Raw genomic sequence first — 87,515 nt, forward strand, 5'->3', positions numbered from 1 at the left:
TTAAGACTGAGATGTGCATATTTAAACAACGACATCAAGCTCGGTATTTCTGCTTAGTTAAAAAGCGGGATGCTCCCACGACGTATTAACAGGGACTGGGATTTTTGGGAAATATTACAACAACAACGGCAACCATACTTATTATTTTGGGGATGGGGACGATATTGTCTCTGCGGGCACTGGCAATGATATCATCTTCGGCGGGAATGGAGTTGACGCCCTTGGTGGCGGAGATGGAAATAATCTGATCTTTGGTGAGGCGGGTGGTGATTTTATCACTGCTGGCACAGGGAATGACACCATTAATGGCGGGGCTGGAAATGACAACATCAATGGCGGAAATGGTAGGAATACCATTCGCGGTGATGAGGGTAATGATTATCTCACTGGTGGAAACGGCATCAATATCTTGTTTGGTGGTTTGGGGAACGACACTCTCGCAGGTGGTACCGGTCAGAACATATTAAGAGGTTCAGAAAACAACAGTTTGTCTAGTGCTGAGGTAGATACTTTAATTGGCAACAGCGGTCAATCTCTTAACACATTTTATATTGGCGATAATACAAGAAATTGGTACTCAGTTGCTGGCGGAAATGATTATGCCAAGATTGTTAACTTTAATGCAGACACTGACGTAATTTTGGGTGGCGTGAATATTGAGGCGCAAAACCTCATCACTCAAACTTTTCTCTGGGCGGGAAGTGAATTGATTGCAAAGATTGACGGTCTCTGGGCTTCGCAAATGCAGTTCCCTGTAAGGATATTTTAGGCTTGACCTTTCTCCGGTATTGCAGAGGCGGCTGTGATTCGTTATACTTTGCACCGTCATAGACCGTGCTTTTTCACCAGCCCCAAGAATTGTAAAATTGCCACAATATGAACACTTTCATCATCCTCATAGGGAATCAACCTTAGCATTTGACGAAACATCTGCCTGCGCGGCCATACTTACCGCTTTGCTTCGCGCTTCGATAATTTGACCGATCTCGCGCCCCAAGCTTGGTTGACGTTCAATCATCGTATTTACAGCATCTGAGTAGACGACAAGAACTTGCAAATCGTCAACGGCGACAACCGATACCGGACTCGGTTCCCCACTAAACAGCGCCATCTCGCCAAAAAACTCACCACTCAAGATAGTCATAACCTCCAACTCCATGCCCAACTTGTTCGTGACTGTTACCTTAGCCTGACCCGCAATGATAATGTACAAAGCATTACCAGGCTCGCCCTGCCGGATGACTTTCTCTCCCGCACCAAACTTCTGTAAAATAGTTCCCTTAGTTAAGTCATCCAAATTTTTTGCCTCTCTAGCTAAAGGCATAAATCCGGGAATTGAATGCAAGCTTTGGGCTAACTTACTGGAAGCGCTATCTGCCTTATCAGCAACTTCCACAGCATAGGAGTATCGGTAGCGATATAGCGTCAGGTTGTTTCGCTGCGCTGCGTACCAGATTCGTGTCATAAATCGATCGAGTATCTGCTCCATATCTTCAAAGTTTTCGATAAAAAACTCCACCTCATAGATAATTGCAGTCTCATCATAGGATGTAGTTTTGCTCTCAGGTTCGGGTTCGGCTAATATCCCCTGTGTAGCCAAAGCTGTACTTAGCAGTACCTGCTTCACCAGGTTAGGGGGGCTATCGTAAGAAAAGCCAATATTGATACGTTGGTTGTAAATGCGTTCTGGTTGGCTGTAATTATGAATTATTTCTTTTCCAACAAATTGATGGGGAACGATAATCACCTGCCGCTGGAGATTTAGCAGGCGAACAGAGCGCCAATTGATATCAATTACCTGCCCTTCGATATCTCCAATTCGCAACCAATCACCCACACTGAAGGGGCGTTCTAGAAGCAGCGCAATGCCAGACATGATGCTGCCTAGTGTGTCCTGAAGCGCCAAACCGATCACGATCGAACTCACGCCCAATCCCGTAGCAAGACCAGCCAAATCTGCACCCCACACCACCGCCAGCACGATCGCGCTTCCCACAAGCACCAAAAACAACCTAGAAAGGTCGATCAGCAGTTTGGGCATCCGTGCCCGCCATGTATTTGCCTCAGCTTCTTCAAACAAAATTACATTAAACAGCGAAAGAGAAGCGTAGATAACAGATATCCAAAACAGCGTTGCGACGAGCTTTGCAAAATTCCCGTCAACGTCAAGCCTCACGACATTCCTGATTAAAACCATCAGCATTAAGACTGGCAGTACGAGGTTTTTTACAACCTGCAGCGTAGCCGCCAGCGGTCTACCGCGCCTTTCTAGATGATAAATAACCTCTCCTAGTAAAACGACCAGGAGTGGGAACCCTAATCCGACAATTACCGCCCAGGTTTGCCAGTCATTTGAAAAGCTTAAATTACTCATAAACTTCTTCCTCTCGAACACTTACGGTCAGCTTAGAAGTTTTGACTTGCCAAGCCACTAGCTTTTCTTTTCCAGGTTCTTGAATTTCACCAACCAGCTCAAAATCGTAGAGATCGTGGAGCCGCGAGCAGAGGTCTTGAGAAACTAAGATTGTTCCTGGCGGACAAGCCGACTTCAATCTATTGGCAATATTTACACTATCGCCCCAAACGTCGTATAGCAATTTATTTTTACCAATCACGCCTGCAACCACATCTCCTGAATTGATACCGATCCGCAGGTCTAGATGTAAGTCTTTTTCATAACTAAATCGGCGGACAAACGACAGCATTTCCAAAGCAAAATCTAGCGTGCGTTTGTCATGATCCAGACGCGGCATACCAAGCCCGCATACAGCCATGTAACCGTCACCAATAGTTTTAATCTTCTCTAGACCGTATTTATCTGTCATTTCATCAAAGCCTGTTACCAGTTCATTCAGCAAGCGAACAACCTCTTGAGGCGACATTGATTGAGTCAGTTTGGTGAATTGGTGGAGGTCGGAAAACAAGATCGAGACGTTAGAAATTTGCTCGGCAATTTCTCGATCGCCCTGTTTGAGGCGTTTGGCGATTGCCGGACTAAATATACTTAAGACTAATGCTTCATTTTCGCGATTTTCGCGATCGATTAGTTGAGTTTCGGCGCGAAGGCTGCCTATCGTTTGGTTAAATGACTTAGCTAAGTCTCCAAATTCATCTTGCGAACCCGATTTGACCACGGCATCAAATTCTCCAGCCCCCACCAGGCGGGCGCTTTTGATTAAAGTATTGATGGGTCTGACAAAGATTGAGGTCAGCCACATGGCAACAAGGGTGATTAACGCGATGATTAAAGTAGCGCCAATCAAAACTTTTTTTTCAAACGAGTGAATTGAGGCATAGGCTTCAGAAACATCCATCTCCGCCAAGATCACCCACTTCAATCCATTAATCTCTAGTGGAGCATAAGAACTCAAAACTGGAATATTACGATAATCGTCGATCGCCTCCGTGCCCTGTTTCCCAAAAAAAGCTTCCTTCACTGCTTTGGTTTGCACTTCCTGTAGGAGGATTGTAGTATTGAACTCTTTGATTTTCTTGACAGTCTTTTCATCAGTGCCGATCGAGCGTAGAGTTTTTGCATGACCTTCTGGGTCTTCAATCTGGAAACGAGACGCAGAGCGCATTAAATAATCCGACCCAACCAGATAAGTTTCTCCTGAATCGCCCAGACCATTTTTTTTCCAATTTTTGTTGCCAGTCATCACATTGTTAATTTTGTCAACGGGAAGCTGGAACGCCAAAACACCAATGAATTGGGAGTCGTTAAAGATTGGGGTAGCGATAAAAGCCGCAGGCGAACCGTAGGAAGGGCTGTAGGGTTTGAAATCTACTATTTTCACATAGCCCTTTCCATTTGCTTGTCGTGCCGCGGCGATCGCGGATGCTAGGTTACTCTCGTTGTAGGGGCCGTTGGTGAAGTTTGTGGTAAAGTCAGCTTCTTTAAAAACCGTGTAGACAACAGTTCCTTCGGGATCGATCAAAAACATATCGTAGTAACCGTATTTTTCCACTATATTGCGAAAAATACGGTGGTAGCGGGCGTGAGCGCGGCTGTAAGCGCTGGCGTCGCCTGGATTGTCAAGGAGAAGTTTTTTGCCAACGGGGTTGGGGTTAGCAGCGATGTAGTGGTACTGCAAGTAACGGGCAGCAGTTGTTTTTGGCGTGTAGGATGCCAGAACGGGGGAACCCTCGTTAGTTCGCGTTAGTTTAGTTAAAAATTCTGTCCGGTAGAAGGTATCAATTTTTGCGTCAAAATCCGCTGGTACTGTTGATTGTTCAAGTTGGCGGTAGGCTGTCTTGAACTCCTGCATGGCACCGACGACTGTTAGGTCTTCGCTTAAGGTTTGGCTATGGTGGTAAAGGCTTTGAAAATAATCTTGGATTTGATCAGTTTTGGCCGCCCGAAGGCTGGTTAATTGGTTGAAGACTTTTTCGGTCAGAGTAGCTTTCCCACTGCTAGAGCATATATAGGTGGTGGCGACCATAGCGCAAACGCTGACTACCAGCAACATAACTATGAGTTTTGTCTTTATACTTAATTGCTTAAATAATTGCATTTGATTTTTCCTAATCTTCTTTGCCTAATTTATTTTATGTTTAATAAATTCAAGAGTAATTTCTCACCATTAGTAGCGATCGCATTTCAGTAAGCCAAAGCTTTTCTACTCACGGTGTCGTCACCTTGAGTAGAAAAGCAGACATGAAGGTCAAAAACAAGCTGGGATCAATTTATTTGTTTGTGGCCTCATCTTCCAGAGACTTATACTTCGATCCATCAGGCATAACAGCACCTTCGAGCAAAGCACCACTCAGGTCAGAAATGCTAACTTTAGCACCTTTGAGATTTGCACCAGTTAGGTAGGCACTCTTCAAGTTTGCACCACTCAAACTAGCATCTCTCAAATCGGCACCACTCAGGTTCGCATGACTTAAATCTGCACAAATTAAACTAGCATTACTAAGATTCGCACTACTAAGATTAGCCTGAGTCAAGCTAGCAAAACTCAGTTTTGCATGACTTAAATTTGCACCACTAAGTTTAACCTGACTGATATTAGCATTATCTAAATTGGCATAAGTCAAATTAGCATTACTCAAGTCGCTTTCCATCAAATTGGCTTTACTAAGATTGGCATGAGGAAGATTAATATCTACTAACTCCGCACCAATAGCATCCAAACCTCTAAGAGAAACACCATCCTCATTCAAATCTTGGAGTGCCAGAATTCTGGCATAGCTAACTTTTACGCCGTGTGCTGCATCAACTATACTCCAAGCTTGGTAATGAAATTGCTTTCGGCGATCGGGTGCTTCCTTAATGAATAAAATTAAAGCAACGACAAGACTGAGAGAATCAACACTCTCCAAAACTTCTCCGATTAGAGAATTATCATCCGCCCACACATAAATTATGATGAACAGAATGGCTGAAACACTAGCCACTAACCAGGCTGGTTGCGTCCAAAAATTATCAATGAATTTTTCTAAAATTCCTTTGAGAACTTCACCCAATCGCTGAACGAATGATTGACCTTGAAATTGCTGATAACTCTCAGTTATTTTCGAGATCATTTTGGGGATAATTTTACCATCCAACTGAATTAATCCTAAAGGCTTTTTCTGTTCCTCGGTTGGCGGCGCGATCGGCTTAGGTTCGTTCAGTAATTGTGTCTTTGATTCTTTTGGCTGATGGTGGGTGACATCTTTTTCATCGGGGACAACATTTGATGTAGAAACAACAACTGCGCCTTTTAGCATCAAACCACTAATTGTTCTGTAGGCATCTGTCCATGCCCGCTTTACTTCGGGAGTCCAATCTTCTTGGAGATACTGCTCAAAAGTCATCAGCAGTGCGTCTCCAACTGGCCCATAATATTTGGGGATTACCCCATAGCCGATGTGTCTGCCTCCCAAGGCATTGAGAACAGGCCCTAAAGCTTCTGGAGAGCGGAGATTTTCTACTACCAATACCAAAGCATTAAGGAGCTTCTTCTGTTGTATTTTTATATCGATATGGGCAAACAATGGTTTATATTCTGGGTGAGCGATGAAGAGGTTTTCGTAGAAGCTAGCGGCAAATTCATCAGCACGAGGTTTGATTTTATCAAAACTGCTTTCCAGTACCTCTACGGCTAATTTGGGCTCTTTTTCTGGGACTGATTCTAGTTGGTGATTAACTCCTATAGTCACCGGTTCGTCTGGAATTATCTCTGTTTCTAATTGAACTTCTTCAGGTGTCGTTTCTACCCCAGCGCCTTTTAACATCAAAGCAGTAATTGCTCTGTAGGCATTTGTCCACGCCAGCTTTACTTCGGGAGTCCAATCTTGCTGGAGAGACTGCTCAAAAGCACTCAGTAGTGCTTCTCCAACTGGGCCGTAATATTTGGGAATTACTCCATAACCGATGTGTCTGCCTCCCAAGGCCTTGAGAACTGGCTCCAAAGCTTCTGGAGAGCGGAGATTTTCTACTACTAAAACCAGAGCACTTATCAGCTTTTTTTGTTGCTTGGCCATATCAGTTGTGGCAAACAGCGGTTTCAACTCTGGGTGAGTTGTAAACAATTTTTCGTAGAAGCTAGCGGCAAAATCATCAGCACGAGGTTTGATTTTATCGAAACTTTGCTCTAAAACTTCAACATTTAAAGACATATTTTTGTTTCTCTTTTGAAAGGTGATGCTCCCTTGTCTAAAGACCGGTTTTTTTAACTATCCGGCTCTGATGAATGCTTTTAATAGAGTGTTGGAAGAGAGTTTCTGTGTTCACGCCAGGGCAAAATATTACAAATTCAAATTTTCCAATTCTTGAGACACCATAGCCATAAACTCACCTGCATCGTTGATGCCCATTTCTCCTAAAGCTTTCCACTCTTCACTGCTGTAATCTAAATCGAGTCCCATCACCTCTTGAGTCCAATAGGGCAAATTAGATGGGTTTTCCATTAGCTCACAGGTGATCCTTAAGATTTCTGTTCCGCTCATCTTTTTTCTAACCTTTGTGGCTAAGCAAAAGGAGAACAATTTCGCCAAATTACTTTCTGGTGGAATGGCTATTAGAAATGCCATATTTTGTGCTAGTACAAACTTGTCTAACTTCATTGGATATTTTCCTCGTTTTTCGATATTCAAGTAAGCTTTTTTGGGAGATGACGGAGAGCAAGTTCAGGAATTACGCAAAAGTTCACATAAACCGGGTTTTTCCACTTGGATAAATAGCCCAAAAGCCGAATTTACGTCAAAGAACCCCGGTTTATGTGTAAGTCCTAAACTTATGACTCTCGCTGAAGATCATAAATCAATTGCCAGAAGTTTTGCTAGAAATTTTCTTTCCTATAGCCAAACCCGTATTTATGGCAGAGATTTCTCAATTGTACCGAGAGTCCAGGAGGGCCGCAGAAATATACGTCAACTTTATTGGGCGCGTGTTGCTGCGCTATATCTTGAAAAATCTCCTCCCAGTCTGGACGACCCGTTTGTGTACGGCTCTTTAAACCTGTAATCAAATCAACCTGCGTTTGGGAATGCATCAAATCCATTGCCACAAATAGGGTGCTGGATTTCATATCTGACTTTTGTTGGGCACCTGTCAAATACAAATTAATGTCAAATAGGTTGTTAGTGTCTTGGGCTTCGATTCTGGATAAGAGTTCAACAAACCATTCAAATGCTTTTTGCTCTCGGTTGAGCCAGTAAAAATGTACCTTTTGCAAACGCATTCCTGAAGAACCGTGTTGGCTTCGGTACAGCATACTTTTCAGAATAGAGGCAAAGGGAGTTACGCCAATACCCGCACCGATGAGAATAGCGTACTTAGATTCAAAGATATGGGTACTTGGTGTCCCATAGGGCCCATCTAAATGGACAAGCACTCCAGGCTCGTATTTAGAGTTACCTGACCGTATCCATTGCTCGTGCTGTTCTCGGAAAAGTTGATATAATTTTCCAGTCCAACTGCCCGCAGAGCGTATGTGTACAGATAAGACATCCTGCATTTCGGGGGCGCTACTAATTGTGAATGGATGCCATTCATATTTGGAGAGACTGGGACATTTAACAAACACGTAGTCCCCTGGTTGATAGTGGAAAGATTTAGGACGTGCAATTTCCAAACCTAGAACTTTGGAGGGGAGTAAAGAGGCATTAACTACATAGGCAGGCTCTTTTGTATTCTGGCGGCGAATAACCAGTTCGATCGCAAATCCCACAACAGGTAACAACACCCACTGCCAAAAAACTGGCCCGTGAACTAACGCCAGGGCAAACCACACGACGTACAACATATGAGCTGTATAGAAAAGCGCAAATTTTCCGCCTTTGCGGATTGGAGCTTGCGCTGTCACCCACATAACTGCGAAAACTAGCAGTAATAAAAATCCTGACAAGCCAGCCTTCGTTGCAAAAAGACTTTGTGCAAAGGGAACCGGCAATGTGGTGTAATTGAGAAAATGCGCGATCGTATGGACGATCGCAAAGGCAAACATGAATTGACCCACGAGCTTGTGAAACTCGATGCCCTCATCTATCGGCAGATAGTTGTTGATCCTCGTTTTGCGAAGCCAAGTCATAAAATGCCGCAGCATGGGAATTAGGATCAATGCCCCGTTGAAGTTGAGCGCTGCGCCACATCCCCGCGCAATTTGAACGTACACATTTGCGCCTAGACTTGCATATCGATCGACAGCCCCAAAGAAAAGAACCAGATTGGCAATAAGATAGAGGGACAAAAAAGCGATCTTGACCCAGTTGTTTTGAATATAATGCTTGATGTACGCCTTTGGCGACCTTTTCTCTTTGGGCGCAACTGCTATGGCGTCGTCGTCTGGCTGGCGAGGTTTTAACCAGCTAACCGGGCTAACTGCCATCGCCTCAAGCAGATCGGGATGCTTTCCGATTAAACCTTTGAACTCTTCAAAAGAAATTTCGCCACTTTTATCGGTATCAGCTTCTAAAAACAAAATGTCAACCAGACCGATAACTTGTTCCGGCGGAAAGGTTAAATTGTTTTCCTTTAAGCTAGCAGCAATCAAGTGAGAAACTTCGTCTTTTTCGATTGAGCCATCCCCGTTAATGTCGTGCAATTGATAAGCAAATTTTAGTTTGTCTTCTTCGGTTGCAAAGACAAGTTCCTCTACTGTTTTCAGAAATTCATCGAGGTCTATAACGCCACTTTTATCGTTGTCAAACATCGAAAACATTCGCTCGGCAAAATATTCATCTTTCAGCCCCATAGCTTTCTTAAACTCCGAGCGATCGATTTGTTGGTCTTTTCCAGCAATCTTGGTAAAGACTTGTCGCAATTCCTCTAAAATTTTTCTCGGAGTATCCATTGTGAGACTAACCTCGGTTTTTTTTTCAATTTTTTGCCAGTTATGGAGCTAGCTAAAACAATCATTATTGCCTTCCTGCATACAGCAGTCGGACAAATAAGCATGACATCATTTTTCAAATTTGAATATGATGTCATGCTTATTGAGCCAAAGTTTAGATTTGAGCAACGTTAAGGTTAGCAACCAACCCATACGTTGATATGTACTCTTCTAACTCTGCTAAATCAACACTGCCATTTTTATCGGAGTCAAGAGTATTAAAAAGATAATCAGTGATGTAGCTTCTGACTTCTTCAGAGCTACGTTCGCCTGTTGTCATATCTTCGATTAGCCCTAACAACTCCATAATCTCAGTTCGTTCTAGTGCCTTACTTCCATCCGTATCCAATTGCATGAAAAGCTTTTTGATATCTGCTGTTGCCACTCTCGAAGAACGCAGTGTTTCTCTCAGTATGTCATTGCCAAATGAATTCATGAACAATATCTGTTCGATGAGTGGTATGCAGAAAAAGCCCAGCGCTGCCCAAAAAATTGCATATCTTACGGCTTCTGGATTTGCAGTTGTACTAACTCCGATGAAAAGAGCCGCCCAAAGGAAAAAGTTGGGATTCACAAGCAGGATGTAAGCATCACGAGCTTCTGCCTTGCTAAGCTTGCCCTTTGTAAATGCTGAGGTTAATACAGCCAAAACCCGCATTGAGACAAAGACCAAAGTTGCCAATGCTAGTTGTTGCAGACAAGCGAGCGAGCGATTCGGATCGGTTGAAGAAAATAGATCCGAAATGAAGGTTGATGGAGTAAACTGAAAGCCTGTTGCCAAGGCCATGAATGCGACAGCAAGCACTCCGATGAATTTCCAGTTTTTACTGTGGTGGTTTGATTCAACAGGGGATTTGTCGCGCCAAAACTGGGCGATCGCACCCGGTATTGCCAGACCTAAAATTAGAATAATGCCGAAAAAGATCAGGCTGTCAACGTTAATGGGTAAATTGGCAACCTTCAATGTAGCCAGAAGCGCCAGTGGAGCAACGATTGATAGCGTTCTTGACAAAAGAGCCGACGGATAAAGATTACCGCCCCAAAGCACGGATAAAACTGGGGAAGTAAGGGCTGGCGGAACCATCCAAAACAGCACCCACAAAACTTTGTACAAATCCGCTTCAGTCTGATACAAAAATCCAGAAAATATTAAAAATAGCCCAACTGCCCATCGCACTGCCATCCACCCGTAAACGAGATACTTCACAGTTGAAGTTACTTTGCGTTTACTCGCTGCAAAGTCAATGTCTAAGTAGGTATAAAACGTTGAGGCGGCAAGACACGCAACGATTATTGCTCGAAATAGGACTGACGGAATCCCTGCTTCTGAGGTGCTGATTGCCCTTGCCAAGCTTCCCAGCAAGAAGGCGGTGGCATAGATCAAAATCGCCCACATAATTGAAAGATCGTTGATCTCTTTCCGCAGGGAAGCAGCACCGCCGGATTCCTTATCGCGAAACTTGACGAGATCCACACCGCTGAGAGCTTTACCATTGGGGAGTTTCAGGTGTTTATAAGCAGTAGGCGGGAGACCGCTTAAATAAAGTGCTAGAGGCTCCAATACATATTGGTGGCACACTACTAGAACGGTTTCTCCCCGTTCCAAGTGCGGTACTATTTTGTCTTCGTAGAAACGGGCTGCGCGAGAGTAAACTTGGGCAATCTTTTCGCCAGCCGGAGGTGCTTCGTTGTGCGAGTGCAACATTTCCTCGAAGCCTTCGTAGCCCAGTGCTAGACGCAGCAGATTTAGGTTACGACCCGCAAAAATGCCAAAGGATTTCTCGCTAATTCGATGGTCTATCTCAACGGGGGTATTTGGCGACTTTAGTGCTTGACTTTCAGCAAGGGCGATTTCACAGGTTTGCCTAGCGCGTCTCATGTGGGAGACATATACTGCGTCAAACTTTGTACCTTTTTTCTTGAGGTCAACACCTGCACGGCGTGCCTGCAATCGGCCAAAGGATGTGAGGTCAACATCCAGAACTCCTGCAAAAATATTGCGTTCGTTACTGGTACTTTCACCGTGCCGAATAAAGTAGACACGTCCTAGGTGTTCTGGATTGAATTCTTTTGGTGAAGCTGCAGAGGTTGTTGTAGCTGCATCGTGGAATTTACTTGTAACTTCGATCGATCCATTGTCGGTACTTTCTACCTGGTCATCTAAGTTTTTAGTGTTCATTATTTACTTTAAGTACGCCTTAAACAGGATTTAGATTCTTTTCCACGATTGAAGTTTGAGACTTTTAAGTCACACGAGTTAACGACCACAGCACTCTGCTACGAAAGCAAGGTCTTGAACCATGCTGAGTATAGTCTGAGCCAAACCCCTCGGACTGTAGTAAGACTCACTAATTGATCGGGAGCGATCGCACAACTGACAACAGGAAGAATACCCAAATCTTCAACGAATCGGGGGCAAAATTTTAGATGAAGAAAGCCCAGCTCGCTGTCGCCATCCCAAACCAACATATTCGGGAGATGGGCTGCTGCTTAAGGATGAGTTTAGGGGATCGATCGCCCATATAACCAAGAACTTTTGTAAAAAAACTGTCCTACACTTCGAGAAATATCCATTTGGCGCCTGCATGACAGCCAAAAAGATTATGCTAGAATCCATCAATACGCAGTCGTAGGTTGGGCACGGGCCGAGAAGAGCAATCTTCTTGCAGTCTAGGGGAGGTTGTAGGTCAGCCACCATTTGGGTCTTCCCAGTTGAAAGCCACCCTGCAACATGAGCCTGGAATCTGCAACCGCAGCCGAGTGCGGCAGATAGGTTGGGAGTGTCGCGCTAGAATAAGCAGTACGAGTTAACACTCGAACACAAACGCTCGTTGTGCGAGCGTGACCTCGAAACGGGCACATAGCAGCAGGTGATGGGAATAAATCATGTTTGAACGCTTCACAGAAAAAGCAATAAAAGTAATCATGTTGGCCCAGGAAGAAGCTCGCCGCCTGGGTCACAACTTCGTAGGGACAGAACAGATCCTCCTGGGTCTGATCGGAGAAGGAACCGGGGTTGCAGCGAAAGTCCTCAAATCAATGGGCGTCAACCTGAAAGACGCGCGCATTGAAGTGGAAAAAATCATCGGGCGCGGTTCCGGCTTCGTAGCAGTCGAAATTCCGTTCACTCCCCGCGCCAAGCGGGTTCTAGAACTATCCCTAGAAGAAGCTCGCCAACTCGGACACAATTATATAGGTACTGAACACCTGCTGCTGGGCCTGATCCGCGAAGGTGAAGGAGTAGCGGCCAGAGTCCTGGAAAATCTGGGAGTAGACTTGTCGAAAGTCCGCACCCAAGTGATTCGGATGCTGGGAGAAACCGCAGAAGTCGCAGCCACGGGCGGCGGTGCCCGCACCAAGACTCCAACCCTGGATGAATTTGGAGCCAACCTGACTCAAATGGCGGTCGATGGCAAACTAGACCCAGTAGTCGGACGCCAAAAAGAAATCGAACGGGTAATTCAAATCCTCGGTCGCCGCACCAAAAATAACCCGGTGCTCATCGGCGAACCCGGAGTCGGTAAAACCGCGATCGCCGAAGGTCTGGCCCAGCGCATCGCTAACAACGACATCCCAGATATCCTTGAAGAAAAGCGCGTTGTTACCCTCGACATCGGCTTGCTCGTCGCCGGTACCAAATACCGGGGCGAATTTGAAGAACGCCTCAAAAAAATCATGGACGAAATCCGCACAGCGGGTAACGTGATTTTGGTGATTGACGAAGTACACACTTTGATCGGTGCAGGTGCGGCTGAAGGCGCGATCGACGCAGCGAACATCCTCAAGCCAGCCTTGGCAAGAGGCGAGCTCCAGTGTATCGGCGCTACAACTTTAGACGAGTACCGCAAGCACATCGAGCGCGATGCAGCCCTAGAACGGCGCTTCCAGCCCGTCATGGTCGGCGAACCCACCGTTGACGAGACGATCGAGATTCTCTTCGGTCTGCGGGAACGCTACGAACAGCACCACAAGCTGAAAATCTTGGACACGGCCCTGGAAGCTGCAGCCAAACTCTCACATCGGTACATCTCCGATCGCTTCCTCCCAGACAAAGCAATTGACTTGGTAGACGAAGCTGGTTCCAGAGTTCGCCTGATCAACTCCCAACTGCCCCCCGCAGCCAAAGAACTTGACAAAGAACTGCGCCAAGTCCTCAAAGATAAAGACGAAGCGGTGCGTTCTCAAGACTTTGACAAAGCCGGCGAATTGCGCGATCGAGAAATGACGATCAAAGCCGAAATTCGCGCAATTTCCCAAGCTAAAAAAACCGACTCGGCCCGCACCGGCGAAACCGACCCATCGCCAGTTGTCACCGAAGAAGACATTGCTCAAATCGTGGCAAGCTGGACGGGCGTCCCGGTCAACAAACTGACCGAATCCGAATCCGAAAAGCTGCTGCACATGGAAGATACCTTGCACCAGCGCTTGATCGGCCAGGAAGAAGCAGTGAAAGCCGTTTCCCGCGCCATCCGTCGCGCCCGCGTCGGTTTGAAAAATCCCAATCGCCCGATCGCCAGTTTCATCTTCTCCGGGCCTACCGGCGTCGGCAAAACCGAACTCACCAAAGCCCTAGCAGGCTACTTCTTCGGTTCCGAAGATGCCATGATTCGGCTGGATATGTCGGAGTACATGGAACGGCACACCGTCTCCAAACTCATCGGTTCTCCGCCTGGGTACGTCGGCTACAACGAAGGCGGCCAACTCACAGAAGCAGTCCGCCGCCGTCCTTACACCGTCGTGCTGTTCGACGAAATCGAAAAAGCCCACCCCGATGTCTTCAATATGCTGTTGCAAATATTGGAAGACGGCCGCTTAACAGATGCCAAAGGTCGCACCGTGGACTTCAAAAACACGCTGCTGATTATGACCTCAAACATCGGTTCTAAGGTGATTGAAAAAGGCGGCGGCGGTCTCGGTTTCGAGTTCAGCGACAACCAAGCCGATGCTAATTACAACCGCATTCGTTCTTTGGTTAACGAAGAACTCAAAAACTACTTCCGCCCCGAATTCCTCAACCGACTCGACGAAATTATCGTCTTCCGCCAGTTGAACAGGGAAGAAGTCAAAGAAATCGCCGTCATTATGCTCAAAGAAGTGTTCAGCCGTTTGACAGAACAGGGCATCACCCTGGAAGTGACCGAAAAATTCAAAGAACGGCTGGTAGAAGAAGGCTACAACCCCAGCTACGGAGCCCGACCCCTGCGCCGCGCCATTATGCGCTTGCTGGAAGACAGTTTGGCTGAGGAAATCCTTTCTGGCCGCATCAAAGACGGCGACACCGCTGTTGTTGATGTGGGCGAGGACGGAATTGTTAAGGTGCTGCAAGGTCAAAAGCGGGAATTGCTGCCCCAAGGCGTTGAGTAAGTTTGAGTAAGTGCGATCGCGAGTAAAGTTTTGAAATAACCAATCTCGCGATCGCAAACAACTCAAAATCCTCACATAAAAAAGGTAGAGAATTTAAATTCTCTGCCTTTTTTATGAGTTAATATCAAGATGAGAGTTATTGTATAAATCTTTGATTGATAGGGAAATCGCAGGTGCAACGCCGATGCCTTTCTAGATACTTTGCAACTTTGCAAATGCCTGCACTTCACGTCTAGTAATTAACAGCGACATACTTCAATGGTAAGCTGTACTGCATTTAAATTGTATATTTTGGGCTGGTTCGCGTGTGCAGCTAGTCATGGTTTGATGATTTGTAGAGATGCAATTTAAATGCTGAGCGAGCTTAATCAGATAATTAGTGGCAACTATTTAGCGAGGACTTTCATGACATCTGAAAAAAAGAATTTGGGTACAGAAGTAGCAGAAAATCCGCCTGAAAGCTGGTGGCAGAAAGCGTGGAAGTCACAGCGAGAAAATCTTCAGATAGTGATTATTGCTTTAAGTTTAGCAATAGTGATTCGAGCCTTGGTCGCCGAACCGCGCTACATACCCTCAGATTCTATGGTACCCACTCTGCACGTGGGCGATCGCGTCGTAGTCGAAAAAATCTCCTACTACCTCGAACCTCCAAAAACTGGCGACATCGTAGTATTTGCCCCGCCCGAAAAGTTGCAAGAACAAGGCTTTACCCAAGACCAAGCATTCATCAAGCGGGTAATTGGCTTACCGGGTCAAACAGTCGCCGTTAAAAAAGGTTTAGTTTATCTCAACGACAAACCCCTGGTCGAAAAATATATTGCCGAACCTCCTAAATACCAGTGGGGGCCTTATCGCGTTCCAGAAAATGAATACTTTGTGATGGGAGACAACCGCAACAACAGCAACGACTCCAGCAGGTGGGGATTTTTACCTAAGCAGAATATCATCGGCCGTGCTGTAGTGCGGTTTTGGCCTCTAGAACGCATCGGGGAAGTTTGAAGAAGTCATTAGTCATCAGTTATCAGTCATTAGTTATTGGTTATTGGTTGGTTGTTAGTTTGAATAACCAATAACCAACGCTTTTGGGGCCCGATGCCCTGCGCGGGCATCGGCCCTGCGCGGGCATCGGCCTCTCCTGTACGGAAATTTCTACTAATTCTTGTACCTTGAGGGGTAGGGACTTCCTCCGGCAACTGATAAAATGGTACAAAAAGCAGCGGGTTTTCTCGCCTCGATCAAAATTAGTTGAATATTAAAAAATTAGGAAAGCTATGGGATTTTTTGATTCGGAAATTGTTCAGCAAGAAGCCAAGCTGTTGTTTGAAGACTATCAATCTCTCATCAAACTAGGTGGAAATTACGGCAAATTCGATCGCGAAGGCAAGAAAATGTTCATTGCTCAGATGGAATCGATGATGGAGCGCTACCGTATTTTTATGAAGCGCTTTGAGCTGTCTGAGGACTTCATGGCTCAGATGACTGTAGAGCAGTTAAAAACACAGCTCAATCAATTTGGCATCACGCCCCAGCAGATGTTTGAGCAAATGAACTCAACGCTGGAGCGGATGAAATCTGAGCTGGAAAAACAATCCTAGTGTCAGAAGGAAGAAGGAAGGCACAACACGGATGTTGATACGGATACACGGATTAATTATCGAGTGTGAGCCAGAAGCCAGAAGTCAATCGATTTTAGATTTTAGATTTTAGATTTTAGATTGAAGCATTGACCCCACGCATAAATTCGGGGGGCAAGTTTCATCTGATACAGGTTTTTTATTTCTCCACGGATGAATCACGTGGCGGGTATCCTGGATTCTTTCGGTCAGAGGAGAAATAATGGGTAATTGTCAACTGCCAAGTGTCAATTGTCAACTGTCAAACACCAACTGCCAACAGTCAACAGTCAACTGACAACTGACAACTGACTGATAATTAAGGCCGCTCAAAAGATGAAGCAGGTTTGAAACTTTCTGCGGGAACTCCCTGCAAAGCTTGGCTCATAAAATCACGCCAAACAGGGGCGACAATCCCACCGCCAGTAGCACCGTAGCTCATCGGTCTATAATTGTCGTTGCCCATCCAAACAGCCACCGACAACTGGGGCACGTAACCCACAAACCAGATATCGCGTTCTGAGGAAGTTGTACCTGTTTTCCCCGCAGCCGGCCGGCCAATTTGAGCCGCCCTTGCAGTTCCGCTGGTAATTACTCCTTGCAGGGCGCTGTTGACAGATGCCGCCGCCCAGGAATTGAGAACTAATTTGGGTTTGGGCGTATTGTCGAGCAAGACGTTGCCACTGCTGTCAGTGACTTGCACGATAAACGTGGTGTCAGAATGCCAGCCGTTGTTGGCGAAGGTAGCAAAAGATCCGGCCATTTCTAAAGGAGTGAGGTCAACTGCACCCAAGGGCAAAGAAATCACCGGTTCCATCGGACTTCTGATGCCGAGCACGCGGCAAATCTCAATCACTTTATTCAATCCGACTTCTTGGCCAAGCTTGACGGCGGGAATGTTCAGAGAGACTTCCAATGCTCTGCGGATGCTGACAGCACCGGAGAAGCCGCCACCGTAGTTTTGAGGGTAGTAGTAGCCGTCGCCGTCGCGGTAGCCGACAGGGGAGTCGTAGACAACTGAATCGGGGGCGTATTTGCCGCTAGCAAAGGCAGCGTAGTAGATAAAAGGTTTAAAAGCAGATCCGGGCTGGCGGCGTGCTTGAATGGCGCGGTTGAACTGACTCTTTTCGTAATCGACGCCGCCAACCATTGCTTTGACGAAGTGGGTGCGGGGATCGACGGCGGCTAGGGCAATTTGACCTTCATCGCGATCGTAAAACAGCCCTTGGTAGTAAAGCCGATTGTGCCACGCTTTGACGGTTTCTTCGGCTATGCGCTGCATTTTGAGGTCGATCGTGGTTTGAACGCGCATTCCTCCCTTAACCACGGCATCTCGCCCAAAACGCCTTGTCAGTTCTTGGACTACGGCTTGTGTTACGTAAGGAACTTGAGAGCCGCCAAAAGAGGTAATTTTGCCTAGCTTAATTTTTTCCTGTCGGGCTGCTGTCTCTTGGGCCGGCGTAATCCATTTAAGATCCTTCATGCGGCCTAAAACGAGGGCTTGCCGCTCTTTTGCCAATTTGTAATTGACGAAAGGACTGTATTCTTCGGGGGCAGAAATTAAGCCGGCCAGCATCGCTGCTTCTGAAAGAGTCAAATTACTTGCGGATTTGTTGAAATAGCTTCGAGAGGCTGTCTCTACGCCGTACAAGTTGTGACCTAAGTAGATTTGATTCAGGTATAGTTGCAGAATTTGGTCTTTGTTGAGAATTTGCTCCAAGCGGATAGACATTACCGCTTCAGCTACCTTGCGACTAAATTTTGACTGGGGAGAGAGAAACAGGTTCTTGACTAGCTGCATAGTCATAGTCGAGCCGCCTTCAACGGTTCTACCTTTCTCTAGGTTGACCATCAGAGCTCGGGCTATCCCGCCGGGGTTGATACCTTTGTGGGTGAAGAAGTTGCTATCTTCGATCGCCAGAACAGCTCGTTTCAGGTTCGGGGAGATTTGGTCAAGGGGTACGACATCCCGGTTGGCTTCGTCGTGGATGCTGGCTAGCGGCTTGCCGTTGATGTCGTAAATGTGGGTAGTTTCTGTGGGAGAGTAGGTTTGCAAGATCCGAACATCTGGCAAATTGCGGAAGCTGATCGCTAAGCCAACCAGTCCACCAGCGACTACGGAACTGGCAAGCATTGTCATGCTGAGTATGGTTCCGGCGGTCACTTTACTGACTGACTGAACAAACTCGAATACGGGGGCTGAGTTTTCCGTGTTATTGCGGACTGCGTTGGTTGACACGTGGATTTCACTTCCTCACTCGATTTGGGGTTTAAGACTTTTAATTTTAGATGCGAAACCTAGAGACTGTCAGTCGATCGATTTTAGATTTTAGATTTTAGATTTTAGATTTTAGATTTACTCCACAGATCAATTTAGGAGTTTGAACTAGCGTCTAAAATTGTGGGATGTCGGCGACTGTTGTCGGGGCTGGTATCCGTTTTTGGGCGGGGTCAGCTAATGAAAGCCGGTCAGGTTTCGGATTATAGTAGCGTGATAGTTATGTTTTTATGCGTCAACCAGTGAGTGTAACTAATTCTGCTGCACTTTGGCAAAATATGATGGACGATCGCTCCCCGATGATAACTCCTAACCTTTCAGCACTTTACCGCGGCATCAGCGAGATTTTTCCAGATCGACCTGATTCTAGCAACTCTGACGAAAATTTAGCCCAACTGCTGGCCCAAGTCGATCGACCCTTGCGAGTCAAACTGGGAATCGACGCCACAGGGGCGGACATTCACTTGGGACACAGCATTTGCTTCCGCAAACTGCGGGCTTTTCAGGATGCCGGTCACACAGCGGTACTGGTCATCGGAGATTTTACCGCAAGAATTGGCGATCCGACAGGGAAGTCCGAGATGCGAAGCCAGTTGACAGCCGAACAAGTGGCGGAAAATGCCAAGACTTATTTAGACCAAGTGCGTCCGATTCTAGATTTTGACACGCCCGGACGTTTGGAAATTCGCTATAACTCCGAGTGGTTGTCGAAATTGGACTTGGCGAAGATTTTGGAACTGCTGAAGACGATGACGGTGCAGCAGATGCTCGCTAAAGAGGGATTTGATAATCGGATGCAGCAGGAAAATGCGATTTATCTGCACGAGTTTCTGTACCCACTAATGCAGGGTTACGATTCGGTGGCTTTGGAGGCTGATGTGGAGTTGGGGGGAACTGACCAAAAGTTTAATATTGCGGTGGGGAGAGATTTGCAGCGGCATTTTGGGATGAAGCCGCAGTTTGGTTTGCTGATGCCGATTTTGATAGGGACTGACGGGGTGCAGAAGATGTCGAAATCTTTGGGCAATTATGTGGCTTTGTCGGAAGACCCGCTGACGATGTATTCTAAGTTGGAGAAAATTGCTGATAGTTCGATCGCCCAATATTTTGAACTATTGACAGATTTACCAATTGATGAATTGCCAGAAAATCCGCGAGAAAAACAGAAACTTTTGGCTTTGGATGTGGTGCGCCAGTATCGGGGGAAGGAAGCGGCGGATCGCGCACAACAAGATGCAATTGCGCTGGTTAAAGGTGCTGCGGGACAAGCTGATGCTGTGGCGGAGTTTTCTTTGGCAAGTGTGCAATTTCCGGCTAAGTTGTTTTATATTCTGAGTGCTAGCGGGCTTTGTAAAAGTAGCGGTGATGCGCGGAAGTTGATGCAGGGCGGCGGGGTGAAGTTGGAGGGCGATAAAGTTTCTGATGTTAACCTCACCTTTGAATCACCTGCTGATTTATGCGGTAAGGTTTTGCAGGTTGGGAAGAATAAGTTTGTGCGATTGGTGTCTTGAATAGACATCTCCAATAATTATTGTGGAACAGGCATCTTGCCTGTTCAAAGCAGGCAATTATTGCGATGACTAATCTATTTTTTTAACCGCAGATGAATACTGAAGATGAACGCTGATGAACGCTGATAATCGAATTATTGTTGCTTTGGATGTTTCGAGTCAAGAAGAGGCGATCGCGCTTCTGGACAAACTGCCGCAAGTATCTTTCTGGAAAGTGGGTTTGGAACTGTTTGTGAGTTCCGGGCCGGGGATTTTGGAAATTTTAAAACAACGGGAAAAGCGGATTTTTCTCGATTTGAAGTTTCACGATATCCCGAATACTGTGGCTGGTGCTTGTCGGGCTGCTGCTAAGTATAATGTGGATTTATTGACTATCCATTCTACTTGTGGTAAAGATGCTTTGAAAGCGGCACAGTTGGCTTTGACTGAAGGGGCGGCGGCTGTGGATAAACCGAGTCCTAAGTTGATTGCTATTACTCTATTAACGAGTTTGAATTCGCGACAGTTGGCTTTTGAGTTGAAAATACCTTTGGAGTTGCCGGAATATGCTTTACACATGGCATTGTTGGCTAAGGAAACTGGTTTAGCTGGGGCTGTTTGTTCTCCGCAAGAAGTGGAACAGTTAAGAATGAGTTGCGGGGATGATTTTGTGTTAGTTTGTCCCGGTGTGCGTCCGAAATGGGCTGAGGGAGGCGATCAAAAAAGATCGATGACTCCGAAGGCGGCTTTGAAAGCTGGTGCGGATTATCTGGTGATTGGGCGCCCGATTACTGCTGCGGACGATCCGGCGGCGGCTTTTGCGCGTATTTGTGAAGAGTTGGAGTAACAATATGAATGTTGTTTTTAACTCACATCTTGCACCATTCTCAAGAACAGGCAAGATGCCTGTTCCACAAGAAAATTCACTCTTTGTGGAACAGGCATCTTGCCTGTTCATAAAAGGCTTATTGAGAATGGTGCAACATCTCAGTTTTAACCGCCGATAAACGCCGATGAACGCCAATGGAATTTTATCTGCGTTCATCTGTGTTTATCTGCTGATATCTGCGGTTGCAACTCCGACTTTGGCTGCTAATGTTGTCACAAATGCCGATCGCACTATAAACGCAAGTGGGTATGGTTGGTTAGCGCGATCGCCCTGTCCCGCTGATTTAGAAACTTTGGTCGATCGCCTGTTGCAAGATTTGCCGAGTTATGCTAATCGCGTAATTGTGCGATCGCACTTTTCTCCTAACACTAACACACCGCCCGGTTACGCGCTGCCTCAAATAATTTTAGCCGGCCGCCCGGAGTTTGAACCGCTACCTTTGAATTTTGAAGATGCGCTTCCTGAAAATGCCAGTCAAGTTTTCATTACTACTTTGGAACGGCAGTATCGCGGGGGAAAACGAGTTGAAATTGAGCAATATCATTGGTTATTTTTCACTAAAACGGAGAACGGGTGGGAATTAGTGAAAATTGTTTCTAGGTATGATACCGTGGCGGCTGTTAGTCCGTTGTTGCGGCCACAGGGGGAGAAAAGCGAAATTGCTGAGGCGATTCGTTTGTGGCTGCGCGATTGTCAGGCAAAGCCATAGCTTTCGCTGGTTCCGATGATTTTTTTTACACTTAAAAATAGCCTCTTGACAGCACGTCATCTTCGTCTAGTTCATCTTTACCAATCATCCCTTCAATCTCACTTAAAAATCTCATAAAAACTTCCGGTGCAAAGGGGTTGTTATCGAGATGGTTGACAAAATAATCTTTATTTTTCTTTCTTCCCTCTACCGTACTAAAAGCACTTCTTATATTAGACGATAAGCGTTTTGCTTTTCTCAAAATTAGTATCTCATCAATAGCTGTGAGTGATGAGCTAATCGGCGACATATCAAGCCACTCACATAGCAAGAAATACTTGGCTCCTGGTACACTCAATTTTACATCCAGGGCAGTTGCTGCGCCCTCTTGAAACATGGTTTTATCAAGATTTGTTTTACACTCAGCCGCAACATAAGCAATATTTGCCTCACGGGAGGTAGTCTCCTTAAAATCTTGGTTATGAGAGGCTTTTAGGAATATTTTTCTACTAATCGCAAAATCTTGATCCTTGGCTCGAATACTCATCCCGCCGCCTTTTGGACTGAGTTTTAAACTTGACTCAAATCGTAGTGATGAAAAACACTGTGTTGGGCCAAAGGATAATTCTTTGTCCTTTAATGAATCTGCAAAGACGGTTGTAACTAAGATAGGTATAAATTCTTCAATAATTGAGTTGTCAAGTTTTAATTGCCCTTTTTGACGGTACAAAAAATCATTGTCACTGTCAAAAATTAGTTCAACGTCAATGTATCGCTTATAGGAGGTTAGATGGGATACCATCTCTGGAACAACTTTCAGATCATCCCCCCTGATGTTTTTAAGCGTTTCCAACCATTTTTTGTAGTATTCGATTGCTTGATTAACACGCCGTTTATCTGTAGGAGGTAATTTCACGTTATCAAGTAATGCTGCTAGTTTGTCCCCATGTGGTTGAGCTAAATTAAACATAATTTTCTGCTTTTGGGTTGAGTATTTCAATGGTTTTTCGTGAACGCTGCAGATCGAAATAAGGTGAGGGCTGTACTGTGGCAGCCTTATCGATAGCATCCTTGATTTCATCTTTTACTTGTTCATTGGCTACGGAATAAGCAGATATTAAAGCTTCTATAGAAAGAGTTCTGGCTTGATGTATGGCAAAATAATACTGTAAGTCTTCTCTTTTTGTAAAGTGTAGTATATCTTCTTTGATAATTTTTCCATAACGATTTACAAAACTTCTTTCTTGACGGATATCTAAGCTAATCCCCAAGACTTGACGAGCAACTTCTGCAACTAACTCCCCATTTAAAAAAGGCGTTCCTCTAATATTTGATTCTTTACCTAGTACAAATATTATTCTACTGTTAGGGCTGCATATTCTTAACAATTCTTGCAAAGTATAGGCGATGTCTAAGCAATATTGAATGACAGTTAGAAATCTATTACTTCTATGCTTGCGATTAGAACCAAACTCTGATTTTGCCACCTCTAAAATTTTCCAATTTAGTGCTTCAGTAGAACCGCGATACTGCTGATGATAGTTAAATACATTGATATAAGGGGGGGAGGTAATCACAAGATTGACGCTGGAGTTTTGTAAGGGAACGTGTCTTGCATCGGCATTGTAGGCATTTATCGGCTTTTTACTATAGGGTAGTTTAAGGACAAAAGTAGCGATATTTTCCGCAAGTGTAAAAACTCTTGATTTGGTAAGTTTTTTGTTTTCTAAGTCTAGCAATATCACTAATACTTCATGTAAAATATTAAGGAAGTTTTCTTCATCATCAACGGCTACATCTACGATTTTATCTATTAAATCATTAGGTGTAAGTTCTTTTTGTATTGTTTGGAAGAGTGGCATTCTCTCCCATATCTCTGTTTTTAGTTGAGCGAGAAAACAATTGATACATTTTTCACGCTTTCCGGGTGAAATAGTGATGAATTTATAAGTGTTAGCTAGGATTAAAGCTGCTGGATTGATTTCTGTTCCGCAGGCTTCCACTCCGAATCTTCCTGCCTCATATAAAACTGTTCCACTACCTAAAAATGGATCAAAAATAACACTATTTTTAGTTGCGTATTTATCAATCAAAGTTTGGACGAACTGGGGTGAAAATTGCCCTTTCCAAGGAAGTGGATTAGTACGTTGTTTATCTTCAATGTCTAATAGTTCTTGAGGAATTTCTTGTCTATTGATAGGAGTTTCACTAAAAATACTAGAGACAACCATAATTCGGATTTTTACTACGGGGCGTGAATTTATGAATGGAAAGCGGGAACTTGTTTTGTAGATGGCAGGTAAAAATCAGAGATTGTTGGTGAAACCCGTCCCCTACTAATTGCACATGAAAATTAATTATAATTTTTCGGTGGGTGGGGGCGGGTTTTAAGATTGTGGGTAAAAATCCGAGATTGTGCCTCAAACCCGCCTACAAATCAACAAGAAAAATTGATTAGACTTGCTCTTTGAATTCATCCAATTTAGCCTTGATTAGTTGCATATCTTGCCACATATACCATTTTGGAGTTTCCGGTTCGCGGGAGGGGTTTCGCAACAAGTACGACGGGTGAAAAATTGGCATACACAAACGATTTTCCCATTCAATCCATTGACCTCTAATTTTACTAATGGGTCGCTTGTCGCTTAGCAAACCTTTGAGGGCTGTTGCACCGGTTAATAAAATAATTTTGGGGTCTAAGATGCGGATTTGTTCGAGCAAGTAAGGTTTGCAAGCTTCGATTTCTTTTGCTGTCGGAGGGCGGTTGTTGGGAGGGCGACATTTGATGACGTTGGCAATGAATACGTCGGTTTCTGCACTCAATCCCACGGATTCTAAAATCTTATCTAACAGTTTGCCCGATCGGCCGACGAAGGGCAATCCGGTTTCGTCTTCGTTTTGTCCGGGCGCTTCTCCCACAATCAAAATTGAGGCTTGAGGATTGCCGCGCCCGATGACGGCGTGAGTGCGGCTGTTGCCCAATTCGCAGCGGTAGCAGCGGTTGCAGTGCTCGGCGATTTGTTCCATATTTTGATAAGTGCCGGGAGGGATGGGAATTTTGGCATTTGCTGGTATTGAGTCTGTTTGGAAAGTGGCACTTTGATTGTTGTCAAAAAGGCTGAGTTGCAAGTCGCTGGACATACATTTTACAATTAGGGAGATTTTTTCGAGCCTAGAGTTTATAGTTTAGATCGGGTTGTGTGATTTGAGATTGGCTAGAAGCTTGTGTGCGATGCTGTCGATTCCCTACGGGATAGCTACGCACGCGCGCACAATCTCCAATTAACACTCGCAGAATCTCCAATTGTTTGGTTGAGCTCGTACAGGCAAAAATATGTTCTCTAACCCGTTTTTTGACGATCGCGCCGATGCAGGCGAAAAACTGGCCGAGGCAGTTGTGGACGAGTTCGGCAAGTTGAGTTTAATGACACAGAAGGCGGTGAAACCGATTGTTTACGCCTTGCCGCGCGGGGGTTTGCCCGTTGCTGTGCCGATTGCGCGCCGCTTGGGCTGTCCTTTGGATGTGGTTGTTGCCAAGAAAATTACTCGCCCAGATAATTTAGAATTGGCGATCGGGGCTGCAACTGCTGATGGTCATGTCCTCTGGGAAAAGCAAAAGCAGCACAATTTACGCTTGCAAAAATCAGCATTGCCCGTGGCTCAAAATAATGCTCAATCTCTGCTGGCAGACTTGTCTCCGGGACGCCCAAATATCAGTGCGGCGGGGGCTTTGGCGATTGTGGTAGATGACGGCATTGCGACGGGGATGACAATGGCTGTGGCGGCTAAGGCTTTGCAGTCGCAGCAACCGGCGGCTTTGTGGATTTGCGCGCCTGTCGCCCCGGCAGATTTGATGGGATTTTTGGCCCAAATGGGCGATAAGGCGATCGTCTTGGAGACTCCTCACCCTTTTTACAGTGTCAGCCGCTTTTATGGGCAATTTCCGCAGGTTGAGACGGCGGAGGCTTTAAGGTGTTTGCAGGAACAAACAGAATGGCGATCGTAGGTTAAGCTAGAAGGCTAAATCCAAAAGCTCGATCGCTAACACATGAGACCTTGGCAATATTGGTTGGACACTTTAATTCTGTCTACTCAGCACAATCCGCCTCGCTTTGTTGAGTTGGTGATGTTGACTTTGGCGATGATTTTGCTCGGGCTGTGGAGTGTAACATTGCAGTGGCAATATTTAACGCTGTCTCTGAGTTATATAATTGGTTCGTCTTTTTCAATTTTGGTGCGGGAATCGATCGGCCCACGGCCTCAATTTCAGCTAACTCACCTAACAGCCTTGTTGTTATTAATTATCAGTTTTTATAGTTTTGCTGAACTGATGAGATAGTTAAGGCCGTTTTGATTTGTAGACGCGGGTTTGACAATGTGATTGCGAAGGTGGTGAAGCAATTGCATAATATCAAATCCGTTAGCATCGGAATTACATCTCTCTGTTCTCTTCCTCTGCGTTCTCTGCGTACTCTGCGGTTTAATCATTCCAATGCAACCGGAATTGATATAACTTATATAGCAATCCTCAGCGGGTTTTGAACTAGATGTTTTTTTGAACGAACCGCGAAGACGCGAAGAAAGAGAAGAGAAGATCGAGAGTTCACCAATAATTAGCCATCATCCTACATTCTAATGGGATTGATGTAAAATTATGCGGTTCCCGGCAGGATCGAAGGCATAGATTTCTAGACCGTGAGAAGCTTTGATAATTTCTCCGCTGGGCGGATAACCTAAAGCCCAAATTCGGGCGATCGCAGTTTCGATATCGCTGACTTCCAAACACAAACTCATGCCTGTTTTTGCTCGATTTGCAAATTCCGATTTGTGGGAATCTTTGGGTTTGAAGATGCCGAGTCTTAAGCCGTTGAGTTGAAATTCCGCATAAGTATTGGGAATGTAAGGGTTTGGTTCTATGTCGAGAAATTTTGTATAAAATTTAACGAGAACTTCTTTATCAAGGTCTGCTAAAGTCACTAGGGCGGCGCTGTATTGGAAACTCATATAAATTGGCACTGCGTAGTTGGTGATGGGGAATTGATAATATTATAACTTTCTATCTATTTAAAATCCTCCAATTCGTCCGAGTATTTGGATTTTACCTTGTCGATCGCTTTTGAGAATCACAGCTTCGCCACTTTGCGGTACAATATCAGTAATCGCGGTAATATTTACTTGATGAGTTACCAGAATAATCGCGCCTTTTGTGTTGCGATTATCAACAATTAATTTGCGGATTGTCGCTGTTTGTCTGGCTTCTGTGCTGCTGTCCCTAAAGAACGAGTTCAGCGCTGGGAAGGGTTCGACTTTGCCTAACTTTATCAATTTTGCTGTTTCCAAACACCTACACCACTGACTCGATAAAACTCTGGCAACTTTGATGTTGCGGTTGCGAAATTCGGCTCCAATTTGCTTGGCTTGGGTTTGTCCCTGTGCTGATAAATTGCGCTGGGTGGAACAGTCGCCTAACTTAAAGTTAGCAGGATCTCCCGTACCTGGGGCGATCGCGTGTCGCATTGCTACCACCAACCCTGTCTCATCCCGCTGCAACAATTGCCACCCTGCTTGAGTTTGGGCGTTGGTTGCTGCGTCAGAACTTGCAGTTGCAATCATTAAGCCGATCGACAATACTAAAGCTAGCGACCGGAAAAACCATTTCCAGTTAAGGTAAATCCGTGCAGCCATTGTTGCAGAAGTTAGGAATTAACTTATCATATTATAATACAACAAATATTGCTCTATGGAACTCACCAATTTTATTGCTCTGTCTGTCATTATTGCCCTTGTGCTGGGGATTGGGTTTGGAACAATGACTTGGGCTTACTTCGGCAAGGGCAGCATTTCTGTAATATTTAAAGAACCAATTTTAAATTCCCCAGAATTTCCCGATACCGACAGTGGCAGCAAAGCTTCCGTTTATTTTCAACAAGGAATTGAGGCTTATCAGTCGGGAAAGTACCGCAAAGCCAAAGATAAATTTAGCAGCGCTGTAGAACAAGTTTCAACTTTGGCAGAAGCTTACCACAATCGCGGCTTAGCTTTTGCAAATTTGCGATCGGATGACGAGGCTGTTGCAGATTTGATCCGTGCCAGCGAATTATACCAACAGCAGGAGGCTGGATTTGCGATCGACACGATTAAACAAAATCTGGCAGCCTTGAAGCAGCGCAAATTAGAACGAGAAAAACAAAAAGCAGTAGCGAGATAAATTATTATGTTCAACCAGTTGGACTCAACTCACACCTAGATTTGAGGTCTGAAAAACCCGGTTTCTTGAGTGTGGTTGGGAGAAACCGGGTTTGTTTACATAATTTTTATTAAAGTTGAAAATCAAGATTTAACCTTCTCCTTCTCAACTAAATTGTTCTGGTATCTTCTATTTGGTCGATTTTAGCAATCATCATTTCTCGGCTAGGTGCCACAACTCGATAATTAGTAATGGGATCGTAAGCTTCCCATTCTTGAGTCACTTCGCTGTCTTGCCACAAAAACCATTCCCGGTAAATTTCGCCGTCATCAATGTCGCCGCACAAGGGAAGCCAATCATCTCCTCCCAAGCTCTCAAAATCTCCTCCTACTAAGTCAATCCAAGCTGTAAGGATACAAGAGTCAATAACATTATTATTAACAGTGACTGCGTTAGAGTGAAGAGAAGTTTCGGGAAAACAAAGTGTGGATTTCATAAGCTGTACCTGAATGTTATGTTATTAATTTATAAAAAAATCTTCTACGGCAGTGAAAGCAGAATGCCACTATCCTAACCTCCACAGTTCCCACCTCGAAAAACCTTGACACCCAAAGCGCTCAAATGCCTCTGCTGTAAGACTTGAGACCGCTTTGAGTCAAGTCGCTACAGAGGCTAAATTGAGCCACTTTGCCAACTGGCATAGAAGAAAGCCCGATCGACCAAATATTGTTGGCGAAGGAGCTCGCGCATTAAGGAGCGAAGACAGCGCGACTGCCAATTGTATACTGGGTAAGTTGGCGAGTTTCCGTACAGTTTTTGTGGTAAAATTAGCAGTAACCGGACTTTCGTACCGACAGCCTGGTTTGGTCAAAAGCTTTGCAACGAGCTTTCCAACGGTGGTGCGATCGCCAGTTTTGATTTATTGTTAATTTTGCCAAGTCCCGATCGACTGTTAGGGGGAAAAAATTATGCAAGCAACCAACCAAGAAGGAATTATCAATCTGACAATCCACTATACCAACGGCAAACAGCAACACTTCCAGTTCATTGCGCCAGAGGGAACAGTAGGAGAGCAAGCAACTTTAGGCACTCGCCTGCACAAAATGTTGACGGCAGACCCGATAATTCTCGAATTGGCAGATAAACTGGTAGTTATCCCAGTTCACAACATACAAAGTATTGAAATATCGCCGGTTCCTCCCAAATTGCCAGAGGGTGTGCTTTACCCAATGCGAGAAATCAAGAAATAGCTAAGGTGTTCTGCATCTAAATTAAACTGCAAAGGCGGGCTGAAACCCATGTCATGCCGAGTTTGAATAAGCATAAATGTGTACCCATTAAAGGCGCAAGAAGTTATTACAAATAACGATAAACATAAAAAAAATGTTGCTGGTTGTGAAACCAGTTACGAAAAAAAATGCAACAGTAGACAAGCTCCCAACCCTTATATTGTCACTCATGCCCAATCTAAAATCTAAAATCTAAAATCTAAAATAGTATGACGATATATGTGGCGTGAGTGAGGGGAATAATTGCAGATTTCGCAGACTTTAACTTACCAAAAAAAATGCTAGAACTCCACTGTCACACAACTTATTCCGATGGCACTCTCACTCCTGCCGAACTCGTAGCCGCGGCCGCTTCATCGGGGGTTCGCGCCTTGGCTGTCACGGATCACGATACGATGTCGGGTTGGGATGAAGCCTTCGCCGCTGCTGCTTTGCACGGTATTGAAATAGTCCCCGGACTAGAACTCAGCACCGTTCACAACGGCCGTTCCCTGCACATTTTAGGTTTTTATCCTGATGCAAATAAGTTGCGCGTTCCTTTGAACGATCGCCTGGAAGGAAGGTTTCGCCGATCGCAGGAAATGGTCGAAAAATTAGCAGCAATGGGATACGCGATCGAACTGCCAAAAACATCGCCAGGAATGGCACCGGGAAGGCCTCACATTGCCTCTGCACTTGTAAAAGCAGGTCACGCGAAATCATCGCGGGAAGCATTCGATCGCTGGCTGGGAGATGACGGCCCGGCTTATGTGCATTACGAGAAATTCTCGATCGTCGAAGGCATTGATTTATTGCGAAGTTGCGGCGCAGTACCAGTTTGGGCTCACCCTTATTTATTTCGCGGCGGCGGTGTTGAGGAAGTTTTACAAGAATTAGTAGATGCTGGTTTAATGGGAGTTGAAGTATACCATCCCACCCACAGTTCTAGCCAAATCCAAAAGTTAAAAGATTTGTGTCTTCATTACGGTTTGCTAGCAACTGGTGGCAGCGATTATCACGGCCCCGATCCGGAAAGGAAAGCCGCAGATAGCACCCAATTGAATATGCTGCATTTGCCGTTAGAATTACTCGAACCGATTAAAGTTGCTGCGGCGAGTTTGAAATAGTTTTTTAGGACTCATATTTTACACCATTCTCAATTAGGCTTTTATGAACAGGCTTTTCGGCCTGTTCCACAAGAAAATTTATCTTTTGTGGAACGGGCCGGAGAGCCCGTTCTTGAGAATGGTGCAACATCTCAGTTATGACGAATTTGGCCGACGTATTCAGTGGTAAAAAAAAGGAAGCCTTCGCTTTGTGAGTGAGTAATTTGCACAAAGTAAATCATCAGCAGAAGACCGAGGTCAAGCAGAATATAAATTAATATGAAGTTAAAGGCAATTGCAGGTGAGTTAATTTTACAATGTTACTATAGCAACTTGCCAAACGGAGCTTATCATGACTACAGAAGACAGAGCGAAGGCGATCGGCAAAAATTTAGAAGGCAAAGCTCAGGAAATTTTAGGTAATATTACGGGCAACAGAAAAGACCAGGTTGAAGGCAAAGCCAAACAAGCCGAAGCGGCTGCCCGCCACGCAGCAGAAGATGCAAAAAATGCGGTTAAAAATCTGGCAGAGCAAGCCAAAAGGTCGATCGACAAATTGTAGAAACCGCGCTATACCCAATCCTGGCGAAGAGTATTCGCTTCATATCAAATCCTTTGCTATCAAGGATTTGATATGATTTATTTTTGGAAGGTGCAAAAAAATGGGTGACTCCTGCGATATCTCCTCAAAAGCGCACTGGAGAAGTCCCTATTAGACCTCTTGCAAAAGATTTTTATGATATAATGAAAATGTTTGCTTTAGTTGATTGAATCCCAACTCCTCACTGCTTTTGGCTCGGAGCATTACCACGATTTTAATTCGACTAAAAAAATAAAATTAATTTTCATCCCGAAACAAATAGCTTACAAGATAGTGGCTATCAAGGGATAAAGAATGAGCGCACCAATAGTTATCTCCCTAAAAATCAACCTAAAAAGGGGAAACTGTATCTTTGAGAAAAAGACTACAATAGAGTTTTAGCACAGGAGCGAATAGGGAATTGAACAGGTTAATCGAAGTCTCAAATTTTTTAAAATATTGTCGAGTCGTTATGGTCTGCTTTGTAATTTGTTGTCAGCAATTTACAATTATGAGTTGGCTCTAGGGGATTCAATTTAACACCTGTGATGATAACATATATCTTTTTTGCAAGAGGTATATTATTCCAGATCGATAACCAATTACCAAGGAATTCATAATTATGTCTGCTGTTAGCTTAATTCAGGCCAATTCCTACGATCGCCAAATTTTACAAACATCTTTAGAAAGTTTGCTCGCACCCTTGGGCGGAATCTCGGCTTTTGTCAAATCGGGCGATCGGGTTTTACTCAAACCCAATCTCCTCACCGGTTCTCGCCCTACAAAAGAATGTGTCACCCGCCCAGAATTGGTTTACTGCGTCGCTAAAATGGTCATTGAGGCGGGAGGAAAACCCTTTTTAGGCGATAGTCCGGCTTTTGGTAGCGCGATGGGTGTGGCAAAAGCTAATGGTTATTTGCCTCTGTTGGAAGAACTGAATTTGCCAGTTGTTGAGTTTCAAGGAAAACGCTACGAAACAGTCAGCAAAGATTTCAATCATCTGCGAATTTGCAAAGAAGCAATGGAAGCGGATGTAGTGATTAATTTGCCCAAACTCAAATCTCACGTTCAATTAACGGTGACAATGGGCGTGAAAAATTTGTTCGGCTGCGTTCCCGGCAAAATGAAGGCTTGGTGGCACATGGAAGCTGGCAAAGATAGCGCCAGATTCGGTGAAATGCTGGTAGAAACTGCTCGGGCAATTAACCCAAATTTGACGATTTTGGATGGAATTATCGGTCACGAAGGTAACGGGCCAAGTGGCGGCGAACCTAAGTTTTTGGGAATTTTGGCCGCCTCTGATGATGTGTTTGCTTTGGACAGAACTTTAGTGGAAATTATTAATGCCGATCCGGAGGCGGTTCCCACTGTAGCTGCGGCGATGAGATTGGGGCTTTGCTCGAATTTAGAGGCGATTGATTTTCCGCTTTTGCAGCCGGAAAATCTCAAGGTTTTGGATTGGAAGTTGCCCGAAAGCATGATGGCGATCGACTTTGGTATGCCCCGCGTGGTGAAGTCGGCTTTCAAGCACCTTTATATCCGGTTTATAAAAGAAAAGTTCAGCATCAAGGCTTCGCATTAGCGAAGACAGAAGGGGTAAAAATTTTTTTTACTCCTTCTACTTCGCCAGGGTAATTGTCAAAAAATATTATTATATTACAAGATATATATTTATGTAAAGTTTATAATAAATTTGTTATAAATCTATGGTTTCATTACGTAGACCTGCTTAAACCGCATAATGTAACACCATGTAAACAGGTTTAAGTCAGCCATTAGAGAGCATTTGGAGACTTTGCCCTCGTTTACCTAGGGGCGTTTTTTCCCATCGACTTACTTAAAGCATTGAGATCGCCGTATTCGCAACTCGCGCTCATTCTTGCTAGTTAGATGATTTTACTTAAGTAAAAATACTTAGAACAGCCATTGCTTTAACCAAATTCACCCTAAAATTGCACTTTTCTTTATAATTTACCCCTAAACTATAAAGATTTAGTAAAGCTCGGAAAAGATTATTGACACTTATACGTAGATCGCAGATGATTGCTACATATCAAACAGACCTCCCATTAAATAATAAAGGTCTAATCCAGTTGCTGAATCAATCTTAAGTATTAGATATCTCCGAAACCGAGTCTGAAATGCTTCTCGTATCAGGCGGCGAAATTAAAATTCGGTAAATGTCTGTTATATTGATAAACAGCCCTTGCCAAGAACAGCAAAGATTCACTACCGCATCAACCGTAAAAACTTACAATCAGGGAGTCCCTAACCTATGCTTACTAACAACAATCTGACTATCGTACAGCCACTCAAAGTAAAGCTTTTGCCAAACGGTGAAGTTTTACTCACCCGCAAATTGATTGAAGCAGTTGGTGAGTTAGCCGAGTATTGGTCGGGATCTATTACGGTGATGATGGAAGAAACGAAAAAAGACAACGACCAGATAGATTCAAAAATATTCAAACTTGATGAATTGCCATTCAAACTGGAAATAATTTCTTTTGACAAAATCACCCCAGCTTTACTACATCAGCATCAGAGTTCGCTGGTATTGGCAGCCCCGGAATACAGACAGAACCATATCAGTAAAGTGTGTAAAATAGCGGGAGTACCGTGTATTTACGTTTCCGAATACAGTCTGAAAACTCGCAAACAAATCGTGAATGTGAGTACGAGCAATCCCTTGCTCCGTTTGCGAAGAATTATTTGGACTTACATTCAGGAATATAAGCAGCGCAAGGCAATCGCAATGGCAGATGGATTGCAGTGCAACGGCACCCCTACTTACCAAGAATACAAGCATATCAATCGCAATCCACAGTTTTTCTTTGACACGCGGATTAGCGAGGATATGTTAGCAACAGAAGCTGATATTGAACGGCGCACTGAAAACCGCTCTCCAGATATGCCTCTGCGGCTAGTATTCTCAGGTCGCCTAATTAAGATGAAAGGAGCAGATCATTTACTTGAGGTCGCTAAAGAACTCAAACAACTGAAGGTGAAATTTGAAATGTTCATCAGTGGTATTGGTGAATTAGAAGAGATGATGCACCAGCAAATAGCGGCCAATCAACTTAATGATTGTGTAAAAATGCTTGGAGTGCCTGACTTTAAAACAGATTTCTTCCCCTTTGTGAAGAACAATATTGATTTGTTTGTTTGCTGTCACCGGCAGGGCGATCCTTCTTGTACTTACATAGAAACTATGGCTGCTGGCGTGCCGATTGTTGGCTATGCTAACGAAGCATTCGAGGGAATTGCAGAAATGTCGGAGACGGGATGGGTTGTGCCAATGAATCAGCCTAAACAGATGGCGAAGAAAATTGCAGAACTCAGCCACAACCGGGAAGAAATTAAATCGATGTCGTTCAAGTCCCTCAAGTTTGCTCAACAGCACACATTTGAGAAGACTTTTCAAGCTCGCGTAAAACATATGCACGCTATTGCCTACTCAACGCGGCCTAATCCAGTCACCGAAAGTCAAGTATGTGATGCTCCCGATATGGTTTTGGCGTACAGTCAACTGCCTTAAGAATCCTTCTGCCTATGATTGAGACAGGTTTCATTAAGGTAGCCACGGAAATCGGAGGTTTTGTAAAGGCAATGGTTGAGGCGAGCGATCGTCATTAGATTTAGATGTTTTTCTCAAACTTAATAGCATCCAACTCGACTGGGCGATCGCACTTGTTCCATAGGTTATCAAGTATTCTTTAGTGGGTTACATTTTCTTGGCAACTATCAGATCCCACAGCAACTATAAACAATGGAGCGACCAACTCATTTTCCTTTCCACCGGAACTGGCAAAACTAACAGGGGTTTTAAGTAGGTAGGCGGGATTAAACCGAATACTGTAACAGTATGTAAATAGGCTTAAGTTAGCCAGTAGAGATCATTTAGACATTTTACATCGTTTACATAGTGGCGTTTTAAAGCGCCGACTTATAAGCTGTTGCGGCCTTTAAATTGTATGTCAAAAAAAAATCAAAGTCTTGTGGGATGGGCGTCCTGCCCGCCCTGAATATACAATTTAAATGCGCGACTGCTTACCAATTTCCTAAAGTCCTGCTACAGAGATATCCTATCAAATAAATTTCCATCCCCTCAAAGAAGCAATAACTTCCAACGTCAACTTATTTAACTATTTTTTCTCCGCTGCTCTCAACTCTTCTATTTGGTCAAATCTCAACCATTTCAATGTTTTTTTACGTAGCCCGACAGTCATTCTATGGGGTTTACTTCCGGACTGTATGGGGGTTGAAACAGCAGGGTAAGCTCATCTAATTTGGGATAAATTGTACTTGACTTTAAGGGCAAGATATAAAGGATCATCGTGTCAAGAGTGGTTCTTTTGAACTCATTTGAGATACAGCATATTCCATGTAGATGTGGTACACACAAGAAGAGCGATCGCCTGCTGTTTGGTGCGGATACACCCGTCAATCTGTAAGTTTTATCGACCTTTTAAATAGAACTTGCAGATTGATGGGTGTATCCGCACCTTATTTACTACAAGATAGTGTGTACTACATATACATGGAATATGCTGTATAAACACCCTAAACATACAGCATATGCCCAAATCTTATTCAACAAAAAAACAGGGATTAATGCAAAGAAATTCACCCGCATTAATCCCCAATTATTCCAGATTAGATTAAGCCAGATTAAGCAGCAACTAAACCGCTGTGTCTCAACAAAGCTTTAGTGCTCGGTTCGCGTCCCCGGAAAGTTTTAAACACTTCCATCGGGTGCAAACTGCCGCCCAATCCTAACACTGTATCTCGGAAGCGCTTGCCTGTAGATGCGATCGCACTTTCATCTTCCAAACCCGCTTCCTCAAACGCCGCAAAAGCATCAGCGCTGAGCACTTCAGCCCATTTATAACTGTAATACCCCGCCGCATACCCGCCCGCAAAAATGTGTCCGAAAGCGCACAAAAATGCGTCTTCTTCCAGAGGAGGCAAAACAGTCGTAGTTTTAGCGATACGGTTGCGGACATCGGCCACAGTTTCGTTGCCGCCCGATCGATAGCGGTGATGCAATTCGATGTCAACGCTGCTAAAATGTACTTGCCTGAGCATGACGGTGCCGCTCATGTAGTGGCGCGCTGCTAGCAGTTTTTGGTAGTAGTGTTCCGGCAAAGTTTCCCCGGTTTCGTAATGCTTTGCCATCCCGAACAAAGTCGCGCGATCGTAACACCAATTTTCCATAAATTGACTGGGCAATTCCACTGCATCCCACTCAACATTATTGATTCCCGAAGCCCCCGGATAGTCTACCGTTGTCAGCATATGCTGCAAACCGTGACCGAATTCGTGAAACAAAGTTTCGACTTCCAAGAAAGTCATTAAACTCGGTTTGCCGTCAACCGGAGGACTTTGGTTGCACACCAAATAAGCCACCGGCAACCGCGTAGTTGTTTTTCCCGCTTCGACAAATTTAGCGCGCACCACGCACTCGTCCATCCAAGCACCGCCGCGCTTTTCTTCGGGGCGACTGTAGGGGTCTAAATAGAAATTGGCGATCGTATTTCCTGCTGCATCATCTATTTGGAAATAGCGCACATCTTTGTGCCACACAGGAGTTTGACCGTCCGCCGCAGTTACTGTCACACCGAACAGCCGCTTTACTAATCCAAATAATCCCTCTAATACCTGTGGCAAAGCAAAATAAGGCCGCAATTCTTCGGCACTAAAAGCAAACTTTTCTTCCCGGCGCCGTTCCGACCAAAAACCAATATCCCAGTGCTTCAAATCCCCAGCTTCCGCCGCGCCTTTTTCGGCAGCAAAAGCTTTCAATTCTTCTAAATCTTTGACAGCAGCATCATAACTAGCCTGACGCAATTCTTCTAACAAAGCTTCCACTGCTGCAACATCGGGAGCCATTTTGCTCGCCAAGCTCAATTCGGCATAACTGCTAAACCCTACCAAAGCAGCTTTTTCCTGGCGCAAAGCTAAAATGCGATCGGTCAACGGCCAGTTATTCAATTCTCCGCTACTTGCTCTGCCGATAAAAGCTTTGTACAACTTTTCGCGCAAGTCACTGCGGGTGCTGTGCTGCATGAAAGGGCCGTAACTCGGAAAGTCTAAAGTAATCCGCCAAGGGCCGTTTTCGGCATCCGCATTTTCTTCGCCCGCGCTGCGAGCGGCTTGAGCTGCTAAACTCAACAAACTCGGTGGCAAACCGTCAATTTCGTCTTTGTTTGTGAGGGTGATGCTGAATGCTTTGGTAGCGTCGAGGACGTGATTAGAAAACTGGGTAGTAATTTCGGCCAATTCTAATTGAATGGCATTAAAACGATCTTTTTGCTCGCCTTCTAAACCGACGCCGGAGAGTTGGGCGTCTCGGAGAGCGGCTTCGACAATTCGCTTTTGAGCTGACTCTAAGCTGTCCCAATTTTCGCTTGCCCGCAGCGCTTTAAAAGCTTCATAAAGCGGTTTGCTTTGACTGAGCTTGCTCCAAAATTTTACTACTTCCGGCTGCACTGTTTCGTGAGCCGATCGCAGTTCCGGGCTATTTTTCACGCCCATCAAATGTCCGACAATGCTCCAGCTCCAATTTAAACGCTCTCCGAGTCGCTGCAATGGTTCTACTAAGCCGCTCCAAGTCGGCTCTACAGAGGCTTCTAAGGCAGCTAGCGAGGCTTCTAGTTCGGTCAGCAGTTGGGTGATGGCGGGGACTACGTGTTGTGGTTCGATCGCGTCAAATGGGGGCAATCCTTGACCGATTAGTAACGGGTTATCAGCAATAGTTACGGTTGCAGTCATTGATTTTTCTTGTAACAGGTTGAAAACAGTTGAACTAGACAGATTAGCTTTTAATCTTTTAACACAGTTGTCGAAAAAGTAGGACTCGATCGGGCGTGAGTCGGAGAGTCGGAGAGTGTCGAGCGTGTCCGAGGGCAAAAGTATTCCTTCTGACTGATGACTAATGACTGCTGACTAATGACTACTGACGGTTCTCTGGTGTGTGCTGCAACTCCTTGACAACTGAGATTAAGCGCTTGAGGTGAGGTTTGACAACTTCTTGCTGCTCGTGTTCCAAACGGTGGATTTGAGCTTGGACAATCGACAAATCCGCACTCGATTGGTGTGCGGGAGCTTGCAGTTGGCTTTGCAAATTGGCCATGACTTTCTGGATTTCCAAAAATCTAGTATTTACTACTTCCCAGTCGTCTCTGGTGATAGAAGTTTCTGCCAAGCCTTGCGTCGCACTTTGCAGTTGCTCTATAGCCTGTTCCACAGCTTGGAGATTCGCCCGTTGGCCAACCGATAAATCTTGCAGTTGTTCGCTCACCTGCTGGCGGACATCGAGCACAGCAGACGCCACGATTTCTTGCAAAGAAGCTACCGACTCTCCTAAACTCAGTAACTGCCGCTGAATATCGATCGACTCCTCAACAGCCTCATGCCTAGGTAGTGCAGCCATTTGCTGGCGCAGCGCTGCAATATCTGCAGACAACTGCTTGCGTAATTTAACAATTACCGTCACCGCCGTTTTTTCGACTTTATTGACAGACTTTTGGACTTGGGCCATTTCCGAATTTTGATGCACCCGCACTTGCTGCTCGAACCGATACCGGTTAGCAACATTCAGCGACAAAGCCAAAGTTAGGGGAGCAACCCCGTAAAAAGCTTGACCCGACACTGCCACCGCCAGGGAACCCACACCAGAGGCCGCCAGAGAGGCGTACTCTGCCATCTCCAGCCAGTGCCTTTGAGGAAAACTTGGTCTCAAGTGGTTTGCAACAGAGGGTTTTGGCTTCCGCACGGCTCTTTGGGTCATAGTATTTGCTCGTTGTGGGTAAGGTTGCGAGACTGGGTGGAGCATCGATTTCTATCCTTTTTTCAGTTATATGTTTTAGATTATTTCTTGGCACTCTTCTATTTTTACCTTTGTGAGTAAGTTAAGGATGACTGACATATTATTATGTATTTGGGAGCCTGTGGCGATCGCCCCTAATTTCGGCTGTTAAAAGCTTCGCCCCCACGCGCCCTCTATTTTACAGGAGTTAGCGCGATCGGGTTCGGGCGATCGACTTCGGGCTGCCCAGGCTCACCGAAAAATGCCTAAGACTATTTTAGATTTTAGATTTTAGATTAAAAGTTAAAAAATGCGACCTACTCAGGGCGATCGTCGTTTGGAGCTTGTCGGGAGTTGCCTTTTTGTTCGCGCATTGGTATAATCTACTCTTTCTCAATTGCCCCTCTCCAATTTACTGTAAAAATTGACCAATGAATTCAGAAAAACCCGGAATTGGCGATCGGCTAAAGTCTATTTTCAGTATCGCCATCTTTATCATTCTCGTACTAGGAGTAGGCTTTTTAAGCGTGAATTTTATTTCAGCTCTCTATGCAAAATTTTCTTAAAATTAGTCCTGGACGCATGGTGTCCCAGAAACCGGGTTTTTTGCGAGAATATTTGGTCGCAGCCACAGATTCCCTGAAAAACCCGGTTTCTTTGGCTTTGATGCGTAAGTCCTGAAAATGACTGATGAGTAACGTTCTTTTTTTAGATTTCCAATTTCGCCGAAGTTGTCGGGAATGTGGAATATTGTGTTTTTTTCAAAATTTATCATAATTTCAACTGTAAAGATTGTGGTCTGGGTCTAGCCAGACAATATAAAAAACATTTTCACTAAAAAAGCCATGCACCCTGCCGTATTCATTAGCAGATATTTGAAACTGGTAGGGAACATTTACTAGCTCGTCTTCATTGGGAATGCCAAAGCCATTAGGTTGAGTAGTATTTTTCCAAACTCTGCCATGACAGCGCAGACTTTTACTCTGATTATTGATAATTTCTTGAGCATTCAATTGTGACAAATCGCGCAGCCTTCTCAATAGAGATGCTAGATACTTAGCATCTCTACCGCCAATGGAAAACTTATCTTTATCATCCTGATAATACCGGAAAGAAAAACTAATTCCTTCCGGTATTTTTACATCCAGACGATTGATGCTAGATAAAGATGGCTGGCGGCGTATATCTGCTTTTTTAATTTTCTTCGATGACACGGGTTTTGTAAAATTCTCTCATTAATTCCTTGGTAATAATAGCACGAGAAGGTTCATCTTTTGGCAAATTCCCTCTAGCCTTAATCCAAGGGTCTTCACGGCGCACCATCAATTCTAACTCATAGGCATCGCAAAAGAAATACTCGTCGGATAACTCGTCTAAAAACTCTTGTACTTCTTTGGGAAACTCTGGTTTTTCGACTTCTTTCAGAATTGGCTTCCAGTCAAATTGTTCTTTGTATTCATAAAATAAAGCCGGGATAGTCGGCCCGTGCACCCAAGCTTCAAAATCTTCATCAAAAAGCGGTGTATCCTCAAAGGCTAAATACCATGCTTGGGCGTAGTACAATAGTTTTTGTAGCTTGTGGTTGCTGAGATAGGAGCCTACATCATTCGCGAACCAGAGGTAGTAATCAGCGAGTTTTGAGGCTGTTGTGACTGTAGTTATTGTGGTCATATAACTCGACTCAATAAGTTTTGTATTCTATGATAGCACAGTCACCACTCTTTATGATGGGGCGGTTGAAACCGCTTCTTGTCAAACAAAGTCTGCCTCTGCAGACTAAGAAATAAAGGAGGTGTTTAAGCCGGATTGGGTATAACTGAAATCTTACCCTCTGTCAAAAATTTGTAGGGGCGGGTTCACCAACAATAATTGCCTAAAACGAACAATCTCGTAAACCCGCCCCCACCCACGAAAAAGCCCCTTATTGATATTGGTGCGACATCTCCGTTACAACCCTTTGATATATTGCTTCAGTACAGGTGGCAAAGTGTAAAGACTTTCCTGTTTTTCGCTCGCACAGCGCCGCGATAGAGATTGCAAGGCGTTTAGCAAATCTGATGATGATATTTGTCCGTTTTGTAGCAATTTTGCCATAATGCCCAATAGGTTATGATATATTTGTTTGCAGTTCAGTTTTTCTCAGATAAGGTTAAAGTTGATTTTTGACGAAGGTAGGCAATTAGAGGTTGTGCAGGCAATTGAGCGGGTGAGAGACGGAATTCTCTGGAAACCTGGAAAAGCAATGTCTCATTTACTCAAAAGGATTAATTTAGGCCATTTAGGGCCGGACGCGACCCTTGAAGAATATAATAGACTTATCAGTTTTATTGTTAGGAATGCTGATGCTAAAGTTTATGTGTATGTCTACGGAAAAACGTTTTATCCGACAGTTACCAGCAGTGTAAATAACACAATATGGCTGGTAATGATGGGCTTGGATGGAGTTTTAGAAACGGCTTTTCCTCCAAAGGAACCGGAAAGCTACCTGGCTAATTCAATGTTTATTTATGTAGGTTTAGTTAAGGATTTGTTATGAATACTTTGGTAAAAAACTATTGTGTAATGGTTGAATTTCCTGATGTGAGTGGGGCTGAACATTTAGAAATGTTGCAACTTAGAGATGAGTTGGCAAAAGTTGAATCTCAACTGAGTGAGGAAGAGAAAGGTGTATTAGCAAATGCAGATCGACGGTTAGTTGAACAAGCAAGGGAGTTTTATGAGGAGTTGTCGAGATTTGTGGATTTAATGCAGAAGCGCAAATTTGAGGAGATTACACCTCAGCGTTGGTGGTGGTATTTGGATGTTTTGGCATTGTTGCCGAATTTGAGGAAACAAGAGTTGACAAGCGGTGTTGTTTGAAATGTTTATTCACTGTCGATGTTTGTTAAGTGCGATCGTCTAGTTTTGATATACTGCTTTAGTACAGGTGGCAAAGTGTAAAGACTTTCCTGTTTTTCGATCAAGCAGCGCCGTGATAGAGATTGCAAGGCGTTTAGCAAATCGGATGATGATCTTTGTGCATTTTGTAGCAATGTGGCGACGTTGACTGGCTGGTTTTCTGTCGCCAACAATGACATGACTTGTTTTTCGAGTTCGGAAGTGCGATCGTACTGCTGTTGTAAAACATCTTTCAAATCTTCGGGTAACAATATGGTATCATCTATTAATACCTCAGTCGCGCCGATTCCCAACTCTTGAATCAAAGTCGCCACGCTTTTTAACCAGAAGGGGTTGCCTTGGTAGCGGTGAATGAGTGCTTCGCAGTTATCGATTTCTACTAATCCTTTATCTCTGAGAATTTCTCCTGCGGCTGCGGTGTCTAAGCCAGTGAGTTGTAAGGTACGAATGGGAGTATTTTCGCTGGTGAGTTGAGGAACTTCTTTCGGCGGTTCCCAACCGACTAGCAGAAAGCAACTTTGATGGGATAATTTTTCTATTTGTTTGAATAGGGAGCGATATTCTTCGTATTTTGGTTTATATTTTCCTGCCAATTCGCCACTACAGAAAAGGTTGTGAATGTCATCTAAGACTATTAAACAGCGATGGTTTTGTAAATATTTAATCAGCGGTAAGGGTTTCTGGTTTGTTGCGGATGAATCAGGGTTTTCTGACTGGGAAAAAAGCTGTGTTAGGTTGGATTGCAATTTATCTATGGTGGGGAATTCGTCTAGTGTGTACCAAACTGCGTACTCAAACTCGTTTTTGATTTGTTGTACGAGTTGTACTGCTAGGGATGTTTTGCCGATGCCGCTGATACCGGTGAGGGTGATGAGGCGGCAGTTTTGTTGTAGAATCCAGGTTGTGAGGGTTTGGAGTTCGTGGGTGCGATCGTAGAAATTACCCAACTCCGGCATCTCGCTTAAATCTTGATGTAAAGTTTTGGTTGGTTTTGCGTTAGCTGTTTCCTGATTTGGTGGGTGTGAGTTTGGTATATCTGGCGGGTGTCTACCTTCTCCACAAAAACTAATATTCCTAATTTGCACAGAGTCTTGTGCAACATTTGATGAGAATAAGGAGAATTGCAATCTCTCTATTGCCGATCGGAAATTCTTTTTATTAACATCTTCTCCCAACTCTTCTGAAAGTATCGGCCATAACTTTGAGCCAACATCCCTCACATAACTTTCGTTACAGTGAATATCATCGGCAATTTTGGTGTATTTTTCACCTTGCATGGTACCTCGCAGAATTGCCTCTTGTAAGTTATCGAGGTGCTGACCGGTTTTGGCAAACACCATCTCGTCAGCCATTTTTAACACTTCCTTAAGATTCATGCAGTATGGTGGATGTTGTGATTTTCCGTATTATACCTAACATTTTCCAACATTTTCTGGCATTTACAAACATTTTTTACATAAGGCGAGTTGGAGTAGCCAACAAAATTGCCAACAAAATCCAGCATTTTTGGCTAGACAAAGCTTTGATTGCCAAGGAAAATAGGAGAAGTATTAAAGCGTAAATTGAGATATTTAACGCTTGCAGTTTTATACCTTGTAACAGTGTGTTAGAGCGCAGTTGCGTTCTCATTAATAGTTAGCTTGTTAACAGTGCATGGCTCCAAAACAAAATCGAAGATCGGAAAATCGTTGTCGTTATTATGTTCGGCGTGAAGCTGAACGTCGTGGTTGGGATCTGCGTCACGTTAGTAGCGGAGGAGATGTTTTAGAGGAGCAAGAAATTGAGGCTTATTTCCATAATATTGGTCTTCAAGGCGAACGCCCGGACTTTCTTTTCTGTTTGGTAAGTGATCCCACGATTATTGTCGAGGCAAAAAACGAAGCAGGTAAACTAAAACAAGCACAAAAGGAAGCAGAGGATTACGCTGAAAAAATCAATGCAACAGGTAAATACAGTATCAAAGTAGCGGTTGGTGCTGCGGGAGAAGAAGATAAAGGGTTTGAGATCAGTGTTTCTTTTTTGACTCATCAGGGATGGATTTCTCTCACTTCACATGGCTTCGCCCTAACTACTTTTCCAACCAAAGCAGAAATTGAAATTGCGCTGAAAACCGATAATGGCTCAACAAAAGTTAGTGTACCATCACAAGCTGAGTTTGTTGATGCCGCAATTGAAACAAGTCGTATTCTACGCACTGCGAAAATAGAAGCTCCACTTCGTCCTAAAGTGATTGGTGCTTTAGTTTTGGCTATGTACCAGGGACAAATTGATACAACTCCTACTAATGCGTTATCCTCAGTTAATACACTAGCTGAAAGTGCTATTAATGGCGCCCACAAATTACCAGATAAAAATAAACAACGACTCAAAGATGCTCTTCGTTTATCCGGGGCAGATTTTAATCGCCTTTCTCCTTATATTGGTCGAGTAGTCAATACACTAAAACGCCTCAATGTTCGCTCAGTCATACAAACGGATGCTGATTTTTTGGGAATGTTCTATGAAGCATTTTTGCGTTATGGCTATGATAACAATGCCCTGGGAATTGTTTTCACACCACGACATATTACGCGGATGTGTGCCGAATTAGTTGGAGTTAGTGTACGAGATCGGATTATTGATATTGCTGCGGGTACAGGCGGTTTTCTCGTTGCTGCATTTGATGCCATGATGCAACAAGCTCGTAGTGCTGCTGAAATTGAGAAGGTCAAAGATTCAATTATTGGTTTTGATACTAATCCGACTGTTTGGGCGCTTTCGATGCTCAATATGTTCTTTCGAGGAGATGGTAAAAGTCATATTTATAACGAAAGCTGCTTTGACGAAAATATATTCTCGATTGTAAATCGTAGATGCACTAGAGCGTTTCTAAACCCGCCGTTTTCCCAAGACGAGGAGCCGGAGTATCTATTTGTTGACCGAGCAATGGATGCACTAGAACCAGGTGGATTATTGACTGTAGTTGTATATGCTGGAATTTTCGCCGATATGGATCACAACGCATGGCGACAACGTTTTCTACTCAAACATAAACTCCTCGCCATGATTAGCCTTCCTGAAGACTTATTTTACCCGACTGCTGCACCAACCTCGATCATGGTTGCTGAAGCTCATGTACCTCTTGCCTCAACTGACAAAATATTCATGGCGCGAATTTGGAATGATGGATATGAAAAGCTTAAGGGTAAGCGTGTGGAACGAGCAGGCAATCAGATTGATGAGATTGTCAACCAATTTCATGTTTTTATGAAAGGTCAAACGGTGATTTCTGAATTAGTCACAGTCGTAGAAGGATGTGACATTCTCCCATGAGCAATATCGAGTGGAGTCCACAACAATGGCTACCTCAACCTAAACTCTCAGAACGCGAATTTGAACGTTTACGAAGTGAAGCTATGCGCGGCATCTTTGAAGCGGTGACTTTGATGCCAGACTTGGCTGATGTTGTTCTTGAAGATTTTGGGGTTGCAGATGAAGAGGATGACGGTAATGAATTACCTTATGGAACTCATGGAACACTTTCCAAATACTTCGACATTAAGAATGGACGCTCGATAGGTGAAAAAAATTACATTGAAGGCGCGATTCCCTATATAAGTAGTGGTGACTCGACCAACAGCATTATCAGCTTGATTGATCCTGTTCCAGAGGAGGTGTTTGAGCAAGGCGGCATCACGATTACTGCTTTTGGCAAAGCAGCGTTACAGCCCTGGTCATTTATGGCAAGGGGCAACGGTGGCAGTTCAGTTCGGGTTTTGTTGCCCAAGTACAAGATGAGCCTCAACGATTTGCTCTGGTTTGTGGTGCAGATTAACAGGCAAAGATGGCGTTTTTTCTATGCTCGGATGGCAATTAAGGGGCGTATCGCCAATCTAGAAGTCAGTGCTCCTCCCAAAGCTTTAGTAGACACTGGAAAAACCTTGTTTGAGCGAGTTAGAGTCTTTCGTGAACAGCTTGAAGACCTTGTACACCTCAAGACCAAGCTTCCAGTTTAGATCAACGTGGAAGTGCGATCGCCCGATAGCGCATCAAGACCGATCGCCCTTTCTTGTTTCTGATGACCGATCGCCTAAAATGAAAGAGCGATCGCCCATAAGTCAAGAACCCCCGCACACCATTATGACCATCAAAGAACAACTCCTCCAAGCAATCGAAGCTTTGCCCAGCACAAGGCTTGCTGAAGCCCTCACCTTCGTGACATCTCTCTCCACCAAACCTTCGATTGCATCTGCTAAATCCTTCCTCGCTCACCTCAAGACAATCGGCACTTGGTCAGGCGACGACTTCCAAGAATGTCTAGAAGCCGTCCACAACTCACGCGGCGAAACCGAATTTGACTACAGCCCCAATCCCTTTGAATAATGTTTCTTCAAGGGCACCAACCATTGTAGCTATGCCCTACTAGGCAACACTCAAATACTCGATCGCCTTGCCAACCTTGGGGATGAGTCGATCGCCACCTGCACCATCGTCAAGGGTGAACTGATTGACATGGCGGCGCGATCGCAACAACGAGAGGTAAATCTTGCCCTAGTTCAACGCTTCCTGCTTGGGCTATACATCTACCCCATCGACGAAACCACCGCCGAAATTTACGGCAATCTTAAAGCGGCAGTTTTCGATCGCTACGCCCCAAAAGACAAAGCCCAACGCCGTAGAACCAACATGACTCAATTGGGCATCGGCGAAAATGACCTGTGGATTGCCGCCGTTGCAATCCAGCATCAACTCACCCTAGTGACGGCCGATCGAGACTTCCAACGGATTCAAGCAGTTCAGCCATTTGAGTTGGAATCCTGGATCTTAACATCGCCAGAGTAAGGAGGAAGGATCTCGCCCCATCAAAACAAACAGCGATCGCCCTTTCTTGTTTCTGATGACCGATCGCCTAAAATGAAAGAGCGATCGCCCTTCACACCAAATACCAAACAGTAGGATGATTCTACGGAGTGCGATCGCCCTTTCTATCAACTCCTGAAAACTTGCACTTTTTCCTCCATATCCAATCCCCCTTCGTCTAAAATGTCAGCAGAAGACTTCCGAGCGATAAACTCATCTAACAGCTCAAAAAACCGATCGAGTGCTTTGCTTTCATCCTCTGAATAAAACAGAATGACGTTAGCCCAAGATTGGCTAGTCTGCAGGTTGAATCTTTTTCGTATCCATTCAGGAAACTGCATAAAATCGCTATCTTGTTTCGTTGGCTGTTCTCCTAACTCATATTTAGCAACGCTGTAACCCGATAAAAAAGCCTGAAGACAAATAATTGAATGTCGTCCCAAGTACATTGAAGGAGCTTTCTTAATTTTCTCAATTAGCGTATATAAATCGTGCATTTTTCACCTCATTTTTTTGAAAATAACTGTAAGTTTTGCTGCTCAAAATTCCTCTTCTATAATCTTAAAACTTCCCATACCCAGTTCCAGAGTAGGAGATGTTAAATTTTGCAGCCATTCCTGCCGAGTCACACCACTACAATCTATATTATCAAAAACAATTTCCTGTTCGTCGATGGTAATTGATATCCCTTGATGGTAGCCATTAGTAGCAATTTGCTGCTGTCGTCGTAAATCATAAATCACTGACCAAGGTAGGTCTTGCCTTTCTAAATCCAGTTTAATCTGCTTACCATGTAGGTTTCTGACCGTCAAGAACTCTTTGATAGCCTGACTACATTCAACACACTGAAAAACCCCATAGCGACTGGCAATTTTAGCGATATCTTCTCGAATTTCATCTAAACTACTCCGATCTAAACTCAAAGTGTAAAGTTTACCTCCTATATTTATGTACAAGTATATCTCAAAATCATTGCCCGCAGAGCGATCGGCAGATTGCGTAGCGTGCGATCGCGCTCTTTCAAGGCTTGTCCAAGGGAGCCAGATCGCCCTTCACACCAAATACCCAACACTGCGATGATTCTACCAAGATCGATCGCCCATCAAAACTCATAGCGATCGCCGTTACAATCAAAGTATCAATCCTCGTGAGATGCCGCGATGACCATCAAAGAACTCCTCATCCAAGAAATAGATAGCACCCCTGACGAACTGCTTGCGGATCTTCTCAGTTTGGTACGATCGCTAAAATCCACTCCAAACCCCCAACTTAATACCTACGAACAACTGCTAGAACGAATCGACTACCTCGAAGCTATCATCGGCATTCGCAAAGGACTCGAAAGCTTCGATCGAGGTGAAGGAATCCCAGTCGAGAAAGCCATGACAGCGCTACAGCAGCAGTTCAACATTCCTCAGAGTCTATGAGTTCCTAGAAGTCAGTCACATTGACATTTTTGATTTTCGCCATTTTGCCCTAAATAGTAAAATACAGAAGTAAGCTAGGCAATTGCCAACCTCCCTCTTCTGCTTGAGAGTACAATAGATCTATGAAGTTTCAGTGGGACTCAAACAAAGCGATTAGTAATGCCAAAAAGCATGGTGTGTCTTTTGAAGAAGCTGTCACTGTCTTCGGAGATCCACTGGCTATTACAATTTCTGACCCTAACCACTCTGTAGGTGAGTTCCGTCTTTTAACGATCGGTCAATCAAATTTACAGCGCCTTTTTGTTGTGTCCCATACAGAACGACAAGGTGAAGTGCGTTTAATCAGCGCCCGTTTAGCCACCCGACAAGAGAGAAAAAGCTATGAGTCAGGAACCTGAAGTAACAATTAATGACGAGATGAGACCTGAATACGATTTTTCAGGTGGTGTCCGTGGCAAATACTATGAAGCCTATATGAAATCAAGTAATGTTGTGATTCTCGATCCAGACGTAGCAGAAATATTTCGAGACTCAGCTTCTGTCAATGAAGCGTTGCGATTGCTGGCAAAAATTGCCAAGTCTGTCACTGTTTAGGTAGCGCATAGAGCACAACAAATCAGATCCGAAAGTTTCCAGGTTATCTGTGGTTGCATAGGTGGAAAGCAAGGGGTGGTGCGATCGCCCCTCACACCAAATACCAAACACTGCGATGATTCTACCGAGATCGATCGCCCCTCCCACCAAATACCAAATCGATGTCTGCGGTGCAATCAAGGTAAAACTCATGATTAATCTTTCAAAAATTAACACGAGCAACTGACTGCTGACTAACTAATGCAAAAACTTGCGAACTTGATATTCGCGACTTTCGGCGATCGCAATTTGCAAATCGCCCATTTGGGCATCCAACTCCTCGATTGTGCTTTGTGGCACCGACTTCCACTTCTCCCTAGTTTCCCAGCGAATCAACATCACCACCTCATTTTCCACCGCATCCACCCAAACTTCTTTGCCCAAAAAACCGTCCCAACTTTTTAGTCCCGCCGTCCAAACTTCCTGATCTCGCTGAATAAACTGCTCCCACTTTTCTTGAGGTACTTTAAATTTGAGCCACTCAATTACCATCTTATTTCCTATTTGTCAATAGCTAATTAATTGTTGCCGATCGCAATTTTAATTATCAACTCCGTTCCCTCTCCCGGACGCGAAACACAGTGCAACTTACCGCCGTGCTTTTCTACTACTAAATGCTGGGAGATTGCTAGACCCAAACCAGTGCTCGTGTCTGAACATTTAGTGGTAAACAAAGGGTCAAAGATGCAGTCGAGGACTTCTTCAGTCATGCCAGGGCCGTTGTCACTAATGGCGATCGTAACTTCGTTTTCCCCTACCACGGAAGTCCGAATCCGAATTTCGGGATTGAATATTTCAGATTTCGACTTGGCTGAAGCTAAGTAAGACTGATTTTGAATTTTACCATACTTTTCGGCATTTCTCCCCCCTTCTTCCAAAGCGTCGATCGCATTTGTCAACAAGTGCATGAACACTTGGTTTAAGTGTCCCGCATAGCAGTGAACTCGTGGCAAATCTCCGTACTCTTTAACTAGAGAAATTCCTGGCCGTCCCCCTTTAGCTTGCAGGCGATTTTGCAAAATCAGCACAGTGCTATCCAAACCTTCGTGGATATCAGCCGGCTTCATTTGGGCTTCGTCGGTACGCGAGAACAAGCGGAGCGATCGCACGACATCGCGAATCCTTTCCGAACCGACTTTCATGGAATTTAGCAGTTTTGGCAAGTCTTTTTTGATGAAGTCTAAGTCTAATTCTTCTATCAAATCTTGAATTTCCCGCACGGGATGGGGATAATACTTTTGGTAAAGCTCGATCGTTCGCAGCAGTTCTTGAATGTAGCCAGTGGCGTGGCTGACATTGCCAGAAATAAAACTAACTGGATTGTTAATTTCGTGGGCTATTCCTGCTACCAACTGCCCCAGAGATGACATCTTTTCTGTTTGAATCAGTTGAGTTTGAGTTTGCTGCAAAATTAACAGCGTCTGCTCTAATTTTGCCGCTTGTTGTCGCAGGCGTTCTTCGGATTCTTGCAAAGCTAAAAGAGACTGTTTGCTGTCTGTAATATCCAATCCCACAAATACCGCCGCCGTATTATTATGGTATTTTTGAGCCACTATTAGATAAGTTTTATTTTCTCCTCTGATGCTCGCTGTTACTTCTTGAGATGTTTTCTTTTTATGGTTTGCAAAGAAATCGTATACTAAATCGTTAAATTTGGGACTTGTCTCTAAAAAACCTACTTTTTGACCGAAAAATAGTTCGGCTGGCATTTTGTAAGCGCTAGCTAAATGTCGGTTTACTCCCAAATAACGCAAATCGGAACTTACCCAAGAAACTAATCCCGGCACCGCGTCCAAAACTGCTTGAAGTTGCTCTTTTGCCTCTACGAGCGCTGATTCTGCTGCGAGGCGGGCGGAAATGTCGCGGGCGATCGCGCAGCGGTATTCGCAGCCGCCGTATACTAAATAATTGACTTTAACTTCGACGGAAAAACTGGCGCCGTCTTTGGTTTTGTAACTGGTTTCAAAAGTGAGGTTGTTTTGTTGCTTGAGAAGAGCCCAGTGTTCTCGCCAATCCGATGCTGGCAACCGCGAATCGATGTCGCTAACCCTCATGTTTAGCAGTTCCGATTCCGAGTAGCCAAAAAGATGGCAAGCGGCTTTGTTCGCGTAGCAAATTTGACCGTCGGAGGTACTAAAAAAGATTGTATCAGCAGCATTTTCGAGGGCAATTTGAGTTAGTTGCGGTATTGTTTCTAACTGCTTACTTTTGACCTCGGACTGAAATTTATTATAGCAATTGGTTTGAGCGGAAGCCTCACCTACCTTAGATGCAAACAAAATCAAACCGCCGATCGCACCTTCGTTATTTTTCCAAGGTTGAAATACCCATCTTACCGGCTCGCTAACACAGCCGCTTGCGATTTTTCCTGATACAGATGCGATCGATCGCCCTGCCACAAACTCGCTGTATTCCAAAACTCCCGTCAAACAAGCCTGGGCATTTTGCTCCCAATATTCCGGGAGATTCGGGAACAGTTCCCAATGAGATCGGCCGATCGCCTCGCCGTCGCCCAACCCGCAATCTGTTTCCCAGCGACGAGAAACCGACAGATAGCGCATTTCACAATCTACCATTGCCACGGCCTCGGCGGAGCGCTCCACAAACCGCCGAAATCTGTCTTTACTCTCCGACACGGTTGCCTCTGCGGGTTGTTGGGCGATCGGGAAAGTCCCGTCAACGTACCTTCCCAGTCCCTGAATTTTTTGCTGAACTGGCTTAGTTTGCACGGTTTGGGATTTCCTCCATAGCTGTCAAGTTTGAAAAATTCTGTTTGAGACCAAAAATGCTGTTTTTCCCTGATTTGCTCTCTCGGACGATACCCTTAGAGGGTATCACCCATCATTGATATCATTTTTGATGGGGATATGTCTATAGGCATTAGTGTCAATTTAAGAGCAAATCTAGTGCCCGCCTGCTGTTTGACGATTAGGCATAGATCGCGTCGGCGCCGCCGGAATAGTCGGAGGGGACTGGAGTGCTCTGTTTTGTCCCCCGACTATGAGATCGTGTAGCCAGTGCGATCGCCAGATAGCTTGATAATCCAAGATAGCGCTCAAACAAATTTGTGCGTAAATTCACTGGTAAAATCCACTCTCCCTTTCCGTAACATTGCAGGATCTAATCTTTCCGTCGTGTTACAAGTCATCAAAACTACGAGTTTTTGCTGAAATTGAATGCCGTTTTCGTCGATAACGCTTTGATACAAAGTGCCATCCAGCAAACTCAAAATATGTTCGGTTTTGTTAGTGCGTTGTGCTTCTGCAGTCGATCGATCTTGAGCCAAATTATCAGCCTCATTGATAATAATACAAATCCGCTCCAAATAACTCGGTGGCACAAAATTTTCCACAGCATCGTGGTCTAAGATAAAAATCACATAACCCAGCGGCACTAAAATTTCCTTGGCTACCGCTTGCGTCCAAGCAGTTTTGCCTGTTCCCGGTTCGCCACTAACCAAAACAGCCAACTGATTTTGATCCAAAATTGCCTGCTGAACTGTATCAGTAAAACTTTGAACCTCCGCAGAAAACGTGCGAATTGGGAACTGGCTGTGAACCTGTCCGACGCGGCTTTTGTACCCGCCCAGAATCACCGCTAAATTATAAGTTGCCTTGCTAACTAGCGGCGCCATATCTTGGCAAATCAGAGTGTAACAGCGTCTTCCCCTGTCGTAGCTGTCAATTTGCAGCCAGCAGCCGAATCGATCCCAAGAAGCATAAACAGTACCCAAAACTTCCAAGCGTTCCCAGCTAACAAACCGCTCCGGGGGATAAGAAAAATGTCTCTCCATAAAAGACTGGGTAATTGCATCCGGTTTCCCTAGCAAATCCAGAACTTTGAAAACAGTAATTTCTTGGAGTTTGTTGAGAACGTAGTCGATGGGAATGCTAGCGCGGCTGACCAATTGCACCACAGGCGTTTCGGTAACTAAAACATCTTTGTAGCGGTAATCCGGGTAAACTGGCTGCGGAGTAATGTAATCCCAAAATTCATCCATTTCGTAGCGAGTATTTTCCGAAAATACATTTAAAATATTGGCCCACCAAGTATATTGGTGTCTTCCCATTGCGTCGGCAATATCGCTAGCTGCACCTAAAGTTTTTTGAGCTAGTTCTTGGGGGTCGCTAGACGCTAAATGTACCAGGTGTTGCCAATCAAATTGACGGTAAAAAGGTCGCCAACCAGAGCCTAGCAGACCTCTATTTTGAGAATTGTTTTGATGAAAATTGTTTTCGCGATCGCCCATATATTCCGCACTCATTTTGCCAAAGTCCTACTTACTCTTATTTTACATTTTTTGTGGCACACATTCTACAAAAAGAAGGAAAATTATCAAGTTATTTTGAGATAAGCTGGCGGCACAAAATCTACTAACCACACTTTGTTTTCCGAGCAGTAAAATGTATGACCGTCGCGTTGCATTGCTGCGGCATCTACAGTAAAGACGGCCGCGATGCCATGTCTTGCACCTACTTGGCGCGCCGTCGGGATATTCACCGACAAATGAACGTGATGCCGCGACATTTTCCTAATTCCTTGAGTGAGAATAGACTCGACGGCGGTGCTACCTGTTCCGTGATATAAAATATCCGGGGGAACCGCGGGTTCTAACTGCAAGTCAACCTCTACACTGTGTCCTTGGTTGGCACGAATTAGAGTGCCTGTGGAGTCAAATGAAAAGCGCTGCTTGTCGTTTTGCGCGACTACTTTTTTGAGTTCTGCAAGCTGAAGGGTAAAGTTATTTTTTTGGCACGCATCGAGGAGTTCGCTAACAGGAACCCAGCCACCGGGAGCGAGTTCAATGCCGATGCGCGAGGGCGCGTGACGCAGGTGTTTGCTGAGATATCTGCTGATTTTTACTAATCGAGAATCGTTCATAGTTTTACTTTATTTATTGAGCTTTTAAATCACCTTTTACAAAATGTCAATAACGGGTTATCTTGTTGATGGGAGGCGGGTTTGTTGAATCTGTTTGCACTGCCAGAGGGCGTTTGAGTGAACCCGCCTCTACAGGTTTGGGAAAATGATTCCCGGACGTAAAAAATGGTCTCACGCGCGAATTATAGCGGTAAGGTTCAGCCTTAAGCACTTACATAATTAGGTGAGGCGTCCGGGAACCAAAAACTTTTATGGGTGCAGTTTTTTACGCGTTTTATCTTTTGATAATTATCCAAAACTCTGCATTTTGCCGAAGGCCTTCTACCTGGGGACAACTCCGCCAAAAACAGCAAAATTTAGATAGCGCCAGTGACATCCTGCGTCGGCAAAACCAGCTTCTGCAAGCCACTTTGTCTGCTCTTCCACAGAGGAGGGAATATCTTCTTCTCGATATTTTTGAAACCAGGCTGCATCGTCTTCTCCGTTAGCTTTCATGTACTGCCGCCACAACTGTTCGTATTGCTCAGTCAGCTTTGGGGTAGCACCTGTCGCAATATCTCGAATTAGCAAGATTCCCCCTGGATTCATGGAGTGGAAAAGTTTGTGAAATAGCTCTTGTTTACCTGCGCTGTCGAGGTGGTGGATTGCCAACCCAGAAACTACCACATCGTAACCGCTGCCGAAATCATCTTCGGCGAAATTTCCTTGCTGCAAGGTCAGCCGTTCTCCGAAAGCTGACAAGTTAGTTTGGCAAGTTTTCAGCATATTTTGTGCCATGTCAAAGGCTAGGACTTTTGCTTGAGGAAATGCTGACAGAATCAGAGCCGACAGTATGCCAGTTCCCGCGCCTAAATCCAGAACTTTTATGTTACCATTCGTTTCAGAAGGGATTAACTGCAATATTACATCGTGTTGCTCGCGATAGCGCGGAATGAGGCGAGGAATTAAGCCGTCAATCGATTTTAGATTTTAGATTTTAGATTTTAGAGGCGACCCCACGGATAAATGCGGGGGCAATAAGTGATTTTCGATTTTCGATTTGGGATTGATTCCACTGATAAATCACGTGGCGGGTACCACATGAAGAAATTCTTGGTCATAATCAAAGGCTGTTTGTTCAAATTGTTCGCGTACAGCGTCTAAATTCACAGACGATTTTCCTCAAATTGTTAATAGTTGAGTGCACCAAGGCAGTTTGCCGGTTGTCTTCTCTGAAAGCATATTACATTTGATAATACAAAAAATATACAGACCTGTCAAGATGTTGAAGAAAATAATTTAAAAGAAGTTAGGGACGATCGCCAGACAGGGACTTTGTGCGCCCAAACCCGCCCGTGATTTGGGAACTGTCTAGCCCTGCACATATATCTCCTTCAGTGCAGATGAGGCAGAATGCCACAGACGCGAAAGCCTGCCGAAGACCAGACTTTGTGCCAGATACTAGGAGTAATTGTGAGCAAAAAGTTGACGGTTATGATACCAGTTTTAAACAAGAATGCAACTGTCGGTGTGTGATCCACACCATAAAATTATCAGTGATTCCCCTTAGTAAAATATAAAAGATACCAGATAAAAAGGAATGAGCCTGCAGCCGACGATCGGCTAGACATGAAAAAATCAGTCCTCAGATTGACAAACTTTAGCCAACTATAAACAAAAATTAAGGTGACTCCCGAGTGGATGTGGTACCTGCCAATTTGTCAGGAAGATGAAGAGATACAAAATATTACACCCGCCGGTGCGGGAAAGAAAATTGTGATAATGAATCAGGATGCGAGTAGATTAGGTGTCAGCCGTCAGGGGAAAATAGAAGCAATGGAAATCCAACAACGGAGTAAGGATAAGCCCGATCGCCCGCAACAAAACGCGTCCGATCGGCTCGGTCAATTTTCTACGACAAAAGAACTAGATTGGTCGCTACAAGAATGTTTAGATTTTAAAAGAGCGATCGACCGATCGACACTGGCGCTGAGGACTGACGCGCGAGGAATTATCAACTATGTCAGCGATCGAGTTTGCTCAATCTCCAACTATTCGCAAGCCGAACTAATCGGCTGCCACTTCGGCATCCTCCATTCGGAATATAAATCTTCGGAAATAATCAAAAATCTGCTATTAACTGTTGCCAAAGGTGAAGTTTGGCAAGGAGACATTCAGAATAAAGCCAAGAATGGAAGTGATTATTGGGTGTACGCAGCAGTAGTTCCACTGTTGGACTGTAAGGGAAAACCCTGTCAGTATTTGGCGATCGGATTCGACATCACCGATCGCAAAGCCGTGGAAGCAGCCCAAGCCGAAGCCAACCGGGCAAAAGACGAATTTCTGGCGATCGCCTCCCACGAACTGCGATCGCCCCTGAGCGCGATTTTGGGATGGGCGCAGCTAGCTCGATCCCGCAATTTAAACGAAGCCACCACCACCCGCGCTTTGGAAATCATCGAGCGCAACGCCAAATTACAAAACAGGCAAATAGACAATCTCCTCGACCTCTCGCGGTTGCTGCGGGGGAAAGTGTGCCTGAACATCGGCGAAGTTCACCTCCCGTCGATCGTGGAATCTGCGATCGACACCCTCCGTCCCACCGCCGATGCTAAAAACCTCCGCGTAGAAAAACATTTCGACCCCGCCGTCAGCTACGTTTTGGCGGATGCAGAACGCTTGCAGCAAGTAGTCTGGAACCTCCTGGCCAACGCCATCAAATTCACCCCAGAATCCACACCATACCCAGTTCAAGTGCGGATCGAGCCTACTGAGTCGGGCGTGTTGATTCGGGTCAGCGACAGCGGTTGCGGCATCGACCCCAAATTTCTGCCGCACATCTTTGACTACTTCCGCCCTGCAGACAACTTCCAGAACAAGGAACAAAATCGGCTTGGGCTCGGACTCTCAATTGTGCGACAGTTGGTGGAACTGCACGGGGGAAGTGTTTGGGCTTCGAGTCCCGGTCTCGGTCAGGGGGCGACCTTTGATGTGCTGCTACCGGGCGCCAACAAAAATGCACCCGACGATCGCACTGCTGCGATCGCCCAAAGCGAAAGCAGACCCGGATCGGTTTCCAAACCCCTAGCGGGAAAGCAAGTCCTGGTGGTGGAAAGCAGCGCCGAAATCCGGCAATTTCTCAAAACTGGCCTCGAAGCATTTGGAGCCAAGGTAACAGCGGTGGGTAGCGCCGCCGAAGCGATGGCGGAGTTGCAACAGTCGCGCCCCGACGTGTTGGTGAGCGATATGACGGTATCGGGAGCCGACGGCTGCGATTTAATCCGCCGCATCAGAGCCATGGAAATGTCCGAGCACAGGGAACTACTGCCGGCCGTGGCGCTGACGGGAGGGATTGAGGAACAAGATTCGGCCGAAGCGCTGGAGGCGGGGTTTCAGAGGCATTTGTCGAAGCCGGTGGAAGCGAATCAGTTGGTGAGTGCGATCGCCCAATTGGCTGGACTGACTGGATTCGGATCTGGAGAGTGGGGTTCGGGAAATATCCGGGCGGCCACACCCCAGGCCACGCTGCCGGAACCTAACAGTTTTGACGACAAAAATTATCTAGAACAATTAACAAGTGACAGCAGAGAATTACCGCTGTTGCTGGTAGTAGAAGACAACAATTTTCTGCTGGCTTACCTCCAAACTTTATTAACTCCGTACTATCGAGTCGCTGTGGCGAGGGACGGGGTTGAAGGTTTAGAAAAAGCAAAAAGTTTGCAGCCAAATTTGATTGTGAGCGACCAAATCATGCCCCGACAAAACGGACTGGATTTGCTCAAGGAGATTCGGAACACGCCAGAATTGAAATCTACTCCGGTAATCTTTTTGACAGCGCGATCGGGGATGGACGCTCGGATCGAAAGTTTGGATGCGGGTGCTGACGATTACATTTCAAAGCCTTTTGACGAGAGGGAATTGCTGGCGAGGGTGAGAAATTTGTTGCGATCGCACTCAGCCGAACAGCAGTTGGCGGAGCTCAACCGTCAGTTGCAGCAGCAGAAACAGCAGTTAGAAACAGTGAATCGAGCCTTGCAGTATTTGGCCAATTACGACAGTTTGACTGAGGTAAGAAACCGCCACTCTTTTAATGAATACCTCGATACGGAATGGCGGCGTTTGGCGAGGGAAGAAGCACCGCTGTCATTAATTATGTGCGACATTGATTATTTCAAACTTTTCAACGACACTTATGGGCACCAAGCGGGGGATGAATGTTTGCGGCAAGTGGCGACGGTGATCCAGCATTCGGTAAAGCGAGCGGCAGATTTAGTAGCGCGTTACGGTGGAGAAGAATTTGTAGTAGTTTTGCCGAATACCGATATTGAAGGTGCCACTTCCGTAGCTGAAATGATCGCACAACAGGTGCGGGGTTTGCACATAGCTCACGATAAGTCTGCTGTCAGCGAATATGTGACGCTGAGTTTGGGTGTAGCTTGCTGCATTCCGGGGGCGAAATCGCAGCCGGGGGAGCTAATTGCAATGGCCGATGAGTCACTTTATCGGGCGAAAGAAGCAGGGCGCGATCGGGTTTCGGTTGCCACATTTCAAGGATAATATAATAGTTAAATCAACTTGTATGGTGCGTCAGAAATCTATCGTTTCGATTTAAATATCTTTTTTGGGATCGGACACACCATACCAATGTGCTGGCAAACTTTGGTGAATTCAAATTGCTATAAATATAGTTAAAGGAGGTCGTGCCATGACAGCAACCACCGCTTGCACGCCGAAGGAAAACCAGCGGTACAATTGGCCGACGGTGTTTCGATTTATGCCTATCACGGCGTGATTTTACCCGAATGGTAAGGTAGCCTGCACCCGCACCAGTCGCAGTCTAAGGAATGAGAATTAAATAACTTCCACAAGATTGTGGGATGGGCGTCCCACAATAACAATTAAAAGTGTAAGTTATTTAATTCGCGATCCTAAGTGGGTGTTGAAGGAACAGAATGCAGAAATTCGGCGCGGGTTAATTCAGGGAATTACTTACGATCGCATAATTCAAGAATTCGCGGTGACAGAATTAGATAGTTGGCAGGAATACACTTTATTAAGCATCGAGTTTGACGATGATTTTGATCGGGTGAATAATGCAAATCCTGTTTATTTGTTAAAAATGACTTGTCCGAGTACGGGATTCATTCACGCTTTGCGAGTGCCGCCTGATGTGCGATCCTCTTCGAGGGCTTCGCTAACGGCTAAAGAGGCAATTCGCTGGGTAAATTGGGGAATCGATCCAGAGGAGTTTTCCGTGCAAACCTGAGTGATACCAATTGTTAAAAGTCACAGAACCCCGCGCCACAGTTAGGATCAGCCGTTTCCCTACCCGATCGTCTGTACTTCACTCCACTGAAAACCGCTATATTGACAACAGCCTTAACCCATGAAACACCGATAAACGTTCCCGCAGTGTGCCACTTCCAAGGGTGGAATGTACCAACCACCGATCGCCCACAAACGGTTAATAACATCAAGAAGAAGCCCACCCTCGGATCGAAGGTGGGCTCTGTTCATGCCAGCTTACCGACAGCTAGGCAATCGGGTCTCTTCGCTGGTAGACGTAAAATATCGGAAAAAGATCCGAACGTCTGAAAAAACTTCTCGCCCACCATTAAGCTTCAGTTTACCCAACCGGATCGGGAAAATTGCGCCCGCAGCGCTGTTCCCCTGACATCGGGGAACACTGGGGCTTAAACTTTTCAATAGACTTCTGCAAAAAAGCTCGTCTTGGGCCGGCAGGATGCCCAACCCCTACTCCGCACAAGAATTAAACTTGTTCGAGAAGTCTCCTAATTCTGCTCTTTAACTTTGATTTCCCAACTGATTAGGCATCGTGATCATGTGCAAAACGACGGAACAGGAAATCTAGGGCGTAGTTCCGCAAATTGTAGTATTCCGGATCTTCCATCATTTGAACCCGATCGCGCGGACGCGGAAAAGGAATCTCCAAAACTTCGCCAATTGTCGCCGCCGGGCCATTAGTCATCATCACCAGTCGATCTGCCAAAAACAGCGCTTCATCAATATCGTGAGTAATCATCAACACCGTACAGCGGTGATCGTTCCAGATTTTCAGCAACTCTTCTTGCAATTCCTCCTTAGTAATTGCGTCCAGAGCACCAAAAGGTTCGTCTAAAATCAACACTTTCGGGCGAATTGCCAAAGCGCGGGCGATCGAAACCCGCTGCTTCATCCCCCCCGAAATTTGCGGCGGTCTTTTCTGGGCAGCTTCAGTCAACCCCACCATCGCCAAATGCTCGTTGACGATCGCATTTTTTTCCACCTTCGACTTATTCGGAAATACAGCATTAACCGCCAGATAAACATTTTCAAACACCGTCCGCCAAGGCAGCAAAGCGTAACCCTGAAACACCACCATGCGATCGGGGCCCGGCTTCTCAATTTTTTGCCCGCTAATTCTGACGCTGCCTTGAGTCGGATGGCTAAAACCCGACACCATATTCAACAGCGTTGACTTGCCACAACCCGAGTGTCCGATCAGCGTAATAAACTCTCCCTCAGCTACAGTCAAGTTAACGTTTTCTAAAGCCTTGTAACCATTTGGGTATGATTTGTGAACATTTTCCATCACCAAAAAAGGCTTCCGGCGATCTTTCTTAGACTTGATTTGGGTTTTGGTATTCGTCTGGTTTGTAGTGGTGTTGAGCATAATTTGGGAACTTGTTAGTGGGTTATTGGCAATTGCGAATAATGGAATTTTGAACGGTGAGTTGCGATTTGAGACTACTTAAATCCTCTGTTTTTCTCGTTTGTATTGAAGTCTCCTTTCCCCTAAATCCCCCTGGTTGTTGGGGAGTAGGGGTTGACTTTGAACTCTCTTTTTCCCCTTTTTTAGGGAGACTTTGAACTCTCTTGTTCCCCCCTTGTTAAGGGGGGTTAGGGGGGATCTTCGGGTTTAAAAATATCCCCTAGAGAGAATCGAGTTGCTCATCGTCAGACGCAACTCTAAGCAACTCTACGGTCGGAATCAAGTACAACTTCCGCCATCGTGAAATCGCGTTTAATCGCCAGACTGTTGAGATAGCCGATCGGATCGTCAGCATTAAACACCGAGCCGTCAAACAAGCTGAGAGAACCGCGAGTGTAAGTAATATCAGCCATCCCCAGCTCTCGCGCCGCCGTGCTGAACGCACCGACTCGCACCACCCGCTCCAGAATTTCCACCCAGTTGCGCGGGAACACAGTATCGCCCCAGCGCGCCATCTGCACCATGTGCCAGAGTTGTTCGGTGCGGCTTGGGCGATTCACCCCCTCTCCAGAAAACAAGTGGTGGGCGTATTCCCGCATCGGAGTATCGAGGTTGCAAGCAGAAGATTTGGGGTCGCCGAGTTGGATGTAACTCTTATCAGTAGCGACGTACTCCCTTCCCGCGACAATTTCCGAAACCTCGGCGGCGCGACTTGGATCGGCGCAATAGTTGCAAGCTTCGAGCAAAGCTTTGACTAGAGCAATGTGAGTGTTGGGATAAGCATTTGCCCAGTCTTCCCGCACCCCCAAAATTTTTCCCGGATGCCCCGACCACAGTTCCAAATCTGTCGCCACCGTAAAGCCGACTCCTTCCATCGAGGCCCGCAAGTTCCAAGGTTCGCCGACACAGAAACCGTCAATAGTGCCGCCCTGCAAGTCAACGATCATTTGGGCTGGTGGGATATTTGTCAGCAACACATCGTGATCCGGGTCAATCCCGCCGGAAGCCAGCCAGTAACGCAGCAACAGGTTGTGCATCGAAGAAGGGTGAACGATGCCCATGCGGTGCGTTTGCGCTGGCGTTCTCTGGAGCATTTTTTTAAAGTCTGCCAGAGTGTAGATTCCTTGGTCGTAAAAGCGCCTCGCCAGGGTAATTCCGTTGCCATTGCGGCTCATGGTGAGGGCTGTAACCGTTGGAATCGGCTGCTCTTGGTGGCCCCCCAAGCTCAACCACATCGCCATCCCAGAGGGCATTTGGGCTGCGTCTAAGTAACCTGCGGCGATGCCGTCTACGATGCCGCGCCAGCTTGTTTCCCGCACGAGGTGGACTTCATCGAGGCCGTGCTTGGCAAAAAAGCCTTTTTCTTTGGCGACAGCTAGGGGAGCACAGGCTGCGAGGGGAATAAAGCCGAGTTCGAGGTTGACTTTTTCCAGGCCGTGGCGGGCGATCGCCGGTACTTTCCGCGCCCGCAGTTTTTTGACGCGCTTCTGCTGGTTGAGGAAGTAAATCATTTCGCTACGTAGAGCGTAGTAGCTGGGGTGTGAGACTACTTCCATCCGCTTGCGGGGGCGGGGGATGTCTACTTCGAGAATCCCGCCAATCTTCGATTCTGGGCCGTTGGTGAGCATGACGATGCGATCGCTCAGCAAGACTGCCTCATCCACATCGTGCGTTACCATCAGGGCGCTGATTTCGTACTCTTGGCAAATTTCCATCAACTTTTCTTGCAAGTTGCCGCGAGTCAAAGCGTCCAAAGCGCCGAAGGGTTCGTCTAGAAGTAAGAGTTTGGGGCGCAGGGCCAGAGCACGGGCGATCGCCACGCGCTGTTTTTGTCCCCCTGATAGCAATGCCGGTTGTTTTTCGGCGTGGGGAGTTAAGCCCACCATGTCGATGTGTTTTTGAATGATTTCGAGGCGTTCGGCTTTGGGTAAGCCACTCATTACCGAGTCTACGGCTAGGGTAATGTTTTCTCTGACCGTCCGCCAAGGTAGCAGGGAATAGTTTTGGAATACTACCATGCGATCGGGGCCTGGTTGGGTGATTCTTTGTCCTTCAATTGTCACCAATCCTTCTGTCGGCAAATCCAAACCTGCCACCATATTTAGCAGCGTAGATTTGCCGCAGCCGGAGTGTCCGATTAAGGAAATAAATTCGCCTTTTTCAATTTCCAGATCGATGCCTTTGAGAGCAACGTATGTGCCGCCGTCTGATAAATTAAATACTTTTTCCAGTTGTTCTATTTCAATCAAAATAGACATGATTTTCTTGCCTTTTTTGTAGGTTTCTTATTTCGCTAGCTGCCCGTTTTTCTTGATTAGCAGCTAGCTTTAACTGTCGCTTGTTGGAGATTTCGTAACCCTGTGTAGATTGCAGTTTCCTGAAATATAAATATCGAGTTTTGAACTCAAATCTTTCAACTCAAAACTCAAAATTATTTAGCGAGTTACTTGCACAACTATTTTCCTTGAGGGGGAGCAATTTTTTGCTGCAACCAAGCCATCATGCGATCGAGCAGCAAACCAACAGCCCCGATGTAGACTACAGCTAACAAAATTTCGCTGATGTAGTTTTGCTGGTAAGCGTTCCAAATAAAGAAGCCGATACCTGTAATCCCGGACATCACAATTTCCGCAGCGATAATTGCCAGCCAAGCCAAACCGATCGCAATTCTCAATCCTGTGAAGATGTAAGGAAGTGCCGACGGAAACAAGATATTGAGGTAATACTCTTTCCGAGTAAGTTGCAGCACTTTCGCAACGTTGTTATAGTCGTCTGGAATTTGGCGCACACCTTCAGCCGTGTTGATCAAAATCGGCCAAACTGAAGTGATAAAAATCACGAACAAAGCAGCAGGTTCGTTTTGTTGCAGTGCAGCCAGGGCGATCGGCACCCAAGCCAAAGGAGCCACCATCCGCAAAAACTGAAAAAGCGGATCTAAAGCCTTATTTAGAAAAGGATTTGTACCTACCACAACCCCCATGCCAATTCCCACAGCCGCGGCGAGAGTATAGCCTTTTGCCACCCGTTCCAAACTAGCTAAAGTTTGCCAAAATAGTCCGACTCCGTAGGTTTTGGAGTTCATGAAAGGATACATCAGCAAAATCCGCGTCCGTTCATCTGTCCAAACGCTTGTCGGCCCCGGCAATTTAATAATTCCAGAACTTGACAGGAATTGCCAAACAAACAGAAATCCAATTACCCCCAAGATTGGCGGCAATATATTCGGGGAATTCTTCTTCCAAAACTCGCCCAGCGCCGCTTGCGGAGCGGCTCCACCTCTCCGACTTGTACTTACAGCCATCCTGCTTATCTCCTCTGTTTCTGCGGTGTTTTCTTTCGAGAGTAAATTTTCGAGGCTAAATTATGGGAAGCTTTTACCCATCACACTTTTTTAATCGCCAAACTGCTCAGATAAGCTTCGGGCTGATCCGGGTTGAATTCTTTGCCGTCAAAGAACTTCTCAATACCGCGAGACGTACTTTTCGGAATATCAGCATCAGCAACTCCGGCTAATTTGGCTGCTGCTTTCCACAAATCTTCGCGGTTGACTTTATCGATGAGTGTCTTTTTGTCTGCCAAGGTTTTTGTTGGCAAGAAACCCCAGCGAACGCTTTCGGTTAAGAACCACAAATCGTGGCTCTTGTAGGGATAGGAAACGTTGCCGACACCATCGTTCCAGTATAGGGGGCTGCTCTTGAAGTCGTTGATGTCGGGTTTGCCGTCGCCCATGACATACTTGCCTTCATAGGGAGGAGTCAAAACAGCCGGAGATACGTCAAAGAAGTTTTTGCCCGAAACAATGGCAACTAATTCGGCGCGATTTTCTGGCTTGTCGCACCACTGTTGCGCTTCGATGATTGCTGCTATCACGGCTTCTGTGGCTTTCGGGTGTTTGTCCACCCAGTCGCCGCGAATGGCTAAATATTCCTCTGGATGTGCTTTCCAGATTTCGCCAGTCAGGGCTGACATGAAGCCGATGTTTTCTTTGACAATCCGCAAAGGCCAGGGATCGCCGGTGCTGAAAGCGTCCATACTTCCGGTTTTCATGTTGGCCACGGTTTGGGCAGCCGGTACTGTTAGCAAGCTGACATCTGTATCGGGATTGATGCCGTTAGCTGCAAGCCAGTAGCGAATCCACAAGTCTTGGTTGGCTTTGGGAAAGGTGTAGGCTGCTTTGAAGGGAGTGCCTGCTTGCGCCAAACCTTTGATGTAGTCTTGGGCTGCTTGGTCTAGTTTGAGTCCGAGGCCTTTGCCTTGGTGTTTGCCCGCGATCGCAATTCCATTTCCGTGAGTGTTCAACTGGGCCAGAACATACATCGGGATTTTGGTGCTGTTTTTGGTGATCAGGCCTTGACTAATTTGATAAGGCATCGGCATTTGCCACTGGCCGCCGTCTATGCCGCCCCCGGCCGATCCGATTTCTACGTTATCTCTGGCCGAACCCCAGTTGGCTTGCTTGGCAACTGTTACCTCTGTCATTCCGTATTTGGCAAAAAAGCCTTTTTCTTGGGCAATGATTAAAGGTGCTGCTTCGACGATCGGGATGTATCCCAATGCGATTTTAGTGCTTTCAATTCCTTCTACTCTTTTCTCGTTGGCCACAGCAACTGCTGAGGTTGCCACCGGCACTGCCCCGCCACCAGCAGTGGCTCCACCACCGCCAGCACTAGCACCCGGTTCGGGAGGATTTCCCAAACACCCTTTGAGCAGTATTGAACTGACTGCAGATGCACCTGCTGTAACGATAAATTTACGCCGAGAAAGCGCAGAAAATTCATCTGAAAATCTTGTCATAGTCTAGCCTCGCTGCAATTCATAATCTTCTGTAACAACATTCACTGAAGTTTATCAAGGCGCTTTTTTTCTGTTCGCTAATGGAATTTAGCGAACTGTTTTGAGCGATCCTTGGCAGGAGGGAGAAAAAGATTTATCGCTAGTATAAGTCTTTAAACTATCCCTGCTGATTTGACTTGTTTGATTAATATCGATATTTCGATCGGCCCAGTTGTGTGAGGTGGCAAAAAGCGAGCAGCACATTTTCTTGGCTTCGTTATTAGCTTACCGTACTCTTGCTGAAATTATAAAACAATTATTAAATTTGATTGATAAGTAAATCTTTTAGCTGTGTGCTATCGATAAGGAAGGGTTGGGAAGGGCGATCGGGTTTGCTTATCAAAACTGGTTTAAACCAAGGCTTCCAGGGTAAAGGTTGTAGCGAAGGGCGATCGGGCAGCCTTCAACTGTATTGTCAATAAGTTGCAAACATCGCAGCCACCGCACATTTACTTTGTTAATATACGTCTATATTTTTTTTAGAAAATTGTAGTTTATTATACAGAAATAATAAACTTTTTAGGATTCGGCTGTTTTAAAAGGCTTAACTGGTTTTCATTGGACTAAAATTGGCGCTTAATCGTAAGTGATTTACCGGATAGGATATGACGTGCGCTTTCAGGTTCGATTTCTGTAATACCGAGAAACCGGGTTTCTTCAAGAAACCCGGTTTCTAAACACCCGAAATTACTAATCGCTCGCACTTTTGTACAGCAGCTTAGTTGGGCGGGTCAAAGCGGTTGACGGAGAGAGCAACACCGATCATCGGCAGAGCGACGCCGAAGCAAATCAGCCACTGATCCAGATTCATCGGAGCCGTCTCAAATATGCTATTGACAAACGGAGAGTTAGCAAAGATAATCTGCAAAATTATCGCCAGGACAATTCCCACACCGAGGGCGGGAGCGCCGCTAACTTCTTCCTTAGAACCGCTAAATTTAGCAATCAAAGAAGGCAACAACTGGCTGAGACTCAACAGGTAAAAAATTCTCCCCATTACCAAGGCTTGAATCGCCATCGTGCGGGCTAGTTCTAAGGTTCCCCAATCCGCTTGGCGCACCCATTCAAACATTCCGAAAATCAGAGTCCAGTTGTAAAGAGAAATAGCGATGATCCGCTTGATCCGATTTCCGGTGAGGAAAGGTTCGTTGACCGGTCGGGGCTGCTGTTTCATGACTCCCGCTGACTTGGGCTCGAAAGCCAGGGGCACAGTCATGGTGATCGAGTTGAGCATATTCAGCCAGAGAATTTGTAGCGACAAAATCGGCAATTCTCGACCGAGGAGGGTGCTGAGCAAAATTGTCATCGATTCTCCGCCGTTGACTGGGAGAATGAAGCTGATTGCTTTGAGCAGATTTTTGTAAACCGATCGCCCTTCTTCGACAGCAGATTCGATCGACGCAAAGTTATCATCGGTAAGAATCATGTCGGCGGCTTCTTTAGAAACCTCCGTACCGCTGCCCATCGCAATCCCGATATCCGCTTGTTTCAGCGCCGGCGCGTCGTTAACGCCGTCTCCCGTCATCGCCACAATTTCGCCTTGATTTTGCAAAGCTTCTACGAGGCGGAGTTTTTGTTCTGGGGCGACGCGGGCAAAAACTGAGCCGGCTTCTACGGCTTCGCCGAGTTCCTGCTTGCTCATGGAGGCGAGCTCGGCGCCGGTGTAGGCTACAAGTTCTCTGTGGTGTTTAGTTTTGCGGAATCCCATGCGGCGGGCGATCGCCTTGGCTGTAGCTATGTGGTCGCCGGTAATCATTTTGACTTGGATGCCGGCGGTTTGACAAGCTTGGACGGCTGCGATCGCTTCTGCCCGCGGCGGGTCAATCATGCCTTGCAGTCCCAAGAAAACCAGCCCTGACTCCAAATCCGAGTGATCGACGGAATTTTGGCTTTGCGGTACTGGCTTTTTCGCTAAAGCCAAGACGCGCAAGCCTTGATGCGCCATTTCATCGACTTGGTGGTGGATTTGTTCGCGATCGACTTCTACCGGATTTCCTTGAGTGTCGAGACTGGAACCGCAGCGGCCGAGAATTGATTCTACGGAACCTTTGACGTACAAAATTTTGCCAGTGGGAGTTCGGTGCAGCGTCGCCATGTATTGAAACTGAGATTCAAAGGGAATTGAATCCAGGCGCTGCATTGACTTGGACAAAGCTTGCTGACTCAATTCGGCTTTTTTGCCCGCAGCAATTAACGCTCCTTCTGTCGGATCTCCGACGACAATCCAATTATCGTCTTTGAATTCCAACTGAGAGTCGTTGCAAAGAAGTCCAGCTTGCAAACATTCTTGCAAAGTTGGAGCTTGGCTGACAGTAATTGGCAGTTGGTTGAGTTGAATTTCACCTTCGGGGCTGTATCCCGTACCCGTAACTGAGTAGGATGCGCCGCCAGAATAGATTTCTTGCACCGTCATCTGGTTTTCCGTCAAAGTTCCAGTTTTGTCGGAACAGATGACTGTAGCGCCGCCTAGGGTCTCTACAGCGGGCAATTTGCGGACGATCGCGTGGCGATTTGCCATCCGGGAAACGCCTACGGCTAGGGTGACGGTGATGACGGCGGGTAAGCCTTCGGGAATTGCGCCGACAATCAGGGCGACTGCGGGTTCGACTGCTTCTTTAAAGGCTGAAACTCCCTCTGGGACAGGTCTGCCCAATCTGACGGCGAAGGTCAAGGTTGCCATTCCCAACACGAATAACAGCCAGTTTTGACTGAATTGGTTGAATTTGCGGGTTAAGGGGGTGGTGAGGTCGATGTGCCGATCTAATAGTTGGGAGATTTTGCCGGTTTCGGTTTTATTGGCGATCGCAATTACGATGCCGCTACCTTGGCCAAAAGTGACAAAACTGCCGGCATAGGCCATGTTATCCCGTTCTGCTAGTGGCGTTTCTTTTGGCAGAACTATGTCTCCAGATTGTCCTAATTCTTTTTCGACAGCAACTGATTCCCCGGTGAGTCCCGATTCGTCGATTTGCAAGTCGCGGACTTTCACTAAGCGCAAGTCTGCCGGTACTTTGTCGCCGGAAGTCAGGGTTACTAAGTCGCCAACAACGAGTTCTTTGGAGGGAATTTTTAATTTTTTGCCGCCCCGAATAACTGTGGCTTCAGTGGTGACAGCTTGGGCGAGGGCTTCAATTTTTTTCTCGGCTCCAGCTTCTTGGATGAAACTAATAGTAGCGTTTGTGGTTGTTACGCCCCAAATTACGCTAGCGTTTAGCCATTCTCCGATCACTGCTTTGATTAAACCTGCACTCAGCAAGATGATCAGGAGGGGTTGGTTAAATTGCAGGATAAATTTTAACCAGGCTGGTTTCCCTGCTTTAACTGTTAGTTCGTTGGGCCCGAATTTCTGTTGGCGATGGTTGGCTTCTGTCGGTTCTAAACCGCTTTCCAGGTTGGTTTCTAAGATAGTTGCAACCTTGGATATTTCTAGGTAGTGCCAATATTGCTCTGCTAAGTCTACATCGTTGGCGGATCTTGATGGCATTATTCTTCCTGAATATTGGGGGTGTGTGAGGAGCTTCGATCGCTCTTTAATAGGCACGCTAAATACAACTCAGCGCTCGTTGGAGCGTGAATATATTGAGCGGCTTAATTGTTTGTTGATTACTTTAACGGGCTGTGACTTACATCTATATTACAACGGATGTGGCCGTTTGTGGCAAGAGATGTGGGGAATTTTTTTCGGTGCTAAATCTGGTTTGGGACTTGGTGGCTAAGGTGGGGAAAAGTCGATCGAATCCCTTGACATTTTGCAAGTTTTAGGTGTGGTTGAAGAAAGGGAGGACACGGAAGTCACGGATAGACGGATTCATTATTGAACACGAGTCAGGAGTTATCGATCGCAGAAATGTTACAACCTAGTTAAGCAACAAAATTTTGAGTTCATGGAAATAGTAGTGACGCTGGTGCTGGGTTCAGTGCTGTTTGTCTGGGGAATGCGGTTCGGGCGGGTGTTAGTTCGATCGGGAGTGACGGCTAACGACTTGTTTAAGGGCAGAAATTCGATCGCCCTGCTGTTTTTGGGTTTTTATATTGCCTTGCTGCTACTGGCTCTAAATATGCCTCAAATGCCTGTTTTGCCGATCGAGTGGCGCTTTCACGGGATGCGAGTTACTTGGACTTTGCTCAGAGTGATGCTGATGGGAGTCTGCGGTATTGGGTTTAGTATAAGTTGGTTGACAGCGCGATCGCAAGTAATCGCAGTAATTTTAATTGGCTTGTTGGGATTGGGAGGATTTACAGGCGCTGAAAACTATTTTCTGGCGCCAATTTACGCTGATTTAATAGATAATTTGCGGCCAAACGGTGTATTTCGGCAAACATCTAACAGCAGTTGCGCGCCGGCGGCGCTAGCAACAGTGTTAAGGCGTTGGGGGATGGATGCGACGGAATCGAGTGTAGCTAGAGAGGCCGGCACGAGTCGCTTGGGAACTTCCATGCCACAGTTAATTATAGCAGCAAGAGCTTTGGGCGTAAATGCGATCGAACTAACGCCAACTTGGGAGCAAATTCAGCAAATTAATCGCCCCGGAGTGCTAGCAGTTTGGCTATTTGACGGCCCTCGGAAGCTACCCCACGCGGTCGCTTTGCTGGGAATGAATGACCGTGTAGCTGTCATTGGAGACCCGGCGCGGGGCAGGATTTTCTATTTAGATAGGGCAACTTTTGCCAAAGTTTGGCGCGATCAATACGTGCCGATTTTCCGGTCTGCTGATATCTTGTTAAGCAATCAGCAAGCTATTGACTATTTGAGTAAATTAGGATATAATGGCGGCAATTTAAAAGCAGATATCGAGCGCTTTCAAAAAGACAAAAAATTGCAAGTCAGCGGCAACTTAGACCGGATGACTGAGTTAATGTTGAGCGGCAGTTTTTTGGAAGAAGTCCCCAGATTGGATGGGAAATAGTTATTAAGGAATGAGAATTAAATAACTTCCACAAGATTGTGGGACGGGCGGGACGCCCATCCCACAATAACAATTAAAATTGTAAGTTATTTAATTAGCGATCCTAAAAATCATCAAGCGCCGAGGCACTCTTGACCAACAGAAAATAGGAATCATGCGGTTTTTTTTCAAACAATCTTTGAGTCATATTATGTTCGGTATATTACCCCTAATACCGTAGGGGTTCCCCTCACGGAAAATATCTGCTAATAATTGACAATCTCAAAAACCCGCCCTTTTAATCGCTCGATCGCACATGATATCATCCGTTCCTAGCGATCGCAAATATTCGATCGCCCCAGCAGATAATCGGCGATCGCACATTGGTAGCGTGGCTGCATGAAATTACCGTAAGCGTAGGCAGTTGCATCTAATTCCTGCTATATTTTTACGGTCGATCGCACCTTGGTCACGCCTCACCGTTTTTGACAGTTGGGAACAGTTGAATCCCTCATTTTAGGCTCAGACAGCTTGACTTCCCATCCAGGTAAATTCCACCAATTAACTCGCTGATTCGGCTGAATCCAAAAGTTTAGTTGTGTAATCTTACCATCCTCAAATCTGAGTGTGGGAAAGGTAGGATAACTGGTATCATCGGTTTCGCGATAAGTGCGTCCCAGGTAATTTAGGCACGTCGTTAATCCCTCATTAATTCCCAATTCTTCCACTCCCGTTCCCTTCAATTTGGCATCATCGTAAGTGAAAGAACCGTTGAATGTATTGCCCGCTAACCCGCCTTTGGTAACAGCGATCGTGAAATCGTAGGTGACGGGAACTGCGTCGGCTTGGGTTGCAGTTACAACTGTGCTCAGAAGAGTCGTGGCGATGGCTACAGAGAGTTTTAAAATTGCTCGCACACTCGCATCCCGAAACAGAACAACACTATAAATTCCGCTTTCAGCCATCGGGAAACTCCTTGATTAAACTTATATAGTCAGTGTGCATTTTGGATATGATATCATAAGCTATCAGTTACAGCATATTCCATGTAGATGTAGAGGGCGAGAAACCGGGTTTCGAGCAACAGAATCAGTAAGGATGGGAGAACTGTAAAGAAACCCGGTTTCTGGGGTATACTTCATCAACCTGGAATACGCTGTAAATGCGATCGCAGCCGAGTGCTAATCGAACAAAAATTACCGCATCTGGTTAATCATGGATACTTTTTTTGCTCTGAAAAACCCCACCTAAAAAAACGTCTTTAATCGCCCAAAATTAACTCAGTAGATTTAACCACATTCATTCCCGCCACCGCAAATTTTTGATAAGCTGCATCGGCTTGTTCCGTGAAATCAACAACACCCGGAACAACCACAGGCGAAGTGCAATCTTCCAGCAAATAAACCTTCTTTGCCAAACTCGGATCTCGCGCCAAAATTTCCGTTAACAAATCATCAATTGTCCAAGCAACGCAGTGACTTTTCGCTTGTCCGGCAATAACTACTGCATCAAAATCGAGTAATTTATCAATAAACTTAGCATTCTTTTCCGCAATCGGATTGCCGTCGAATCCCTCTAAAACTTCCGGCCGCAAAACCGAATAGTTTTCAGTCAGTGGATTCCCGCCTTTGATCTCAAAAAGTGCTTGGCTGTTGCGGGCTATAGTATGAAAAAATACAGCTTCTTCCACCGCAGAAACCAGCGCGTGTCCGATGCCACCTAACATTGAGTGATAGGGCCAAATTGTCAGGGGATATTTCCCATCGGCGCTGAGTTTTTTGACGTAGTGGAAAGCCTGTTTTTTCAGTGCTGAAAAATTAGCCCCGCTGATGCTATCGGCTACGGCGGGATTGACTTTCCAAATGCCTTTTTGGACATCTTCGAGTGTAATAGAAGTTGCGGCTGGTAGGGGGTGTTCGCCAGCTTCGTTTATCCAAAAGATTGGATGAAAAATTTGCATGGCGGTGTGGGTGTCCATTGTCGGCGCAATGGTTGTAATTGCGTTTAAATTGCGATAAATAAATTCGCACAGTCGCAGGTTATCATCAACGGCACCACTACCGGATCGCCCGCCCACAAATAATTCAAACTCGGGCAAGCAAAATGTATTTTGGGCGTCTATTATCAGCAAACAAATCTGATTTTTGTCGCTGGCGGCGGGCGGGATGTTGTGCTGTGTAGCCCAATCTTTCGCTTGGGCGGCGCGTTCTAGGTAGGGTACTCGCCAGACTTCGCCTACTTTTTTGGGGTCGAAATATTCGGGGATTGGAAGTTGGGCTGGTGGTGTCATGACGATCGCTTTTAGGGTTGTTTACAGTAATAATTTAAGTTTGGAGTATAATGCTGATAAATATTTGCGGGTGAATCATGGCAAAAGCACGAATCCAAGATTATGCTAGGGTAAAATTTAAACGCATAGTGTTGTTTTTTTCGATCGCACTTTTGCTCGCTCTCTTAATTGTAGCAACTCGCTCTGCCTACGTTCAAGATGTTTTGAGAACTCTGTTAATGCGGATCGAGGATTTAGGGTGGTGGGGGCCAGTGGCTTTTGTAGCTACTTATAACTTGGCTACTGTGCTGTTTGTACCGGGTTCGGTACTGACGCTGGGAGGGGGAGCGATTTTTGGTCTGTGGTGGGGTTCAGTTTACGTATTTGCGGCGTCCATTTTAGGTGCGGTATTTGCTTTTGCGATCGGGCGCTATTTATGCCGCGATCGCGTGGTAAAATATATGGAATCTCACCCCAAGTTTAAAGCTCTCGATCGCGCAGTTTCCCAACAAGGATTAAAAATAGTTTTTTTGACTCGTCTTTGTCCTTTATTTCCTTTCAATTTATTGAATTACGCTCTAGGAATTACTCAAGTTTCTTTGAAAGATTACGTGCTGGGTTCCTTTGGCATGATACCGGGTACAATTATGTACGTTTACTCCGGTTCTTTGGTGGGAGAGGTTGCTGCGATAGGCACGCAAACTGTGTATGCAAATCCTCAAGATTCCGCCGTAAAATGGTTGATTAATATTATCAGTTTTCTCGCTACTGTCGCTGTTACTGTCTTTATCACTCGGATAGCCAGCAAAGCTTTAGAAAAAAGTATTTAATTAGGAGAATTTGCCAATGTCACAATCAAAAGTCGATCGCGTAACTGTCCCCCCGATGGACGAACACAACCAGAAATTAGTCTCCTATTTGCATCCGCCCGATTGGGTAAATCCGCAGCCTGCTAGTTCTTATAATTTAGTAGTAATTGGCGCGGGGCCCGCTGGATTAATTGTGGCTGCCGGTGCCGCAGGTTTGGGCGCGAAAGTTGCTTTGATTGAAAAACATTTGATGGGCGGCGACTGTTTGAATGTCGGTTGCGTGCCGTCAAAAGCTTTAATTCGAGCGTCTCGCACTGTCGGCGATATCTGGGAAGCAAGTAAATTTGGTGTTAATGTTTCTGACAGTGTAGAAGTGGATTTTGCCGCTGTGATGGAACGGCTGCGCCGCATCAGGGCGGGAATCAGCGATGTTGATTCTGTTCAACGCTACCAAGATAAATTAGGAGTCGATGTTTTTTTAGGTTCTGGTCGTTTTACTAGCAATAATACAGTAGAAGTTGGGGGGCAAACTCTTCGCTTTAAAAAAGCAGTAATTGCCACAGGTGCAAGGGCGCGACAACCACAAATTCCAGGTTTACAAGAAGCTGGATATCTGACAAATGAAACTGTCTTTAACCTGACAGAAAGACCTCAGCGTTTGGCCGTAATTGGCGCAGGGCCGATCGGCTGCGAATTGGCTCAAGCCTTTCGGCGGCTGGGTTCGGAAGTCGTATTGCTGCACAAAAATGCTCAAATTTTAGACAAAGAAGATGCGGAGGCTGCTAAAATCGTGCAGCAGGCTTTTGTACGCGAAGAAATTCAACTAATACTAGAATCCCAAATAGAGCGCGTTGAGAAAACCAATGCAGGCAAAGTAATTTATTATAAATGTCAAGGTAAGGAAGCATCGGTAACAGTAGATGAAATGATTGTGAGTACAGGGCGATCGCCCAACGTCGAAGGATTGAATCTGGAGGCGATCGGCGTCGAATACGATACACAAACAGGCGTATTTGTCAACGACAACTTGCAAACTACTAATCCCCGCATTTATGCCGCCGGCGATATTTGCATGAAACATAAATTTACTCACGCTGCTGATTTTGCCGCGAGAATAGTAATTCAAAACACTCTATTTTTCGGGCGCAAAAAGCTCAGCGCTTTGACGATACCTTGGTGTACTTACACAAACCCGGAAATTGCGCGCGTCGGAATTGGGGAACACGAGGCTAAGGAAAAAGGCATTGATCTCGATACATTTTTAATTCCTTTCAGTCAAGTCGATCGGGCAATTATTGACGGCGAAGAGGAAGGATTTGTGAAAATTCACGTCAAGAAAGGCAGCGATAAAATATTAGGTGCAACTATTGTAGCGCGACACGCTGGGGATATGATAAGCGAAATTACTTTAGCAATGGTTAACAATATTGGTTTGGGAAAGATTGCTAGCACAATTCACCCGTATCCAACACAAGCTGATGCAATTCGGAAAGCGGGAGATGCTTACAATCGCACTCGTTTGACTCCGTTTGTGAAAAATTTGTTTAACCGCTGGCTGGCTTGGACGCGATAGTTTGAACTGTATTGAATCAACACCAGGTACAATTGAACCGTAGGGGCGGGTTCACCAACCATCTATGGAAAAAATTAATAATCTCCTAAACCCGCCCCCACCCGATCGCAAATACAAATTTACCATTAATTTATTGAATCAAATGTTGATGTAAAATTGGGCCGTGGCGGGGCGGGTTTATCAGATTGTTTGATTTCTGTTCGAGATTTCGGTGAACCCGCCCCTACAGAGATTGCGGTTTCAATCTTCCCATTTACGTTTCTGTTTCTGTTTCCAATCCAACACCTTCATACAAAAGTGCGATCGGCAAATCAAACCCAATACTTGATAAAGTGATAATCTCCCCAGCAGTGTAAGAATAGTACAGCCACATTCTCCCCTCTCCCCGACAGTAACGCTCAACAAAAATCTTTTGTGAATCAATCAAGATATACTCTTGCAAAGTCGGAATTTTCAGGTAACAAGTGAATTTTTCATCCCGATCTTTAGCACTTGTACTGGGAGAAAGAACTTCCACAATGATTTTAGGATTCTGAATGAAATTGCGTGAATTAATGTCTTCTGGATCGCAACTGACTATCACATCAGGGTAGTAGTAACGGCTTTGAAAACTGACTTGCAATTTCACGTCTGATACGTTCATCCGACAGCCTGTGGAACGTAGATGCGGGCGCAATGCAGTGTAAAAGTTAAGTGCAATATCGTTATGGGGAATTGTACTACCCGTCATGGCAAAAACTTCGCCGTTGACATATTCGTGGCGAATCTCTTGTTGAGCTTCCCATTCGAGATATTCCTCAACGGTCATTTTTTGGGGTGCTTGGGGAATGGCTACCATAACAATTTTTTTGTCACTGTTACTTTGATTATAGCATTAGGCATGGGACAATTTTCAGAAAAACCATAGGTCAAAAATCCCCTTCATCTACTTGGAATACCGTCAATCCCAAGCCTCTCCACATATCAACAACTTGCTGGCGATCGTCCAAAACAAACTTTATGTTATACTTTCCATCAATATGCTGCCGATAGAATTCATCTTTAATAATCGCATCCTTCCTCATATCTCCCGTTTTCCGCATATAAAGAGCAGCATAATTGACATCGTACTGCTGCAACCATTTTTCAGTTTGAGGTTGACAGTCATCTGTGCGGCCCGACACTACAATAATATGGGCGCTGGTTTGCCACTTGCGAACGGTATCTAAGACGGGCTGATTTGGTAAATCGCGATCGCACGTCGAAGCATCAAAAGGATTTCTACCGTTGAGAAGTGCCAGCGTGCCGTCCATATCAACAATAATTGCATCCGGCAAATCCGGGTTATATTCCGGCGGCACAACGGGAACCCGCACGTACTTATTGTACATCTTCATTATCACATCTTTGCCCACCGAATTAAGCCTTTTCAAATCCCGTTTAATACATTCCTCAACCGGAACTTGCAAGAAAGAATCATTAACTTCGACAACAGCTTTCCCTTTAACCAACTCCTTGATATGCTCGATGTGAGGCCCAAAATTAGTATCATCAACAATGACGTGCTTGCCACTTTCCAAAGCCATCAAAATAATCGTATCTCTCAACTGCACAATAAACTTTTCATTCGCCGGCGACCAATGAGAAGCATGAGCCATTTCTCTGAGCAAATCTTTATTGCTACGCACCCACTTTGCAGGTTCCGCTAGCAGCAACTCCCTAGCAAATTGAGATTTTCCCGAAGCAGGTAAACCGACAAGTACAATAACTCTTTTCATGGTAATTGGTAATGGTAATAGATAATTGGTAATTGGTAATTTGTCACTTAAATTTTTAGTCCGCGTAGGCGGAATTTGTTTGTGTAGGAGCGATTTAAACCGCCGATTGTCTGCTCACAAACCTAAATGGATGTAATCTAAACCCAATAACTCTTCTATTTTATGAATAGTAACATCACGGAGAGCTTCTTTCACTCCCGCAACTCTTCGGGCCCGCAAAGAAAACAAAATCCCGGAATACGGCAAATGTTTCACAGCTAAGGCAAAATCTTTCTGAACTTCGATATGTTCGTGCTGTCGGTAAGCTTCCTCGATTTCTTCAACCAAAGATTGATATTTGTCCTTAACTTTTTTATACAACTCACTCCATTCAGGAAAATAAGCTAAAAACTCTTCTCCTTCATTAGTTAAAACAATTTCTATCATGCGGCGGGTCGAAAACCCTTCACGAAGATGGGAAATCGCGACATATTGCGGAGACTTAACTTTAACTCGGTTAAAGTTAGCGTCGCAGATAATATACCCTTCCGAATTCATCGGATCTAAATGTTGAGCAGCTTCGATAACTTCTTTCCAGCTAGTTAAAGGATAGGATGCTACCAATTCCCAGCCGTATTTATTAGCCCAAATACTCGGATCTGTTTCTAGCAGCGTTTGAGTGTTGCGAACCCCGTGCAGCACGATTTGATTGTTTTGTTGCTGGACAACTATTCTATTGTAAGGCGTCATCAACTCAAAGATAAAACACTGGTCGGTTTCTTGTGGCAATTGATATCCCAATTCTTGCCAAACTTTCCAAAAAAGTTCGGCAAAGCTGAATCCAAAACCGTTAACTTCGCCGGCGGCGTCGGGAGTGCCACTAGATTGCACTCTCCATTCTCCCTTGTAAAAATACAGTACAGTCAAAGAACCGTCTAGTTTTTGGTAAACTTTGGCATTTGTCCAATCAATTGCAGCGGCGTGAATTTCTCCGTAATTAAAAAATTTGTCGTAGGGATAAGAAACTATCTGCCAATCTTGAGATGAATCTAAAATAATGCCTCGGCACTGCTGGACTATTTTTTCGCCCAGGGGAGATTCTATCTGCGAGTATTTCAGACAGACTAAATCGGGATATTGGCGGTGGCGGGTAACTTTGATATGATAAGTTTCGGACAAAGTTTCCAATCCGTGCTGACGTAAATACTCTTGTAGTTCCACCTTCGATTCCTAAAATTGTCGCCTTTTCTATTTTATCTGTAACTGCATATTTTAGGGCATTTGTAAAAAAAAAGTTAAAGTTGCTTTTTTGCGGAATGCCTATTGGGAGTTTGGTATTTTCGAGTATCGTTGTAAATAGGTGAATGTGCTTCACCGAAAAACAGGACTGTTTCGACATCAGGGAAAAACACAGTGAACAATAAATTATTACTTTTGGCGACTTCGGCGTGTGTATTGACTGCTTTAGTACCTGTATCGCGAGTTTTTGGTGCGTGCGAATTGTCGCAGCTACCGCCGGAAACAAAATCTGTTGCTGTAGCGGGTACGGCTGTTCCGGTAAGTCAAATTTTGCAAAAGTTAAAAGGCAAAACACAAGTACCAATTTTCCTCCCCAGTCGGCTTCCTATTTCGCAGAAGCTTTACTATCAAAGTCAAGCGAAAACAGACAGCTATACTATTTCTATGGAGTATACAGCAGATTGCCGAGGTGCGGGAGCTTGCAGTTTTGGGGAAATTAGAGGTCAGAAAGGCGGTGAGTTTTCTACCAAAGTAGAAGGGGTAACTAAGACTTTAAAAAATGTTCAACTGGCTGACCGAGTGAAAGGAGTTTATCATAACGGTTGCGGGGCTTACTGCACAGCAACTATCGAGTGGAAAAGTCGGGGTTTTATGTATACCGTAGCCCTTAAGAACGGACGAGAATCTGATTTAATTTTAATAGCAAATTCTGCTATTCTAGCTCGGAAGCGTTAAGTTTTGTAGTGGGGAGGCACAACTTTTATCTGTAGGGTGCTCGGTGCGTACCTGACCGTTATTGTATGATATATCTTAACTCGCACTCGCCTCTTACAAGATGCTATGGTTTTTTTGCGCTGACCTACTTAGGGGGAAATCAGGATGAGGAGAAGATGGCTATTTGCGGCGATTTTTGCTTGTGTGGTGACTGCTTTTACTATCGCACCTTTGACACCAAACTCAGCGTTAGCAAGGACTGAACTCCCCATTACAGAAATCCGCTGGTTTAATTATTCCCCTGAAGATAGCTGGCAACCGATACAATTTATTGTACCCGATCGCAACACTGCAAAATCTGCCAACGGCGGTAAGTTGCGATTGTACGATGTTCATATTGCCAAGATGTTTGAGATTTCTCATTTTCTGTGCGATCGCGATCGTGCTTCTGAGGGTTACAATTGGTCTTATCAAGCGGAAAATGGCAATATTGAGATGGGACGCTTCAAAATTAGCTGCAATCTCGCCCGTTCCATAGCCACAGCTTACGGCTTAGGGAAACCCGAAATTACAGTGATTCGCCGCAACTTCAACCTCACAAACGGTCGCCCTTCTTTTGCGCTAGAAAAATACTCGATTCCCACTTTTAACATTGCTAAAAATAGAGTTGTGCAGTGGAGGAATTTTGTCCAAAAAATTCCCCCAATCCCCGATAACTCAGGTGCAAAACAGGCTAACAGTCGTTTTCCTGCTAGTAACATCTTTAGACAAATCAAAGGCAAAACGCGAGTGCCTGTTTTTCTTCCGAGTAGACTTCCTTTATCAGACATTCAGCAACTTGATTTTGATGTGCAAGCGGGGGCCGACGGTTACATTGTGGGAATGTATTTAGGCAAAGGATGCCGTGCGGGAGCCTGTTATTTCGGCACAATCGAAGCTAAAAGAAATGAACCGTTTTCGCCTCCTTCGCAATTGCCACAGGATACTTACAGAAGCGTTGAATTGGCGGGCGGATTCAGGGGGATTTATTTCAATAATTGCGGTGCTTACTGCACTGCTTTTGTTGAGTGGCAAAGGCTGGGGGTGCTGTACCGAGTCACAAGGAAAAACGCACGGCAGCAAGAAGTTGTTCAGATAGCGAATTCGGCACTTCAAGCAGGGCAACGTTAAATTTGGGTGGGAAATGGAAAAGGTACGCGCGAGCGAAGCTATCTTCCCGCAGGGGTTCCCGAAGGGTAGGGAATCGACCTTTTTCACTCCTCATAAACTTTATTCTGGACAAACAGAATGGTCGCGGTCAAACCAAATGATGTAGTAAACAGACTGAACGCGAAACCCAAATATCCGTTTTTTCTCATCAATTCGCATTTCGGATAACCTCTCATCTTCAGGAATATTGTCAGGCAAAGTCGGATGAATGTTAATCAACTTATAACCAGTTCCCACTGATTCACCTCGTTTTTTTGATCCGTGACCTTTGATTTGGCCCCAAGTATATTTCTCAATTTTCTTTAGCCCTTCAATTAGGTCAGTGATTTCTGATGATGTCCAGTCAGACAAAAGCCAACGATTTTTATCTGCATAGGTAAATCTGAAGCTAGGATGCTGATCATCTGTACTGCTTGGTCGATTTAACTGAGTTGCTTGCTCTGGAATTCTACTTTGTTGCTTTTTTTGAGATGGCTTGGGTATTTGACTTTTTTTCCCCACTTACGCCTCCACCAAAGGTGCATAGCAGGATTTCATATCCTCGTGGGAGATGATTTGAGTTGAGGTTTCGGCGGGTTCTAATCCCTTGCGGGCGTTGAGCCAAGGTGTCTCCGATTGCGTCAATTCTGCAAGATGTTTAGCACTTAATTCTCCATAAGCATTCCAAACTTCTTCGAGAACCTCGATCTCATCTTCATCAAATTCTGATTCCAAATTATCGGGAGCAGGAATATCGCTATATTTGTAAGCTTTGTACTCATCCCAAACATCGCGGACAATGGGGCCGGAAACCCAAGCTTCAATATCTTGATCAAATAGCGGCTGGCTTCTAAAGACTAAACTCCAAGCTTGTGCATAATAGACGAGCTTTTGCAGTTTCAGAGGAGAAATGGTATCGCCTGCTTCTCGATCGACACGACATAAAAAGTAACGAGCTACTTCAAGAGCACTTTTCATAGTTTTAGGATTTTAGTAATTTGACAAATTCACTTTTGATGGTAAGCTATTTGGTGGCTTTAGAAGTACGATCGCAACTTCGATCGCCCTTTTCCCCTCGCAACTACATTTCTATCCCCAAATCTCGCAACCTTTGAGCTAATTCTTTCTCGCAGCAGCTAAGCTAACTCCTCATGTCAAGCAGGTTCATCCGGCTCGACCCTAGGTAAATCTTACATCGCCCGCAGGCTTTGCTTCAGAATGTCGATCGCCCCCGTGCCAGCGACGCCCAATGCTAGATGGGAAACATCATCAGGAATCACTGCTACGGGCAGTCCTACCATTTTAGATTTTAGATTTTAGATTTTAGATTGGCAATGGCTTATTATGTAAAGGTTTGGAGCTTGCCTACCGTTGCATCCTTTTTTCAAACAGGCGGTCAAAATCTGGTATTTCTCTTTTATCGCCCGAATTATCCCAACCAGCAATTAAAGTCCCCACCTGCGGTACGCTAGATCAGGTGAATATATTGGCTGATTTCAAGCTATCCTCCGATCGATCTTATGTCCCCAACCACATCTGCCCCTTCCCGAACCGTTCGCATCGGTTCCCGCAAAAGCCAACTCGCTCTCGTGCAAACCCACTGGGTGCAAGAACAGCTACAGAAACACTTCCCGCAACATACTTTTGAAGTCCACACCATGTCCACCCAAGGGGACATAATTCTTGATGTCGCCCTCGCTAAAATTGGCGATAAAGGACTTTTCACCAAAGAATTAGAAACGGGGATGATTAACAATGAAACGGACTTTGCCGTTCATTCCCTCAAAGATTTGCCTACCAATTTGCCCGAAGGTTTAATTTTAGGATGCGTCACCGAACGGGAAAATCCCGCTGACGCCCTGGTAGTTCACTCCAAGCACAAAGACAAGCAACTCGACACCCTCCCAGAAGGTTCAGTAATCGGCACTTCTTCCCTGCGGCGGCTAGCTCAACTGCGACACCATTTCCCTCATTTTGAATTTAAAGATATTCGCGGCAATCTCAATACTAGACTCGCTAAATTAGATGAGGGCGGTTACGACGCGATTATTTTAGCAGTTGCCGGCCTCGAAAGATTGGGAATGGGCGATCGCATCCACCAAATTATCCCTGCTGAAATCTCCCTTCACGCCGTCGGACAAGGTGCTTTGGGCATCGAATGCCGCGCCGGAGACACAGAAATCATGGCACTGATTAAAGCTCTCGAACACTCGGAAACCGCCCAAAGATGTTATGCTGAACGCGCATTTCTGCGGGAATTAGAAGGCGGCTGTCAAGTGCCGATCGGCGTCAATACTAAAATAGAAAACGGTCAATTAACCTTAACCGGAATGGTATCGAGTCTCGACGGCCAGCGATTCGTCAAAGATAGTGTTTCCGGCGCCGCCGAGACTGCTGAAATGATCGGAATTGACCTCGCTCACCGCTTGCGCCAACAGGGTGCTAGTGCAATTTTGGAGGAAATATTTGTCGAAGTTCAACGTGGTTCCTAAAGGCGATCGGCATCTCTTTGTCAATGCTTTTAGACGCGATATATCGCCTTTTGTAGAATAAAAATAACAGGCGGTTTGCTTTGGCAAAACAGGTAGAGTAGCAGTCTGATTGTAGATTTTTGATGGGATTTTAGGTAGGACTTGCGCGATAGATTTCAAAAATATCTGACTAATTTAGGACGCTCCGCACGGGTGTTAAGCAACCCGGTTTCTGATGTAAGTCTCGCTGTATAGCCCAAGATTTATGGTAAAAACCGGTTTTTTTTCGTAAGTCCTAGAGTTCTTAACCTCTCCATCCAAAATCTACAATCAAACATCCAAAATTAATCAGCAATTTATTTCAGGTAAAAGCCCACTATGAGCGCTAGAGAAACTCAATTAAAGCTGGAAGTGAAAAAGGTTCAGCAACTCTATAGCAAAATGCAAGCAGACCAACAAGCTTTGCAGAAGCAATTGAAAGAGTTCAAAACTCAAGCCGGAAGTTTTTCGGATGTAGTCGAGCAAGTCTTGCCGTCCGTAGTTTCAATTTACGTCATGGATTGGGATACAGAAGAAGAGATTTCTTCAGGAAGCGGGTTCTTTGTATCGCCGGACATAATTGTCACGAACTATCACGTTGTAGAAGATATTGCCGATGAAGATTACTTCTATGAAGAAGATGAAATCGAACAGGTTTTAGTGGAAACTCATGACGGAAAATTGAGATTGGCAGAGGTGGTGTTTACTGGTAATGCCGAAGAAGATTTAGCATTACTCTTAATTAGCGATTTTACCTTCGACCCGAACACAGGGGAACAAGTGGACTCTCCCCAAGAATATCCTCCCCTAGAGTTGTCTTTGGATGTGAAAGTGGGTGATCGAGTAATTGCTGTGGGCAATCCTTTGGGGCAGTTTGCTTCAACTGTAACTCAAGGTATTGTGAGTGCAATTCGCGAACCAGAGGAATATGAAGAAGGCGACGATGAAGAAGATGTTGCTGAGGTGAAGGTGTTGCAAACTGATGCGGCGATTAATCCGGGCAATTCTGGCGGCCCGTTGATTAATATGGCTGGTCAAGTGGTTGGTGTGAATACCTGGGGATTGGAAGATGCCGACAGTATTAATTTGGCGATCGCCTCTGAAGCTTTGGATGATTTTCTAGCGGGATTTGAGGAGACTATTGAGGACAATTCTCAGAATTAGTCGGTAGCTGTCGGTAGATTTTATCCCACATTTAACCACCAATGTAGGGGCGGGTTCGCCTAGATTTTTGACACCACAGACAAATGATAAAAACCCGCCCCCACCCCACCCAGAAATTAAGAATTAATTGTATTTAACGGTGGGGGAAATGGTCGATCGGGGTTATTGGTTGGGTGGGGGCGGGTTTATCAAGATTATCGGTGGGTGGCAAATATTTTGGTGAACCCGCCCCTACAGATTTTATTCAATATTTATCATAAAATCGATCGCTCTTTTTTTCACCGCACAGCGCCGCCGATAAACGCGGATGGAAAAAGGGCGATCGCATTCTTGAGTAAAGTGCGATCGCTACAGCAACTCAGATTTATACTTGTTTTTGAAAGGCGCGTTAATATTGTGCCACTCGCCATTTAAACTTAATCTAGAGTAACAATCTCAAGGAACACAAAAAAATAATGCGTATTTTATTTGTATCCGCCGAAGCATCACCCCTCGCCAAAGTGGGCGGTATGGGCGATGTCGTCGGCGCTTTGCCGAAATTTCTGCGGCGCATGGGCCACGATGTCCGCATCTTCATGCCCTACTACGGTTTCGTCCCCGACAAAATGGACGTTCCCAAAAAACCTGTTTGGGATGGATCTGCCATGTTCCAAAGCTTCTCGGTGTTTGAAACTGTTTTGCCGGGAACCGATGTACCTTTATACTTATTACAACATCCATCTTTCTTACCGCGCCGCGTTTACGGCGGTGTAGATGAAGATTGGAGGTTCACTTTCTTTGCCAATGCTGCGGCTGAATTTGCCTGGAATCATTGGAAGCCCCAAATTATCCACTGTCACGACTGGCATACGGGGATGATACCTGTTTGGATGAGCCAAGATCCCGATATCAGCACGGTTTTTACTATTCACAATTTAGCTTATCAAGGGCCGTGGCGCTGGCGTTTGGAGCAGATGACTTGGTGTCCTTGGTATATGCAAGGTCACAATACAATGGCTGCTGCAGTACAGTTTGCCGATCGAGTAAATACAGTTTCGCCGACTTACGCCGAGCAAATCAAAACCCCAGCTTATGGGGAAACTTTGGAAGGTTTGCTGTCTTACCTCGGCGGTAAAGTATCGGGCATTTTGAACGGAATTGATACAGAATCTTACAACCCAGCAACTGACAAGTACCTCCATCAACAATTTAGTGTTGATACTATTGAAAAGCGCCCCGCTAATAAAATTGCGCTGCAAGAAGAAGTCGGTTTGGAAGTGAATAAAAATGCCTTTTTGATCGGCATGGTGACAAGGCTGGTAGAACAGAAGGGATTGGATTTGATAATTCAAATGCTCGATCTGTTCATGGCCTATACCGACGCTCAATTTATTGTACTCGGAACGGGCGATCGCTACTACGAAACCCAACTCTGGCAAATGACAGCCCGCTATCCCGGTAGGATGTCCACCCAACTACTTTACAACGAGGCCCTCTCCCGGCGCGTTTACGCAGGCTGCGACAGCTTCCTGATGCCCAGCCGTTTCGAGCCCTGCGGCATCAGCCAAATGCTCGCCCTCCGCTACGGGTGCGTGCCAATGGTTCGTCGCACCGGCGGTTTAGTCGATACCGTTTCCCACAACAACCCGATCGACAATACCGGTACCGGTTACTGTTTCGATCGCTACGAACCCCTAGACTTGTTCACCTGCATGATCAGAACTTGGGAAGGTTTCCGCTACAAAGATAAGTGGAGAGAACTGCAACAGCGCGGCATGAGAGAAGATTTTAGCTGGGATATTTCGGCCCGGAAATACGTCAACTTGTACAGCGATATTTTGGGACTGCCCCCGGAAGAAACCGCACCGGCACCAGAGGCAGAATTGATCGTGGGTAAGGGTTAATCTTCGTAAGGTGCGTCAGTCGCTGTTTGATTCAACTGAATCGAAGGGCGGGCTGACGCACCCTACAGCTTAGTAAGGTGCATCAGTCAATCGATTTTAGATTTTAGATTTTAGATTTTAGATTGAAGCATTGACGCCACGGATAAATTCGGGGGCTTGTATCCTGGATGCTTTCAGTGGGTTTTTGATTCAATTTAATCGATCGACTGACTACGGACTACGGACTACTGCTACTGACTAATGACTACTGACTACTGACTACTGACTACTGAGAAATTAATCAAATAAATCGAGAGGTAAATGACCGTAAGTTCCACTAACTCCATCTTCTGAGGAAGATTGACAAGAAATCAAAACGCCCCGGTAAGTTCCGGGATAGCCGTCAACATAATACGACCCCTTCAAAGTATTGAACTTAATATAAACCGAACCAGCAAATGAAGTGACTGCATTGGGATCTAAAACAGCTTGATATCCCAAAGCTTTCAAATAAGCTTCTAAAGCTAAAAACCCCTCATCCGTCGAAGCAGCGCACACTCCCAACATTTGATAATCCGACAAACTTGCTACCAGCAAAATCGCTTGACGGAGTGCCTGTTTTTCCAGCGGCGATGCTACAGATTGCATATCCAGACAAGTGAAATCCTTGAGGATTTGGTGTGCTTCTTCAACAGTTAGGGTAGTCTGGTTTTGAGTAGACATGAATTGCTCTGATATTTCCCAAAATTACGATCGACACTGGGGGTACTCGTCAACGAATTTCTGCCCTTGCAACCCTCGATCGACGGCGGTAACACTTGCACAAGTCCTGATTATAGACCATTGTGTGCTCTGGCCATCAATTCGGGCGATCGTCTTCGAGGGCTGGGCCAACGCCGGAAGCGCACAAAAAAGCTAGTAGTTTTTACCCATGTTTTCAAGTTTAGATCAATCCGCGTTTTTTCAGCTTTGCTAGCGCATCTTCAGCCGCATTTTTCTCAGCATCTTTTTTGCTTTTGCCTTTACCTTCTCCATAGAGTTTCTCTGCAACATAAACTTTAGCGATAAATTCCGGCTTGTGGGGTGTGCCTCCTGCTTGGACTGTCACATATTTGGGGGGAGTCGTGTCACCGTTGGATTGTACCCATTCTTGAAAGCGATTTTTCGAGTCTACAGTCGATCGAGTTTCCACAACATTTTCTGGCACAGAATCAAACATTTGCCACACAAACTGGCTAACTTTGTCCATATCTTGCGTATCGAGATAGTAAGCGCCAATAAATGCTTCAAAAGTGCTGCTTAGCAAATTTGGGTTGGTAATTCCACCTTCTCGATAAGCTCCTTTTCCAAGGCGCATTTTTAAGTCTAAATTGATTTCAGTAGCAAATCGGGCTAATTGTTTTTCATCTACTAATGCAGAACGCCGGCGAGTCAGTTGGTCTTCTCCCATTTCTGGATGACGCTGATAGAGATATTCGCCGCTGAGAAAAGTCAGCAAAGCATCGCCAAGAAATTCTAAGCGTTCGTTGTCTTCTTCGCGGAATGTGGGGTTTTCGTTGACGTAGGAACGATGGGTTAGTGCTTGGCGCAGCAGTTTTTCATTTTTGAATTCGGGAAGGGTCATTTGTATTTCTTTTGTTGGATTAGTTAAGGGCATGGCAATTCTGTAATGGTTATTCTTTTTGGAGTTGGGTGTTATTATTTGGACATGAAAGAGCCGCAGATAGCGGTTGGTTTGGAGAATCTAGTTTATCAAATAAACAGGATTTTTGCTATCTGCGGCGAGGTAAATTTTAACAGATATTTGCCAGTTCTACTATTAGCCCGTTAGTCCGTCAGTCCGTCAGTCCGCCAGGGGTTAAAACCCCTGGCTCATAGCTAAAGTCCTCTAAAGAGGACTGAAAATGGTGTTTTTTTAACGGTAATTCAGTCGGTTTCAACCGACTTTAGCTATGAGCCAGGGAATTCATTCCCTGGCGGACTGTGCAACTTTATGCAGATAATCTGTCTGCTTCTATTACAAACAATTGCTGATCCTGCAATCGGATTTTTCCATCTTTCACGGCAGCCTTAACCAACTCGCTAAAGCGTGAAAATGTTTTTCCCTGATGTTGGCAGACAAAAGTTACTCCCTGATACTTGGGAAAAAGCTGCAACATTAGGTTGTTAATAAAACCTAATCCTGTACCCTTCCCTTTGCTTAATGCTGTTTTGATAGCTTCGATCAAATACTCAACAGCCTCATTGTAAGTGAGATGACACTGAACATTTTCTATTTGCTGCTGAGTTTTGGCTACTATCAAGCTAGGCAATTCATCAAGAAAGTGAAAATCACTACCTACAAGTTCTTTCAGCTTTTGTTTAACATTACCTCGCTGAGCAAAGACTATAACTTTTTTGCCACGATCTTTTAAATTGCGAACCAAGTTTACAAAGTCCCCATCTCCTGATACAAGGATAACTGTATCGGGAGGCCGATGGCTGTAAATATCATTAAGACAGTGAACCATCAATTGATTATCAGCACTATTTTTTAGAGGACAGGGAACATCGATACATTTAAAACCAAGGCTTTGCAGCTTGTTTTTTGCAGAGACTTGATCGGGACAGAGTGAATTGTAGTAGACTTTTGCCTCAATCAAGAGCCCCTCAAATTTGGTCAATTCTAGCAATAGACTACCTAGAATTTGAGTTAACGGGACTTAAACAAATTTTAAGCCCAAACAAAGCCTAAACTGGCTTTATAAGCGGAGAATACGTCCCAATTTTGGTT

The 87,515-nt window shown here is 45.2% G+C and carries 76 protein-coding genes and 3 pseudogenes; 38 read left to right on the plus strand and 41 right to left on the minus strand.

Features of this window, described 5'->3' with window-relative positions:
- Positions 1-100: 100 nt before the first annotated feature.
- On the plus strand, positions 101-769 hold the full coding sequence (locus tag QT984_RS18685) for a calcium-binding protein (protein ID WP_333055956.1): 669 nt from the start codon (positions 101-103) through the stop codon (positions 767-769).
- A gap of 126 nt (positions 770-895) precedes the next feature.
- On the opposite strand, the gene QT984_RS18690 is transcribed toward QT984_RS18685, so the two are convergent.
- The 6 genes from QT984_RS18690 to QT984_RS18715 all read right to left on the minus strand — a co-directional run bounded on the left by QT984_RS18690 (position 896) and on the right by QT984_RS18715 (position 11,499).
- Complete coding sequence (locus tag QT984_RS18690; protein WP_333055954.1) at positions 896-2,374, minus strand: mechanosensitive ion channel family protein; 1,479 nt, start codon at positions 2,372-2,374, stop codon at positions 896-898.
- Positions 2,367-4,514, minus strand: a complete 2,148-nt coding sequence (locus QT984_RS18695; protein ID WP_333259307.1) for an adenylate/guanylate cyclase domain-containing protein — start codon at positions 4,512-4,514, stop codon at positions 2,367-2,369. Before QT984_RS18695 ends, QT984_RS18690 begins: the two co-directional genes overlap by 8 nt.
- Before the next feature lie 172 nt (positions 4,515-4,686).
- Positions 4,687-6,606 carry a globin domain-containing protein gene (locus QT984_RS18700; RefSeq protein WP_333374629.1) on the minus strand — a complete coding sequence of 640 codons (1,920 nt, stop codon included), beginning with the start codon at positions 6,604-6,606 and terminating at the stop codon, positions 4,687-4,689.
- Between the two features lie 129 nt (positions 6,607-6,735).
- On the minus strand, positions 6,736-7,053 hold the full coding sequence (locus tag QT984_RS18705; RefSeq protein WP_333055950.1) for a hypothetical protein: 318 nt from the start codon (positions 7,051-7,053) through the stop codon (positions 6,736-6,738).
- A gap of 215 nt (positions 7,054-7,268) precedes the next feature.
- The gene (locus QT984_RS18710; RefSeq protein WP_333374631.1) at positions 7,269-9,281 is read right to left on the minus strand and encodes an EF-hand domain-containing protein; all 2,013 of its coding nucleotides are present in this window, start codon (positions 9,279-9,281) and stop codon (positions 7,269-7,271) included.
- Positions 9,282-9,435: 154 nt separating this feature from the next.
- A complete protein-coding gene (locus QT984_RS18715; protein WP_333374633.1) occupies positions 9,436-11,499 on the minus strand; it encodes a histidine phosphatase family protein in 2,064 nt (687 codons plus the stop codon).
- A 707-nt stretch (positions 11,500-12,206) separates the two neighbouring features.
- Between QT984_RS18715 and QT984_RS18720 the strand changes: the two genes are divergently transcribed.
- The 3 genes from QT984_RS18720 to QT984_RS18730 all read left to right on the plus strand — a co-directional run bounded on the left by QT984_RS18720 (position 12,207) and on the right by QT984_RS18730 (position 16,279).
- On the plus strand, positions 12,207-14,684 hold the full coding sequence (locus QT984_RS18720) for an ATP-dependent Clp protease ATP-binding subunit (RefSeq protein ID WP_333055947.1): 2,478 nt from the start codon (positions 12,207-12,209) through the stop codon (positions 14,682-14,684).
- 405 nt (positions 14,685-15,089) lie between these two features.
- A complete protein-coding gene (gene lepB, locus QT984_RS18725) occupies positions 15,090-15,683 on the plus strand; it encodes a signal peptidase I (RefSeq protein WP_333055946.1) in 594 nt (197 codons plus the stop codon).
- A gap of 272 nt (positions 15,684-15,955) precedes the next feature.
- Positions 15,956-16,279 carry a DUF1825 family protein gene (locus QT984_RS18730; RefSeq protein ID WP_006632589.1) on the plus strand — a complete coding sequence of 108 codons (324 nt, stop codon included), beginning with the start codon at positions 15,956-15,958 and terminating at the stop codon, positions 16,277-16,279.
- A gap of 337 nt (positions 16,280-16,616) precedes the next feature.
- On the opposite strand, the gene QT984_RS18735 is transcribed toward QT984_RS18730, so the two are convergent.
- Entirely contained in the window at positions 16,617-18,536 is a 1,920-nt protein-coding gene (locus QT984_RS18735; protein ID WP_333055945.1) for a transglycosylase domain-containing protein, read from the minus strand.
- 317 nt (positions 18,537-18,853) lie between these two features.
- Between QT984_RS18735 and tyrS the strand changes: the two genes are divergently transcribed.
- From tyrS to QT984_RS18750, 3 genes are all read left to right on the plus strand, one after another.
- A complete protein-coding gene (tyrS, locus tag QT984_RS18740; RefSeq protein WP_333055955.1) occupies positions 18,854-20,086 on the plus strand; it encodes a tyrosine--tRNA ligase in 1,233 nt (410 codons plus the stop codon).
- A 115-nt stretch (positions 20,087-20,201) separates the two neighbouring features.
- Positions 20,202-20,912, plus strand: a complete 711-nt coding sequence (gene pyrF, locus QT984_RS18745) for an orotidine-5'-phosphate decarboxylase (RefSeq protein ID WP_333374635.1) — start codon at positions 20,202-20,204, stop codon at positions 20,910-20,912.
- A gap of 166 nt (positions 20,913-21,078) precedes the next feature.
- Positions 21,079-21,663, plus strand: coding sequence for a hypothetical protein (locus tag QT984_RS18750; protein ID WP_333208100.1), 585 nt, complete (start codon positions 21,079-21,081; stop codon positions 21,661-21,663).
- Positions 21,664-21,694: 31 nt separating this feature from the next.
- Here QT984_RS18750 and QT984_RS18755 read toward each other — a convergent pair whose 3' ends face one another.
- The 3 genes from QT984_RS18755 to QT984_RS18765 all read right to left on the minus strand — a co-directional run bounded on the left by QT984_RS18755 (position 21,695) and on the right by QT984_RS18765 (position 24,783).
- The gene (locus tag QT984_RS18755) at positions 21,695-22,612 is read right to left on the minus strand and encodes a Bpu10I family restriction endonuclease (RefSeq protein ID WP_333263263.1); all 918 of its coding nucleotides are present in this window, start codon (positions 22,610-22,612) and stop codon (positions 21,695-21,697) included.
- Positions 22,605-23,873, minus strand: a complete 1,269-nt coding sequence (locus tag QT984_RS18760) for a DNA methyltransferase (RefSeq protein WP_333055941.1) — start codon at positions 23,871-23,873, stop codon at positions 22,605-22,607. The genes QT984_RS18755 and QT984_RS18760 overlap by 8 nt, the downstream gene beginning before the upstream one ends.
- A 223-nt stretch (positions 23,874-24,096) precedes the next feature.
- Positions 24,097-24,783, minus strand: a complete 687-nt coding sequence (locus QT984_RS18765) for a uracil-DNA glycosylase (protein ID WP_333055940.1) — start codon at positions 24,781-24,783, stop codon at positions 24,097-24,099.
- 193 nt (positions 24,784-24,976) lie between these two features.
- On the opposite strand from QT984_RS18765, the gene QT984_RS18770 reads away from it, so the two are divergent.
- Positions 24,977-25,648 (plus strand): phosphoribosyltransferase family protein, encoded by a 672-nt coding sequence (locus tag QT984_RS18770; protein ID WP_333055939.1) that lies wholly within the window; start codon positions 24,977-24,979, stop codon positions 25,646-25,648.
- A gap of 42 nt (positions 25,649-25,690) precedes the next feature.
- A complete protein-coding gene (locus tag QT984_RS18775; RefSeq protein ID WP_333055938.1) occupies positions 25,691-25,981 on the plus strand; it encodes a hypothetical protein in 291 nt (96 codons plus the stop codon).
- A gap of 293 nt (positions 25,982-26,274) precedes the next feature.
- Here the strand turns inward: QT984_RS18775 and QT984_RS18780 are convergent, their stop codons facing one another.
- Positions 26,275-26,646 (minus strand): VOC family protein, encoded by a 372-nt coding sequence (locus QT984_RS18780; RefSeq protein ID WP_333055937.1) that lies wholly within the window; start codon positions 26,644-26,646, stop codon positions 26,275-26,277.
- 60 nt (positions 26,647-26,706) lie between these two features.
- The gene (locus tag QT984_RS18785) at positions 26,707-27,327 is read right to left on the minus strand and encodes a histidine phosphatase family protein (RefSeq protein WP_333055936.1); all 621 of its coding nucleotides are present in this window, start codon (positions 27,325-27,327) and stop codon (positions 26,707-26,709) included.
- Positions 27,328-27,382: 55 nt separating this feature from the next.
- On the opposite strand from QT984_RS18785, the gene QT984_RS18790 reads away from it, so the two are divergent.
- Entirely contained in the window at positions 27,383-27,850 is a 468-nt protein-coding gene (locus tag QT984_RS18790) for a hypothetical protein (RefSeq protein ID WP_333055935.1), read from the plus strand.
- 148 nt (positions 27,851-27,998) lie between these two features.
- Here QT984_RS18790 and QT984_RS18795 read toward each other — a convergent pair whose 3' ends face one another.
- Positions 27,999-28,325 carry a hypothetical protein gene (locus QT984_RS18795; protein WP_333055934.1) on the minus strand — a complete coding sequence of 109 codons (327 nt, stop codon included), beginning with the start codon at positions 28,323-28,325 and terminating at the stop codon, positions 27,999-28,001.
- A 154-nt stretch (positions 28,326-28,479) separates the two neighbouring features.
- Between QT984_RS18795 and QT984_RS18800 the strand changes: the two genes are divergently transcribed.
- The 7 genes and pseudogenes from QT984_RS18800 to QT984_RS18830 all read left to right on the plus strand — a co-directional run bounded on the left by QT984_RS18800 (position 28,480) and on the right by QT984_RS18830 (position 34,318).
- The gene (locus QT984_RS18800; protein WP_333208105.1) at positions 28,480-28,758 is read left to right on the plus strand and encodes a hypothetical protein; all 279 of its coding nucleotides are present in this window, start codon (positions 28,480-28,482) and stop codon (positions 28,756-28,758) included.
- Between the two features lie 39 nt (positions 28,759-28,797).
- A complete protein-coding gene (locus tag QT984_RS18805) occupies positions 28,798-29,079 on the plus strand; it encodes a hypothetical protein (RefSeq protein ID WP_333082156.1) in 282 nt (93 codons plus the stop codon).
- A gap of 317 nt (positions 29,080-29,396) precedes the next feature.
- A complete protein-coding gene (locus QT984_RS18810; protein WP_333055932.1) occupies positions 29,397-30,224 on the plus strand; it encodes a PHP domain-containing protein in 828 nt (275 codons plus the stop codon).
- A 331-nt stretch (positions 30,225-30,555) separates the two neighbouring features.
- Complete coding sequence (locus tag QT984_RS18815) at positions 30,556-30,765, plus strand: CsbD family protein (protein ID WP_333055930.1); 210 nt, start codon at positions 30,556-30,558, stop codon at positions 30,763-30,765.
- 216 nt (positions 30,766-30,981) lie between these two features.
- Positions 30,982-31,323, plus strand: a pseudogene (locus QT984_RS18820) (transposase family protein); the annotation flags it as partial.
- An 82-nt stretch (positions 31,324-31,405) separates the two neighbouring features.
- A complete protein-coding gene (locus QT984_RS18825; RefSeq protein WP_333055929.1) occupies positions 31,406-32,365 on the plus strand; it encodes a DUF362 domain-containing protein in 960 nt (319 codons plus the stop codon).
- Positions 32,366-33,058: 693 nt separating this feature from the next.
- Entirely contained in the window at positions 33,059-34,318 is a 1,260-nt protein-coding gene (locus QT984_RS18830) for a glycosyltransferase (protein WP_333055928.1), read from the plus strand.
- A gap of 1,133 nt (positions 34,319-35,451) precedes the next feature.
- Here QT984_RS18830 and QT984_RS18835 read toward each other — a convergent pair.
- A complete protein-coding gene (locus QT984_RS18835) occupies positions 35,452-37,554 on the minus strand; it encodes a M3 family metallopeptidase (RefSeq protein ID WP_333055926.1) in 2,103 nt (700 codons plus the stop codon).
- A 181-nt stretch (positions 37,555-37,735) separates the two neighbouring features.
- Positions 37,736-38,572 (minus strand): hypothetical protein, encoded by an 837-nt coding sequence (locus QT984_RS18840; protein WP_333055925.1) that lies wholly within the window; start codon positions 38,570-38,572, stop codon positions 37,736-37,738.
- A 567-nt stretch (positions 38,573-39,139) separates the two neighbouring features.
- On the opposite strand from QT984_RS18840, the gene QT984_RS18845 reads away from it, so the two are divergent.
- Entirely contained in the window at positions 39,140-39,271 is a 132-nt protein-coding gene (locus QT984_RS18845; RefSeq protein WP_333055924.1) for a hypothetical protein, read from the plus strand.
- A 98-nt stretch (positions 39,272-39,369) separates the two neighbouring features.
- On the opposite strand, the gene QT984_RS18850 is transcribed toward QT984_RS18845, so the two are convergent.
- The 3 genes and pseudogenes from QT984_RS18850 to QT984_RS18860 form a co-directional block, all read right to left on the minus strand.
- Positions 39,370-39,804, minus strand: a complete 435-nt coding sequence (locus QT984_RS18850; protein ID WP_333271450.1) for a hypothetical protein — start codon at positions 39,802-39,804, stop codon at positions 39,370-39,372.
- On the minus strand, positions 39,785-40,261 hold the full coding sequence (locus QT984_RS18855) for a type II toxin-antitoxin system antitoxin SocA domain-containing protein (RefSeq protein ID WP_333271446.1): 477 nt from the start codon (positions 40,259-40,261) through the stop codon (positions 39,785-39,787). Before QT984_RS18855 ends, QT984_RS18850 begins: the two co-directional genes overlap by 20 nt.
- 276 nt (positions 40,262-40,537) lie before the next feature.
- A pseudogene (locus tag QT984_RS18860) lies at positions 40,538-40,684 on the minus strand (ATPase); the annotation flags it as partial.
- Positions 40,685-40,712: 28 nt separating this feature from the next.
- Between QT984_RS18860 and QT984_RS18865 the strand changes: the two are divergent.
- Together QT984_RS18865 and QT984_RS18870 are read left to right on the plus strand one after the other, a co-directional pair.
- Complete coding sequence (locus QT984_RS18865; protein ID WP_333374639.1) at positions 40,713-41,126, plus strand: hypothetical protein; 414 nt, start codon at positions 40,713-40,715, stop codon at positions 41,124-41,126.
- 26 nt (positions 41,127-41,152) lie between these two features.
- Positions 41,153-41,449 (plus strand): hypothetical protein, encoded by a 297-nt coding sequence (locus tag QT984_RS18870; RefSeq protein WP_333374641.1) that lies wholly within the window; start codon positions 41,153-41,155, stop codon positions 41,447-41,449.
- Between the two features lie 5 nt (positions 41,450-41,454).
- Here QT984_RS18870 and QT984_RS18875 read toward each other — a convergent pair whose 3' ends face one another.
- Complete coding sequence (locus QT984_RS18875) at positions 41,455-42,864, minus strand: ATP-binding protein (protein WP_333055917.1); 1,410 nt, start codon at positions 42,862-42,864, stop codon at positions 41,455-41,457.
- Between the two features lie 277 nt (positions 42,865-43,141).
- Between QT984_RS18875 and QT984_RS18880 the strand changes: the two genes are divergently transcribed.
- The 4 genes from QT984_RS18880 to QT984_RS18895 all read left to right on the plus strand — a co-directional run bounded on the left by QT984_RS18880 (position 43,142) and on the right by QT984_RS18895 (position 46,309).
- Positions 43,142-44,800 (plus strand): HsdM family class I SAM-dependent methyltransferase, encoded by a 1,659-nt coding sequence (locus QT984_RS18880; RefSeq protein WP_194011528.1) that lies wholly within the window; start codon positions 43,142-43,144, stop codon positions 44,798-44,800.
- On the plus strand, positions 44,797-45,483 hold the full coding sequence (locus tag QT984_RS18885; protein ID WP_194011529.1) for a hypothetical protein: 687 nt from the start codon (positions 44,797-44,799) through the stop codon (positions 45,481-45,483). Before QT984_RS18880 ends, QT984_RS18885 begins: the two co-directional genes overlap by 4 nt.
- A gap of 79 nt (positions 45,484-45,562) precedes the next feature.
- Positions 45,563-45,850 (plus strand): hypothetical protein, encoded by a 288-nt coding sequence (locus QT984_RS18890; protein ID WP_333374644.1) that lies wholly within the window; start codon positions 45,563-45,565, stop codon positions 45,848-45,850.
- Positions 45,851-45,904: 54 nt separating this feature from the next.
- Positions 45,905-46,309: a type II toxin-antitoxin system VapC family toxin gene (locus QT984_RS18895; protein ID WP_333374663.1), complete on the plus strand. Its 405-nt coding sequence runs from the start codon at positions 45,905-45,907 to the stop codon at positions 46,307-46,309.
- 146 nt (positions 46,310-46,455) lie between these two features.
- Here the strand turns inward: QT984_RS18895 and QT984_RS18900 are convergent, their stop codons facing one another.
- Positions 46,456-46,824, minus strand: a complete 369-nt coding sequence (locus QT984_RS18900; protein ID WP_194011531.1) for a hypothetical protein — start codon at positions 46,822-46,824, stop codon at positions 46,456-46,458.
- A 42-nt stretch (positions 46,825-46,866) separates the two neighbouring features.
- Complete coding sequence (locus QT984_RS18905) at positions 46,867-47,250, minus strand: papain fold toxin domain-containing protein (RefSeq protein ID WP_333271426.1); 384 nt, start codon at positions 47,248-47,250, stop codon at positions 46,867-46,869.
- A gap of 237 nt (positions 47,251-47,487) precedes the next feature.
- Between QT984_RS18905 and QT984_RS18910 the strand changes: the two genes are divergently transcribed.
- From QT984_RS18910 to QT984_RS18920, 3 genes are all read left to right on the plus strand, one after another.
- Positions 47,488-47,754 carry a prevent-host-death family protein gene (locus tag QT984_RS18910; RefSeq protein WP_194011533.1) on the plus strand — a complete coding sequence of 89 codons (267 nt, stop codon included), beginning with the start codon at positions 47,488-47,490 and terminating at the stop codon, positions 47,752-47,754.
- Positions 47,755-47,876: 122 nt separating this feature from the next.
- Complete coding sequence (locus tag QT984_RS18915; protein WP_333055915.1) at positions 47,877-48,152, plus strand: BrnT family toxin; 276 nt, start codon at positions 47,877-47,879, stop codon at positions 48,150-48,152.
- A complete protein-coding gene (locus QT984_RS18920; RefSeq protein ID WP_106147613.1) occupies positions 48,136-48,348 on the plus strand; it encodes a hypothetical protein in 213 nt (70 codons plus the stop codon). Before QT984_RS18915 ends, QT984_RS18920 begins: the two co-directional genes overlap by 17 nt.
- 237 nt (positions 48,349-48,585) lie before the next feature.
- On the opposite strand, the gene QT984_RS18925 is transcribed toward QT984_RS18920, so the two are convergent.
- The 5 genes from QT984_RS18925 to QT984_RS18945 all read right to left on the minus strand — a co-directional run bounded on the left by QT984_RS18925 (position 48,586) and on the right by QT984_RS18945 (position 54,168).
- Positions 48,586-48,879, minus strand: coding sequence for a TIGR03792 family protein (locus tag QT984_RS18925; RefSeq protein ID WP_333374646.1), 294 nt, complete (start codon positions 48,877-48,879; stop codon positions 48,586-48,588).
- 26 nt (positions 48,880-48,905) lie between these two features.
- Complete coding sequence (locus tag QT984_RS18930) at positions 48,906-51,116, minus strand: PAS domain S-box protein (RefSeq protein WP_333374648.1); 2,211 nt, start codon at positions 51,114-51,116, stop codon at positions 48,906-48,908.
- 326 nt (positions 51,117-51,442) lie between these two features.
- Positions 51,443-52,651, minus strand: coding sequence for an AAA family ATPase (locus QT984_RS18935; RefSeq protein WP_333055912.1), 1,209 nt, complete (start codon positions 52,649-52,651; stop codon positions 51,443-51,445).
- 71 nt (positions 52,652-52,722) lie between these two features.
- Positions 52,723-53,268, minus strand: coding sequence for an RNA 2'-phosphotransferase (locus QT984_RS18940; RefSeq protein WP_333055911.1), 546 nt, complete (start codon positions 53,266-53,268; stop codon positions 52,723-52,725).
- 321 nt (positions 53,269-53,589) lie between these two features.
- On the minus strand, positions 53,590-54,168 hold the full coding sequence (locus tag QT984_RS18945; protein ID WP_333055910.1) for a class I SAM-dependent methyltransferase: 579 nt from the start codon (positions 54,166-54,168) through the stop codon (positions 53,590-53,592).
- Between the two features lie 765 nt (positions 54,169-54,933).
- Between QT984_RS18945 and QT984_RS18950 the strand changes: the two genes are divergently transcribed.
- Both QT984_RS18950 and QT984_RS18955 read left to right on the plus strand, forming a co-directional pair.
- Positions 54,934-57,804 (plus strand): diguanylate cyclase, encoded by a 2,871-nt coding sequence (locus QT984_RS18950; protein ID WP_333055909.1) that lies wholly within the window; start codon positions 54,934-54,936, stop codon positions 57,802-57,804.
- 150 nt (positions 57,805-57,954) lie between these two features.
- Positions 57,955-58,513 (plus strand): annotated as a pseudogene (locus QT984_RS18955) (hypothetical protein); the annotation flags it as partial.
- A gap of 561 nt (positions 58,514-59,074) precedes the next feature.
- Here QT984_RS18955 and QT984_RS18960 read toward each other — a convergent pair.
- From QT984_RS18960 to QT984_RS18980, 5 genes are all read right to left on the minus strand, one after another.
- A complete protein-coding gene (locus QT984_RS18960; RefSeq protein WP_333312668.1) occupies positions 59,075-59,920 on the minus strand; it encodes a nitrate ABC transporter ATP-binding protein in 846 nt (281 codons plus the stop codon).
- 296 nt (positions 59,921-60,216) lie between these two features.
- Complete coding sequence (locus QT984_RS18965; RefSeq protein ID WP_333374651.1) at positions 60,217-62,217, minus strand: nitrate ABC transporter ATP-binding protein; 2,001 nt, start codon at positions 62,215-62,217, stop codon at positions 60,217-60,219.
- A gap of 197 nt (positions 62,218-62,414) precedes the next feature.
- Positions 62,415-63,260, minus strand: coding sequence for a nitrate ABC transporter permease (gene ntrB / locus QT984_RS18970; RefSeq protein ID WP_333055906.1), 846 nt, complete (start codon positions 63,258-63,260; stop codon positions 62,415-62,417).
- Positions 63,261-63,340: 80 nt separating this feature from the next.
- Positions 63,341-64,753 (minus strand): CmpA/NrtA family ABC transporter substrate-binding protein, encoded by a 1,413-nt coding sequence (locus tag QT984_RS18975; protein WP_333274340.1) that lies wholly within the window; start codon positions 64,751-64,753, stop codon positions 63,341-63,343.
- 757 nt (positions 64,754-65,510) lie between these two features.
- Positions 65,511-68,276, minus strand: coding sequence for an HAD-IC family P-type ATPase (locus QT984_RS18980; RefSeq protein WP_333338813.1), 2,766 nt, complete (start codon positions 68,274-68,276; stop codon positions 65,511-65,513).
- A 400-nt stretch (positions 68,277-68,676) separates the two neighbouring features.
- Between QT984_RS18980 and QT984_RS18985 the strand changes: the two genes are divergently transcribed.
- On the plus strand, positions 68,677-69,699 hold the full coding sequence (locus QT984_RS18985; protein WP_333231209.1) for a cysteine peptidase family C39 domain-containing protein: 1,023 nt from the start codon (positions 68,677-68,679) through the stop codon (positions 69,697-69,699).
- Positions 69,700-70,154: 455 nt separating this feature from the next.
- Here QT984_RS18985 and QT984_RS18990 read toward each other — a convergent pair whose 3' ends face one another.
- Both QT984_RS18990 and QT984_RS18995 read right to left on the minus strand, forming a co-directional pair.
- Positions 70,155-70,643: a hypothetical protein gene (locus tag QT984_RS18990; protein ID WP_333055902.1), complete on the minus strand. Its 489-nt coding sequence runs from the start codon at positions 70,641-70,643 to the stop codon at positions 70,155-70,157.
- Positions 70,644-70,939: 296 nt separating this feature from the next.
- Positions 70,940-71,968, minus strand: coding sequence for an isochorismatase (locus QT984_RS18995; RefSeq protein WP_333055900.1), 1,029 nt, complete (start codon positions 71,966-71,968; stop codon positions 70,940-70,942).
- Between the two features lie 77 nt (positions 71,969-72,045).
- On the opposite strand from QT984_RS18995, the gene QT984_RS19000 reads away from it, so the two are divergent.
- Together QT984_RS19000 and QT984_RS19005 are read left to right on the plus strand one after the other, a co-directional pair.
- The gene (locus QT984_RS19000; protein ID WP_333055899.1) at positions 72,046-72,777 is read left to right on the plus strand and encodes a TVP38/TMEM64 family protein; all 732 of its coding nucleotides are present in this window, start codon (positions 72,046-72,048) and stop codon (positions 72,775-72,777) included.
- Between the two features lie 16 nt (positions 72,778-72,793).
- Positions 72,794-74,329, plus strand: coding sequence for a mercuric reductase (locus QT984_RS19005; protein ID WP_333055898.1), 1,536 nt, complete (start codon positions 72,794-72,796; stop codon positions 74,327-74,329).
- Between the two features lie 253 nt (positions 74,330-74,582).
- Here the strand turns inward: QT984_RS19005 and QT984_RS19010 are convergent, their stop codons facing one another.
- The 3 genes from QT984_RS19010 to QT984_RS19020 form a co-directional block, all read right to left on the minus strand.
- Entirely contained in the window at positions 74,583-75,167 is a 585-nt protein-coding gene (locus QT984_RS19010) for a Uma2 family endonuclease (protein WP_333055897.1), read from the minus strand.
- A gap of 70 nt (positions 75,168-75,237) precedes the next feature.
- Positions 75,238-76,086 carry a phosphatase domain-containing protein gene (locus QT984_RS19015; protein WP_333374653.1) on the minus strand — a complete coding sequence of 283 codons (849 nt, stop codon included), beginning with the start codon at positions 76,084-76,086 and terminating at the stop codon, positions 75,238-75,240.
- Positions 76,087-76,200: 114 nt separating this feature from the next.
- On the minus strand, positions 76,201-77,286 hold the full coding sequence (locus QT984_RS19020) for a T4 RnlA family RNA ligase (RefSeq protein ID WP_333374655.1): 1,086 nt from the start codon (positions 77,284-77,286) through the stop codon (positions 76,201-76,203).
- Positions 77,287-77,478: 192 nt separating this feature from the next.
- On the opposite strand from QT984_RS19020, the gene QT984_RS19025 reads away from it, so the two are divergent.
- Together QT984_RS19025 and QT984_RS19030 are read left to right on the plus strand one after the other, a co-directional pair.
- Positions 77,479-78,039 carry a hypothetical protein gene (locus QT984_RS19025; protein WP_333208134.1) on the plus strand — a complete coding sequence of 187 codons (561 nt, stop codon included), beginning with the start codon at positions 77,479-77,481 and terminating at the stop codon, positions 78,037-78,039.
- 144 nt (positions 78,040-78,183) lie between these two features.
- Positions 78,184-79,188, plus strand: coding sequence for a hypothetical protein (locus tag QT984_RS19030; RefSeq protein ID WP_333055893.1), 1,005 nt, complete (start codon positions 78,184-78,186; stop codon positions 79,186-79,188).
- Between the two features lie 99 nt (positions 79,189-79,287).
- Here QT984_RS19030 and QT984_RS19035 read toward each other — a convergent pair whose 3' ends face one another.
- A complete protein-coding gene (locus QT984_RS19035) occupies positions 79,288-79,728 on the minus strand; it encodes an MAG6450 family protein (protein ID WP_333055892.1) in 441 nt (146 codons plus the stop codon).
- Positions 79,729-80,184, minus strand: coding sequence for a type II toxin-antitoxin system antitoxin SocA domain-containing protein (locus tag QT984_RS19040; RefSeq protein WP_333055891.1), 456 nt, complete (start codon positions 80,182-80,184; stop codon positions 79,729-79,731).
- A 542-nt stretch (positions 80,185-80,726) separates the two neighbouring features.
- Here QT984_RS19040 and hemC point away from each other — a divergent pair.
- From hemC to glgA, 4 genes are all read left to right on the plus strand, one after another.
- Positions 80,727-81,698: a hydroxymethylbilane synthase gene (hemC, locus tag QT984_RS19045; RefSeq protein ID WP_333055890.1), complete on the plus strand. Its 972-nt coding sequence runs from the start codon at positions 80,727-80,729 to the stop codon at positions 81,696-81,698.
- A 357-nt stretch (positions 81,699-82,055) separates the two neighbouring features.
- A complete protein-coding gene (locus tag QT984_RS19050) occupies positions 82,056-82,880 on the plus strand; it encodes a S1C family serine protease (protein WP_333374657.1) in 825 nt (274 codons plus the stop codon).
- 204 nt (positions 82,881-83,084) lie between these two features.
- Positions 83,085-83,294, plus strand: coding sequence for a hypothetical protein (locus QT984_RS19055; RefSeq protein ID WP_333374659.1), 210 nt, complete (start codon positions 83,085-83,087; stop codon positions 83,292-83,294).
- A gap of 41 nt (positions 83,295-83,335) precedes the next feature.
- Positions 83,336-84,763, plus strand: a complete 1,428-nt coding sequence (gene glgA / locus QT984_RS19060) for a glycogen synthase GlgA (protein WP_333142455.1) — start codon at positions 83,336-83,338, stop codon at positions 84,761-84,763.
- 276 nt (positions 84,764-85,039) lie between these two features.
- Here the strand turns inward: glgA and QT984_RS19065 are convergent, their stop codons facing one another.
- The 3 genes from QT984_RS19065 to QT984_RS19075 all read right to left on the minus strand — a co-directional run bounded on the left by QT984_RS19065 (position 85,040) and on the right by QT984_RS19075 (position 87,414).
- The gene (locus QT984_RS19065; RefSeq protein WP_333231226.1) at positions 85,040-85,465 is read right to left on the minus strand and encodes a DUF1824 family protein; all 426 of its coding nucleotides are present in this window, start codon (positions 85,463-85,465) and stop codon (positions 85,040-85,042) included.
- 220 nt (positions 85,466-85,685) lie between these two features.
- Complete coding sequence (gene rnc, locus QT984_RS19070) at positions 85,686-86,366, minus strand: ribonuclease III (protein WP_333055885.1); 681 nt, start codon at positions 86,364-86,366, stop codon at positions 85,686-85,688.
- A 367-nt stretch (positions 86,367-86,733) separates the two neighbouring features.
- Entirely contained in the window at positions 86,734-87,414 is a 681-nt protein-coding gene (locus QT984_RS19075; protein ID WP_333231228.1) for an NYN domain-containing protein, read from the minus strand.
- Positions 87,415-87,515: the final 101 nt, after the last annotated feature.

Source organism: Microcoleus sp. Z1_B2 (genome assembly GCF_036700325.1).
GTDB lineage: Bacteria > Cyanobacteriota > Cyanobacteriia > Cyanobacteriales > Microcoleaceae > Microcoleus.

Bases quoted from the DNA above. Each gene is read 5' to 3' on its own strand.
- QT984_RS19015 (WP_333374653.1), bottom strand. From the start codon at position 76,086: ATGAAAAGAGTTATTGTACTTGTCGGTTTACCTGCTTCGGGAAAATCT.
- QT984_RS18975 (WP_333274340.1), bottom strand. From the start codon at position 64,753: ATGACAAGATTTTCAGATGAATTTTCTGCGCTTTCTCGGCGTAAATTT.
- QT984_RS18795 (WP_333055934.1), bottom strand. From the start codon at position 28,325: ATGAAATCCACACTTTGTTTTCCCGAAACTTCTCTTCACTCTAACGCA.
- QT984_RS18990 (WP_333055902.1), bottom strand. From the start codon at position 70,643: ATGGCTGAAAGCGGAATTTATAGTGTTGTTCTGTTTCGGGATGCGAGT.
- QT984_RS18985 (WP_333231209.1), top strand. From the start codon at position 68,677: ATGGAAATAGTAGTGACGCTGGTGCTGGGTTCAGTGCTGTTTGTCTGG.
- QT984_RS18925 (WP_333374646.1), bottom strand. From the start codon at position 48,879: ATGGTAATTGAGTGGCTCAAATTTAAAGTACCTCAAGAAAAGTGGGAG.
- QT984_RS18900 (WP_194011531.1), bottom strand. From the start codon at position 46,824: ATGCACGATTTATATACGCTAATTGAGAAAATTAAGAAAGCTCCTTCA.
- QT984_RS18920 (WP_106147613.1), top strand. From the start codon at position 48,136: ATGAGTCAGGAACCTGAAGTAACAATTAATGACGAGATGAGACCTGAA.
- QT984_RS18840 (WP_333055925.1), bottom strand. From the start codon at position 38,572: ATGACCCAAAGAGCCGTGCGGAAGCCAAAACCCTCTGTTGCAAACCAC.
- QT984_RS18855 (WP_333271446.1), bottom strand. From the start codon at position 40,261: ATGACCACAATAACTACAGTCACAACAGCCTCAAAACTCGCTGATTAC.
- QT984_RS18825 (WP_333055929.1), top strand. From the start codon at position 31,406: ATGTCTGCTGTTAGCTTAATTCAGGCCAATTCCTACGATCGCCAAATT.
- QT984_RS19010 (WP_333055897.1), bottom strand. From the start codon at position 75,167: ATGGTAGCCATTCCCCAAGCACCCCAAAAAATGACCGTTGAGGAATAT.
- QT984_RS18935 (WP_333055912.1), bottom strand. From the start codon at position 52,651: ATGAGTGCGGAATATATGGGCGATCGCGAAAACAATTTTCATCAAAAC.
- QT984_RS18700 (WP_333374629.1), bottom strand. From the start codon at position 6,606: ATGTCTTTAAATGTTGAAGTTTTAGAGCAAAGTTTCGATAAAATCAAA.
- hemC (WP_333055890.1), top strand. From the start codon at position 80,727: ATGTCCCCAACCACATCTGCCCCTTCCCGAACCGTTCGCATCGGTTCC.
- QT984_RS19030 (WP_333055893.1), top strand. From the start codon at position 78,184: ATGAGGAGAAGATGGCTATTTGCGGCGATTTTTGCTTGTGTGGTGACT.
- QT984_RS18790 (WP_333055935.1), top strand. From the start codon at position 27,383: ATGGAACTCACCAATTTTATTGCTCTGTCTGTCATTATTGCCCTTGTG.
- QT984_RS18915 (WP_333055915.1), top strand. From the start codon at position 47,877: ATGAAGTTTCAGTGGGACTCAAACAAAGCGATTAGTAATGCCAAAAAG.
- QT984_RS18765 (WP_333055940.1), bottom strand. From the start codon at position 24,783: ATGTCCAGCGACTTGCAACTCAGCCTTTTTGACAACAATCAAAGTGCC.
- QT984_RS19065 (WP_333231226.1), bottom strand. From the start codon at position 85,465: ATGTCTACTCAAAACCAGACTACCCTAACTGTTGAAGAAGCACACCAA.
- QT984_RS19040 (WP_333055891.1), bottom strand. From the start codon at position 80,184: ATGAAAAGTGCTCTTGAAGTAGCTCGTTACTTTTTATGTCGTGTCGAT.
- QT984_RS18995 (WP_333055900.1), bottom strand. From the start codon at position 71,968: ATGACACCACCAGCCCAACTTCCAATCCCCGAATATTTCGACCCCAAA.
- rnc (WP_333055885.1), bottom strand. From the start codon at position 86,366: ATGACCCTTCCCGAATTCAAAAATGAAAAACTGCTGCGCCAAGCACTA.
- QT984_RS18770 (WP_333055939.1), top strand. From the start codon at position 24,977: ATGTTCTCTAACCCGTTTTTTGACGATCGCGCCGATGCAGGCGAAAAA.
- QT984_RS19050 (WP_333374657.1), top strand. From the start codon at position 82,056: ATGAGCGCTAGAGAAACTCAATTAAAGCTGGAAGTGAAAAAGGTTCAG.
- QT984_RS18830 (WP_333055928.1), top strand. From the start codon at position 33,059: ATGCTTACTAACAACAATCTGACTATCGTACAGCCACTCAAAGTAAAG.
- QT984_RS18720 (WP_333055947.1), top strand. From the start codon at position 12,207: ATGTTTGAACGCTTCACAGAAAAAGCAATAAAAGTAATCATGTTGGCC.
- QT984_RS18805 (WP_333082156.1), top strand. From the start codon at position 28,798: ATGCAAGCAACCAACCAAGAAGGAATTATCAATCTGACAATCCACTAT.
- tyrS (WP_333055955.1), top strand. From the start codon at position 18,854: ATGATGGACGATCGCTCCCCGATGATAACTCCTAACCTTTCAGCACTT.
- QT984_RS18870 (WP_333374641.1), top strand. From the start codon at position 41,153: ATGGTTGAATTTCCTGATGTGAGTGGGGCTGAACATTTAGAAATGTTG.
- QT984_RS18875 (WP_333055917.1), bottom strand. From the start codon at position 42,864: ATGAATCTTAAGGAAGTGTTAAAAATGGCTGACGAGATGGTGTTTGCC.
- QT984_RS18890 (WP_333374644.1), top strand. From the start codon at position 45,563: ATGAAAGAGCGATCGCCCATAAGTCAAGAACCCCCGCACACCATTATG.
- lepB (WP_333055946.1), top strand. From the start codon at position 15,090: ATGACATCTGAAAAAAAGAATTTGGGTACAGAAGTAGCAGAAAATCCG.
- QT984_RS18845 (WP_333055924.1), top strand. From the start codon at position 39,140: ATGCAAAATTTTCTTAAAATTAGTCCTGGACGCATGGTGTCCCAGAAA.
- ntrB (WP_333055906.1), bottom strand. From the start codon at position 63,260: ATGGCTGTAAGTACAAGTCGGAGAGGTGGAGCCGCTCCGCAAGCGGCG.
- QT984_RS18835 (WP_333055926.1), bottom strand. From the start codon at position 37,554: ATGACTGCAACCGTAACTATTGCTGATAACCCGTTACTAATCGGTCAA.
- QT984_RS18980 (WP_333338813.1), bottom strand. From the start codon at position 68,276: ATGCCATCAAGATCCGCCAACGATGTAGACTTAGCAGAGCAATATTGG.
- QT984_RS18755 (WP_333263263.1), bottom strand. From the start codon at position 22,612: ATGTTTAATTTAGCTCAACCACATGGGGACAAACTAGCAGCATTACTT.
- QT984_RS18730 (WP_006632589.1), top strand. From the start codon at position 15,956: ATGGGATTTTTTGATTCGGAAATTGTTCAGCAAGAAGCCAAGCTGTTG.
- glgA (WP_333142455.1), top strand. From the start codon at position 83,336: ATGCGTATTTTATTTGTATCCGCCGAAGCATCACCCCTCGCCAAAGTG.
- QT984_RS19005 (WP_333055898.1), top strand. From the start codon at position 72,794: ATGTCACAATCAAAAGTCGATCGCGTAACTGTCCCCCCGATGGACGAA.
- QT984_RS18885 (WP_194011529.1), top strand. From the start codon at position 44,797: ATGAGCAATATCGAGTGGAGTCCACAACAATGGCTACCTCAACCTAAA.
- QT984_RS18695 (WP_333259307.1), bottom strand. From the start codon at position 4,514: ATGCAATTATTTAAGCAATTAAGTATAAAGACAAAACTCATAGTTATG.
- QT984_RS18810 (WP_333055932.1), top strand. From the start codon at position 29,397: ATGCTAGAACTCCACTGTCACACAACTTATTCCGATGGCACTCTCACT.
- QT984_RS18780 (WP_333055937.1), bottom strand. From the start codon at position 26,646: ATGAGTTTCCAATACAGCGCCGCCCTAGTGACTTTAGCAGACCTTGAT.
- QT984_RS18880 (WP_194011528.1), top strand. From the start codon at position 43,142: ATGGCTCCAAAACAAAATCGAAGATCGGAAAATCGTTGTCGTTATTAT.
- QT984_RS19000 (WP_333055899.1), top strand. From the start codon at position 72,046: ATGGCAAAAGCACGAATCCAAGATTATGCTAGGGTAAAATTTAAACGC.
- QT984_RS18775 (WP_333055938.1), top strand. From the start codon at position 25,691: ATGAGACCTTGGCAATATTGGTTGGACACTTTAATTCTGTCTACTCAG.
- pyrF (WP_333374635.1), top strand. From the start codon at position 20,202: ATGAACGCTGATAATCGAATTATTGTTGCTTTGGATGTTTCGAGTCAA.
- QT984_RS18910 (WP_194011533.1), top strand. From the start codon at position 47,488: ATGACCATCAAAGAACTCCTCATCCAAGAAATAGATAGCACCCCTGAC.
- QT984_RS18715 (WP_333374633.1), bottom strand. From the start codon at position 11,499: ATGAACACTAAAAACTTAGATGACCAGGTAGAAAGTACCGACAATGGA.
- QT984_RS18785 (WP_333055936.1), bottom strand. From the start codon at position 27,327: ATGGCTGCACGGATTTACCTTAACTGGAAATGGTTTTTCCGGTCGCTA.
- QT984_RS18750 (WP_333208100.1), top strand. From the start codon at position 21,079: ATGAACGCCAATGGAATTTTATCTGCGTTCATCTGTGTTTATCTGCTG.
- QT984_RS18705 (WP_333055950.1), bottom strand. From the start codon at position 7,053: ATGAAGTTAGACAAGTTTGTACTAGCACAAAATATGGCATTTCTAATA.
- QT984_RS18940 (WP_333055911.1), bottom strand. From the start codon at position 53,268: ATGAACGATTCTCGATTAGTAAAAATCAGCAGATATCTCAGCAAACAC.
- QT984_RS18710 (WP_333374631.1), bottom strand. From the start codon at position 9,281: ATGGATACTCCGAGAAAAATTTTAGAGGAATTGCGACAAGTCTTTACC.
- QT984_RS18965 (WP_333374651.1), bottom strand. From the start codon at position 62,217: ATGTCTATTTTGATTGAAATAGAACAACTGGAAAAAGTATTTAATTTA.
- QT984_RS18760 (WP_333055941.1), bottom strand. From the start codon at position 23,873: ATGGTTGTCTCTAGTATTTTTAGTGAAACTCCTATCAATAGACAAGAA.
- QT984_RS18960 (WP_333312668.1), bottom strand. From the start codon at position 59,920: ATGCTCAACACCACTACAAACCAGACGAATACCAAAACCCAAATCAAG.
- QT984_RS18815 (WP_333055930.1), top strand. From the start codon at position 30,556: ATGACTACAGAAGACAGAGCGAAGGCGATCGGCAAAAATTTAGAAGGC.
- QT984_RS18690 (WP_333055954.1), bottom strand. From the start codon at position 2,374: ATGAGTAATTTAAGCTTTTCAAATGACTGGCAAACCTGGGCGGTAATT.